Annotated in this window: 102 protein-coding genes, 1 pseudogene and 1 riboswitch (1 of these 104 running past the window's edge); of the genes and pseudogenes, 78 read left to right on the forward strand and 25 right to left on the reverse strand. The window is 50.7% G+C overall.

What is annotated here, in order from left to right:
• Nucleotides 1-69: 69 nt before the first annotated feature.
• Nucleotides 70-213, forward strand: a complete 144-nt coding sequence (locus K7P01_RS16560) for a Dabb family protein (RefSeq protein ID WP_267295351.1) — start codon at nucleotides 70-72, stop codon at nucleotides 211-213.
• A gap of 138 nt (nucleotides 214-351) precedes the next feature.
• Here K7P01_RS16560 and K7P01_RS16565 read toward each other — a convergent pair whose 3' ends face one another.
• Together K7P01_RS16565 and K7P01_RS16570 are read right to left on the reverse strand one after the other, a co-directional pair.
• Nucleotides 352-867 carry a hypothetical protein gene (locus tag K7P01_RS16565; RefSeq protein WP_267294995.1) on the reverse strand — a complete coding sequence of 172 codons (516 nt, stop codon included), beginning with the start codon at nucleotides 865-867 and terminating at the stop codon, nucleotides 352-354.
• Between the two features lie 62 nt (nucleotides 868-929).
• Nucleotides 930-1478 (reverse strand): hypothetical protein, encoded by a 549-nt coding sequence (locus K7P01_RS16570; protein WP_267294997.1) that lies wholly within the window; start codon nucleotides 1476-1478, stop codon nucleotides 930-932.
• A 270-nt stretch (nucleotides 1479-1748) separates the two neighbouring features.
• Between K7P01_RS16570 and K7P01_RS16575 the strand changes: the two genes are divergently transcribed.
• From K7P01_RS16575 to K7P01_RS16645, 16 genes are all read left to right on the forward strand, one after another.
• Complete coding sequence (locus K7P01_RS16575) at nucleotides 1749-2933, forward strand: hypothetical protein (protein ID WP_267294999.1); 1185 nt, start codon at nucleotides 1749-1751, stop codon at nucleotides 2931-2933.
• Nucleotides 2934-3046: 113 nt separating this feature from the next.
• Nucleotides 3047-3319: a hypothetical protein gene (locus K7P01_RS16580; protein WP_267295001.1), complete on the forward strand. Its 273-nt coding sequence runs from the start codon at nucleotides 3047-3049 to the stop codon at nucleotides 3317-3319.
• A 214-nt stretch (nucleotides 3320-3533) separates the two neighbouring features.
• On the forward strand, nucleotides 3534-3857 hold the full coding sequence (locus tag K7P01_RS32140; protein WP_397311105.1) for a DUF6660 family protein: 324 nt from the start codon (nucleotides 3534-3536) through the stop codon (nucleotides 3855-3857).
• A 206-nt stretch (nucleotides 3858-4063) separates the two neighbouring features.
• Nucleotides 4064-7204 carry an efflux RND transporter permease subunit gene (locus K7P01_RS16585; protein ID WP_267295003.1) on the forward strand — a complete coding sequence of 1047 codons (3141 nt, stop codon included), beginning with the start codon at nucleotides 4064-4066 and terminating at the stop codon, nucleotides 7202-7204.
• 16 nt (nucleotides 7205-7220) lie between these two features.
• Complete coding sequence (locus K7P01_RS32145) at nucleotides 7221-8450, forward strand: TolC family protein (RefSeq protein WP_267295005.1); 1230 nt, start codon at nucleotides 7221-7223, stop codon at nucleotides 8448-8450.
• Between the two features lie 24 nt (nucleotides 8451-8474).
• Nucleotides 8475-9677: an efflux RND transporter periplasmic adaptor subunit gene (locus K7P01_RS16595; RefSeq protein ID WP_267295007.1), complete on the forward strand. Its 1203-nt coding sequence runs from the start codon at nucleotides 8475-8477 to the stop codon at nucleotides 9675-9677.
• A 299-nt stretch (nucleotides 9678-9976) separates the two neighbouring features.
• Nucleotides 9977-10798: an SDR family NAD(P)-dependent oxidoreductase gene (locus K7P01_RS16600; protein ID WP_267295009.1), complete on the forward strand. Its 822-nt coding sequence runs from the start codon at nucleotides 9977-9979 to the stop codon at nucleotides 10796-10798.
• A gap of 51 nt (nucleotides 10799-10849) precedes the next feature.
• Nucleotides 10850-11743: a helix-turn-helix domain-containing protein gene (locus tag K7P01_RS16605; RefSeq protein WP_267295011.1), complete on the forward strand. Its 894-nt coding sequence runs from the start codon at nucleotides 10850-10852 to the stop codon at nucleotides 11741-11743.
• Nucleotides 11744-11886: 143 nt separating this feature from the next.
• Nucleotides 11887-14661 (forward strand): hybrid sensor histidine kinase/response regulator transcription factor, encoded by a 2775-nt coding sequence (locus tag K7P01_RS16610; protein ID WP_267295013.1) that lies wholly within the window; start codon nucleotides 11887-11889, stop codon nucleotides 14659-14661.
• A 222-nt stretch (nucleotides 14662-14883) separates the two neighbouring features.
• The gene (locus K7P01_RS16615) at nucleotides 14884-16248 is read left to right on the forward strand and encodes a sugar porter family MFS transporter (protein WP_267295015.1); all 1365 of its coding nucleotides are present in this window, start codon (nucleotides 14884-14886) and stop codon (nucleotides 16246-16248) included.
• Nucleotides 16249-16256: 8 nt separating this feature from the next.
• On the forward strand, nucleotides 16257-19394 hold the full coding sequence (locus K7P01_RS16620; RefSeq protein ID WP_267295017.1) for a SusC/RagA family TonB-linked outer membrane protein: 3138 nt from the start codon (nucleotides 16257-16259) through the stop codon (nucleotides 19392-19394).
• 14 nt (nucleotides 19395-19408) lie between these two features.
• Nucleotides 19409-21100 (forward strand): RagB/SusD family nutrient uptake outer membrane protein, encoded by a 1692-nt coding sequence (locus K7P01_RS16625; protein WP_267295019.1) that lies wholly within the window; start codon nucleotides 19409-19411, stop codon nucleotides 21098-21100.
• Nucleotides 21101-21142: 42 nt separating this feature from the next.
• Complete coding sequence (locus K7P01_RS16630) at nucleotides 21143-22354, forward strand: DUF4960 domain-containing protein (RefSeq protein WP_267295021.1); 1212 nt, start codon at nucleotides 21143-21145, stop codon at nucleotides 22352-22354.
• 25 nt (nucleotides 22355-22379) lie between these two features.
• Nucleotides 22380-24923, forward strand: coding sequence for a GH32 C-terminal domain-containing protein (locus K7P01_RS16635; RefSeq protein WP_267295023.1), 2544 nt, complete (start codon nucleotides 22380-22382; stop codon nucleotides 24921-24923).
• A gap of 4 nt (nucleotides 24924-24927) precedes the next feature.
• Entirely contained in the window at nucleotides 24928-26517 is a 1590-nt protein-coding gene (locus K7P01_RS16640) for a glycoside hydrolase family 32 protein (protein ID WP_267295025.1), read from the forward strand.
• Nucleotides 26518-26638: 121 nt separating this feature from the next.
• Nucleotides 26639-27562, forward strand: a complete 924-nt coding sequence (locus K7P01_RS16645; RefSeq protein WP_267295027.1) for a PfkB family carbohydrate kinase — start codon at nucleotides 26639-26641, stop codon at nucleotides 27560-27562.
• A gap of 44 nt (nucleotides 27563-27606) precedes the next feature.
• Here the strand turns inward: K7P01_RS16645 and K7P01_RS16650 are convergent, their stop codons facing one another.
• Both K7P01_RS16650 and K7P01_RS16655 read right to left on the reverse strand, forming a co-directional pair.
• A complete protein-coding gene (locus K7P01_RS16650) occupies nucleotides 27607-28569 on the reverse strand; it encodes a ligand-gated ion channel (protein ID WP_267295029.1) in 963 nt (320 codons plus the stop codon).
• 285 nt (nucleotides 28570-28854) lie between these two features.
• Nucleotides 28855-29742, reverse strand: coding sequence for an alpha/beta fold hydrolase (locus tag K7P01_RS16655; protein ID WP_267295031.1), 888 nt, complete (start codon nucleotides 29740-29742; stop codon nucleotides 28855-28857).
• A gap of 117 nt (nucleotides 29743-29859) precedes the next feature.
• Between K7P01_RS16655 and K7P01_RS16660 the strand changes: the two genes are divergently transcribed.
• On the forward strand, nucleotides 29860-30228 hold the full coding sequence (locus K7P01_RS16660) for a MerR family DNA-binding protein (RefSeq protein WP_267295033.1): 369 nt from the start codon (nucleotides 29860-29862) through the stop codon (nucleotides 30226-30228).
• Nucleotides 30229-30576: 348 nt separating this feature from the next.
• On the opposite strand, the pseudogene K7P01_RS32150 reads toward K7P01_RS16660, so the two are convergent.
• Nucleotides 30577-30777, reverse strand: a pseudogene (locus K7P01_RS32150) (LytTR family transcriptional regulator DNA-binding domain-containing protein); the annotation flags it as partial.
• Between the two features lie 203 nt (nucleotides 30778-30980).
• On the opposite strand from K7P01_RS32150, the gene K7P01_RS16665 reads away from it, so the two are divergent.
• The 3 genes from K7P01_RS16665 (at nucleotide 30981) to K7P01_RS16675 (ending at nucleotide 33801) form a co-directional block, all read left to right on the forward strand.
• Nucleotides 30981-31817, forward strand: a complete 837-nt coding sequence (locus K7P01_RS16665; protein WP_267295035.1) for a chromate resistance protein ChrB domain-containing protein — start codon at nucleotides 30981-30983, stop codon at nucleotides 31815-31817.
• A 66-nt stretch (nucleotides 31818-31883) separates the two neighbouring features.
• Entirely contained in the window at nucleotides 31884-32645 is a 762-nt protein-coding gene (locus K7P01_RS16670; RefSeq protein ID WP_267295037.1) for a DUF2490 domain-containing protein, read from the forward strand.
• 16 nt (nucleotides 32646-32661) lie between these two features.
• Nucleotides 32662-33801 (forward strand): chromate transporter, encoded by a 1140-nt coding sequence (locus K7P01_RS16675; protein WP_267295039.1) that lies wholly within the window; start codon nucleotides 32662-32664, stop codon nucleotides 33799-33801.
• A 256-nt stretch (nucleotides 33802-34057) separates the two neighbouring features.
• Here K7P01_RS16675 and K7P01_RS16680 read toward each other — a convergent pair whose 3' ends face one another.
• Complete coding sequence (locus tag K7P01_RS16680; protein WP_267295041.1) at nucleotides 34058-34810, reverse strand: SDR family NAD(P)-dependent oxidoreductase; 753 nt, start codon at nucleotides 34808-34810, stop codon at nucleotides 34058-34060.
• Between the two features lie 89 nt (nucleotides 34811-34899).
• Between K7P01_RS16680 and K7P01_RS16685 the strand changes: the two genes are divergently transcribed.
• The gene (locus K7P01_RS16685; protein WP_267295043.1) at nucleotides 34900-35346 is read left to right on the forward strand and encodes a winged helix-turn-helix transcriptional regulator; all 447 of its coding nucleotides are present in this window, start codon (nucleotides 34900-34902) and stop codon (nucleotides 35344-35346) included.
• A 64-nt stretch (nucleotides 35347-35410) separates the two neighbouring features.
• On the opposite strand, the gene K7P01_RS16690 is transcribed toward K7P01_RS16685, so the two are convergent.
• Nucleotides 35411-36004, reverse strand: a complete 594-nt coding sequence (locus tag K7P01_RS16690; protein WP_267295045.1) for a class I SAM-dependent methyltransferase — start codon at nucleotides 36002-36004, stop codon at nucleotides 35411-35413.
• 247 nt (nucleotides 36005-36251) lie between these two features.
• Between K7P01_RS16690 and K7P01_RS16695 the strand changes: the two genes are divergently transcribed.
• The 6 genes from K7P01_RS16695 (at nucleotide 36252) to K7P01_RS16720 (ending at nucleotide 39859) form a co-directional block, all read left to right on the forward strand.
• The gene (locus tag K7P01_RS16695) at nucleotides 36252-36599 is read left to right on the forward strand and encodes a DUF3024 domain-containing protein (RefSeq protein WP_267295047.1); all 348 of its coding nucleotides are present in this window, start codon (nucleotides 36252-36254) and stop codon (nucleotides 36597-36599) included.
• Nucleotides 36596-37000, forward strand: a complete 405-nt coding sequence (locus K7P01_RS16700; protein WP_267295049.1) for a DoxX-like family protein — start codon at nucleotides 36596-36598, stop codon at nucleotides 36998-37000. Before K7P01_RS16695 ends, K7P01_RS16700 begins: the two co-directional genes overlap by 4 nt.
• Nucleotides 37000-37737 carry a DUF2071 domain-containing protein gene (locus K7P01_RS16705; protein ID WP_267295051.1) on the forward strand — a complete coding sequence of 246 codons (738 nt, stop codon included), beginning with the start codon at nucleotides 37000-37002 and terminating at the stop codon, nucleotides 37735-37737. The genes K7P01_RS16700 and K7P01_RS16705 overlap by 1 nt, the downstream gene beginning before the upstream one ends.
• On the forward strand, nucleotides 37728-38498 hold the full coding sequence (locus K7P01_RS16710; protein ID WP_267295053.1) for a methyltransferase: 771 nt from the start codon (nucleotides 37728-37730) through the stop codon (nucleotides 38496-38498). The genes K7P01_RS16705 and K7P01_RS16710 overlap by 10 nt, the downstream gene beginning before the upstream one ends.
• Complete coding sequence (locus tag K7P01_RS16715) at nucleotides 38482-38883, forward strand: hypothetical protein (RefSeq protein WP_267295055.1); 402 nt, start codon at nucleotides 38482-38484, stop codon at nucleotides 38881-38883. The genes K7P01_RS16710 and K7P01_RS16715 overlap by 17 nt, the downstream gene beginning before the upstream one ends.
• A gap of 100 nt (nucleotides 38884-38983) precedes the next feature.
• Nucleotides 38984-39859, forward strand: a complete 876-nt coding sequence (locus tag K7P01_RS16720) for a helix-turn-helix transcriptional regulator (RefSeq protein ID WP_267295057.1) — start codon at nucleotides 38984-38986, stop codon at nucleotides 39857-39859.
• Here K7P01_RS16720 and K7P01_RS16725 read toward each other — a convergent pair.
• Nucleotides 39833-40339 (reverse strand): SRPBCC family protein, encoded by a 507-nt coding sequence (locus tag K7P01_RS16725; RefSeq protein WP_267295059.1) that lies wholly within the window; start codon nucleotides 40337-40339, stop codon nucleotides 39833-39835. The two genes, K7P01_RS16720 and K7P01_RS16725, sit on opposite strands and share 27 nt — an antisense overlap.
• A 138-nt stretch (nucleotides 40340-40477) precedes the next feature.
• Between K7P01_RS16725 and K7P01_RS16730 the strand changes: the two genes are divergently transcribed.
• Nucleotides 40478-40834 (forward strand): nuclear transport factor 2 family protein, encoded by a 357-nt coding sequence (locus tag K7P01_RS16730; RefSeq protein ID WP_267295061.1) that lies wholly within the window; start codon nucleotides 40478-40480, stop codon nucleotides 40832-40834.
• Nucleotides 40835-40844: 10 nt separating this feature from the next.
• Here the strand turns inward: K7P01_RS16730 and K7P01_RS16735 are convergent, their stop codons facing one another.
• Nucleotides 40845-43595, reverse strand: coding sequence for a gliding motility-associated C-terminal domain-containing protein (locus K7P01_RS16735; protein ID WP_267295063.1), 2751 nt, complete (start codon nucleotides 43593-43595; stop codon nucleotides 40845-40847).
• A gap of 87 nt (nucleotides 43596-43682) precedes the next feature.
• On the opposite strand from K7P01_RS16735, the gene rlmD reads away from it, so the two are divergent.
• From rlmD to K7P01_RS16760, 5 genes are all read left to right on the forward strand, one after another.
• A complete protein-coding gene (gene rlmD / locus K7P01_RS16740) occupies nucleotides 43683-45122 on the forward strand; it encodes a 23S rRNA (uracil(1939)-C(5))-methyltransferase RlmD (protein ID WP_267295065.1) in 1440 nt (479 codons plus the stop codon).
• Between the two features lie 177 nt (nucleotides 45123-45299).
• Nucleotides 45300-45875 (forward strand): gluconate 2-dehydrogenase subunit 3 family protein, encoded by a 576-nt coding sequence (locus K7P01_RS16745; protein ID WP_267295067.1) that lies wholly within the window; start codon nucleotides 45300-45302, stop codon nucleotides 45873-45875.
• The gene (locus tag K7P01_RS16750) at nucleotides 45872-47581 is read left to right on the forward strand and encodes a GMC oxidoreductase (RefSeq protein WP_267295069.1); all 1710 of its coding nucleotides are present in this window, start codon (nucleotides 45872-45874) and stop codon (nucleotides 47579-47581) included. The genes K7P01_RS16745 and K7P01_RS16750 overlap by 4 nt, the downstream gene beginning before the upstream one ends.
• Before the next feature lie 159 nt (nucleotides 47582-47740).
• A complete protein-coding gene (locus tag K7P01_RS16755) occupies nucleotides 47741-49045 on the forward strand; it encodes a pyridoxal phosphate-dependent aminotransferase (protein WP_267295071.1) in 1305 nt (434 codons plus the stop codon).
• Nucleotides 49046-49417: 372 nt separating this feature from the next.
• Nucleotides 49418-51901, forward strand: coding sequence for an ABC transporter permease (locus K7P01_RS16760; RefSeq protein ID WP_267295072.1), 2484 nt, complete (start codon nucleotides 49418-49420; stop codon nucleotides 51899-51901).
• A 135-nt stretch (nucleotides 51902-52036) separates the two neighbouring features.
• On the opposite strand, the gene K7P01_RS16765 is transcribed toward K7P01_RS16760, so the two are convergent.
• On the reverse strand, nucleotides 52037-52666 hold the full coding sequence (locus tag K7P01_RS16765; protein ID WP_267295073.1) for a hypothetical protein: 630 nt from the start codon (nucleotides 52664-52666) through the stop codon (nucleotides 52037-52039).
• A gap of 271 nt (nucleotides 52667-52937) precedes the next feature.
• On the opposite strand from K7P01_RS16765, the gene K7P01_RS16770 reads away from it, so the two are divergent.
• From K7P01_RS16770 to K7P01_RS16825, 12 genes are all read left to right on the forward strand, one after another.
• The gene (locus K7P01_RS16770) at nucleotides 52938-53060 is read left to right on the forward strand and encodes a hypothetical protein (RefSeq protein WP_267295075.1); all 123 of its coding nucleotides are present in this window, start codon (nucleotides 52938-52940) and stop codon (nucleotides 53058-53060) included.
• A gap of 87 nt (nucleotides 53061-53147) precedes the next feature.
• Nucleotides 53148-54035, forward strand: coding sequence for a branched-chain amino acid transaminase (locus K7P01_RS16775; RefSeq protein ID WP_267295077.1), 888 nt, complete (start codon nucleotides 53148-53150; stop codon nucleotides 54033-54035).
• A 141-nt stretch (nucleotides 54036-54176) separates the two neighbouring features.
• Entirely contained in the window at nucleotides 54177-55862 is a 1686-nt protein-coding gene (gene ilvD / locus K7P01_RS16780) for a dihydroxy-acid dehydratase (protein WP_267295079.1), read from the forward strand.
• Nucleotides 55837-57603: a biosynthetic-type acetolactate synthase large subunit gene (ilvB, locus tag K7P01_RS16785; protein WP_267295081.1), complete on the forward strand. Its 1767-nt coding sequence runs from the start codon at nucleotides 55837-55839 to the stop codon at nucleotides 57601-57603. The genes ilvD and ilvB overlap by 26 nt, the downstream gene beginning before the upstream one ends.
• 30 nt (nucleotides 57604-57633) lie before the next feature.
• Entirely contained in the window at nucleotides 57634-57930 is a 297-nt protein-coding gene (locus tag K7P01_RS16790; RefSeq protein WP_267295083.1) for an ACT domain-containing protein, read from the forward strand.
• 54 nt (nucleotides 57931-57984) lie between these two features.
• On the forward strand, nucleotides 57985-59058 hold the full coding sequence (ilvC, locus tag K7P01_RS16795; protein WP_254086360.1) for a ketol-acid reductoisomerase: 1074 nt from the start codon (nucleotides 57985-57987) through the stop codon (nucleotides 59056-59058).
• 53 nt (nucleotides 59059-59111) lie between these two features.
• Nucleotides 59112-60365: a threonine ammonia-lyase IlvA gene (ilvA, locus tag K7P01_RS16800; protein ID WP_267295088.1), complete on the forward strand. Its 1254-nt coding sequence runs from the start codon at nucleotides 59112-59114 to the stop codon at nucleotides 60363-60365.
• Between the two features lie 707 nt (nucleotides 60366-61072).
• Entirely contained in the window at nucleotides 61073-62479 is a 1407-nt protein-coding gene (gene leuC, locus K7P01_RS16805; RefSeq protein ID WP_267295090.1) for a 3-isopropylmalate dehydratase large subunit, read from the forward strand.
• Between the two features lie 59 nt (nucleotides 62480-62538).
• The gene (gene leuD, locus K7P01_RS16810) at nucleotides 62539-63126 is read left to right on the forward strand and encodes a 3-isopropylmalate dehydratase small subunit (RefSeq protein ID WP_267295092.1); all 588 of its coding nucleotides are present in this window, start codon (nucleotides 62539-62541) and stop codon (nucleotides 63124-63126) included.
• 49 nt (nucleotides 63127-63175) lie between these two features.
• Nucleotides 63176-64276: a 3-isopropylmalate dehydrogenase gene (gene leuB, locus K7P01_RS16815; protein WP_254086365.1), complete on the forward strand. Its 1101-nt coding sequence runs from the start codon at nucleotides 63176-63178 to the stop codon at nucleotides 64274-64276.
• A 61-nt stretch (nucleotides 64277-64337) separates the two neighbouring features.
• Nucleotides 64338-65498 (forward strand): 2-isopropylmalate synthase, encoded by a 1161-nt coding sequence (locus tag K7P01_RS16820; RefSeq protein WP_267295094.1) that lies wholly within the window; start codon nucleotides 64338-64340, stop codon nucleotides 65496-65498.
• A gap of 107 nt (nucleotides 65499-65605) precedes the next feature.
• Entirely contained in the window at nucleotides 65606-66439 is an 834-nt protein-coding gene (locus tag K7P01_RS16825) for a sugar phosphate isomerase/epimerase family protein (RefSeq protein ID WP_267295096.1), read from the forward strand.
• Between the two features lie 22 nt (nucleotides 66440-66461).
• Here the strand turns inward: K7P01_RS16825 and K7P01_RS16830 are convergent, their stop codons facing one another.
• The 4 genes from K7P01_RS16830 to K7P01_RS16845 form a co-directional block, all read right to left on the reverse strand.
• Complete coding sequence (locus K7P01_RS16830; RefSeq protein WP_267295098.1) at nucleotides 66462-67379, reverse strand: retropepsin-like domain-containing protein; 918 nt, start codon at nucleotides 67377-67379, stop codon at nucleotides 66462-66464.
• A gap of 238 nt (nucleotides 67380-67617) precedes the next feature.
• Nucleotides 67618-69306: a S8 family peptidase gene (locus tag K7P01_RS16835; protein WP_267295100.1), complete on the reverse strand. Its 1689-nt coding sequence runs from the start codon at nucleotides 69304-69306 to the stop codon at nucleotides 67618-67620.
• 318 nt (nucleotides 69307-69624) lie between these two features.
• Nucleotides 69625-71061 carry an aminotransferase-like domain-containing protein gene (locus tag K7P01_RS16840; RefSeq protein WP_267295102.1) on the reverse strand — a complete coding sequence of 479 codons (1437 nt, stop codon included), beginning with the start codon at nucleotides 71059-71061 and terminating at the stop codon, nucleotides 69625-69627.
• 83 nt (nucleotides 71062-71144) lie between these two features.
• Nucleotides 71145-71747 (reverse strand): RNA polymerase sigma factor, encoded by a 603-nt coding sequence (locus K7P01_RS16845; RefSeq protein ID WP_267295104.1) that lies wholly within the window; start codon nucleotides 71745-71747, stop codon nucleotides 71145-71147.
• Between the two features lie 297 nt (nucleotides 71748-72044).
• Here K7P01_RS16845 and K7P01_RS16850 point away from each other — a divergent pair, with 297 nt between their 5' ends.
• From K7P01_RS16850 to K7P01_RS16880, 7 genes are all read left to right on the forward strand, one after another.
• Entirely contained in the window at nucleotides 72045-73148 is a 1104-nt protein-coding gene (locus K7P01_RS16850) for a FecR family protein (RefSeq protein ID WP_267295106.1), read from the forward strand.
• 216 nt (nucleotides 73149-73364) lie between these two features.
• Nucleotides 73365-76784, forward strand: a complete 3420-nt coding sequence (locus K7P01_RS16855; protein ID WP_267295108.1) for a TonB-dependent receptor — start codon at nucleotides 73365-73367, stop codon at nucleotides 76782-76784.
• Nucleotides 76785-76796: 12 nt separating this feature from the next.
• Complete coding sequence (locus K7P01_RS16860; RefSeq protein ID WP_267295110.1) at nucleotides 76797-78668, forward strand: RagB/SusD family nutrient uptake outer membrane protein; 1872 nt, start codon at nucleotides 76797-76799, stop codon at nucleotides 78666-78668.
• A gap of 31 nt (nucleotides 78669-78699) precedes the next feature.
• Entirely contained in the window at nucleotides 78700-81069 is a 2370-nt protein-coding gene (locus K7P01_RS16865; RefSeq protein ID WP_267295112.1) for a T9SS type B sorting domain-containing protein, read from the forward strand.
• A gap of 8 nt (nucleotides 81070-81077) precedes the next feature.
• Nucleotides 81078-81986 carry a PorP/SprF family type IX secretion system membrane protein gene (locus tag K7P01_RS16870; protein WP_267295114.1) on the forward strand — a complete coding sequence of 303 codons (909 nt, stop codon included), beginning with the start codon at nucleotides 81078-81080 and terminating at the stop codon, nucleotides 81984-81986.
• Nucleotides 81987-82079: 93 nt separating this feature from the next.
• Nucleotides 82080-83048: a hypothetical protein gene (locus K7P01_RS16875; RefSeq protein WP_267295116.1), complete on the forward strand. Its 969-nt coding sequence runs from the start codon at nucleotides 82080-82082 to the stop codon at nucleotides 83046-83048.
• Between the two features lie 13 nt (nucleotides 83049-83061).
• A complete protein-coding gene (locus K7P01_RS16880; protein WP_267295118.1) occupies nucleotides 83062-83733 on the forward strand; it encodes a basic secretory family protein in 672 nt (223 codons plus the stop codon).
• Nucleotides 83734-83749: 16 nt separating this feature from the next.
• Here the strand turns inward: K7P01_RS16880 and K7P01_RS16885 are convergent, their stop codons facing one another.
• Both K7P01_RS16885 and K7P01_RS16890 read right to left on the reverse strand, forming a co-directional pair.
• Entirely contained in the window at nucleotides 83750-85018 is a 1269-nt protein-coding gene (locus tag K7P01_RS16885; RefSeq protein ID WP_267295120.1) for a DUF1501 domain-containing protein, read from the reverse strand.
• Nucleotides 85019-85055: 37 nt separating this feature from the next.
• Nucleotides 85056-86870 carry a DUF1800 domain-containing protein gene (locus K7P01_RS16890; RefSeq protein ID WP_267295122.1) on the reverse strand — a complete coding sequence of 605 codons (1815 nt, stop codon included), beginning with the start codon at nucleotides 86868-86870 and terminating at the stop codon, nucleotides 85056-85058.
• Nucleotides 86871-87094: 224 nt separating this feature from the next.
• Between K7P01_RS16890 and K7P01_RS16895 the strand changes: the two genes are divergently transcribed.
• Nucleotides 87095-87496, forward strand: a complete 402-nt coding sequence (locus K7P01_RS16895; protein ID WP_267295124.1) for a LytR/AlgR family response regulator transcription factor — start codon at nucleotides 87095-87097, stop codon at nucleotides 87494-87496.
• Here K7P01_RS16895 and K7P01_RS16900 read toward each other — a convergent pair.
• Genes K7P01_RS16900 through K7P01_RS16910 form a run of 3 tightly spaced genes read right to left on the reverse strand, consistent with a single transcriptional unit; the run spans nucleotide 87493 to nucleotide 90993 of the window.
• Complete coding sequence (locus tag K7P01_RS16900; RefSeq protein ID WP_267295126.1) at nucleotides 87493-88635, reverse strand: DegT/DnrJ/EryC1/StrS family aminotransferase; 1143 nt, start codon at nucleotides 88633-88635, stop codon at nucleotides 87493-87495. The genes K7P01_RS16895 and K7P01_RS16900 overlap by 4 nt on opposite strands.
• The gene (locus K7P01_RS16905; RefSeq protein ID WP_267295128.1) at nucleotides 88632-89678 is read right to left on the reverse strand and encodes a Gfo/Idh/MocA family protein; all 1047 of its coding nucleotides are present in this window, start codon (nucleotides 89676-89678) and stop codon (nucleotides 88632-88634) included. Before K7P01_RS16905 ends, K7P01_RS16900 begins: the two co-directional genes overlap by 4 nt.
• A complete protein-coding gene (locus K7P01_RS16910; protein ID WP_267295130.1) occupies nucleotides 89659-90993 on the reverse strand; it encodes a glycosyltransferase in 1335 nt (444 codons plus the stop codon). Before K7P01_RS16910 ends, K7P01_RS16905 begins: the two co-directional genes overlap by 20 nt.
• Before the next feature lie 232 nt (nucleotides 90994-91225).
• Here K7P01_RS16910 and K7P01_RS16915 point away from each other — a divergent pair, with 232 nt between their 5' ends.
• The 9 genes from K7P01_RS16915 to thiH all read left to right on the forward strand — a co-directional run bounded on the left by K7P01_RS16915 (nucleotide 91226) and on the right by thiH (nucleotide 98616).
• The gene (locus K7P01_RS16915; protein ID WP_267295132.1) at nucleotides 91226-91969 is read left to right on the forward strand and encodes a hypothetical protein; all 744 of its coding nucleotides are present in this window, start codon (nucleotides 91226-91228) and stop codon (nucleotides 91967-91969) included.
• Complete coding sequence (locus K7P01_RS16920) at nucleotides 91969-92385, forward strand: hypothetical protein (protein ID WP_267295133.1); 417 nt, start codon at nucleotides 91969-91971, stop codon at nucleotides 92383-92385. Before K7P01_RS16915 ends, K7P01_RS16920 begins: the two co-directional genes overlap by 1 nt.
• 190 nt (nucleotides 92386-92575) lie before the next feature.
• A riboswitch (TPP riboswitch) is annotated at nucleotides 92576-92665 on the forward strand.
• A 76-nt stretch (nucleotides 92666-92741) separates the two neighbouring features.
• The gene (gene thiS / locus K7P01_RS16925; protein ID WP_267295135.1) at nucleotides 92742-92945 is read left to right on the forward strand and encodes a sulfur carrier protein ThiS; all 204 of its coding nucleotides are present in this window, start codon (nucleotides 92742-92744) and stop codon (nucleotides 92943-92945) included.
• A 2-nt stretch (nucleotides 92946-92947) separates the two neighbouring features.
• On the forward strand, nucleotides 92948-94762 hold the full coding sequence (gene thiC, locus K7P01_RS16930) for a phosphomethylpyrimidine synthase ThiC (protein ID WP_267295137.1): 1815 nt from the start codon (nucleotides 92948-92950) through the stop codon (nucleotides 94760-94762).
• Nucleotides 94763-94767: 5 nt separating this feature from the next.
• Nucleotides 94768-95373 carry a thiamine phosphate synthase gene (locus tag K7P01_RS16935; protein WP_267295139.1) on the forward strand — a complete coding sequence of 202 codons (606 nt, stop codon included), beginning with the start codon at nucleotides 94768-94770 and terminating at the stop codon, nucleotides 95371-95373.
• Nucleotides 95349-96101 carry a hydroxymethylpyrimidine/phosphomethylpyrimidine kinase gene (locus K7P01_RS16940; RefSeq protein ID WP_267295141.1) on the forward strand — a complete coding sequence of 251 codons (753 nt, stop codon included), beginning with the start codon at nucleotides 95349-95351 and terminating at the stop codon, nucleotides 96099-96101. Before K7P01_RS16935 ends, K7P01_RS16940 begins: the two co-directional genes overlap by 25 nt.
• On the forward strand, nucleotides 96094-96738 hold the full coding sequence (locus K7P01_RS16945) for a thiamine phosphate synthase (RefSeq protein ID WP_267295143.1): 645 nt from the start codon (nucleotides 96094-96096) through the stop codon (nucleotides 96736-96738). The genes K7P01_RS16940 and K7P01_RS16945 overlap by 8 nt, the downstream gene beginning before the upstream one ends.
• The gene (locus K7P01_RS16950; protein ID WP_267295145.1) at nucleotides 96713-97483 is read left to right on the forward strand and encodes a thiazole synthase; all 771 of its coding nucleotides are present in this window, start codon (nucleotides 96713-96715) and stop codon (nucleotides 97481-97483) included. The genes K7P01_RS16945 and K7P01_RS16950 overlap by 26 nt, the downstream gene beginning before the upstream one ends.
• 2 nt (nucleotides 97484-97485) lie before the next feature.
• Entirely contained in the window at nucleotides 97486-98616 is a 1131-nt protein-coding gene (gene thiH / locus K7P01_RS16955; RefSeq protein ID WP_267295147.1) for a 2-iminoacetate synthase ThiH, read from the forward strand.
• 190 nt (nucleotides 98617-98806) lie between these two features.
• Here the strand turns inward: thiH and K7P01_RS16960 are convergent, their stop codons facing one another.
• Both K7P01_RS16960 and K7P01_RS16965 read right to left on the reverse strand, forming a co-directional pair.
• Nucleotides 98807-99667 carry a lipopolysaccharide kinase InaA family protein gene (locus tag K7P01_RS16960; RefSeq protein WP_267295149.1) on the reverse strand — a complete coding sequence of 287 codons (861 nt, stop codon included), beginning with the start codon at nucleotides 99665-99667 and terminating at the stop codon, nucleotides 98807-98809.
• Nucleotides 99668-99874: 207 nt separating this feature from the next.
• Complete coding sequence (locus tag K7P01_RS16965; RefSeq protein WP_267295151.1) at nucleotides 99875-100924, reverse strand: glycosyltransferase family 9 protein; 1050 nt, start codon at nucleotides 100922-100924, stop codon at nucleotides 99875-99877.
• A gap of 310 nt (nucleotides 100925-101234) precedes the next feature.
• Here K7P01_RS16965 and K7P01_RS16970 point away from each other — a divergent pair, with 310 nt between their 5' ends.
• The 11 genes from K7P01_RS16970 (at nucleotide 101235) to K7P01_RS17020 (ending at nucleotide 109322) form a co-directional block, all read left to right on the forward strand.
• Nucleotides 101235-102155 carry a DMT family transporter gene (locus tag K7P01_RS16970; protein WP_267295153.1) on the forward strand — a complete coding sequence of 307 codons (921 nt, stop codon included), beginning with the start codon at nucleotides 101235-101237 and terminating at the stop codon, nucleotides 102153-102155.
• A 21-nt stretch (nucleotides 102156-102176) separates the two neighbouring features.
• Nucleotides 102177-102698 (forward strand): GNAT family N-acetyltransferase, encoded by a 522-nt coding sequence (locus K7P01_RS16975; protein WP_267295155.1) that lies wholly within the window; start codon nucleotides 102177-102179, stop codon nucleotides 102696-102698.
• 35 nt (nucleotides 102699-102733) lie between these two features.
• Nucleotides 102734-103231, forward strand: a complete 498-nt coding sequence (locus tag K7P01_RS16980) for a GNAT family N-acetyltransferase (protein ID WP_267295157.1) — start codon at nucleotides 102734-102736, stop codon at nucleotides 103229-103231.
• A 104-nt stretch (nucleotides 103232-103335) separates the two neighbouring features.
• Complete coding sequence (locus tag K7P01_RS16985) at nucleotides 103336-103911, forward strand: DJ-1/PfpI family protein (protein ID WP_267295158.1); 576 nt, start codon at nucleotides 103336-103338, stop codon at nucleotides 103909-103911.
• A 21-nt stretch (nucleotides 103912-103932) separates the two neighbouring features.
• Nucleotides 103933-105339, forward strand: coding sequence for a pyridoxal phosphate-dependent decarboxylase family protein (locus K7P01_RS16990; protein WP_267295160.1), 1407 nt, complete (start codon nucleotides 103933-103935; stop codon nucleotides 105337-105339).
• A gap of 55 nt (nucleotides 105340-105394) precedes the next feature.
• Entirely contained in the window at nucleotides 105395-106471 is a 1077-nt protein-coding gene (locus tag K7P01_RS16995; protein ID WP_267295162.1) for a branched-chain amino acid aminotransferase, read from the forward strand.
• An 82-nt stretch (nucleotides 106472-106553) separates the two neighbouring features.
• Entirely contained in the window at nucleotides 106554-107555 is a 1002-nt protein-coding gene (locus tag K7P01_RS17000) for a zinc-binding dehydrogenase (RefSeq protein WP_267295164.1), read from the forward strand.
• On the forward strand, nucleotides 107552-108013 hold the full coding sequence (locus tag K7P01_RS17005; protein WP_267295167.1) for a GNAT family N-acetyltransferase: 462 nt from the start codon (nucleotides 107552-107554) through the stop codon (nucleotides 108011-108013). The genes K7P01_RS17000 and K7P01_RS17005 overlap by 4 nt, the downstream gene beginning before the upstream one ends.
• A 12-nt stretch (nucleotides 108014-108025) precedes the next feature.
• Nucleotides 108026-108436: a GNAT family N-acetyltransferase gene (locus K7P01_RS17010; protein WP_267295169.1), complete on the forward strand. Its 411-nt coding sequence runs from the start codon at nucleotides 108026-108028 to the stop codon at nucleotides 108434-108436.
• A 10-nt stretch (nucleotides 108437-108446) separates the two neighbouring features.
• Nucleotides 108447-108836, forward strand: coding sequence for a VOC family protein (locus K7P01_RS17015; protein WP_267295171.1), 390 nt, complete (start codon nucleotides 108447-108449; stop codon nucleotides 108834-108836).
• 69 nt (nucleotides 108837-108905) lie between these two features.
• Entirely contained in the window at nucleotides 108906-109322 is a 417-nt protein-coding gene (locus K7P01_RS17020) for a Dabb family protein (protein ID WP_267295173.1), read from the forward strand.
• Nucleotides 109323-109505: 183 nt separating this feature from the next.
• Here K7P01_RS17020 and K7P01_RS17025 read toward each other — a convergent pair whose 3' ends face one another.
• A complete protein-coding gene (locus K7P01_RS17025; RefSeq protein ID WP_267295175.1) occupies nucleotides 109506-110069 on the reverse strand; it encodes a redoxin domain-containing protein in 564 nt (187 codons plus the stop codon).
• The gene (locus K7P01_RS17030; protein WP_267295177.1) at nucleotides 110066-110695 is read right to left on the reverse strand and encodes a 4'-phosphopantetheinyl transferase family protein; all 630 of its coding nucleotides are present in this window, start codon (nucleotides 110693-110695) and stop codon (nucleotides 110066-110068) included. Before K7P01_RS17030 ends, K7P01_RS17025 begins: the two co-directional genes overlap by 4 nt.
• A 63-nt stretch (nucleotides 110696-110758) precedes the next feature.
• Between K7P01_RS17030 and K7P01_RS17035 the strand changes: the two genes are divergently transcribed.
• From K7P01_RS17035 to K7P01_RS17050, 4 genes are read left to right on the forward strand one after another with little or no spacing between them, the layout of a single operon-like run.
• Nucleotides 110759-111670, forward strand: coding sequence for a WD40 repeat domain-containing protein (locus tag K7P01_RS17035; RefSeq protein WP_267295179.1), 912 nt, complete (start codon nucleotides 110759-110761; stop codon nucleotides 111668-111670).
• A gap of 12 nt (nucleotides 111671-111682) precedes the next feature.
• Entirely contained in the window at nucleotides 111683-112480 is a 798-nt protein-coding gene (locus K7P01_RS17040; RefSeq protein WP_267295181.1) for a DivIVA domain-containing protein, read from the forward strand.
• The gene (folB, locus tag K7P01_RS17045) at nucleotides 112477-112842 is read left to right on the forward strand and encodes a dihydroneopterin aldolase (RefSeq protein WP_267295183.1); all 366 of its coding nucleotides are present in this window, start codon (nucleotides 112477-112479) and stop codon (nucleotides 112840-112842) included. The genes K7P01_RS17040 and folB overlap by 4 nt, the downstream gene beginning before the upstream one ends.
• A gap of 19 nt (nucleotides 112843-112861) precedes the next feature.
• The gene (locus tag K7P01_RS17050) at nucleotides 112862-113725 is read left to right on the forward strand and encodes a ChaN family lipoprotein (protein ID WP_267295185.1); all 864 of its coding nucleotides are present in this window, start codon (nucleotides 112862-112864) and stop codon (nucleotides 113723-113725) included.
• Between the two features lie 72 nt (nucleotides 113726-113797).
• On the opposite strand, the gene K7P01_RS17055 is transcribed toward K7P01_RS17050, so the two are convergent.
• Together K7P01_RS17055 and K7P01_RS17060 are read right to left on the reverse strand one after the other, a co-directional pair.
• Nucleotides 113798-114262, reverse strand: coding sequence for a hypothetical protein (locus K7P01_RS17055; RefSeq protein ID WP_267295187.1), 465 nt, complete (start codon nucleotides 114260-114262; stop codon nucleotides 113798-113800).
• 32 nt (nucleotides 114263-114294) lie between these two features.
• On the reverse strand, nucleotides 114295-115343 hold the 3' portion of the coding sequence (locus K7P01_RS17060; protein WP_267295189.1) for a SusD/RagB family nutrient-binding outer membrane lipoprotein. The gene runs 394 nt beyond the window's last position; the window shows 1049 of its 1443 coding nt (coding positions 395-1443); its start codon lies beyond the right edge, outside the window — the gene reads right to left on this strand; it ends in the stop codon at nucleotides 114295-114297.

A 115343-nucleotide genomic window follows, 5' to 3' on the forward strand; every position in this document is an offset into this window, starting at 1 on the left:
AAAATTCTTGAAGCGGCCAGGAAATGAGCTTCGATAGAGGGTGTCAGGAAATTTGAATCGCTAAAGGAGATAAGCAATAAAAACAATTATGACTACGGTCTGTCGATGGAGTTCGACTCTGCGCGCGCATATGAAGCTTATCAGAAAGATCCATTACATGAAGCCTTTGTTCAAAACTATTGGGTACAATGTCAAAGAGTTTCTGGAGATTGACTACGAAATGATATAAGCATTTTTTTGCAACGAGGCAATTTATACGGAAGGGCTTCCTTTTCGCTCCCCCTGTGCATTGCCCAGGTGCAGGATTGACCGTTGCGAGCTTTCGTTCACCTGATTGACGCTCTTCGTAATCTACTGGATTATCGCTTTAAAGTTTCCTTTGGCTACAACCAAGACGTCTTTGCAGGGTTTGGCACAATTCCTTTCAAATTCGGTGTAACCGCGAATTATGTCGCCTCTTTTGAATTTGTTGGTCTGCAATTTTAGCTTCGTATCCTTAGGCAACAGAATTTCATCAAAAATCCCACCTCCCGCCGCGAACCTATACTTGATAGTATACTTACCGTGCGCAATTATTATTTCATACTCGTGGTGATATGCCGGGGTCGTTGTATGCAAAAGGATTTTTAACGTATCGTTACTAATCTGGGTGTGGCATAACTTAATTTTATCAAATACCTCCTTGTCGTTTCGAACTTCTATTGAAGCTCGAATAGTGTCATTGGGCTCATCAAAATCGCTCAGGTAGACTTGATCTTCAGACTCAATGCGGTACTTATCTGAGCCGTCTACTACGACGTTTCTACATTCAATATTTGATTGATCACAGCCAATCGTAGTTACTAAAAGAAGAAATAAGATTCTCATTGTATTTATCGGTAAGTTGAACTAAGCTCAGTACAAATAGAATACACCTTCTTATTATTTTATTAGCGTTCGTGCCGCCTTCTTTCCCTTTTAAAGTAGTGCGTTCTTCTGTCAACCGTTGCAAGGTCGGTTATGTCACCTGTCTTAATTGTCCGAATTTCCTTTTTCTTAATTGTCGCAGTCACCGGTCTGTATGTCTTGTCGACTCCTGTTTTTAAAAAATATTCAGACGTGTCAGTCATGTTTATTTTCTCTGAGTTGCAACTTAGGTCAAACATGTCTGAAGTGTAATTGAAAAATATTGTGTCGTTTTTAATTTCAAATTGTCCACAAGCCAAGTCCCAGTATGCGTGAGATCTGTATCTGAACTTAAACGTCCTGTCCGCGTGGAGAATTAAATAACTGCCAGGATTGTCAGTCAATGTGTATTTTCCGAATAACTCATCTTGACCAAAAGTCGTTACCAGTGCGAGTAATACAAACAGCATGGTCGAGAGAAGTTTGTTCATCGTGCCGACGGTTAACATTGGAAATTGTCGCCCCAGGTTTCGCAATTGAAAATCATCTTTCGGTTCTTGGTTTTCTTGTGCTATTAAATAAAAATCGTTCATTTATCCGATGGTATGCAAAATGCAAAATTATAAAACGACGGAGTATAAGATAGGCTCTTCATGAGCCCTCTTGATAATAATTGATTGTAGCGCCTCGGGGCAAAAGTCGGGGCAACTGACTGGAGTTACGTGCCAAAATGGCAAAATCGAGGCAAAAAGGAGGCGTTTTTGCTTTTTAGGGAGTTTCTCGTCTTGGCGCTTGCTTAAGCGCAAACCCCAAAACGGCGAGGGAGGCGCTTCCTTCCGTTTTCTAAAATCCTTTTCCCGTTTTTGAACATTCTCAAGATTGTTTATAATCGTTTAATCAAAGCAACTATGTACCTACTCCCGTTTATAAAACGAAATCAAGATCATGATTTCACGCTGATCTCGGACACTGTAAAAGAATACTTTCCGACCGGCAAGTCCACAAGGCTCACGCCTGAGACCGTTGTCTCATCACCAGGGTATGAGAAGATCGGAAAGATCTGTCAGGAGGAGTTCCTGGACAAAAAAGCTTATCGCGATAAATGGGGGAAATTGACATCTCACCTCAAGAAAGTGTTTAAAACATCTGTGCGCGGATATCCGGATTTGGCAAGTGGCGGATTCTTTGGTGAAGTAATAATCGAAGAAGATAAATCGCCGGACTTCATTAGAGAAAAGAGCCTTCATTTTTATGTCAGTACCATCGGCCCGTTCTTTTCCATTTATGCCGTTGACTCCTCCATAGCGTTGCTGGAAATTGATTTCCATATGGTGGAGTATCGCAAAGGTAACTTTGAAGCAATACATGCTATTACTCTCTCTCCGGTTTTTGAATATCGGGAAGTGTTTCTCAAACTTGAGTCAGAACTTAGAGCATTTTTTTTAGGATATTTATTTGTGCCGTATCAAATTGGCATGTCGACCATCAAAAACATATCGGTGGCCGATGAGTTGCGCGATCCGAGGGCGTTGGATACGGTATATGAAGCCCTTTTTGGATATGGTGCAGTGCGGGATTGTCTGACGAGAGGCGATGGGTACTATGGAATGAACGACTGGATCAAATCGTTAAATAAAAAAGAGAAATCATTAGTGGATGTGGTCTCAAAAAACATAGCAGCGGCGCCCACTGACATTACTATCCATAAGGTGTGGAAACTCCAGGAATCAAAACGACTCGATACATTCGGAATATCCGGGAATCTCATGTTTGGAATGAATCTATTTGATATAATCGATTTGAGCGATAAGTCCACGGTTATTATGACGTCTTCTAAAAGCGGGACTCCCGGAAGCACTAAGTACAAGATCGAGGATAATGTAATTAAAATCGCCTCGAACTATTCACTCCGGATTGTGAGCCTCTCGCAAGATACACTGACGTTGAACTTAATCCTTGACTTCGATAGCGATGACGTGTCGCTCAAGGGTGAGGTGTTGGAGATGCGTTTTTGTCAAATGAAAGACAGTGCCCTGCAAGGTGTGTAAAGCGTCTAAGAACTTCGTCGCGAGCTTCCAACCTTTGCGTCTATCTACTACGATCGCGAGCGGAAATTTAAGAAACAAAGGTAAACGCCAACTATAAAGTATAATCAAGAAACATGAAGCAAGAACTGGTACAAAGCCTCAGGGCATTCCGTGATGCGATTACAAAAAACGGCCACGCAGATGCGTCTAAATTCTTAATCGAGGCCGACGAGGCTGTAACCAATAAGGGTGCGCTTAATGATATTGACAGTGAGTACGAAGAGCAACTTTTCGAGCTTATCACCGATATCGAGGCGATTGAAAACGTCAGCGTACCCAACAAGGAACGATTTGACGCAACCGTCGAATTGATAGAGACAACGTTGTACGAAAACGACGAAGATTAGCGCAGCAATTTGATACACCATCGTGGACGGCCAACAACCAAAGCCGCCCCCGATGGTATCGCCGGCCCCGGCTTTGTTCGAATTCGACGCGCGCTCTTCCCATTCGAGCTCCTCTTCGTAGTGATCGACTTCATAAAGATGGATTTTAACAGTAAAACCGCGATTTAATAGAAATGCAACCCTATTGCATGGTTTTTTCCAGTACTTTTGATTCATGCGATCGATTCGTTTATTACTAGCGCTGTATATCCTTTTCCTGGCGGTCACCCCGTGCAGCGACGAGATGGTGCTGGTACACGAAGGCAAATCGATTTCAGCGTTAGCTATAAATAGCGACCATAATCATTCTGAAGCTGACCAAGACGGATGCACGCCATTTTGTGTTTGCTCGTGCTGCGCAACCAATATTCAGCTCAGTCACGCTACGGATATTGCACTTGTGCCCTTTTTCCACAACACAAAAATCATCACACCATACTTCGACATCCCGGTGTTGCATGGTGTTAAGTCGATCTGGCAGCCACCCAAACTAGCCTAACGCCATTTTCAGGCAGAACGATGTTTTAATCGTTCTTAATTAAATCACTCATACTAAAATTCAGTGTTGCGTTTATGCGCAAAAAAAAGCCTGCATCCGCTTTTCGGAGGCGTATGGATATTTCAGGCTATATCCTGGCGGCGTTCGCGGGCTTAGGACTGGCTGCGCTACTTCGCCATATCATATTAGACCATCTACAATAGCTTATGTTAGATAGGATTATTCAATTTTCGATAAAGAATAAACTGATCATTGGCCTGTTCACGCTGGCGTTGATTGGTTGGGGGGTGTACTCGCTCAGTAGATTGCCGATCGATGCCGTACCCGACATTACCAACAATCAGGTGCAGGTTATTACGATTGCCCCGTCTCAGTCCGCCCTCGACATTGAGCGCCTGGTGACATTTCCCATCGAGCAAACAATGTCCACGATTCCCGATATTCAGGAGGTTCGGAGTTTTTCGCGGTTCGGGTTATCAGTAGTGACTATCGTGTTTCACGACAATGTGGATGTTTACTGGGCACGTCAGCAGGTAAACGAGCGCCTGACCGTAGCGGCGGACCAAATCCCACCGGGCGTGGGCTCACCGGAAATGGCGCCTGTTACCACCGGTCTGGGTGAAATTTATCAATACATCATCCGGGCAGAAAAAGGCTACGAAGATACCTATGATGCGATGGAACTCCGCAGTATCCAGGACTGGATCGTACGCCGACAGTTGTTGGGTACCCCGGGCGTGGCCGACGTGGCCAGCTTTGGCGGTTACCTGAAGCAATATGAAATCACGCTTGACCCCGATAAATTACGGAGCTTCGATTTAAGCATCGGCGATGTTTTCGCCGCCCTCGAGCGGAACAATCAGAACACCGGCGGGGCCTATATCGATAAGAAGCCCAACGCCTGGTATATCCGTAGTGAGGGATTGATCAACTCCCAGGAAGATATTGGCAAGATTGTCATCGAGAGTACTGCAGCCGGTATTCCCGTGCTGATTCGAAATGTCGCCGAAGTGAAGTTTGGTTACGCAAACCGCTATGGCGCGATGACCTATAATACCGAAGGTGAAGTCGTCGGGGCAATTACCATGATGCTCAAAGGTGAAAACTCTAATGCGGTGGTAAGCCGGGTGAAGGAGAAAATGGAGCAGATTCAGAAAACTCTTCCCAAAGGGGTGACCATTGAGGCGTTTCTCGACCGCAGCTCGCTGGTAGCCCGGGCCGTTGGCACCGTGGAGAAGAACCTTTTAGAAGGAGCCCTCATTGTGATCCTGGTGCTTGTGCTGTTCTTAGGCAATCTCCGTGCGGGTCTTATCGTAGCATCCGTCATTCCGTTGGCGATGTTATTTGCTGTTTCACTGATGAATGTATTCGGAGTTTCCGGTAACCTCATGAGTCTCGGGGCGATCGACTTCGGGATCATTGTAGACGGAGCTGTTATTATCGTGGAAGCGACCATGCACCATCTGGGGCTGCGCGGTATTGGTCGGGGTAAACTCACGCAGGCTGAAATGGATATTGAAGTTTATGAGTCCGCATCTAAGATCAGGAATTCAGCGGCCTTTGGCGAAATCATCATCCTGATTGTTTACCTGCCTATCCTGGCATTGGTGGGAACGGAAGGGAAGATGTTCAAACCGATGGCCCAAACAGTCAGCTTTGCCATTTTGGGTGCCTTTATCTTGTCACTGACGTACGTGCCCATGATGTCGGCATTAGTACTGAGTAAGAATCCCCAGCACAAGCGGAATTTCTCCGATCGCATGATGGATTTCTTCCATCGTGTTTATGTGCCGGTCATAGAAGGTGCCATGCGCCGAAAGCTGCTGGTGGTCGCTGCCGCTGTTGCACTATTCGTCGTAAGCCTGGTCATCTTTCTCAACATGGGGGGCGAATTTTTACCTACGCTGGAGGAAGGCGACTTTGCTGTGGAAACCCGCGTACTTACGGGGAGCAGCTTGTCCTATACCGTTGATGCCGCCACCCAGGGGGCGGAAATCTTACTGCGAGAGTTTCCAGATGAAGTGAAAGAGGTGGTCGGCAAGATTGGCTCCTCGGAAATTCCAACCGATCCCATGCCCATCGAGGCCTGTGACTTAATGGTCATTCTAAAGAACCGAGATGAATGGACTAAAGCAGGTACGCGGGATGAACTTGCTGAAAAAATGGGCGAGGCGCTGGAAGCGGTTCCAGGCGTGACATTTGGCTTTCAGCAGCCTATCCAAATGCGTTTTAACGAGCTGATGACCGGTGTCCGCCAGGATGTGGCCGTCAAGATATTCGGTGAAGACCTGGACGTTTTAAGCGGTCTTTCCAGGGAGGTTGCCAAGATTGTCGGCTCGGTAGAAGGTGCCCGCGATCTATATGTAGAAGAGGTCACCGGGTTGCCCCAGATCGTTGTTCAGATCAACCGTGATGAAGTAGCCAAATATGGTCTGGACGTTGAAACGATCAACCAGACATTGAACACGGCCTTTGCCGGTCAAAGTGCCGGTATCGTCTACGAGGGTGAGAAACGTTTTGATCTGACAGTACGCCTGGCCTCACAAAGCCGCCAAAGCATTGAAGATGTTCGAAACTTATTCGTCACCTCGCCGAAAGGTGATCAGATACCGCTTAAACAATTGGCCGATGTCGAGTTCAAGATCGGCCCTAACCAGATTCAGCGTGAAGATGCCAAGCGACGTATTATCGTTGGCTTCAATGTGCGGGGCCGAGATGTGGCAAGTATCGTTATGGAGCTACAACAGAAGATTGCCAGCCAGGTATCGTTTCCGCCGGGGTACTATCCTACCTATGGTGGACAGTTCGAAAATCTGAAAGAAGCGCAAGCGCGGCTGTCGGTCGCCGTACCGGTAGCGCTACTGCTCATCTTACTGCTTTTGTTCTTCACGTTCGGCTCGATGAAATACTCCATGCTCATTTTTATGGCTATACCCATGGCGGCTATCGGCGGGGTGTTCGCTTTACTACTGCGTGGCATGCCCTTCAGCATTTCGGCAGGTATTGGCTTCATTGCTCTTTTCGGTGTAGCCGTGTTAAATGGGATTGTGCTGATCGCAGAATTCAATCGGTTAAAGGCATCCGGGGTGACCGACCTGCATGATATAATCCGTCAGGGTACAGAAACACGTCTCCGGCCCGTGCTCATGACAGCCATGGTGGCGTCGCTCGGGTTTTTGCCCATGGCCCTGGCCACTACCGCGGGTGCCGAGGTACAGAAGCCACTGGCAACAGTGGTTATTGGCGGATTGGTCAGCTCCACTATCCTAACATTGGTTGTGCTGCCATGCCTTTACATCTATTTCGAGAAAATGAACTTAAAAAAGAGTGATGAGAACGCAATCTGATATAACAAATAGAAGCATGAGAAGTATACTTTTTCTTATCGCGCTTTTGGCTGGCTTTGTCGGACATACGCAGACCCAGGTAACATTGGAAGAAGCGCTGGCACAAGCGCTTAAAAATAGCAAGAATATCCAGGCGGCTTCGCTGAATATTGACTATCAGCAACAGGTCAAGCGTTCCTCCACTGATATTGGCAAGACGAGTGTCATGTATATGCGCGGACAATACAATAGCTATGTAAAAAACGACAATAACATTACGATCACGCAGAGCATTCCGTTTCCTACGGTATTTACCTTCCAACATGCTCTTGGAAAGTCGCTTGTTCGGGGCGGGGAACTTCAAAAGGCGGCAACAGAAAATGAATTGGCTTTTCAAGTAAAGCAGGCCTTTTATGAGTTGCAATACCGAAAGGCACGGGAAGTATTGTTGGCCCAACAGGATAGCATCTTTGGAAACCTCGTCAAGGCGGCTGAAGCTCGTTACCGAACAGGGGAGACGCGGCTTTTAGAGAAGACGTCTGTAGAAACTCAGCATAGCGAGGCCGCTAATGCGCTGGCACAGGCTCGGGGTGACGTGGCCATCTATCAGCGGCTCTTGAGTACACTGATGAACAGTCCCACGCTGGTGGACATTGCTTCGCAGGATCCCGATGAGCGGTCTTTGTCGGTGGCGCTGGATACTACATCAGCCAGTCACAATCCGCGTTTAGCGTATTTGCGCCAACAGGTAGTCATTGCCGAGGCAGAGCGCAAAGTCGCCGGTGCTAAATTCCTTCCGGACATCAATCTGGGGTATTTCAACCAGACGCTTATCGGAACAGCAAGAGATGAAACCGGCAGTTTAGCGTCTTCCAGCGACCGGTTCCAGGGGTTCCAGGTAGGTGTTTCCTTGCCCCTGTGGTTCGGTCCCCAGGCGGCCAAAGTACGGGCATCGGCTATAAACCGTGAACGGGCACAGGCCACCTACGAATACGACCAAACCATCATGCAAGGTCAGTGGCAACAGGCCGTCCAGGAATATATAAAAGACAAGAGCAGCGTCGACCACTATAAAGGATCCGCGCTGAAAAACGCGGAACTGCTATTGAAGCAATCCGCGCTGGCCTTTCGCAGCGGCGAAATCGACTATACCGAATTGTGGCTCACCACGCGGAACGCCATTGAAATCCGTGAGAACTACCTCAGCAGCCTGAACAATCTTAATCAGTCTGTTATCACCTTAGAGTTCCTGGCGGGAGTTAATTGATTAAATGCTATAAAAAGAAACATCATGAATCGTATAACCAATATAATTGTTCTCATTTCCCTGTTTTCCGTCACGTTATTTTCCTGTAACACTCCCAAAAAGGAAGAAGTGGAGGAACATCATGAAGATGAAGAAAATGCAGTAGAGCTCACCGAAGCGCAAATCAAAACAGCAGGTGTAGCGTTTGGCAAAGTCGAAATGAAACAGATCAGCGGCACGATAAAAGTAAACGGTGTCCTGGACGTACCGCCGCAGCAGCTGGTAAGCGTATCGGTTCCGTTGGGTGGTTTTCTCAAATCCACGGATCTTTTACAGGGTATGTATGTGAAAAAAGGTCAACTGATCGCGACCATCGAAAACACGGACTATATCCAGCTGCAACAGGACTACCTGGAGGCTACGAACCAGTTGGAATTTTCAAAAGCCGACTATGAGCGTCAGAAAGAGTTAGCCAGAGAAAATGTCAATTCAGCCAAGACGTTGCAGCAGGCTAAGTCAACCTTTCTGACATGGATGGCGAAGAAAAATGGATTTGAGGCAAAACTAAAGCTTCTCCATATCAATTTGGCTGACCTTGAAACGGGGCGAATCACCAGCACCATACAAATCTATGCGCCGATCAGCGGCTACGTCACGGAGGTGAATGTGAACATTGGGAGGTTTGTCAATCCAACCGATGTGCTGTTTGAAATCGTGGACACGGAACATTTACACGCTGAGCTGACTGTCTTTGAAAAAGACGTTCCAAAGATCAAGATCGGACAGAAAATTCGTTTTACGCTCGCCAACGAAACGGAAGAGCGTATGGCGAAGGTATATCTCATCGGGCGCGAGATCACTTCCGACAGAACCGTGCGCATCCACTGTCATATCGACAAAGAGGACACAGACCTTCTGCCAGGAATGTACCTGAAGGCGGTAGTAGAAACGAGTGGGGCTTCTGTTCCTGCTTTACCGGATGAAGCCATCGTGGATTACCAAGGTAAGAAGTATGTTTTTGTTTTGGGCAAGGATGACCATAAAGAGGCTACACAGGAAGGGGAGGAGCATCAAAAAGAAGGGACACATTTTCAAATCGTTGAGGTCCAGGTTGGTGTTAGCGAGCTGGGCTATACGGAAGTCAATCTGCCAGAGGGTATCGACACGACCGCAGTCGTAACGGAGGGTGCATACGCCGTCCTGTCGAAACTTAAAAACAGTGAAGAGGAGGGCGGGCACGCGCACTAAGAAAACGGCCTGTATGGTTGCCATTAAGGTTGTTATCCACAAAAAGGAGCATTCACCATTGTAGATCACAGTAAGCACGAGGAGGATAGCGTCACAAGCCATGACAAATAACTTTGCTCGATTAGTTTAAGTCATTGTTTTCGTAAATAAATTGGGGGATGAACGTGGTACAACAGCTCTGATTACCACTAGCTGTTATCGATTTCGTACATTCCGTAAAAGTGTGCTCTTATTTCCCACTTATGTATCCTAGTGTCCGCCACGATGCTGCGGATATTTGCATCATAAAACAATTAGCAATGGCAAAAACAATTTTTATTACAGGCGCATCCCGTGGGTTGGGGCGTATCTGGGCGGAGGCATTCTTACATCGTGGTGATCAGGTAATCATAGCTGTAAGAAACACACTTTCATTAAAAGAACTGGCTGAACGATATCCTTCAACTCTTTTGGTTCTACGTCTCGACGTAACGGACAAAAAAGCATGTTTTGAAGCAATTGAAAAAGCAAAGCAGCATTTTGGGAAAATAGATGTATTGATAAACAATGCAGGATACGGACATGTCGGTGCCATCGAAGAACTAAATGAAGAGGAGATACGGGCGCAAATGGAAACAAACGTATTCGGATTGCTATGGGTAACACAGGCGATTATACCGATTATGCGTGAACAAAAGTTGGGGCATATCATCCAGGTTTCGAGTGCGCTGGGATTGGTTGCATTCCCTACCTTAGGTATCTACAGTGCTTCCAAATTTGCCGTGGAGGCGATCAGCGAAAGCCTGGCAACTGAAGTAGCCGGCTTTGGAATAAAAGTTACCCTGGTAGAGCCGAACGGATATCTTACCGAATTCAGCACATCGTCCGGATCGCAAAGCAAATCTTTAGCGTTATATGATGGGGTGAGAGCCGTACTGAACGAGTCAAATAAACCTGAGGACTGGGGGGTACCTGAAGCGACAGCAGAGGCAATGCTGAAGCTAATTGATGCAGATAACCCGCCGTTAAGATTAATACTGGGAAGGGCCGGCTTTCAGTGGGTAAAATATACTTACGCCGAACGTATGAAAACCTGGGAATCCTGGCAAGATGTTTCTGTAGCCGCTCATGGCAAACCATAAATATTAACAATGGACTCCAGCATGCTGGAGTCCTACTATAATCAATCGAGTATGAATCATTTTAAAACAATTAGTGCTTTTAATCATGCTTCTGGAGTAAAGCCACCGGAGCATCCGATGTTTAGTATACTATACGGTGACAAAAATGATCATTGGGATGGGAGTGTTGAGTTTACGGCCGATTTCTATATCATCGGGTTTAAACAATTGAAGTCGGGAAGTGTGCTGTATGGTAAAACGAAGTATGATCATGATCTCGGAAAAATGTCGTTCATCAAGCCTCGTCAACTTGTAACGTTTAAGGATATCCGCCTTGAGGAAGCCTGTTGCCTGATACTGATTCATGAAGACTTTTTATCCGGGACGGCGTTATACCACGAAATAAAGAAATATCATTACTTTGAATATGATGTGAATGAAGCCCTACATCTTTCTCCAAGCGAGGAAAAGACGATATGGGAGCTCATGCAAACAATGGATAAAGAGCATCGCAATAACACGGATGATTATAGCAAACCCATTATAATCAGTCATTTAGATACTTTGCTGAAGTATGCACAGCGGTTTTATAAAAGACAATTTATCAATCGTGCCGAAATGTCGGGTGCAGTAGCAACGAAATTTAATGATTTGCTTGCCGCACATTTCGATAAAGAAAATCACAGAGTCACCGGGCTTCCCACGGTGGGATCATTAGCAGCGAAATTAAATCTTTCACCTCGATACCTAAGTGATCTACTGAAGCAGGAAACAGGCAAGACGGCTTTAGACCTTATCCATCTCTATTTAATCGCTGAGGCAAAAAACTTATTGATAGAGGGGCGGTTAAATATTAGTGAAATTTCTTTTTCATTAGGCTTCGAAAACCCCAATTACTTTTCGCGCTTATTCAGACGAACGGTCGGTATTACTCCACATGCTTTCAGAGATCAAGGTTTAAATTAAGAATAACAGTTATCGGTGCTACCGGTAGATTTATAGTTTTCGGTAGATCCGTCAATTCTCACATTTGAATGGGGGTATTGCCTGTGAATAGCTTCTTTGCACAATTTGGTTAATTTCACAGTGTTTTAATCCTGCGTTTGGTAATGGTCTTCTTTAATCGGACAGTCTTCCAATATTTGCTTCTATTTCTGGTTTGTGTCGTCGTTCTGGCTGCCTGCAATCGGCCTGAAAGACAGGCCAAGTTCAAAATTGGCTTTTCCCAATGCACGGGGGGAGATGCCTGGCGAAAGCAGATGTTGATAGCCATGAAAGGCGAACTCGCTTTTTACCCCGAGTTCGAACTGGAGTATTTGGACGGGGAGAATAGTAACGAAAAGCAAATTCGGGATATAGCGTCATTCATCAAATCCGGCGTTGATCTTCTCATTGTCTCTCCCAATGAGGCAGCACCGATTACTCCCATTGTCGAGACAGCTTTTCGCCAGGGTATTCCTGTTATTATCGTAGACCGGCGGACGAGCTCGAGTTTTTATACCGCCTACATTGGCGCAGACAACTATTCCATTGGAAAGCTAGCGGGTACGTATGTATCGGAATTGCTGAAAGGAAATGGATCTATCCTTGAAATCTGGGGCCGTCGTGGATCTTCGCCTGCGATCGACCGACATCGCGGGTTTATGGAGACTATCGCCGGCTATCCCCACATAAAAATAGTTGCGCAGCTGGATGGTCAATGGGAGCTGGACTCAGCCAAGGCGCAAATGCGCAAACATATTCTTGACTTGCCGGCATTCGATCTGGTTTTTGCTCATAATGATGTGATGGCTTACGGAGCAAGTTCGGTGTGTCATGAATTGCTGACAAAAAGTGTTCCCTTGAAGTTCATTGGTATTGACGGACTTCCGGGGCCCGGAGGAGGAATTCAGTTTGTAGACGACAAGATTTTAGACGCTACGTTTTTGTATCCCACGGGAGGAGAAGAAGCCATTCGAATCGCAGGACAGATTCTGAACCATCAACCTTACGAAAAGGAAAATATTCTGCACAGTACTGTAATCGATTCCCGTAATGTAAGGGTCATGAAATTGCAGACGGACAAGTTGCTCAACCAACAACGGGACATTGTTCGCCAGCAGGAAAAGATCAATGAGCAGATTCAAACCTATTACAATCAGCGAATTCTCATTTACATTCTATTGGCCAGCCTTATTGTTACGATTATCGCAGGCGCCATTGCTGCGTTATCGTGGCGGGAAAAGAATGAGGTCAATAAAAATCTGGAGATAAAAAATCAGGAGATTTTGAGTCAACGTAACACGATAGCCGAAATGGCGGAAAAAGCCGAAGTGGCAACACAGGAGAAACTGAAATTCTTTACCAATATATCGCATGAATTTAAAACACCGTTGACGCTCATCCTGGGGCCCGTTGAAGAACTCCTGTCGAAGGGCGGAGAAATCCGGTCGCATGCAAAGGAAAATCTTCAACTGATCCGGAAGAACGCCATCCGCTTGCTTCGCCTGGTAAATCAGTTGATGGACTTCAGGAAGATCGAGGACCGTAAGATGATGCTGAAGGCCTCGGAGGGTGATCTGATAGCCTTTGTAATGGAGGTGATGAATGCCTTTGAAAGTGTAGCGCTCCGCCGCAAAATTGATTTTCGCCTTCAAACCGAATTTAAGCAGCAATACGTTTGGTTCGATCCTGACATGTTGGATAAAGTCATTTTTAACTTGCTCTCGAACGCATTCAAATTCACCAACGATCACGGGAAAATTCAGGTATCCATTTCCCTGGATGAGATGCAAAAGCATGTGGTCATCCAGGTGGAAGACAATGGCTTGGGAATGTCTAAGGAGCACGTCGAACATGCTTTCGACCGTTTCTATAGCGGTGTGAGCATAGGAGGAACAGGGCTTGGATTGTCGCTTTCTAAAGAATTCGTCGAGCTTCATCACGGCGATTTGCTGCTGACAAGCGAGAAAGGGAAAGGAACACGGTTTAGCATTGTATTGCCCTTGGGTAAAGCTCATTTTGAGGAGCAGGAGCTGGTCTCTGGTAAAGTCAGTTGGATTCGAAATACCGGCTACGACGTTTTGAATGAGACCCCAGTCATGAATGGAGGCAGCGATGCGGAGCCCCTGGTGGAAAATCAAAAAGATCATACCATCCTGCTGATAGAAGATAATACAGAGCTGCGGCAGTTTTTACGTGAGCGTCTAAAAAATACCTACACGATTGTGCAGGCGCAGGAGGGGCTGACGGGAATGAATCTGGCATTCGAGGTTGTTCCGGATATTATCATCTGCGACATCATGTTGCCTGGAAAAGATGGCCTGGAAGTGGCCCGGATGCTCAAAAACGACTTGCGCACCTCACACATCCCGGTCATCATACTGACAGCCAAAGGCTCTATAGAGCAAAAGATCGCGGGCGTTCAGACGGGCGCCGACGAGTACATCACCAAGCCCTTTGTTTTTGAATATCTGCACGAACGAATAAAGGCCCTCATTCACAACCGTGAGGTCCTCCGACAACATTATAGCCATGACCTTCATGTTGATCTGGGGCAAACGGCGCCCGGTAGTATTGATAAGAAATTTGTCAATGATTTCATGGCGTTGATCGAAAAGAACATTTCCAACGCGGAATTTAATGTCAACGACATTGGTAGGGAACTGGGCATGTCGCGGATTCAGCTCTACCGGAAAGTAAAGGCTCTGTTGGGATACAGTGTCAACGACTACATTATTAATGTGCGCCTTAAAAAAGCGAAGCACCTGTTGCTCAACTCCAGCTTAACGATTTCGGAAGTTGCAAATGAGGTAGGTTTTTCTTCCCCCACCTACTTTTCCACCTCCTTCAAAGCGAAGTTTAATCAGTCGCCGAAGGAGTTTAAAAGCTCCCAACATTCTTAATCGGACCCAATTTTTAAGGTTTGATACAATTTTTAACGTTTTACAGCCCGTATAGGGCTTGAACTTCTTCGCAAACGGTTGCAAAAAGGTCTTTTCGGAAACGATTTCGATGATTAACCTTTGAGTCCTGCAATTTGATCCATTTTTGAAATTCGTTGATACGGTAAAAAACGCAATGTCCTTCGTTGCGGAATAGTTTTGACCCAACAAACATTCCGCTTCATGAACAAAAAACGTGTATTTACCTGGTCCGTAATCATCGCTTTGGGGGGATTCCTATTTGGGTTGGACACCGCCGTTATATCCGGGGCCGAGCAGAAAATTCAACAATTGTGGGACCTGGACGTCTTTGAACACGGCCTTACCGTATCGATCGCCCTCATCGGAACAGTAGTCGGCGCGATGCTGGGGGGTATTCCTTCCGATAAACTAGGTAGGAAAAAGACGCTCTTTTGGATCGCCGTCATCTTCCTGGTTTCCTCGGTCGGTTCGGCCCTGGCAATAGACTGGTTCACATTCCTAGGTTTCCGGTTCCTGGGAGGGTTGGGTGTAGGGTGCTCGTCAGTAACGGCACCCATGTACATTAGCGAGCTGGCGCCCGCCTCACACCGCGGGCGGCTGGTAGCCATGTTTCAGTTTAATGTGGTAGCAGGCATCCTGCTCGCATTTCTTTCTAATTATCTATTACAGGATCTTGGAGACAATGCCTGGCGTTGGATGCTTGGCGTTCAAGCCTTTCCTTCCTTGATTTTTTTGGTACTGGTGCTCTTCATTCCGGAAAGTCCCCGATGGCTTGTGGTTAAAAAGAATGCGCCGGCAGAAGCCCGCGCGGTACTTGTCCTGATCGATCCTGATACGGCTGATCAGGAATTACGATCCATTTCACAGTCACACAGCAAGGCAACGAGCGGTACCCATCAAGAAAAACTATTCTCAAAAAAGTACGCTATACCAGTCATGCTGGCTGTGACCTTCGCGGTGTTTAACCAGGTGTCCGGTATAAATGCAATCATTTACTATGCACCACGCATATTCGAAATGACTGGTCTCGGCGCCGACTCTGCGCTGCTCTCCACTGCCGGTCTTGGCGTCATTAATTTCATATTCACCCTTCTGGCTGTGAATTTTATTGACCGCTACGGGCGAAGGACTCTGATGCTGATTGGGTCTTTTGGCGTTATCATCACACTGGCGCTGGTGGCAAATGCATTTTATACCAGCACCTTCAACGGTTATCTGGTGCCGGTATATTTATGCATATACATTGCCTTCTTCGCCTTCTCACAGGGTGCTGTTATTTGGGTTTTCATCTCCGAAATTTTTCCAAACGAAGTACGGGCGAAAGGACAAGCGCTTGGAAGCTTTACACATTGGCTTATGGCGACTCTTATTGCATTCACGTTTCCATACATCACTGAAAAGCTAGGCGGTGGAAATTCATTTTTGATTTTTACCGTCATGATGGTGTTTCAATTGATTTTCGTTTGGAAGGTCATGCCGGAAACAAAAGGAAAATCCCTGGAGGAAGTTGAGAGCATGCCAGTGGAAGACAAGGCCGAACTCATTAAACACGCTAACTACAAATAACCAACCCTATGAACCTTAAACTTTTACTGTTTCTACTCTTTTTCGGCTTACTGTCGGGAAAGACCCTGGCTCAGGAATTCACCTTGAGTGGAACGATAACGGATCAGAGTTCCAGTGACCCTTTGCCGGGTGTTAATGTGATTGTGAAGGGCACGAGCAAAGGCACGACCACCGATATGAATGGCGCCTATTCCGTTCAGGTAAGTTCTTCTGACGTACTCGTGTTTTCTTTTATCGGCTATGCACCGATCGAAATGGCAGTTGGCAATCAAACGGCGATTAGCGTCGCCCTGGTTCCTGATATCACCCAACTCAATGAGATAGTGGTCGTGGGCTATACCACGCAGAAGAAAGGAGAAATTACGGGCGCCGTTGCTGTCGTAGACGTGGACAGAGTTGCCAAGGCACCTTACTCCAACGTTTTGCAGTCCATGGTAGGCAGTGTCAGTGGCGTGTCCATCGCCCAGGACGGCCAGCCTGGTAAAGGCCGGACCGATATTAAAATAAGAGGTATCACCACACTGAATAACAATCAACCGCTTTATGTCGTGGATGGAGTTCCGACCATTGAGGATTTAAGCAACCTGAACCCCAACGATATTGAGTCTATACAGGTACTCAAAGACGCATCGGCAGCATCGATCTATGGATCACGCTCCGCCGGTGGTGTAGTGGTTGTAACAACCAAGAAAGGAAAAAAAGGAAAGCTTACTATCGATGCAGGCGCACAGGTTGGTGTCCAAACGTTGGCCTACAAAATTAACTTGCTTGACGCCACACAATGGGGCCAATTGTATTGGAGAGCGTCGAGAAACTCAAACATTGCCCCAAGCAACCCGCTGTATGGTAACGGCCTGGAGCCGGTGATATCAACAGAGCCTTTCCTGATTTCTAACGGCCGACAGACCTATCAGTTTTCAAAAACCGGTACGGATTGGTATAAAGAAGTTTACCACCCGGCGGCCACCCGGCAGTACTATGCCAATGTTTCTAACGGAACAGAAAAAGGAAATGTGTTTTTAGGGTTCTCTTATTACAATCAGGATGGCCTTATCAAAAAAACCTTCTACGATCGCTACACGGCGCGGTTAAACTCCGACTATAATCTGACCCCATGGCTGCGCGCTGGCGAAAATCTCTCTGTGGCTTACTCAGACCAGGTACAGATCGCTTCCCAGCAAGGTCAGGATGGCATTCCCCTGGACGTGATCCGTCAACATCCTTTGCTTCCTGTTTATGATGTAAATGGAAAATATGCCGGTAAGATCGCTGGACTCCCAGATGTGCGGAATATGGTAAGTGTTCTGGATAAGAATAAGGATAATACTACCAATACCTGGCGAATTTTTGGAAATGCTTTCCTGGAGGCAGATCTGTTTGGAGCCATCCCCGATTTTAACAAGGATCATTCCTTAAAACTTAAATCAAGCTTTGGCCTGGACTATAGTAACTTCTACGATCGCCGCTTCTCGGCCAAGTATCAGGAAGGTGACTATGACATTCAACAAAACAATCTCGCCAATAATTATGGTGCTGGCATCACAACAACCTGGACAAACACGGTAGAATATAACTTCAATCGGGATCCGCATAGCCTGAAAGTGCTCGGTGGCATGGAAGCTGTTCAATACACTTTCCATTCTTTGTCAGGGACCAGAACGGGGTTCGAGGTTGAAGATCCTTCCTTCACCTATCTAAAAGCGGGTTCGGGTGTACAAACCAACACCGGCGATGGCACCGAGTGGGGATTACTATCTTACTTTGGCAGGGCCGATTATGCGTACAAGGGCAAGTACCTTGTTTCCGGAACACTCCGGTATGATCAAACATCCCGCCTCAACACTTCGGGTGTGTTTCCCGCCGGATCCGTGGGATGGGTGCTGACGGAAGAAGACTTCTTGCAGGGACTAACGTCGGGGGGTGACGGTAATATTTTGAGCTCGGCTAAAATCAGGGCGGGTTATGGCAAGCAGGGGAATCAACAAATCGGTGACTTCGCTACACGCTCTATTTTTGGTGCAGATCAGGACCATACCAACTATGACCTGGATGGTACAAATACGTCCGCGCTCCAGGGCTACCGTGTTTACCAACGCGGAAACCCTGATTTGAAATGGGAAAGTACAACCCAATACAATATCGGAACCGATCTCGGCCTTTTGCACAATCGCCTTCAAGTCGTCTTCGATTATTACGTGAAAACAACGGACGATATTTTGATGCGGGCGCCACAGATCACTGCCCTGGGCGAAGGAGATGCCCCGTACATAAACGCGGCATCCATGCGCAACAAGGGTATTGATCTTAGCATTGCCTATCATCACGACCGCTCGCCGGACAAAATCTCCTTTGGCGCACAGCTTCAATTCAGCAAGTTCAGCAATGAAGTGCTTGACCTTGGGCCAGGGATTGGAAATGTAGGCTACGAAAACGAGCGCTATCTCAACGGCGGCGACGGCCCCACGCGGATAACCGTTGGCAAGCCTATGGGGGTATTCTATGGTTACGTAGTGGAAGGTATTTTTCAGAATCAATCGGATTTGGATGCACACGCCACACAAAACGGAAAGGACATCGGGCGCCTGAAGTATAAGGATGTGAATACCGACGGTGAGATCAATGACAAAGACCGCACCTACCTGGGTAGCCCGTATCCTGATTTTAATATGGGTCTTAATCTTACCGCCGGCTATAAAGGTATTTCGTTGAGCATGTTCTTCTATTCCGCCGTGGGCCAGAAGGTTTACAACGAAATGAAGTGGTATACGGATTTTGCCCAATCCGGAAATTTCAACCACGGCACCCGAATTCTAAATGCCTGGACACCGGATAATACAAGCTCAAGTATTCCCGCTCCCGTGCTCACCAACGACAATAACGAGAACCGTGCTTCATCCTACTATGTGGAGAACGCATCTTATTTGAAGTTACGCAACGTGCGTCTTGCTTATGATCTGCCTTCCAAATTGGTTGCGGGATTTCGGATAAACGTTTACGGTGAAGTTCAAAACGTCTTCCGGATCACAAACTATAAAGGCCTTGATCCCGAAGTAACCTATGCAGCGAACAGCAACTTTGTGGGTATAGACCGGGGCGTGTATCCGCTTCCCAGAATGTTTATGCTTGGCTTGACCATTCGTAACTAATCAACACTACGGCTATGAAAAATCTGAATATAAAGATAAAAACTATTACCCGGGCGATGATCCTTTCGGGTCTGTTTGCAACGGTGTCTTGTCAGGATGTGCTGGAGACCAGCCCAAAGGGTATACTTTCTGAAGACCAGCTCACCACTGGCGCCTCCGTGGAGACACTTATTGTGGCAGCCTATCAGGGACTGGGTGCCCACTTTTTTGGCAATGGCGAAGCCTTCCTTGGGCCCACCAGCAATTGGGTCAATGAAGTAAGAAGCGACAACGCCTATAAAGGGGGTGGCGGAACGCAGGATCTGTCGGAGGCATATCAGTTGGAAACCAATACGCTCGATCCAACGAACGGTATTGCTTTCAACAAGTGGAGAAATCTGATGTTTGGAATTTCAAGAACCAACTTCGCCATACGGCAGCTTGGCAAAGTACAGGATGCAGACTACCCTGTTACCACTCGCCTGGCTGAAATGAGGATGCTCCGGGGACACTTTCATTTTGATCTGAAGCGGAACTACGACGAAATTCCCTACCTGGATGAAAATGCCGACGTAACGAAGGTCAGTAACAAGCAATTCACATCGGATGAACTGTGGCAAAAGATCGAAGCCGATTTTCAATTTGCCTACGAAAATCTTCCTGAAACACAGTCGCAGATCGGGCGCGTGAATAAATACAATGCTGCGGCGTACCTCGCTAAAATTGCGCTCGAAACCAAGCAGTGGGCCAAGGCCATACAATATGCGGATGTAGTGATCAACGCTGGAAAGTACCGCTTACTGGATAACTTTGAGGACAACTCAAAAGTGGCTTTTGAAAACGGGCCGGAAGCTGTATTCACGGTTCAATTTTCAACGGAAAACAACTACGCCAGCCACAACTGGGGGGATCTCCTAAACGTTACGCGCAGCCCGGGCATTGCCAGTGGTGGATATGCCAATGGGGATGATTTTTACCTGGGTAGCCAAAATCTGGTCAATGCCTTTCGGACGGATGTAAACGGCCTTCCATTGTTCGATTCATTTGATAATGTTGATGTTTTAGATGGAGACTATAGCGGTAGCCTTGATCCGCGCGTAGACCATACGGTGGGCCGGCTGGGGATTCCCTGGAAAGGAACAGCAATTTATACAGAAGCGTGGGTGCGCGACCCTGCCTATATGCCGGGCTTTTCAGGTAAGAAAAATATTGAAGCTCCCAATGCTCCTGGTATGAACCAGACGTTTCCCTGGGCGGCTACAGGGCTTAACTATGTGCTGATCCGTTACTCGGAAGTACTGCTTTGGAAGGCGGAGGCGCTCATCGAATCAAACCAGGATCTTGATGAGGCTAGAAGTTTGATTAATCAAGTACGCGACCGTGCGCGTACCGGATCGTACGTCAAAACATTGGATGGATCTTCGGATGCAGCAAACTACCTGGTTGGTATATATCCTTCTTCCGGTTGGAGCCAGGACTATGCCAGAAAAGCCTTGCGCTTTGAGCGGAGGCTGGAACTTGCCATGGAAGGTCATCGCATATATGACCTTAATCGCTGGGGCATAGCCGCACAAACCATGAACGCATATTATCAGTCGGAAGGAACCACGGCGACATACCTGGCGGGGAAAGTTTTTGTGGCGGGCAAGCATGAATATTTGCCGATTCCTCAATCTGAAATTGACCTGGCGCCCACGGTTTATTTTCAACGCGACGCGTATAAGTAAATCCCCTAACCTGATTGATTTCAATTTACATAAACGAAAATCATGAAACCCTTCTCAAAGTATTTCACCACGGCAATGACGGTCCTATCGATATCTTGCCTATTGGCCCTGGCCATTGTTTCGTGCTCGGACGATGACGAAAGCACGCCAGACAGTAGTCTATTGGCGTTTACCATTACCAGCCCGGTTGAAACACCGGGTAGCGTTCATGAATTGGCGCGGACAGTATCTGCTGCCGTACCGTTTGGAACCGACCTTTCGGCGCTAACGGTGAATACGGTTGTATCCACCGGCGCCACTGTAACGCCCGCCTCGGGATCGGTCGTCAATTTTTCGCAAGGACCAGTCTCCTTTCAGGTCACCAAGGGCGGTCAAACGTCCACGTACCTGGTGCGTGTGACAGAGAGTTTACCGATACGTGTGAAGGTTGCGTTCATCGGCCTTGCCCCTGATGTCGCATCGATTACCGAGCCGGATACAAAAGCCGCGGCACTTTGGGCGCAGGATCAATATGGGACCAATTTCAAGTACTTATCCTTTAGTCAAATCAATGAGACAGCGGTATCCGATGTTAAAGTTATATTCTGGTATTTCGACGATACCGGCGTGGATCGCAATGCGATAATTCCCGATGCTGCGAAAGGTGATGCATTGACGACGTTAACCAACTGGTATAAGGCGGGAGGCAGTTTCGTCTTTTCGTGCTACGCTACGCAGTATGTTACCTTACTTGGAAGAATCCCGAATTCCTATGCTCCGGTGATTTACGGTAACGGCATCGGTGGAAGTAACCCGGACTATTGGGGACTAAATGCCGGGACAGGATTGACGGCCGATCGGACAAGTCATGCCATCTATGCCAACCTGACGACAACGCAAACCTCCAATCCTGTTGCAGTGCCTCCGGGTAGCTATGGACACGATATTTTTCCTTTGATCGATGGAGGTTATAAGGAAGACCACAACTCGATGTGGGATTTGAACGTAATTGCCGAACTCAACGGAGCTCCAAGCAAAGGCGCGGCGTTTGAAACCAATACACAATCCATTATCCTGGGAACATGGCAACACGTCACAGACCTGTGCTGTGCGGCGGCTGTCGAATTCCTGCCCAATACGCAGTATCAGGGAAGTTGTATTGCTATCGGAACAGCTGCATACGAATGGGAAATGAATGACGGACGAACAAACTCATTTGCGCCAAATGTTGAAGGCATCACGGCTAACGCCATCCAATATCTGCTGGATAAATAGAATCATAATCGTAAGAGGAGGAGTTATGAACAGATTTAAAAAGATCGTCGTATTAATTTTTTCGATGGGTATGGGTATGTACGGTCATGGATATGCGCAGGAGATTGCACATTTTCCCTTTGACGAAGCGACCGGCGTGATGACCACGCAGGAGTCTGTTCACAGCACCTCCTTTGCGATTGTCAACAAATACAACAATCCCGAACGAATCACCGGCGTGGTGGCCAATGCCCTTCGGCTCGATGCCACATCGACCTGGGCATTTAACAATTCATTCGCCCTGGAAAATGTTCAGAAGCGAATGACGGTCGAATCCTGGTATGCCATGGAATCATTTTCAGCCGGCACCGGCGCTATCGTAAGCCAGGAGACGGGTGCCGCTGGCTTTTCATTAGAAGTGGCATCGTATGGCAATGTCTCTCTCTCCTTTTTTGCCGATGGCAACCGCTTTACGTTAAGGTCAGAAAAACTTCTTGAGAAGTACAAGTGGAATCATGTCGTAGCCACCATCGATCTGGATGCGAAACTGGCCCGAATCCTTGTGAACAACGAACAGTGGGCTAAGCTTGACTTACCCACGGTGAATAATTCCCTCACCTTTGCCACGACTCCTTTTTACCTTGGACGTCACAGTACCTATACGGAAGCCGGGGGATTCATTATCACCGCGCTGAACGGCGCGCTGGATGACGTGCGTTTTTATAACGCAATTCTATCGGACAGCGACATCAGCGCCCACTATTTGGCACACAACACGGTAGTCCCGGATCTGACTATTGATCCTGCCATTCGCCATGCCAACGATTATCTTCGACCCAAGTATCATCCCATGCCCAACACAAGTTGGACGAATGAATCTTACGGGCTCACGTACTATGAGGGACGGTACCATATGTTCTTTCAAAAAAATCCCAATGGTCCATTTCTCTATTTTATGCACTGGGGCCACCTCAGCAGCCCGGATCTGGTGAACTGGACAGAAGAGAAAATCGCACTGGCACCCTCGCCAGGTTTTGACAGCTTCGGAGTATGGTCGGGTACCACTACGGTAGATCAGGATCAAAAGCCTGTTATCGTTTATACCGGAGTGGATGGTGTTAAAGCGGGTATTGGCTTAGTATATCCCGATGATGATAACCTTATCTCCTGGAAGAAGTATACCGGTAATCCGGTGATTCCTGCTCCTCCGTCCAACTTCCAGCATATGGACTTTCGTGACCCCTTTGTTTGGAAGCTCGGAAGCACCTATTATATGATTGTGGGATCGGGTCTGCAGAATAACGGGGGTGGAATCCTGTTCACCTACAAATCCACAGATCTAAAAACGTGGCAGACGATTACACCGTTGTATCGCAGCGCTAACGTGGCACAGAATGGTGTGTTTTGGGAAATGCCGTTCTTCAAACGGATAAATGACAACGACGAATATATTTTGCAAGTGCTGCCTACGCCCAACGCCGGCAAGCGCGCCAAATCAATTTACTGGATAGGTAAATTTGTAAACGAACGATTTACTCCCTACTTCACGCAGCCAAAGGAACTTGAACTTATCAATGAAAATCTTTTAGCGCCGGCCGTGGGTGATGATGAGAAAGGTCGTCCGTATTATATCGGCATCATTCCCGAAGACAGAAATTCGGCGGACCAGGTCAAGGCCGGCTGGCGTCATACGTTTAGTGTGCCACGGGTTATGCGTTTATTGAAGGACTCGACAATCGGCTACTATCCGCATCCGAATCTATGCCGTCTGCGCAGTGATGTTGCCACCATCGCTAACCGGAAGATTCTACGGAACACAAACTTTAACCTCCCCGAATTCGAAGGCAACCAAATAGAACTGGAGTTTAAGGTGAAGGCCGATTCCGCTTCGCGTTTCATGATCCAACTATTGAAACACCAGGATGTCCGCGAATTTGTTTCGCTTGTATTTGATCTGAAGACCAACACCGTTGGACTGGATAGAAGATTCTCTACCCTCAGCGATGCCTTGAAAGACAATCGAGAGGCTTCCTACATTTTTAATCACAAGGATACGATCGCTGTCAATATTTTTATTGATCACTCTATCATCGAAGTGTTTGTTGACAACATCGTTGTGTTTTCTTGCCGGGCCTATCCCTCGCGCGAGGCAAGTAATAAGGTAGACTTTATCGTCAGCGATGGCGGTGCTGAAATTATTCAGGCACATGCCTGGCAAATGTTGGCTATGCGAAGTGGGACCAGTGTCGCCGTATGCGAACCCGACCCGGGCTCTTTGCCTGACGCGCTCCGAAAGAAAACGACCGCGGTAGGTCCGGTTACGGCAATCGAACCAGAGCACAACAACGGGACATTTGCCATATTCCCCAATCCCACATCCGATACGCTCAGAGTAGTTTATAAGGACGGAAAATTAAAAAAGAGAGCGACCTTATTGCTATACGCAGCCAACGGCGTGATGCTCGAAAAGCACGTACTGAACGATGCGGAAACCAATCTGAGCCTGGGGCACCTGAGATCCGGAATCTACTATGCCCGGATAGAGTATGCAGGCTCGTTCACCATGCAAAAAATTATAGTTACCAAATAGTATCATGACAAAGAATTCTACGATTCATACCCTTTGCTTGTTATTGACTGTTGTCGTCCTGGTCTCTTGTTCCAGGAAGGAAGATAAACCTGCGGTCGTGTCCAGTACAAGCGCATTTTATAATGAACAACATCGCCCACAATTCCACTTTTCACCTAAAGAGCATTGGATGAATGATCCGAATGGAATGGTTTACTATCAGGGTGAGTATCATTTGTTCTACCAGCATTATCCCGAAGGGAATACGTGGGGTCCCATGCATTGGGGCCATGCCGTAAGTGAAGATCTTATACATTGGAAGCATCTTTCCATTGCCCTGTTTCCGGATAGCGCGGGAATGATTTTCTCGGGAAGTGTTGTTGTGGATCATCAAAACGTGACGGGGTTTGGAACGGCTGATAATCCTCCGCTCATTGCCATCTATACGGTGCACAACATGGAAGGGGAAAAGAGCGGTCGTAATGACTATCAAAACCAGGCAATAGCCTATAGTGCCGACCGCGGCAGAACCTGGACAAAATATAATGGCAATCCCGTTCTGAAGAATCCGGGGAAGAAGGATTTCAGAGATCCGAAAGTTTTCTGGCATGCACCTTCGCAGGCCTGGATCATGATATTGGCTGTGGGCGATCATGTTGAGTTATATCGCTCGACTAACCTTACATCGTGGACCAAGTCAGGTGACTTTGGAATTGATCAGGGTAGTCATGGTGGGGTATGGGAATGCCCTGATCTCTTCCCTTTGCAGGTTGACAATGGAAAACAGAAGTGGGTCATGCTCGTGAGCCTTAGCGATGGCGGACCCAATGGGGGATCGGGCACGCAATACTTCGTGGGTAATTTTGACGGAACAGGCTTTACCAACGATAACCCCAAAGACAAAATTTTATGGATAGACTATGGTCGCGACAATTATGCTGGCGTCACCTGGTCGAATATTCCAGAAGGTGACGGACGGACCATTTTCATAGGATGGATGTCTAATTGGAAATATGCCAACGTAGTGCCAACCACCGTCTGGAGAAGCGCAAACACCTTGCCTCGCACTGTCCAATTAAAAGAGACCGGGGATGGACTACGGCTGACGTCAATGCCGGTGAGCGAATTCGATTCGCTTGCGCTTACGTCCAACGAAGTTACCCAACAGAATATTTCGGATTCACTTGATCTCTCTTCGACCATCACCGCGCTGTCAACATATGAACTCGATGTAGAGATCTCGAACGCGGATAAAACGGGCTTTGTCATTGAATTGCAAAATGAAGTGAACCAAAAAGTCGTGTTTGGGTATTCACCCTCAGAAGGAAACAGGTACTACGTAGATCGGCTTATGGCGGGGAAGAATGACTACTCACTTAATTTTCCCGGTAAACATTACGCTACAAGAATTTCTTCGGACACAACTGTGAAACTTCGAATGATCGTGGATCGCTCCTCCATCGAAATTTTTGCGGATGGCGGGTTGACCGTATTTACCGACCTGGTTTTCCCGGATCGTGTATTCAGCAAACTGAAGATCAAGAGTCAAGGTAAGCCCATAACGTTGAAATCAGCGAACGTGACGGCTATCGATACAATTTGGAAAGTAGAATAAGAGCGCATCTCTGGCATCGTGAGAAAGAGGACTTGTCAAAATATGCATGTAAGCCTGACCTCATTGTTCAACGTGTCGGCGAGATCAATCTGCCACTGGACCGGCATTAAAACTAACGTATATGAATGTATTAGCATTTGGGGAGATATTGTGGGATATCATCGAAGGACAAGAGCACCTTGGAGGCGCTCCGTTCAATTTTGCAGCTCATGCGGCGCAATGCGGAAACAGCTCGTTTATTATTTCACGCCTGGGAAACGACTTCCTGGGGACGCGTGCCTATAATGAATGTAGAGCCTATGGCGTCGACAACAGTTTGATACAATGGCACGAAGAATTGCCTACGGGTATAGTAGATGTCACTCTTGAGCATGGGCAACCTGACTACCACATACGCAAAAATGTTGCTTATGATTTTATTGAGTATGACGCGGTATGCAGTGCGTTTGAGAAATTTACTTTCGATGTCTTCTATTACGGAACGCTTGTTCAGCGCAACGGGGTGTCGGCCTCGACTTTAAAGAAAATTCTAACCGAACATCAATTCAGGCACATCTTCTACGATGTAAATCTGAGAAAAGAAACTTTTACTGAAGCCATTATCCGGGAGTCATTACGACATTGCACGATATTGAAATTAAACGTCGATGAAGTTCCCGTGCTTTCAAAAATGCTTGTCGGGGAAGATCTTATTGATGAGCAATTTTGCGCGGTCGTCACCGAATTATTTCCAAACATCAAAATCGTCATCATCACGGCGGCAGAAATGGGGTGCTACTTGTATGAGGATAAGAAACTGACACACGTTCCCGGTGTACCGGTTTCGGTGACTGACGCAGTCGGGGCCGGCGATGCTTTCAGCGCGGCTTTTATGCACGTTTTTTCCCTTACACACGATGCTAAAAATGCGGCAGCGTTGGCTAATCAAATTGGTGCGTTCGTAGCTGGAAAACGCGGGGCGGTTCCAGAATATTCTGCTCACCTGAAAAATATCTTAACGCAGGGAGTAAAAAATATGAGCAATGTCTCGCAGAACATTCTTTAAAGGTCGGTCTGTGTATAATAAGCTATGTGGCTGCGCTAAATTACTCACCATGCATAGGCTATGTAGACAAGAAATAGATTGATAGAAGCATATGCGATAACGATTGAGAAAAAAGCTACCTTATCAAGCCACAATGATCTGGACCTTTTGTGTGGATCTTCGGATTCAAATAATTTAAGGGAAATAATGATAATGCACACAATAATTAAAATAAAGGTGAAGGTAAGGTTATGAACATTGTCCATTAAGGTATTCGTAATTGACGAGGGAACTACTGACTCTACAATGTATTTGTTGCCAATGGCTGCAAATAATCCGCCCACACATAGTCCAAAACGGGAATCCTGGTTTTCAGAAGAGACAAAGAAAACAAGACATGAAATCAGAAATGCCGCATAGACACCTGTCAGCATTTTACCCAATACCAGCCAGGAGTTTTTTCGTTTAATAGTTATTTCGGCAACCACTCTCGGGTAAGCGCTTGTTCCTGAAAGTTCAGGGTTGCCATACGTCGTTTCATACGTTCTTACATCCGCGTTTATAGTGAAATTCTCAATACACCATTCGTTCGAATTGAATACGGAATCTACTCTTGAATTTGCCTTATCGGCCTGGTAGATCAGTTGTGTGGTGTCATATTCTGAATTTTCTATCTCGATGCGCAACCGTTGCGTATCGAATGGAAATTTCGAGATATCCCACTGGTGCATCAATTGTGCTTTGCATTTTTGCGTAGCCCAGTTCCAGCCTGCTTTTTTTTCAGTTGAAAAATGGCTGAATTCCACCGTTTTGTTATTCGGTATCTCCAATACATCATGAAAGTTCAAACTATCATTCTGGCAGTTCATCCAGATCCAGAAATCTGCCGAGAAGCTTTTTTCATCCAACCGAAAATCGTAGATGGAGTTAATATAAATCCCCAATTTACAGGTATCCTTTTGCGCAAAGGAGGACAGATCAAGACCAAAAATGGAGACAAGTAAAAAGGGCAATATCCGGTATGACATAAGCAATGGTGCCTTCCCATGCAAACATCACGCAAACGATAGTCATAAAAATCAGAAAAAGCCGGATTTTAAAAGAATCAGGACATCTTAACATTATCAGAGAAAGCCTGATTATTAGAGCAGTAGCTTTGTGAAGTGTATTTATTTACGGGTGTCGTGCTCATGATAAAGAGGCTGTATAAAGCCTCAGGCCCGTTTCGCAATTTCATGGGGCCTTTTTAGGTGTATACTCCGAAATAATCAAGGTCTCCCGTAGGGCTTTGAGTATAACGCGCGGTTTCTCCTTTACATCTTTTCTAAGAACCGACTAATCAACCGCGCCGTCTCCTCCGGCTTTTCCGCCAAAATAAAATGCCCGGCATCATCGATCTTTTCCAGGCTATACGTGGTAGCTACCACCGGTAGTGCATGCTGTAACAAGGCGTATCCGCTTCCGCCCAAACCCAATACTGGCATGGTAAGTTTAGCATATGTTCGACTGTCCACGATATCTTGAGGAAACGCCTGGTACCAGGCATTCGAAGCGCGGATGGCATCGGCGCTGTTGTAGGCAGCGGCATAAACAGCGCGATCAAAATCAGTAACAGAATCTTTCTTCTGGAGCAATTGGTTGAAAATCCAATCGATCACGATGGACATGCGTCCCTCCAGAAGCTGTTCAGGAAGCTGTTTGATTTGATTAAATGCCAGCCACCAGGGATACACATAGTCGGCTCCCGGTATGGGTAGCATCGGGAGACGGTACATACTATCATCAGGATGTGGTGTGTCAAGAAGAATAAGGTTGGATACGAACGCTGGATAATTGGCAGCAAAGCTGAAGGCAACGTGAGCGCCTATGTCGTGTCCGCCAATAGTTACTTGATTGTACCCCAGTACTTTTACCAATTCGAATACGTCACGTGCCATATTCCGTTTTTCATAGCCTCCTGGCGGTTTGCCCGAACCGCCCATGCCGCGCAGATCGACAACGATCACTTCGTAGTTTTTAGCCAGAAGAGGCATTACCTTGTGATAGGCCCACCAGGTTTCCGGCCATCCCGGAACTAATACTAACGGCGTCCCTGCGCCTCCCTTTACGTAGTGAAGGTCTACATTGTTTACGGTTGCATAGCCATTGGTAAAACCCGGCAGCAGCTTCACAAGCTCGTCGTCTGAATAGTTTATTTCCATAAGGTAGTTTCTATGACAAATTTTTCAGTTGCTCGGCTCAAAAATAAGGTGGACTTTTGTGCCTAACAACCCTACAGTATACTGCAGGGTTTGAGTTTATTTTTACTACGGACGCGAATGAAATTGATCAGTCAACTCTCTAAAGAAACCGGCATTCCGGTTGGAACGATACGTTTTTACGAAAAAGCTGGACTATTCAGCGGAGTGAAGAAGCAAGACGTTACGACCAACAATTATGTTTATTACGACCAGGATGTTGTTGAGAAAATACGGTTCATTAAGATGGCGAAGGCGGTTGGATTTACGCTGGCCGAAATTCGTGAAGTAGTCGATGCCTGGTATAAGAAGCAGTTTACTAAAAATGCAAGGCTGCGTGTACTGGATAAGAAGCTGGTTCAACTGGATGAAAAGATCGCTGAGCTAAAAGCTATGAAAAAACAAATTGCGATCTGCAAAGACAATATCGCGAACGATCGGAGCACGTAATGTGCCGCCGGCACGTGCAAACCCCCGAGCAAAAAGGCTTGGGCTGTTAAATTTAACTGGATCCTTTTGTCTTGCCATATATAAGTTAGCGTATTTTGGCGATCCTATTGGATCACCGGCTGTCTATTCGAAGCGTTTTTCTAAGCCGATTCACTTAAAGCCCGAAGCCCTTAGCGTCAACAGCATCGGCATGGTAAACGTTAAAAAATGTTAGATGTCTAATCGGGAATTATACCAAATCGCCGGGCATTTATAGCAAATGGGATAGGAGGCACGGTTTAAACTCGGATACTGAGTTTTATAAGCCATGCTAATTCCTACCCAGCATTTTTCTTTGTCACAAATTCGTCAAAGAAGAAATGCGGTAGACGTTGCCCATCGGTATTTCGTTTTTGTCGATATGGACCGTATTGTTGTCGAACGAGGTGGTGTGCTGAATGTTTTGGGCAATTGCTCATGAATAGTCTTGATGTTCATCGCTGTTATTATTTTCCGTTCCCCGGTGTGGATGACGACATAGTCCTTTACCCCTTCGATAAACAGAATGTCCTTGAAAAATAATCTTGAATGTTTTTCGGTCCGATTTTACAAACAAATAATCTCCTGCGATTGTTTCGATATTACTATAGGCGTGGGAGTTGGCAGCGGCAAGCAGGTTGCCGTAAGCCCGCTCCGGTCCCAATCCCGCGGGGTATGGTAGTTTGTGCAGCAGCGCTTGCTTGTCACACCGAAGAACGTTGCTAAATTCCGGCATGAAATGGATCACCCGCGAGCGACCCAAGATTGACCGTATTGCCTGTCCGTGGCTCATCCGGCGCTTTGTAGATTTGGAGGCGGAAGTTATCTACGTACCCTTCGACGAGGTCATTCCCAAAGCGCAGGCACTCGATGCTATCCCGTTCGATGTTCCGGGTGTAGCATACACGCACTACGGCGACCAATGCACATTTGACTACATCCTAAAAAAGCACCAACTGACCGACCCGGCGCTGCATACCCTTGCCATCATCGTACGCGGCGCCGACACCGACCGCCACGATCTGGCGGCCCAGGCCTCCGGCCTGTGGGCTATCTCTGCGGGCCTGGCCCATAACATCACCGACGACCAGGAGCTCCTGGAAAGCGGCATGATGATCTATGACGCGCTCTACACGTGGGCCAGGCACCTCCAAAACGAAAAGCATACGCAAAACCCGATCGAAAATCTTTTACTCGACGTTTATAAGAAGTTCCTGAAGGTCAAGGGCGACAAAATACCCGAGTGGGCGCGCGAGCTCAAAGAAATCATCCAGGACCAAATCGACACCAACCTCACGCTCAATCTCAAGCAGATATCGCAAAGCCTCAACGTCCACCCCAGCTATCTGTCACGCGAGTTCTCAAAGTACTTCGACGACCTATCCTTCGGCGACTATATCCGCAAGCTACGCATTGACCGTGCGCTCCAGCTCCTTCGTGACACCGACCACAACCTGTCGGAGATCGCCTACCTCACCGGCTTCTCCGACCAAAGCCACTTTACCCGGATTTTTAAGAAGGTGGTAGGCCAAAACCCGTCGGAATACCGAAAAAACCTGGCTAAAAAGTAAAAAGTATACAAAACGGTAAAATCCGTTCTATTTTGCCACCGTGCTGCCTGCTAGCATTGCCTTACCATGCAGCCGAAAATATCCCAACCCCTTTTTCTATTCGTACTCGCGATTGCCGGACACTTCGCAGCCGCTCAGTCCATACAGAAAGAAGTCCATCATCGCGAGCAACTTTGGCTGGGCTTCTTTAACCAAACACGCCTCACTGACAAGTTTGGCTTTTGGGTAGACGTACATTACCGGCAAACCGGTACATTCATCGACCGCCCTTTCCAATTCATATTTCGCCCGGCGGTCACCTATTTCATCAAAGACAACTTACGCATTAACGTAGGCTATGCGTTCGTCAACCACTTTCCTGCCAAAGGCCTTGGCACCTCGCGTCCGGAGCACCGCGTCTGGCAGCAGATCTGGTGGAATCAAAAATACCCCGGCCTCACCACCTTACAATGGCTGCGTCTCGAAGAACGCTTCAACCACAAGATTGCCAACGACCAATTACTCGACGGCTACAACTTTAACTACCGGTTGCGCTACAACCTATCGTTTTTTATTCCCCTCCTTGGCAAAGAGCTTGCGCCCAAAACGCCATTCATTGCTGTGATGAATGAGGTCTTCATCAACTTCGGCGGCAAGATTGTCTACAACACCTTTGACCAAAACCGGTTCTTCGCCGGGCTGGGCTATCAATTTACACCGCACCTCAATGCCCAGTTGGGATACATGAATGCCTTCCAACAGGAAGCAACCGGCAACAACTATATCTCCACCAACGCGATTCGCCTGTTCTTCTTCCATTCGCTGGACGTTCGCCCCAAAGACGAGTGATGCTAAATCAACGACCATGAATCCGTCATACTCACTAAAAGACCTCATTATATACTTCCTCAAACTCGGCACCTGGGGTTTCGGCGGTCCGGTCGCGCTTGTAGGCTACATGCACCGCGACCTGGTAACCGATAAGAAGTGGATCGCCGAAGAAGACTATAAAGAAGGCCTCGCCCTTTCCCAGCTTGCACCGGGGCCGTTAGCCGCCCAACTGGCCATCTATATCGGCTATGTGCATTACCACCTGGCCGGAGCCACCCTGGTCGGCCTGGCGTTCGTGCTACCCTCGTTTCTTATGGTTCTCGCCATCGGCTATGCCTATGTCGCCTACGGCGGGTTACCCTGGATGCAAGCCGTCTTTTATGGAGTCGGTGCCGCCGTGATTGGCATCATCGCGGTAAGCAGCTATAAACTCACCACCAAAAGCATTGGAAAAGACAAATTGTTATGGGCCATCTTTTTGATCGTCGCCATCATCACGTTCGCCACCGGTCAGGAAATTCTGTGGGTCATTCTTCTGGCAGGTGTTATCGTATGGTTCGTAAAAGCGCCGCCTCGCTGGTTGGCCTCGCAGGCGCAGGCAATCGTACCGTTCATGCTCGCCCAGATTCAACCCGTCGCCACCGAGTCCAGGCTATGGCAAATAGCCGTCTTCTTCACCAAAGCCGGTGCCTTCGTGTTTGGCAGCGGCCTCGCGATAGTACCGTTTCTGTATGGCGGTGTTGTAACCGAATATCGATGGCTCAACGAGCAGCAGTTCCTCGACGCGGTCGCCGTCGCGATGATCACGCCGGGTCCGGTGGTCATCACGGTGGGGTTCATCGGCTACCTTGCAGCCGGTTTCTGGGGAGCAGTAGTAGCGGCTCTTGCCACGTTTTTACCATGCTACCTTTTTACCGTCTTGCCCGCGCCCTATTTTAAGAAGTACGGTAAACATCCGGCCATCAAAGCTTTTGTTGACGGAGTCACCGCCGCCGCTATCGGTGCCATTGCCGGCGCCGTATTTGTACTGGGCAAGCGCACCCTGGTAGACTTACCCGCGCTGGCGATAGCCCTCGTCGCAATCATTATTTTACTGAAGTTTAAAAAACTACCGGAGCCACTCATCATTGCGGGAGCCGCTATACTCGGACTGACATTAAAACTCATTGTATGAACAGAATAGCGCTAAACAAAAAGATATACTTTGTTCAATAATGTATTTAGTAGCATGCCAGACCTTCGGCAAGAATCTACCGGAGCTGGCCAGGCTATTTCTCTGGCCTCCAAGCGCCGGCACCATCCTTGATCTTCATGTCAGGCATTATTTTCGTCACTTTAAAAAACCGATCTATTCATTCCTTCCTTTTTGGGAGAAGCATATGACATTCCCGTTCCGATGTGCCGGCCGCTTGCCCCCGCGGCTTCGTGCACTATAACAACCCACCCGATACTGTAATCCTCTCGCCTGTTACCCACCCCGAATCGTCCGACGCCAGGAACACGGCAACTTTCGCAATATCTTCCGGCTGACCGGTTCGACCCAACGGCGTATTCGCCACCATTTGTTTCTCCAGGTCGCCGCCAATGATACCGGCAGCATGCGTTCCTTCCGTTTCGGTAACACCGGGCGCAATTGTATTGATCCGTATTTTTCTTCCTCCCAGTTCTTTTGCCAATAGCTTCGTCATCGTGTCAACGGCCGCTTTTGCTGCACAATATACAACAAGACCCGGCATGGGATTTTGGCTTACCGTAGAGCTGATATTGATGATACTTCCACCGCGATCACCAAACAGTTCCACCGCATTTTGAGTAGACAGCAAGTTGCCCAGAACATGCGTGTTGTATTGTGCATAGAACGTCTCCTCCGTAACAGCCTCTAACGGTTCGAATTTGAAAACGCCGGCATTGTTGACCAAAATATCCAGTCCACCAAAGGAGTTTTTTGTTTCGGTAAAAAGTCTTTTTACATCGGCCGCTTTGGTGACATCACCCTGCACGGCAATCGCTATACCACCGTTGCGGGTAATCTCCTGTACGACTTTATCAGCGCCCTCTTTACTTGATGCGTAATTGACAACGACTTTCGCGCCCGCCGTGGCAAATGCTTTTGCAATGCCGGCACCTATCCCTTTTGATGCGCCCGTCACCACGGCTACTTTATCCTTTAATTTTAAGTCCATTGTTATTTGTTTTTAATGTGCTGCAATAGTGGGGCAAATAGTCGCTGTTGGCAAGTATGTACTTTTTTGTATCGTATGAACTAAAAGGTATGTATTGGTGGTTATCAAGTGCTTGTAATGAAATAAAAATGAAAAATAAATCGGTTGTTGCTGAGGCAACGCAAATGTGCGCAGTGGATTACGCGTTCAAGCGCATCGGCGGGAAATACAAAGCCCGGATTTTGTGGTACCTGAACATGAAAAAGGTGCTGCGGTATGGTGAGCTGACCAGAACCCTGCCCGATATCACCACGAAAATGCTGACGCAAACGTTACGGGAGCTGGAGGAAGATAATTTGATCGTCCGAAAGATGTATCACGAGGTGCCGCCCAAAGTGGAATATTCCTTAACCGAAACGGCGCAGGAGCTGATTCCGTTTATAGCGCATTTACACAACTGGGGCAAAAAGCAAATAGAAAAGGAATCGTTGGCTAACCGGATTCATGCCGATGAGCGTGCTCTGGCGGTTTGCCAAACCGAGTGTGGGCTTAATTGATTACCTCGTCACAGACAAGGTTGATTTGTTAATTTCTAAATTACCATAAAACGGTCGCGCAAAGTCAATACATTTTTTCCCAGAGCTTCAGATTTCCTTTGAATAGTGTGTCGACCAGTTCGAAGTTGGTCGGAACGATCCACTCGTCTGTGAAATAGGTGGCAAGGCGTACACCAGACGGTAATGAGCTAAGCTTGTTGGATGTATGGGCACCGTATGTAGTATAAAACCCAGCGCTCAGCGCAATGGTTTGGTCAATACTATTGCGTGGTTCTATGTTCTCGAAGAACGAATTATACAAATAGAATCCGTTGAAATCGCGGAAGTCGATCGAGATGATGTTTGCGTTGATGTAGGTCGTATTGGTAAGCCCGTAAGAAGCGGAGAGCGTTCTGGATAATTCAACAAGCTCCGACCGCTGCTCGACACCGGTGAAATGACCATGGGTAAGTGTGGCGCCGACCATACAAAACTTGCCTACACCTGAACCGATATCCAGCACCTTAATGCCGCGCCGGCTAACCAGAAATTGGGCTGCTGCTTTCGCGACAGAAATTGGAGTCCAATGCTTTCTGGCCAACAGCCTGATATGGTCCGGGTAGATCGCGTCGAAGTCGTCGTCTGTGCTGTCAATCAGGGGCAGGAGTTCAAGGTTCATAAATGAATCCCCAATTTAGCGGCAATCCTCTTCAAAATACCCGTTTAGCAGCAAAATCTAACAGAAAGTAGCGGCAGGGACCTCCGACTAAGCCTGCATTCCAAATAATTGGAAATCATCGTCAGCGTTGAAACAGTTAGGTATTCACGCTATCTTTATCAAAGGAGCATTGAAATGCAGCACGATAATTTAATTTAGTGGGGAAAAAGCTGTCATAAAGAAGTAGGAGCGACGCAGCAACAACGCCATGGCCGTAGATAACCTTCAGGTACTAGACATCATTGAAGTCATGGAGCCTTTTCTGGAAAGAAAGCGGCCATCCGAAGACATTCGACCACGACTTGATATTGGATATAAGATAGAAGGTCAAAGTATTATTATTCACGAGATTCGACCTTTGTGGGATGATGCTTCAAAGACCATCTATCCTGAAGTGGCAAAGGCTACGTTTGTAAAAGCCAAAAATCATTGGAAAGTGTTTTGGCGTCGAGCTGATCTAAAATGGCATGCGTATGAGCCAACGCCTACCGTTACGACACTTGAGGGTTTTGTAAAGCTGGTCGAGGAGGATAAACATGCATGCTTTTGGGGATGATCAGGAGTGGAATTTTAAAATCCTTCTCTACTACTTTCATCTGTTTGGTCTGGCTGGCCAACGGACTGTTATGTAAAGTTCTAAACCTCGTTCCCCGACATCAGGAAATCGTAGCGCGAATTCTTGGTGAGCAGTATTCCGAGCCGTTCACGAAGGTCATTGGTATTTCAGAAATAGTACTGGCCGTTTGGATCGTAAGCAGAATCAAGAGTCGCTTTTGTGCGGTTTTTCAAATGGCGATCGTTGGAATGATGAATATTATAGAGTTTATTATCGCCCCTGATTTACTTCTTTTCGGAAGAATGAATATCATGTTTGCTTCCATGTTCATTATGCTTATTTATGTCAATGAATTTATCCTCGGCAAGCACAAAGCGATTCGCAATAAACAGATGATTTGATGTTCGGTTTTTTGAAAGATCATCCGTTCACAGTGACAAGCCATTTTGATGCTTCGCTCGTATTGACGTATGCCGTCCCGAAAGCGCAGCTTGAAACGTTTATTCCCGAGTGTTTGACACTCGATACGTTCGAAGAAAAATGGGCCTTCATTGCCGTAGCAATAGTCAAAACGAGGAACCTCCGACCGAAGGGATTTCCTGGATTTATAGGGAACGATTTTGTGCTGATAGGATATAGAATATTTGTTAAGTATAACACAAGCTACGGCAAGAGACTACGCGGATTGTACATTATCCGGTCAGAGACTGACAAGATCAGGATGGCAATTCTGGGTAATATATTCACACATTACAACTACCTGAAAACGGACATCAGCTTTCAACGAGCAGGAACAATTATTGACGTAAAGTCATCGAAATCAAATCTATCCGTAAAGGTCGAGGACAGCCCTGCAGAAATTACTCTTCCCAGTCACTCTCCTTTTAAAGATTGGAAAGAGGCCAGGCGATTTGCGGGACCCCTTCCTTTTACGTTCACGTATGACAAAAAGAAAAAGGAGGTCCTTATTATTGAAGGTGTAAGAGAAGATTGGACGCCAAGACCGGTAAAGGTTGTTGAGAGTAACGTGGGTTTTGTAGACAGCCTGAAACTCGAAGGTACCGTTCTTGCCAGTGCTTTTGTGATTGATAACATTCCGTATTATTGGAAGAAAGGGAGGAAGGACCCATGGAAGTAACGACGAGGAAGCCTTTCCAGGGGGTAATGAATATTATCCGATTCAACTGGCACTTTTACGTTGCGGCAGCTGCCGTTGTTTCTATTTTATTAGCAGCAAGTATGATGTTGGATATGCTGGCCTTTCGGATTTGTATTCTGATTGCGGCAGGTATTGTCATATCTACTTTTATTTCGCTATTGGTTTCTTATTATGTTTATGATCGCTCGGATTTGTACAGTTTCAGATGGCTTCAACGGTTTAGAGAGTCCGCGAATTTGAACATTATAAACGTTCATGCAGGCTTCGATGAGACGAGTGGGATACTACGAAATAACTTTCCAAAGGCTAATCTTCGAGTGTTTGATTTTTATGACCCTCAAAAGCATACTGAAATTTCCATTGCGCGGGCCAGGGAAGCTCATCCGGCATTTCCGGAAACGCTTAAAATCAAAACAAACCATTTCCCCGTTCTAGCGAATTCAGTCGATTCCATTTTCAATGTCTTCGCCTTACATGAAGTGCGGGATCGGAAAGAGCGTATACAATTTATCGAACAACAGGCAGTGGCTTTGAAAAATACTGGCAACATCGTTGTAGTCGAACATTTGCGTGACCTGCCAAACTTCCTCGCCTACAACATCGGATTTTTCCATTTCTTAGCTGGGCGAGAATGGTATGACAATTTCCAACAAGCGGGACTTTCTGTCGACAACAAGTTTAAGATTACTTGTTTTATCACTGTTTTTGTTTTAAAGAAAGCTGATGGAAATACACCTTAAGATTGTCGGTTCGTTTTTGATTGCCTTATCACTGATGCACATCATCATTCCCAGGTATTTCAAGTGGGAACAGGAACTAGCGTCATTGTCCCTCATTACCAAGCAGATTCTTTACGTTCATACTTTTTTCATTGCCTTTATTGTCATATTGATGGGCCTGCTGTGCCTCTGCTATTCACATGAGCTGGTGTATAATCCCTTTGGAAGAATCATATCGTTGGGACTGTTTGGATTCTGGCTGACGAGGTTGACCTTTCAATTCTTTGTATACTCACCGGCGCTTTGGAGAGGTAAAAGGTTTGAGACGGCGATGCATGTTGTGTTTTCATTGATATGGACCTACTTTACAGGCGTCTTTCTCTTCTCTTATTTGGTCCAGTTGTAACCAGCGTGCAGAGCAACCCTTCCATGACAGCAGCATTATGGCCTGATCGATCTTTGTTAACACTGGAAAATTTGACAGAAGCTCCGTAGCTTTCGATGCCATGAGAAGTTTTGCCCTTACCGACCATCCCGCTTTCTCTACAACGGCTTCTCCTTATTTTCCAGAACATGTGATTTTTACGGGCAAGGTCTCGGACTTCGTCATTCCCGAGCACCGATGTCACCACGGGTTGATTTATTCTCTCGGGGGAACGTTCTCTTTTACCCTCCATGGATTGACCCGCACGCTGGATGAGAACAAATTTCTGATTGTGAATGGCAATAGCACATTCGGACTACACGTGGGCAGCCCGGTCGCGCAGCCTATGATGTTGTATTTTCAGTCGCGTACTCCGGCGTTGAGCCTGGGTAGTGATGCGGCGGACTGGAATTTAACAGAGCGGATTTACCCGGTAACCGATGTATTTAAAGAACGCATTCATGTACTGGCGTCATTGCCCGACAGTTGCTCGTCATTTATCACGATGAAAGCCGATGCCGTGATCCGGTCGATCCTGTTCGAAATACTTTCGTTTAATCAATACGCGTCGAACGAGTCGATGAAGCTGGATGTGCGGAAGGTCTCCACACGGCAGGAGAACTACAAGCGGCTGGCGGTAGTGCGTGAGTGGATAGAAGATAATTTTAATCGCACGTTAACCCTGGATGAGTTGGCCGGTATAGCTGCCATGAACCATCAGCATTTTCTAAGGCTCTTCCATAAAGTCTTTCACAAGACGCCTCACCAATACATTATAGACCGCCGCATAACCGAGGCCAAGCAGTTGTTGCTCGACCCCGGCATGGTGGTAGCGGATGTATGCCTGGCTATAGGCTGGGATAGTCTCAGTACGTTCAGCCAGCTGTTCAAGCAACGTACAGGTCAGACGCCCGGCGAATACCGGAAAGCCTCAGGCGGTGATCACATTCTTGAGTGACGGATTAAAATTTCGCAAGTCCAGGCCGCCTTCGAGCACCGATTTGAGGTTGGTGAGGAAGAACGTCCAGCCCATGGTGTTGCTGGTGTAGTGCTTGAAAATCCGTGCATTGTCTACCGGTATATTGTCTTCGATCAACTCTACGATCACCTCGTCCTGCTCTTTATAGATTGAAACGGTGACGGGGCAGTTGGACGAGAAGCTGAACGCGAACTTGTCCTTGCCGTTGGCCTCCAGCACGGTGCCTTCGTGTTTCATGTCATCGCTGTAACCGTGCCAGGTCCACAGGTAGGTATCGTCTTTCGACAACAGCTCGTTGGTTTTGCGAGTTTTGCCCTGTGCGTCCGTGGCGGGTGCTTTCCTGAGGAACCACGCCTCCAGGCCTTGCTGCGTAGCCCACGAGCTATAGGCTTTTTCAATAGTGGTTTTGATGTTAATCCGGAGCTTGATCTGGCTCCAGTCTTTATTAATGGCTTCCATAAATGTGTTTGTTTTTTAACGAAGGTAGCGGGGGAGCGTTCGTGGCTGTTTCTTGAAAATGGAGAATTTTCAGGCCAGCACCCCTGGCACGACCTTTTCTCTGTCTTCTAAACGACTATAAACCTAAGACAGATTGATATGGCAGAGAAAAATAAAGCAACGTTATTAAAGGGCAATGCGGCGATCGCAGCGGGTAATCACGAAGGATTCTTGTCGCTCTGTACCGACGACACAACATGGACGTTTATCGGCGAGCAGACCCTGAAAGGGAAAGAGGCGGTACGCCAGTATATGGCGATAACCTACCTCGAGCCGCCCAGCGTCACAGTCGATACGTTAATAGCAGAGGGTGACTTCCTCACAGCTGTCGGCAACATCACCATGAAGGATAAAGACGGGAAAATGACGCCATACGCGTACTGCGACGTCTGGCGTTTTCGCGAGGGTAAGATGGCTGAGCTGCGGGCTTTCGTCGTCAAAACAGACGCCCCTTAATGCCGGAAATTTATTGGTCTTTGCCCGAGTAGGCGACGGTAATGACCCCGCGGTATTCATTGTTTGAATAACCGATGTGATAAAAATACATTCCAGGAGCTTCCCCGTTGGGGTGCCACTGAAACTCCCGGCTGTCGCTCGTGAATACGCGGCGGCCCCAGCGATTGAAAATCAGAATCCGTTCGAAATGTCCGGCGCAATTATCGAGGGGGAGGATGTTGACGAGCGCACCGGTATCATCAAGTTTTTGCATGGCGAAGTAGTCGTTCTTGTCGTCGCCGTTAGGTGTGACGAAGTTCGGCGGAAGGAATTTATCGTCGCTGCCGTCTACATCTTTAATGTGCAGGGTTACCGTTACCGTGTCGGCCAGGTTGGCAAAGCAGCGGTCGTCGCTTACGCGGAAGGTAAAGGTGTAGTCATTCTCATATACCCGGTTTACGAAGATGCTGCAGTCGGGCTCCCAGAGGAATGTTCCGTTTACGGTGCTCTGTGCGGGCGAGGACGTGAAGGTATAGCCGGACGGTTCTACTGTGCCCGTGGCGCCGACCAGGCTCATGGTAAGCATGTCGGGTTGGGGAAAGAGGTCGGGGTCGCGGCCGGTCAGGGCCAGGGAGATGGGCTGGCCGAGGGTGATATTCATGGAGTTGTCTGCTGCCAGCACCAGGTCGGGGTTGGTGTTCGCGACGGACAAGGCCGGGGCGCGGTTGTCGGGCGGCGAGACGTTGACGTTTACGACCAGGGTGTCCTGGTATTTAAAGCGGCATTTGTTGTTATAGTCCTGTACGATGAAGTGGAAGGTAAAAGAGCTTTTCATGCGCAGGTCGATCGGGCCACAACGGAGATCCCAGGCGAACGGTGACTGTACGTCTCCTGCTCTTTCCGTCTGCGGGAAGGTGGCGTTATAATCTGACAAGGCAAAGTCTTTGCCTTCGCCGTACAAGGTCAGCATGTCGCCGTCGTTGTCATGCCCGAGGACAGTGAAGCGAAGCGACTCGTTTATTTTTCGTTCGACTGTTACGGAGTCGTCGAAGGGATCGCTGGTGAGTCCGGAGGATGAGATGATGGGCTTGCTATTGACGGGCAGGATGATGCGGAGATTCATGTTCAAGCGATCGGGATCTTTGAACAGGCATTGATCGGCGTCCTCGACCTGGAGTATTACGGGGAAGACGGTCTGTTGGGTGAAATCAAATACGTCACACCGAATGTCCCATTGAAAAATAGCGGTGCGTGTATTACCGGTTTGTGGGTTTACGGTCAGGGTCATGCCGGCTTCGGCGAGGGATGTAGGACCGGTGAGGGGCAGGGCGGTAATGTCCATCGCATCGCCGTCGGCATCAAACGCTTCAATGGTCCAGGTCTTTATACCACTGCCTTCGTTAAACGCTTCGTTGATGTCGTTCGTGACGAATACGGCGGGCGTGTTGAGTGGCGGCGTGATATTGACGGTAACGAGTAGTGTGTCGAGGTTGGGCAAGCTACAGGCGTCGTCAGCGGCAATGAAGGCGATCTGGAATGGCCGGTTTACAAAGGGGCATTCCGGAAAACAGACGCGGAACGTCGCGAAGGGGCTGGTGCGTGTGAGCCGTGCGGACGTGATCGCGGGAAGAATGTCGCTGAGGTCGGCGTTGAATCCGATCGGTACGGCGCGTAGGGCGATCTCCTCGGCAAAGCCGTCGGCGAGGTTGTTTATATCGTCGTCGGAGATGCGCACTTCGATGCAACGATTAGCATCCGGCGTGCCAGCGGGAAACGTAACGTTCATGACGTCGTCGTGGGTGAACGTGCCTTCGCTCAGGGTGCGGCCAAGAATCTGTGGCGGCACGGCGGTGGGGCATTCGTCCACGACATACATCTGGAAGTCGCGGCGCACCTCGCCGATCTTTCGGTTCCCACGATATTCTTCGCAACGGACGCCAAAGACATACAGGCCTACACCCGTAAACGATGGGGTGACTGTGAGCAGGCCGTCGCGGCTAATGGCGAGGTCGGGGCGGCCACGCATGACGTTGGTGAGGCTGTACGGCGACGTCCAGCGCACGTCGGGATAGGGGCCGGGGTGTGGACCATCGGCCGGGACCGCCTCGGCGGTGACGGTGTTGAGGGGAGTAACAAGTGAGTAGACCAGCGAGTCGCCATCGGGGTCGGTGCCGGAGAAATCAGCGTAATACTGTTTGCCGGGGCACGCATAGTCGCTCAGTGGGCGAAACAATGCGGGCGATGAATTGATGAACGCCCGGTTGCGCCAAACGACGGCGGGGAACTCCATGTAAAATGTCTGTCCGGCGGCATTGGGAAAATCCACCGTGCCTTCGGGTGGCTCTTCGCTGACGATGTTGACCAGGCCTACGTTGTTATAGTTGCGGCAACAGCGCTCCCAACTGATGTAGTAGCCATTGGCGTGGTTAAAGGAGTTGCTGCGGAGTTGTATTGTATCGGTATACACAATCTTGTCCGTAATGATGCCACCATTGGAGCAGTTGGGTTGCGTGTACTCGACCGGTGTGCGAGACCAAAAGGTGAGCGGCTTCAGGCGCAGGCGCCGGTTATCGAATTTTCGGAAGATCCCGACCTGAATGACGCGCTCTTCCGCTTCCGGATCGCGCGTGGGATTATTCTGAACGTCGAGGTAATAGATGAGGTTGATGCGATAGATGTTTCCAGAGATGTGCACAAGCTCGATTTCTCCCCCCACAATATGCCGGGCTGCAGCAGGAAGGCAGAGGAATATGAGCAGAAGGAGAAAAACAATGCGATTCATACGCTACACATGCCGGTTCGGGAATGTTAAAGATAGAGAATCAGGACGAGGGGGAAAACCCCCGCCAGTTTGTATTTTTGCGCCTTTATGCGAAAAGGCGACATAATCGAAAATATTGTAGTCGAAACCATGGCTTCTGAAGGCAAATGCGTTTCGCACGTAGATGGCAAAGTGATTTTCCTGGAAGGCTGCGCACCCGGCGACACGGTCGACGCAGCCCTCACCAAGATCAAGGGCAGCTACCTGGAAGGCCGCGTAACGCAGATCCGTCAACTGTCACCCGACCGCGCGCAGCCGTTCTGCCTGCACTTCGGGCTGTGTGGTGGCTGCTCGTGGCAGCACATCCAATACGAAAACCAGCTGCACTACAAACAACAGCAGGTAGTCGACAACCTCGAACGCCTCGGGGGCCTCACGCTGCCGCCGCTCACACCGATCCACCCCTCGGCCAAGACCCGTTTCTACCGTAACAAGCTTGACTATACTTTCTCCGCGCAACGCTGGCTGACGCGCGCGGAAATGCTGGATGAAAATAAACCGGGTCAGGGTGAAGTGGCGCTGGGCTATCACATTCCACGCAAATACGATTTGGTATTTGATGTAAAAGAATGCCACCTGCAACCCGATCCCTCCAACGCCATCCGGCTGGCGGTAAGAGATGAGGCAGTAAAAAATGATATACCCTTCTTCGATCTGCGCAAGCAGGTTGGATTTCTGCGTACGGTGACAATCCGCACGGCGACCACGGGCGAGACGATGATCATTCTGCAAGTAGTCTACGACAAGATGGAATGGACAGAGCTGATTTTGCGTCGCCTGGAGCGTGACTTCCCGCAGATCACATCGTTTCAATATGTGATTAACGGCAAGAAGAACGACACGTTTGCCGATCTTACCATTCTTACCTGGAAGGGCAATCCCTATATCACGGAGCAAATGCCGAAGCCCGACGGGAGTGGTGTGTTACAGTTCCGCGTGGGGCCGAAGTCCTTCTATCAGACAAACTCGGACCAGGCATTTGAGCTGTATAAGATCGCCTGGAAGATGGCCGATCTGAAAGGACATGAGCTGGTGTACGATTTGTATACCGGCACCGGTACCATCGCCAACTTTGTGGCGGGCCAGGCGCGGAAAGTTGTGGGCCTGGAATACGTGGCGGCGGCAATTGATGACGCCAAGGTGAACTCGCGGATCAATGGCATTACCAATACCGATTTTTATGCAGGCGATATCAAGGACCTGCTTGACGATGAATTCCTGTCGACACACGGGCGACCGGATACGGTCATTACAGATCCGCCGCGGGCGGGAATGCACGAAGATGTGTGCAAGATGTTGTTGAAGGCGGAGCCGGAGAAGATTGTGTATGTGAGCTGCAATCCGGCGACACAGGCGCGCGATCTGAAGTGGCTGTCGGAGAAATATGAGATTTCGGCGGTGCAGCCGGTGGATATGTTCCCTCATACGATGCATGTCGAAAATGTTGTGCGGTTGGATCGGAAGCGGTCGTTGTCCTCGGAAGTCTGAAGACTTCCATCCGTGGAGGCACTCCCGATAGCTATCGGGACGCCCTCCCTTCGGTCGGAAGACTTGCGCCAGGTGCTGCGGCCTTAATGCACTCCAATCTGGGTTTTTTGTAAAATCTACGATCGGTGGGATGGGAAGTCCATAATATTAGTAGTTTAGTGCAGACGATTGAATTACATGCAACGAAGAACGGCATTAAAACAACTGGGGTTGATAGCGGGGGCGGCAATCATTCTGCCGCACTGTACCAGCAAGGAGGCGGCCACCGAAGCCACCGTCAAATTAAATAAGCTGCAGGTGAGCGGTCAGCAGGAAAATCTGCTGGCAACCATGGCCGACGCACTGATTCCCAAAACCGATACGCCGGGTGCCAAAGAGCTCAACATCCACCAGTTTGTACTGCGGATGATGGATGACTGCTTTGACGCGGACGCTCAAAAGAAATTTATGGCAGGCCTGACGCAAGCGCAAAAGGCCATTGTCCATAAGACCGGCAAAGACGCCGAAGAATGTACCCCTGCGGAGTGGCAGGCGTTCTTCCAGGATATTGAGGCCGGCAAGATAGCGGCACCTGCACAGGGTGAAGATAACCTCAAAGCTTTTTACGAGCCCTTCCGCCAGCTTAGCATTCGCGGCTACCTCGGCTCCGAATATGTCATGACCAATGTGTTTGGCTATAAGATGATTCCCGGCAAGTTTACCGGTGAAGTGAAGATTGATGCCAACAGCGACCTCAAAACGATTCTTGCATGAACGCCAATATTGACGCAACCAAACAAAATACTTTCGACGCGATCGTGATCGGCTCGGGCATCAGCGGCGGCTGGGCGGCCAAAGAGCTGACGGAAAAAGGTCTGAAGACGCTCGTGCTGGAACGCGGCCGCGACGTAAAACACCTCAAAGATTATCCCACCACCAACATGCAGCCGTGGGAGTTCCCCCACTATGGCCAAATGCCGAAGGAGGTTAAAGATGCCAACCCCGTGGTGAGCAAGTGTTATGCCTTCAACGAAGATGCTGCACACTTCTTTGTGAAAGACCAGGAGCACCCGTACGTACAAGACAAGCCGTTCGATTGGATCCGCGGCTACCAGGTAGGCGGCAAGTCGCTGCTTTGGGCACGTCAGACACAACGGTGGAGTAACTTTGACTTTGAAGGTCCCGCGCGCGATGGTTTTGCCGTCGACTGGCCGATCCGGTATAAAGATATAGATCCATGGTATAGCTATGTCGAAAAGTTTGCCGGCATCTCCGGTAACAAAGACGGCATTCCGGCACTGCCCGACGGCGAGTTCCTGCCGCCGATGGAAATGACCAAAGTAGAAAGCTACTTCAAAGAGAAAGTAGCGGAGAACTATAAAGACCGTCACATCATTGTCGGCCGCTGCGCCCACATCACCGAGCAACAGCCGATCCACGCGGAGCAAGGCCGCGCCAAGTGCCAGCACCGTAACTTGTGCCAGCGGGGCTGTCCGTTTGGCGGCTACTTCAGCAGCAATGCATCGACCATACCCTGGGCGGAGCGCACCGGTAACATGACACTGCGTCCAAACTCCGTGGTACACTCCATCATCTATGATGAACAGAAAGGTCGTGCGACCGGTGTACGCGTCATTGACGCCGAAACCAAGGCGACCACGGAATATTTCGCACGCATCATTTTCGTCAATGCTGCTGCGATGAATACAAACCTCCTTCTGCTCAACTCCACCTCCAACCGTTTCCCGAACGGTCTGGGTAACGACAGCGGTGTGTTGGGTAAATATGTGGCATTTCACAACTACCGCGCCCGTGTATCGGCTGAATACGAAGGCTTCGCCGATTATACCAAAGCCGGCAATCGCCCCAACGGATGTTATATACCACGCTTCCGCAATGTACAGAAACAAGAGACTAACTTCCTGCGCGGCTACGCCGCGGGCTTCCAGGCCTTCCGCCAGGTAGAGCGCTCGTTCGACGGTATCGGGGCAGACTTGAAAGACAACATCTTGCATCCCTCACTCGGCATGTGGAGCGTAGGCTCACACATGATGGGGGAGACGATTCCCAAGGAAAGCAGCTACGTCGCGCTCGACAAAGATCAGAAAGACGCGTGGGGCATACCACTGCTCAAGATCTCGATGGACTATGACGATAACGACGAGAAGATGGTGAAAGACTATCTCGAGCAGATCTCCGAGATGTATAGCAAAGCCGGCTTTACCAACATCCAAACCTTCGACAGCCACCAGGCGCCGGGCCTCGACATCCACGAAATGGGCGGTGCCCGCATGGGCAACGATCCAAAAACATCGGTACTCAACAAGTGGAACCAGGTGCATGCGTGCAAGAACGTGTTTGTAACAGACGGAGCGTGTATGACTTCTACGTCTACACAGAACCCTTCGTTGACCTACATGGCCTTTACAGCGCGTGCTGCAGACTATGCGGTGAAGCAGATGAAAGCGAATGAGCTTTAATTAGTTTCACTATCTGATATGTGATTGCCCCATGCCGGAAGCGTGGGGCATTTTTTTGGCCCATTCCCAACAAACACTTGTTCCCCGAAAAATAAAATCCTCCATCCGCTTGAATCCTTTCTCCAAACTTCTCAACATCGCCTTTCAATTTTTGGGAGTATGCGACAAAAGCTGCTAAGTGAAGGAGCAAAAGAGCTCAGCTACGAAATCCGGGAGATCGTAAAGAAGGCAGACCAGCTGCAAAAGCTCGGTGTGACCATCTCATGGGAAAACATTGGTGACCCCATTCAAAAGAATCACAAGCTGCCGCAGTGGATCAAGGACGTCATCGCCGACCTCATGAAGCAAGACGACACCTATAGCTACTGTCCTTCCAAAGGCATGCTGGCCACGCGCGAATTCCTCGCCCGCCAGACAAACGCCATGGGCGGCGTACAGATTACAGCCGATGACATCTGTTTCTTCAACGGCCTGGGCGACGCCATCTCCAAAGCATACCAATTCATCTCGCGCACGTCGCGCGTAATCGGTCCTTCGCCGGCATACTCCACACACTCCAGCGCTGAAGCAGCACACGCTGCCCATGAGCCGCTGACGTATAAGCTCGATCCGGATAACAAATGGTACCCCGACCTGGACGATCTATACAACAAGATCAAATACAATCCCAACGTCGTCGGCATCCTGATCATCAACCCCGACAACCCGACGGGCATGGTCTACCCGCTGGAAACCTTGCAGCGCATCGTGGCCATCGCGAAAGAGTTCAACCTCTTCCTGCTGGCCGACGAGATCTATATCAACATCACCTACAACGGCGCGCGCGCATATTCGCTCGCGGAGATCATCGGCGACGTGCCGGGCATCTCCATGAAAGGCATTTCGAAAGAGATGCCATGGCCCGGCTCACGCTGTGGCTGGATGGAATACTACAACCGCGACAAGGACCAGGACTTCAACCGCTTCTGCCAGGCCCTGGACAACGCCAAGATGATCGAGGTGTGCTCCACGAAGCTGCCACAGCTGGCAATTCCGAAGATTCTCGGCGACCCACGCTTTAAAGGCTACCGCGAGGCAACGAACACCAACATCGGGCGCCGCAGTAAGATCATATCCGACATTCTCGGCACCGTGCCGGAGCTAACCTTCAACGAAACGTTCGGAGCTTTCTATAACACGATCATCTTCCGCGAAGGCGTGCTGAAGCCGCATCAAAAGATGCGCATTGATAATGCCGAAGTACGGACATTGGTCGAGGCCTGGGTAAACCAGGATGATATCCAGCAGGACAAGCGCTTTGTTTATTATCTGCTGGGATCGAAAGGCGTTTGCGTCGTGCCGATCTCATCGTTCTGCTCTGAGCTGCAAGGCTTTCGGGTAACACTACTGGAGGAAGATGAAGATACCCTCGTCCGCACCTTCACAGCCATCCGCGACGGCCTGGTAGAATACCTGGCGTCCTGAGTGAATAGCTTTTTCTGAAAAAAACGCCAGATTGGCAGGCTCCCGGCGTAGGGTACTGCCGGCATACAGTAAGTATACTCTATGTATACTTTAAGTATACTTTATCCCTACTCTATCCACTCTGTTGTGGATGTCTATTTCTGGCATTTCTATAGCTTCATGGGTGCTCTTTGGCCACGGTACTCGTGTCATTGTGTCGGAGTTATTCCGGGGACCTTTTGCTAACCGTGTCCGCGTACCACCATCCGATATCGGACACCCCGTAACAATACCGAACGTCCTTCACACCTAAAAAACGGCTCCAGCCGCTCAAAAAGCCGTTTCCCCCAACTGGTACGACCTTTGGTCCCTGTCTTTGCAAATCTCCGCCCCATGATAAAATACCACGTTCTCCTTTTTCTGCGCAACATGCGGCGCCAAAAGCTGTTCTCGGCCATCAATTTGCTGGGTTTAACGGCCGGTATCGTCAGCACCCTGCTGATTTACCTGTACGTGCAGCACGAGCTAAGCTACGACCGCTTTCATGCAAATGCCGACCGCGTTTACCGCATCAACCAGACCTTTATCTGGGGTGAAAACGATGACCACCTGTTCTCTTCTACCGGCCCGGGCGTAGCCTATGCGTTGGATGCCGAGATTCCGGAGGTAGAACAAGTAACCCGCGTGCATCCTACGGGCAACTTCCTGGTGTCGTACACCGACACCAAGCATGAAGCACATGCCTTTGATGAAAGCAAGATTCTGGCGGTAGACTCTAACTTCCTTTCCGTTTTCACCTTTCCGCTGGTGAAAGGCAACGCCGCCACCGCCCTGACCCTGGCGCGGAGCGTTGTCCTGACGGAAGAAGCCGCCCGGCGCTACTTCGGGGACGAAGACCCCATGGGCAAACTGCTGGAAGTAAAAGATACCAGTCCGCAAGGCGATGGTGGCCTGCAGACATACCAGGTAACGGGTGTTGTAAAAGACGTACCCTCGAACTCGTATATCGACTTCGACATGCTGGTGTCCATGAACACCTTCGAAAGCATTACCAAGGCCAACTGGAACTGGATCTGGACAACCTTCGAGACATTTGTACTGCTCGACAAACATGCTTCACCCGAAGCGCTCACGGCTAAGCTGCCGATCCTTCCACGCAAGTATGCCGAGACAACCCTGCGTCGCACCATGAACCAGTCCTTCGACGACTATACAAAAAGCGGTCGTTCGTGGGAGCTGTTTGCGCAGCCGCTTACCAGCATTCGCCTCTACTCGGATAATATCTACAATCGCCTGAACACCGTCAGCAGCATCGTGATCTTGTACGTGCTGTCGGGTGTCGAGATCTTTATCGTGTTGCTCTCGTGCATCAACTTCATGAACTTATCGACTGCGCAGTATACACGCCGTATCAAGGAGTCCAGCTTGCGCAAGATTCTGGGGTCGAACCGCCTGCAATTGGCCGTGCATTTCTTCGCGGAGGCATTGATGTTCTGTGTATTGGCGGCAGGGGTGGGCCTGGCGGTAGCGCAGCTGGTATTGCCGCTCTTCAACGTGCTGACCGGCAACGACCTTCGCCTCAACCTGTTCACAGACCCTCAAATTCTCATGATACTGGGGGCGCTGATCCTCATCATGAGTGCCTTGTCGGGTAGCTACCCTGCCATCTTCCTGAGCCGCTTCTCGCCTGTAGAAGCGATGAAGGGCACCCTGCGTACCGGCAAGCAAGGCAAAGTGCTGCGCAACGGTCTGGTGATGTTTCAGTTTGCCATCTCCATGGTGCTGATCGTCTGCACGGTAGTGGTATTCCAACAACTGCACTTCCTGGCCAACAAAGACGTAGGCTTTAACCGTGAGAACCTGGTGGTGGTGAAGCGCGGTGAATGGATTAAAGACAGAAAAACATTCGCACATGCGCTGAAGAATATTCCACACGTGGAGGAGGTAGCCTGGTCTACGTCTGTGCCCCCGCGTTTATACGATGGCGACCAGTTTCAGGCAGAGGGTCATACGGATAAAACGTCTTCGTTGAACTATGTAAAGGCAGATGAGCAATATGTCTCTGCGCTGAAGCTGCAGCTCGTAGTGGGCCGCAACTTCTCGAAAGATATACCCGCCGACAAAGAGCGTGTCATTTTGAATGAGAACGCGGTGAAGGCCTTTGGCTGGAATGTAGACGAAAGTGTATTGGGTAAAAAGATATTCTACCCGGGAATAGAGAAGACATACGAAGTGGTGGGCGTGGTGAAAGATTTTCACTACTGGGCGCTGGCTGCACCGGTACAGCCGATGGGCATCTTCCACATGGAGGGATCGGCTTATTCCGGTCAACAACAGTTTGCGGTCGTGCGGGTAGAGGCTGGACAAGCCGACGTATGGAGCGATGTAATAGCCTCGCTGGAGAAGGAATGGAGAGTATTTGCCGGCGACGCCCCGTTCCAATACGAGTTCGTGGATCAGGCTTTCGCCGAAGCGTTTAAGGGACAGGAGCAATTCGCCCGTGCACTGACAATCTTCGCGGCGATGGCCATTCTCATCGCTTGCTTCGGCTTGTTGGGCATGATCATCTTTACCCTGGAGCAACGCACCAAGGAGATTGGCATTCGCAAAGTAGTAGGCGCTTCGGTATGGAATATCTGGGTGCTGGTGGTACGCGAGTATACCGTGCTGATCGTGGTATCGGTGCTAGTGGCTACACCGTTGTGCATTTACCTGCTTACAAAATGGCTTGAAACCTTCCAGTACAGAGTACCGCTGACGCCCTGGGCCTTTATCCTGGCGGCGGGCAGTATGCTGGCGACATCCATTCTCATCACCGGCTATCATGTGTTAAAAGCCGCGCTGATGAATCCGGTGGCAGTGTTAAAAGATGAATGATCTTGACGTTGTTGTTATTGATAGTTTAGGTTAATGTTTAAATTAAAATGTGCAGAAAGCTGCCGGTTCGCCGGCAGCTTTTTTTATGTCAGGTGCTATGCTGATTTGTACAATAGATGCCAGGATTATAGTATACTACTCTAACGGCTCTTCCAGACGGTACCGGATGCCAACTCCGTTCGACCAGATGCGATTAAATAAGTTTCTGCTATTGTCATCGGATCTGTCGAGAGAAAAGTTATACTGACTTTGTGCGAAGAGACAGAATCCATGAATCGGGATGCTTATACCAACGAACGGGATCAGGGGCAGGCGGCTTTCAACGAAGCGATCGCTGTCTTTTACATTGCCCTTATAGCGGGTCTGGCGATACGAGGTAAAGTGGTAGCCCATTTCCATGCCCACATAAAGTTCGAGGTGTCGCCAGACAATGAAGTCCCGGCGCAGACTGAGAGTCAGCTGGAACACTTGATAGTCGCTATACGTATCATACCCGAAAATCTCATTCCGTGCGATAATAGTAGGAAACGTATCGGCTTTAGGAGTATACCGGCCATAACCAAAGTTACCGGTCAACGTAGAGCGTTTATTCCTTTCCCGGTCGTTTACGCCCAGGGAGAACAGGTAGGTGTGCCCGGGGCGGTAAATGTGCCTGAATTCATCCTGGTATTGGTCGACGAGTTTGGTGGCGCTGAATTCGAGCTGTGCGCATACGGGTAGGGTGGAGAAAAGGAGAATGGCTGTGAGCAGGAAACGGTGGTTCATGGGTAGGTGGAGGTGTAAAGAAAGTGAATAAAACGGAAACAGAAGAGCAGGAATTATGCCAGTACCCATAGCAATCTATATACTTTCCTTAACTTTTAAGGAAACAAAAACGGGTTTCCCGAAAACGCTTGCGAAATGGTGACAATCCGCGCAAACGAAAGCCAGTAACTGTCAACCTAACATTCGTTTTTGAGCTGGATTCGAAACATTTCCGGAAGTTTGCTTGAATAGTAGATGATAATTCGTGATAATTGTACTCGCACAGAATTTTATGATGAAAGATCTAAAAATAACCGAACGATCGTTAAGCCTTACAGGGCTGATCAACGGCACTGTGCTCGTCATCGTCGTCATTCTCCTCGTGGTCAAACCCGCAGGGGCGATGGTGATTTAAGATTTTAAACAAGATATCACGAACCGCCCCGATCACTCGGGGCGGTTTTGTTTTATACAGGCAACTACAAACTAACAGTTGTAAATTATGTACTACACGAAAGACACGATCCTTTTCCTGAATGGGAAATTTATCAAGGCGGTCGATGCCCACATAGATCTGTACAGTCAGACACTGCACTATGGCTTCGGAGCGTTCGAGGGAATTCGTGCCTATCAGACCATGAACGGCACGAAGGTCTTCAAGGCCGTCGAGCACTTCGAGCGCCTCAAGAAAAGCTGCGCGCTGGTCGGCATTCCGTTTCAATACGAAACTGAAGAGCTGGTACAAATTGCCTATCAACTGTTAGAGAAAAACAACCTGTCCGACGCTTACATCCGCCCATTGGTATACAGCGGCGCCAACATGCAGCTGACGCAAACAAACGAAGTATACCTGATGATGTGCGCGTGGGAGTGGGACAAATACCACGGCGACAAACACCTTCGGATGTGCATCTCGTCGTATCAACGCCCCAATCCGGGTGCGTTGAAGGTGGAAGCCAAAGTAACCGGACATTATGTGAACTCGATCCTGGCGACCAGCGAAGCCAAAGTACGTGGCTACGACGAAGCCCTCATGCTCGACATGAACGGCAACATCGCCGAAGCTCCGGGCGCCAACTTCTTCCTGGAAAAAGACGGCGTGTTGTACACCCCGGCGCTGGGCCATATTCTGCCGGGCATCACACGGCAAACGGTGCAGAATATTTGCCGTGAGCTCGACATACCGGTGAAAGAAAAACAAATCCGTCCCGAAGAGCTGGAAGCAGCCGACGGCGCGTTTTTGTGTGGCACCGCGGCGGAAATAGTAGGTATAGAGTCCGTTGATGCAAAACCTTTTAAAAAAGAATGGTTTGACAGCTTAGGGGCGACCGTACAGGAAGCTTACAAGTGTCAAGTATTGGAGAAATCATTTAGCTACGTCATCATCTAGACAACCAGATGGTCCGTGGAGGCGGAGTATTCTTGCTCGGAATACTCCCGCCGTCCACGAGTGACCGGAAGGTTATAGGGGAAGAGTGATCAGCAGGGGAGAAGAATTTTTTAAACTAAGTATCATCATAGAGTCAACAACGTGAGTACAGAATTGAATAAGTACAGCAAGACACTGACCCAGGACCCGACGTTACCTGCCGCACAGGCAATGCTTTACGGCATTGGCCTGACGGACGAAGACATGCAGAAAGCGCAGGTAGGCATCGTGAGCACCGGTTTCGACGGCAACACCTGCAACATGCACCTCAACGGACTGGCGCAGGATGTTAAGAAGTCAGTGTGGGCGAGCGATCTGGTAGGATTAGTCTTTAATACCATTGGCGTAAGCGACGGCATCAGCAACGGTACTGCGGGCATGCGTTATTCGCTGGTAAGTCGTGATATCATTGCCGACTCGATCGAAGCGGTATGTGGCGCACAATATTACGACGGTCTCGTCGCCATCATGGGCTGCGATAAGAACATGCCCGGCGCGTTGATCGCCATGGGCCGGTTGAACCGCCCTGCGATCATGGTCTACGGCGGCACGATTGCCGGTGGCCACTATAAAGGTCAAGAACTGAACATCATCTCGTCGTTCGAAGCCCTCGGTAAAAAACTCGCCGGTAACCTCAGCGACGAAGACTACAAAGGTATCATCAAAAACTCTTGTCCCGGCGCCGGCGCCTGTGGTGGGATGTATACGGCCAATACCATGGCCTCGGCGATCGAAGCGATGGGCATGTCGTTGCCTAACTCGTCGTCGAACCCGGCGATAGATCAATCGAAGAAAGATGAATGCGCTGCTGCCGGGCAGGCGATTTACAATCTGCTGAAGCTTGACCTCAAGCCCCGCGACATCATGACGCGTAAGGCCTTTGAAAACGCCATTACGGTGGTGATGGCCACCGGCGGCTCGACAAACGCCGTGCTCCACCTCATCGCCATGGCCAAAGCCGTAGACGTCGCGCTGACGCAAGATGATTTCCAGAAGATCTCCGACCGTATACCGCTGCTCGCCGATTTCAAGCCCAGCGGCACGCACCTCATGGGCGCATTGCACAAGATCGGCGGTATGTCGTCGGTACTGAAATACCTGCTGGAAAAAGGGTTCCTCCACGGCGACTGTATAACCGTAACGGGTAAGACCCTCGCCGAAAATGTAAAAGATGCCCCCAGCCTCGTCTTCGGCGAAAACAATGTTATCTACCCGGTAGAGACACCGCTCAAGCCCACTGCCCACTTGCAGATTCTCTATGGCAACCTGGCCGAGAAAGGTTCGGTAGCTAAAATTACCGGCAAAGAAGGCGAGCGTTTTAAGGGACCTGCCCGCGTCTTCAACGGCGAGTTCGAGCTGGTAGACGGTATCCAGAATGGCCGTGTAAAGTCCGGCGATGTAGTGGTGATCCGCTACGTAGGACCAAAAGGCGCGCCAGGTATGCCGGAAATGCTCAAGCCTACATCCGCCATTATGGGTTCGGGCCTTGGTAAAAACGTAGCCATGATTACCGACGGACGGTTCTCCGGTGGATCCCACGGATTTGTGATCGGCCACATTGTGCCGGAAGCTTTCGCCGGTGGCCTCATCGCCCTGGTAGAAGACGACGACCTGATAGAGATCGATATTAAGGGTCATTCCATCAACCTGTTGGTGGATGATAAAACGATAGCCCTGCGCAGAGCAGCGTGGAAACAACCCGCGCTGAATGTTAAGAATGGAGTTTTATGGAAGTATGCTAAACAAGTAAAAACTGCTGCTGATGGATGCGTTACTGACGAAGAATAAGCCTGCCGTAGCTGTAGCCAGCGAAGTAGAGCCTGCCAAGACGATCACCGGATCGGAAGTGCTGCTCAACTCGCTCGTGTCGGAAGGTGTTGATATAATTTTTGGTTACCCCGGGGGTGCCATTATGCCGGTATACGATGCGTTGTACGGCTATGCCGACCGCCTCAATCATATTCTGGTGCGCCATGAACAGGGCGCCATACATGCCGCCCAGGGTTTTGCCCGCGTATCGGGCCGCACGGGGGTGGTATTTGCCACGTCCGGTCCTGGCGCGACCAACCTGGTGACAGGGCTGGCTGATGCGCTGATCGACTCGACACCGCTGGTCTGTATCACAGGCCAGGTGTTTGCTCACCTGCTGGGAACGGATGCCTTCCAGGAAACGGACGTGGTCAACACGACGCTTCCCGTGACGAAGTGGAACATCCAGGTGGCGGAAGCCAAAGACATCGCGCCAGCGGTGGCAAAGGCTTTCTACATCGCGAACACGGGGCGTCCCGGACCGGTGTTGATCGACATCACCAAGAATGCGCAAAATGAAATGATCGCGGAGCAGCCGTACGAAAAGTGCGACCACATCCGTACCTATAAGCCGAAGCCGGTGCTGCAAACAGCACAAGTTGAAAAGGCGGCAGAGATCATCAACCAAGCGAAGCGTCCGTATATCCTGGCGGGCCAGGGTATCCTGCTGTCGGGTGCGACAGATGCGTTGGTAGCCTTCTCGGAAAAGACTGGTATACCGGTGGCCTGTACGTTGCTGGGGTTGGGCGGCTTCCCTGCCGACCATCCGAACTATGTGGGCTACCTGGGTATGCACGGCAATTATGGTCCCAACCTGAACACCAATGAGTGCGATGTGCTGATCGGCATCGGCATGCGCTTTGACGACCGTGTAACCGGTAACGTCAGCAAATATGCCAAACAAGCCAAGGTGGTACACATCGACATTGACAAGGCGGAGATCAATAAGATCATCCTGACGGAGGCCTTTGTACATGCCGATGCGAAAGAGGCCCTGCAAGCCCTGTTACCGAAGTGCCACGCCGCCAAACATATCGACTGGGTGGACAGCTTCCACAAACTGAACAAGATCGAATTCGATAAGGTCATTCACCCGGAGTGTAATCCGTCTGGTAAGATCACGATGGGTGAGGTGATCAGCAATCTCACGAAATATTCCAACGGTGAGGCCATTGTGGTAACGGACGTAGGGCAGCACCAGATGGTGACCTCCCGGTACTATCAATACAAGAACCCGCGCAGCAACGTCACGTCGGGCGGTGCGGGAACGATGGGCTTTGCCCTGCCCGCAGCACTCGGTGCCAAGATGGCGATGCCGTTGAAGCAAGTGGTGGCTGTCATTGGCGATGGTGGTTTCCAAATGACCTTGCAAGAGCTGGGCACCATCATGCAATACAACATTGCTGTGAAGGTGATGGTACTGAACAACAACTTCCTGGGCATGGTGCGCCAGTGGCAGCAGCTGTTCCACGGCAAGCGGTATTCGTTTACCGAAATGTCCAACCCCAACTTCATTATGCTGGCCGAAGCCTATAGCATCAAGGCCCGCAAAGTGGAGGCACGCGAAGATTTACACGATGCGTTAAAAGAAATGCTGGCTTCAAAGACCTCATACTTCCTGGAAGTAGTGGTGGGCAAAGAAGACAACGTATTCCCGATGGTACCGGCCGGTGCCGGCGTGGCCGATGTAATGCTGGAAGCACCGGAAGGCTGCCAATAGACCCGACGGAGTTAGATCAAAGACTGAGACATGAAACAGGATTTCACATTAGAGATACATTCGGACAACAACTTTTCGGTCATTAACCGGATCGTCAACATTCTGAACCGGCGGCGCGTACGCATTAAACGGTTGCTGGCCCACGAAGCCGAAGATGATTTTCGTCGCGGTACGGCAGTATTGCTGCTCGTGGCAACGGAAGACATGATGGAAAAGGTAAAAAACCAGGTGGAAAAGCTTATCGAAGTAGAGCAGGCGCTGTATTATACCGGCAGCGCCTTGTACTGCGAGCTGAGCGCAAAACACAGCGTGATTGAAAACGCATAGACATTCTGAAGCACCTACTAAACAGTAAAACATAAACAATTAAACACATAGAAAATGGCTAAGATTAATTTTGGCGGAACCATAGAAGAAGTAGTAACACGGGAAGAATTTCCGATGGAAAAGGCCCTGGACGTATTGAAGAACGAAACCATTGCCATTATCGGATATGGCGTGCAAGGCCCTGCACAGGCGTTGAACCTGCGCGACAACGGATTTAAAGTGATCGTGGGACAACGGAAAGGTTCGAAGACCTGGGACAAAGCAGTGGAGCACGGTTGGGTTCCTGGCGAAACGCTGTTCGAGATCGAAGAAGCTGCCAAGCGTGGTACGATCCTCGAGTTCCTGCTGTCAGACGCCGGCCAGATTGCCCTGTGGCCTACCATCAAGCCTTTCCTGACAAAAGGTAAGACACTGTATTTCTCACACGGCTTTGGCATCACCTTCAAAGACCAAACCGGCATTATTCCTCCGGCCGATATCGACGTAGTATTGGCTGCGCCGAAAGGTTCGGGTACTTCGGTACGCCGCCTGTTTTTACAAGGTAAAGGTATCAACTCGAGCTATGCAGTATTCCAGGACGCCACCGGCAACGCCACACAGAAGGCTATTGCCCTCGGTATCGGTGTAGGTTCAGGCTACCTGTTTCAAACGGATTTCAAAAAAGAAGTATACTCCGACCTGTCGGGCGAGCGTGGTACGCTGATGGGCGCTATCGCCGGTATCTTCGAAGCACAATACGAAGTACTGCGTGCGAACGGTCACTCACCTTCAGAAGCATTCAACGAAACGGTAGAAGAGCTGACACAAAGCCTGATGCCACTCGTGGCAGAGAACGGTATGGACTGGATGTATGCCAACTGCTCGACTACAGCACAACGCGGTGCGCTGGACTGGAAGAAAAAATTCAAAGCCGCCACACTGCCTGTGTTCCAGGAATTGTACAAGAGCGTCGCGACCGGCGAAGAAGCAAGACGTACGATCGATACCTGCAGCAAGCCGGATTACCGCGAGAAGCTTGCCGAAGAGCTGAAAGAGCTTCGCGAGAGCGAGCTCTGGCAGGCAGGCGCCGCGGTGCGCCAGCTGAGACCTGAAAAGAACCAGGTGGAAGCCAGCATGATCAACTCCTAATTCAGATCAATGTGCAGGTATTTTTACCTGCACATTGTTTTTATAACAACACCATGGTATCAGATAAACAAACGGAAAGCCTCGATGTCAACGCCGCCGCGGCCGTGCTCAAATCGGTCGTGTTGAAAACCCCGTTGCAGTTTCACCGGAAGCTCTCTGAGAAATTTAAAGCAGAGGTATACCTCAAGCGCGAAGACCTGCAGGTAGTACGCTCCTACAAGCTGCGGGGCGCCTATAATCTCATTCAAAGCCTGACCCCGGACCAGCGCCAGCGTGGCGTGGTCTGCGCCAGCGCCGGCAACCACGCGCAAGGCGTCGCCTTCTCGTGCCGCCAGCTAGACATTAAAGGGGTGATCTATATGCCGGCCATTACGCCCAAGCAGAAGATCAACCAGGTGAAAATGTTCGGTGGTGAGAACATCGAGATCGTACTGATCGGCGATACGTTTGACGAATGCCAGGCGCATGCCCTGGTCTTCACGCAAGCGAACAACATGGTGTTTATTCCGCCGTTCGACCACCTGAAGGTGATTGAAGGGCAAGGTACGGTTGGCAAAGAAGTCCTCGACGAGCTGAGCGACATCGACTATATGTTTGTGCCCATTGGTGGTGGCGGTTTGTGCGCCGGTGTGGGCCAATACTTTAAACTATTTTCTCCCAAGACGAAGATCATCGGTGTGGAGCCCCTGGGTGCACCGTCCATGAAAGAAGCGCTGAAGGCCGGCCACCCGGTGGTACTGGACACCATTCAGCGGTTTGTAGACGGCGCCGCGGTGAAAAAGGTAGGCGACCTGACCTTCGCATTGAGCAAAGATTTGCTGTCGGATATGCTGCTGGTGCCGGAAGGCAAAGTCAGCACGACGATTCTTCAGCTCTACAACGAAGACGCTATTGTGGCCGAGCCGGCCGGTGCATTGTCCATCGCGGCACTGGAACAATATGCCGACCAAATACGCGGTAAGAAGGTCGTGTGTATCCTGAGCGGCGGGAACAACGACATCGACCGCATGCAGGAGATCAAAGAACGTTCGCTGCTATACGAAGGATTAAAACATTATTTCATTGTGCGCTTTGCGCAACGCCCGGGAGCGTTGAAGCAATTCGTAAACGAGATCCTGGGACCGACAGACGACATCGTGCGGTTTGAATTCATCCAGAAACACAACAAAGAATCGGGACCGGCACTGATCGGCATCGAGTTGAAATCGAAAGACGATTTCCAGACGCTTATTGCCCGTATGGACAGCCACAAGCTCAACTATACGGTGGTGAATCAGAACGAGAACCTATTCGAATACCTGGTATAAACCCCAGTATTTTTACGCAAAGAATCTCCGTGTGGGTACGTAAGGCCTTCGCTTGCCGATGCAGGCGGGTAAATACGTAGATCGTCGTATTGAACGTCGCGTGCAGACTACCGATTTTTACATCGTCGTCATTTTTTTTCATGTACCTCGGAATAATCGACATGTCAACGCGATAAAAGAAAAAGAGCAGACCCTCTTTATGAAAAGGGTGTCCCGATGCAAAAGCGGGTTGCGCCGGCAGAACAATCCAGAGCCTGTTCCTGTCAGTCGCGCCGCCGAAACGTCGGGCACCTTTTTTAATTTAAAAAGCCATTGCCGGCCCCACCCTGGCACCGGTCTTCAGACGGGCGTAGTGTATTTATTCACCGAGAAACTACTTCCCCCACAACAGCGTTATATACCAACAGAGGGTTAACATTCCTATAGTATACTACCTACCACTAGTTAGGAATCATAAAAAAATGTTAATAATTCGTTGATGCACGCCCTAACTTTTGTGATCTTCGTGTACAAGAACCCTCGTTGATTTTACATTGACAAAACAGACAGGCTTTGGCCTGAATGAAATAGAAAATATCGAAAGCAATCGTTACCGTCCCGACACCCTCGGGACGGTTTCGTTTTTTTTAGACTGGAACAAACTAACAGTTGTTACAGCTTCCGAGTTTTCGGGAAAACACTAGATGATTTTTACAGACACAAAAACAATGAGTCAACCAAAAACACTGTTCGACAAGCTCTGGGACGCGCACGTGGTGAAGAAAAGCGAAGGCTATCCGGATGTGGTGTTCATCGACCGTCATTTCATTCACGAAGTAACCAGCCCTCAGGCATTTGACGGCCTTCGTAAGCGCGGCATTCCCGTGTTTAACCCCAGCCGGACCACCGCGGTACCCGACCACAACGTGCCCACGCTGGAGCAGCACTTGCCGATCAAAGAAGCGCTTTCCCGCCACCAGGTAGAAACGCTGCGCAAGAACACCGCCGAATTTGGCATTACGCTCTATGACCTGGGCCACCCGTACCAGGGCATCGTACACATCATCGGCCCCGAGCTGGGACTGACCCTGCCCGGCATGACCATCGTCTGCGGCGACAGCCATACGTCCACCCACGGCGCGTTTGGCAACATCGCCTTCGGCATTGGCACCAGCGAAGTAGAACAGGTGCTGTCTACACAGTGCATTCTGCAATACCGCCCCAAAACCATGCGTATCGAGATCAACGGAACCCTCGGCAAAGGCGTGGTGGCAAAAGACATCATTCTGTACGTGATCGCGAAAATCTCCGCCAGCGGCGCCACGGGTTATTTTGTGGAGTATGCCGGCGACGCCATTCGCAACCTCTCGATGGAAGCGCGTATGACGATCTGTAATATGAGCATTGAAATGGGTGCGCGCGGTGGCCTGATCGCTCCCGACGAAACAACCTTCAACTATATCAAAGGCCGCAAGTTCGCGCCGCAAGGTGCTGAATTTGACCGTAAGGTAGAGGAGTGGAAAAAGCTGAAGACGGACGAAGGTGCGCAATACGACGCCGTGCTGAAATATGACGCCGCCGACATTGCCCCGATGATCACCTATGGAACCAACCCGGGCATGGGCATTAAAGTGATGGACCGCATCCCGACCGTAGAAGAGCTGAAAGACGTATCGGAACAGACTTCTTTCAAGAAGTCACTGGAGTATATGGGTCTCGAGCCCGGCTCACAACTGTTGGGCAAGGCGATAGATTACGTGTTTATCGGCAGCTGTACCAACGCCCGCATTGAAGACCTGCGTGCCGTAGCATCGCTGGTGAAAGGCCGCAAGAAAGCCGAGAATGTAGAGGTATGGGTTGTGCCCGGTTCGAAGCAAGTAGAAGCGCAAGCCCGCCAGGAAGGTCTTGACAAAGTATTTGAAGCAGCAGGATTCCAACTGCGTCAGCCTGGTTGCTCCGCGTGCCTGGGCATGAACGAAGACAAGATTCCCGCAGGCAAATATTGCATCAGCACGTCTAACCGAAACTTCGAAGGACGTCAGGGACCCAAGTCCCGCACGTTCCTGGCCAGTCCGCTCAGCGCTGCGGCGGCCGCGATCACCGGCAAAGTAACAGACGTACGGAGCCTGGTATAATTCCTCCTGGAGAGAAACGAAACGTGAACAAGTAAGACAGGAGCCCTAAAAAGTATTTTATGTCGAAAGAAAAATTCACCACATTAAAAAGCTCGGCCGTACCTCTGCCGATCGAAAATATTGATACCGACCAGATCATTCCTGCGCGCTTTTTGAAAGCCACCACGCGCGAGGGATTTGGCGACAACCTCTTCCGCGACTGGCGCTATAACGCCGACGATACACCGAAGGCGGATTTTGTATTGAATGACAAGACCTACGCCGGCAAGATCCTGGTGGCCGGCAAGAACTTTGGCTGTGGTAGCAGCCGCGAGCACGCCGCGTGGGCCATTGCCGATTACGGCTTCCGCGTGGTGATTTCGAGCTTCTTTGCCGACATCTTTAAAAACAATGCGTTGAACAACGCAACGCTGCCGATCCAGGTATCCGACGCCTTTCTGAAAAGCGTATTTGCCTTAATCGAAAAAGACCCGCATACAGTCATTACGGTAGACCTCGAAAACCAGCGTGTAACGCTGGCCGACGGTACATCGGAGTCCTTTGACATCAATGCCTACAAGAAAACGTGCCTCACCAATGGGTACGACGACATTGATTACCTCCTCAGCCTGCGCGAAGAGATCCGCCAGTTTGATGCCGTACACTAAACCTTAACCTAAACCGATACTTGCTGCCCCGCGGCAAGCCCGTAAGAAAATGAAAAAGAAAATCGTAATCCTTCCCGGCGACGGCATTGGAAAAGAAGTGACGGCCTGTGGCAAGAAAGTGCTGGAGCAGGTAGCCGAATGTTTCGGTCACCAGTTTGTATTCGACTACGCTACGATCGGCCACGAAGCTATCGAAGCGACCGGCAGCCCGCTGCCCGATACATCCCTGGAGAAGATGAAGAACTGCGACGCGATATTGTTTGGCGCGGTAGGACACCCGAAGTATGATAACGATCCGTCCGCCAAAGTGCGTCCGGAGCAAGGCTTGCTCAAGATGCGCAAGGAACTGGGCCTTTATGCGAACCTGCGTCCCATCAAATTATTTGATGAGCTGCTCGAAGCATCGAGCATTAAGCCGGAGATTCTGAAAGGTGCTGATATACTTTTCTTCCGCGAGCTGACCGGCGATGTATACTTCGGCGAGCGCGGCCGCAAAGACGAAGGCAAGACAGCCTATGACACGATGATCTACTCGCGGTATGAAGTAGAGCGCATCGCGCACAAAGCCTTCAAGGCGGCACTGACCCGCGGTAAAAAAGTTACATCCGTCGACAAAGCCAACGTACTGGAAAGCTCACGCCTGTGGCGCGAAGTGGTACAAGACGTGGCGCGTCAATATCCGGATGTAGAAGTAGAGCACATGTTTGTAGACGCTGCAGCCATGAAGCTGATCCAAAACCCGCGCGGCTTTGACGTGGTGGTGACAGGCAACCTGTTTGGTGATATCCTCACCGACGAAGCCTCGCAGATCGCCGGCTCCATGGGCATGCTGGCCTCGGCATCGATCGGCGACACCGTAGGGCTATACGAGCCGATCCACGGCAGCGCGCACGACATTACCGGTAAAGGTATTGCCAACCCGCTCGCGTCGATCCTGTCGGCGGCTTTGCTGCTGGATATTTCTTTCGGGTTAAAAGAAGAATCAGAAGCGGTGATCAAAGCGGTGGAGAAGACACTGCGCGAAGGATACCGCACCCGTGACATTGCCGATGCGAACACCGCCCACGAGAAGATCCTGGGTACGGAAGTGATGGGCAACGTAGTATGCAACAACGCCCGCATGCTGGTGAACTGCCAGGTAGCGGTATAACAATACGAACACAGACGCCACCACACTATAAAACGAACATCAAAAGTCTTATTCCAAACCAATGAGCAGAAAAATTGAAATCTTCGACACTACGCTGCGCGATGGCGAGCAAGTGCCCGGCTGTCAATTGTCAACCGAAGAAAAGGTCGTCATAGCACGGGAGCTCGAGCTACTCGGTGTGGATGTGATTGAAGCCGGTTTCCCTATTTCGAGCCCGGGCGACTTTCTTTCCGTGGTAGAGCTCTCCAAAGCGGTGAGCATCGGCGTCTGTGCGCTGACCCGGTCTAAAAAGGAAGATATCGATGTGGCCGCCGAAGCCCTGCACCACGCCAAACGTGGTCGGATTCACACCGGCATTGGCTCGTCGGATATCCACATCAAAACCAAATTCAACAGCAGCCGCGAGAAAGTACTCGAGCAAGGCGTATGGGCTGTGAGCTATGCCAAGGCCAAAGGCTATGAAGTCGAGTTCTTTGCCGAAGACGCAGGCCGTGCCGACCTGGCCTTTCTGGCGCAGATGGTGGAGGCGGTTATTGCTGCCGGTGCCGACGTCGTAAACATTCCCGACACGACAGGTTACTGCCTGCCGCACCTGTATGGCAAGCGCATTCAATACCTGTTCGAGCATGTAAAGAACATACACAAAGCGACGATCTCCGTACACTGCCACAACGACCTGGGTATGGCTACGGCCAACACCATGGCTGGCCTCATCGCCGGCGCCGGTCAGGCCGAAGTGACCATCAACGGTATCGGTGAGCGCGCAGGGAACACATCGCTGGAAGAAATAGCGATGATCATCCGTACGCACAAAGACCTGGACTTGCATACCAACATCGTTTCCGAGCGCCTGTACGGCGTCAGTAACCTGGTGTCTGACCTGATGCGCATGCCGGTGCAGCCCAACAAAGCCATTGTAGGCGCCAACGCGTTTGCGCACTCGTCCGGTATCCACCAGGACGGCTTCCTGAAAAACTCGGAGAACTACGAGATCATCAATCCTTCGGACGTAGGTGTGCCGACATCGTCGATCGTACTGACCGCCCGCAGCGGTCGTGCCGCGCTGAAGCACCGCCTGGAGCTGCTGGGCTACCAGCCGAGCAAGCCCGAGCTGGACCAGCTGTACGAAGCATTCCTGACGGTAGCCGACGAAAAGAAAAATGTCAACGACGACGACCTGATGACCCTGGCAGCCAACACACCGCTGCTGGTACAGAAATAATCTTTTTCAAGCCAAACCTCCCAAACCCCAAAAGGCATCATCGCAAGGTGATGCCTTTTTGTTGGTTCCGTTGCTTTCCGCTACCTTCATGTCCGGAACCGTCTGCTATGCAACCCTCTCTGAAAAGTACCTGCTTTTTAGTCATATTTCTTATTTCCCTATCCCGGCTCAACGCCCAGGAGATTGGTTTACAATTGTACAGTTTACGCGATCAGTTTGCGAAGGACGTGCCCGGCACCATGGCCAAAGTGGAGGCTATGGGCATTCGCGAAGTGGAAATGGCAGGTACCTATGGGTTGGAGTTTCCCGAGATGATCAAGCTGATCGCCAAACACAAGTTACAAGTGATCAGCTTTGGCGCCGACTTTGAGCGCCTGGCCAAGTCGCCCCAATTAGTGGCGGATCAGGCCCGCGCTTATGGCGCGAAGTTCGTGGTATGTGCGTGGATACCCTTCGGCGATATGTTCGACTCGGACGATGTGAACTATGCTGCTTCTGTCTTGAACGAGGCTGGCAAGGTCATGGCCCGCAACGGTCTGTTGTTATGTTACCATCCGCACGGATATGAATTTCAACCGTACGAGTCGGGCACGGTGTTCGACTACATGGTCGACGCGCTTGACTCGCGGTATGTATACTTTGAAATGGATGTGTTCTGGATCAAACAAGCCGGGCAGGACCCGGTAGCGTTGCTGAAGAAATATTCCACCCGTTGGGTATTGCTGCACCTGAAAGACCGCAAGCGCGGCACTCCCAACAGCAACGACGGCAAAGCCCCCGACGAGACCAACGTCGTGCTGGGCCAGGGCGATGTCGGTATCGCCGCCGTGATGAAGGAGGCCAAGGCGATGGGCATTCAGCATTTTTTTATTGAAGACGAATCGCCCAAAGCGGAGCAACAGATTCCCAAGAGCCTGGCGTATCTAAAGACATTGAAATAAAAGCCGCGTCTTGTCCCGCGCGCTACACATCGAGGCTCTTAAAGCCCGCATACCCTTTGCAATAGTTTAACACAAGCTTGTAATCTTTGAGCACCTCCATGCCCACCGAAGCATAGTTCTGCCACTGTGCATAAATAATACCGGTAGATAAATTATTCATTTCCAGGGTTGCCAAAAGCAATTTGTGGGAGAATGTTTCATACCCTTTGATCAGACCATTAAACCCGCGGCCCAACGTACGCGAAGGGCCTTTGCGGTAACTGCACAGGTCGGTGGTCTTTAATAACAGTCCGCGGGCAGAGCCCGTATCAATCATAAGGTTACAAGCCTGACCCGTCTCCTGCTTTTGGAGAAAGACTGTGGCTTGTATCAGCGGGCGGGAGTCGGTCACCTCGATCGGCACATGCTGATAGCCCGCGGGCAGCGAGGCCGTGGCGGCGGGGCGTAGGGTAATCTCTTGCTTGCCGGGATGCAGCTCCACTTCAAATTTGATAAACAGATCATAGCCGATCACCCCATGTACATTGGGATATTCGCTGAAGAGATTTTGCTCCGGAATAACCACTACGGGAATGCGGTTTCCCAGCACGGCATCGATCGCTACCTTGTTGCCAAGCGAAAGTTTACCCTGTACCGTGCGGCCGGAGCCAAGCCCTGAGAATTCTACGGTACGGCCCGCCTCCGTATGAAACAACTTGCCAAACTTTTTACCAAATAGTACCAGGTTGCGACAGCCCGTGTCCAGGATGAGATTAACCTGTATCGAGTCATTGATGCGTACGGGCAGTACGATAAGATTATTGATGACAGTATACGTAAACCTGGTTTCCTGGAGGTGAGCGGGAAGATAAAAACCTGCCTCGGTCGGTGTGTGAAGAGCAAAACATGGCGTGCTCAGCAAGAGCACGCTTGCGACAATGATCCGGTAAAATGTGGCCATACCCAGTCTGATTAGTAGGGTATGAAGCTACCGTTATGCTATAGGCGGCGAAACACGCGGGAAGGCTGATTTTTATACCACCCCGAAAGCTCTGCTCCGCTGCGCGAAGAAAGGGTTACAGCAGAAGTCGGTAGGCGGTAGGGTAAATATACCTTAATTATCTCCCGTGCCTCGTGGTACAAACAAAAGAGGCACCCCCGTCGGAGATGCCTCTTTGTTATGACATGTATACTATAAATTACTTGCTCTTGGGCTGGGTCTTGATGGTGGAGGCCAGCTTCACTGCCTCGTATACATTGACGAGGCCACCCGTGTTACTGAGGTCGCTGAACGGTACCTCGTCGTGCGTACCCGGCTTGATTACTTTCAAACCGTCAAACTTGCGGGTTGACTGGCGGAGGATGTCTTTTAACTGTGCGGCCGACAGGTCCGGGAAGTAGGAGAGGAGTACTGCTGCAACGCCGGCTGCCGCGGGGCTGGCCATGCTGGTACCTTGCAGGTTCTCATACGTGTTGTCGGGTGTAGTAGAATAGATCTGCACACCGGGTGAGAACAGGTCGACTGACTTCTTGCCATAGTTGGAGAATGAGCCTACAAAGTTCGAGTCTGCTCCCCACGAAGAGGCGCCGATCTCCAGCCAGGTCTTGGCTTCGCCGCCTTTCAGGAATTTGCGGTTGGGAAAATTAGATTCCATGTCCGTGTTGTCGCCGTCGTTGCCTGCAGCGTGTACAAGCAGAACACCTTTCGATACCGCGTATTTCACGGCTTTATCCACCAGCTCTTTGTTCGGCGAGAAAGCTTTGCCAAAGCTCATGTTGATGATCTTTGCACCGTTGTCGGTTGCATAGAGAATAGCGTTGGCTACGTCTTTGTCGCGCTCGTCACCGTTGGGCACAGCGCGTACAGACATAATGCGCACGTTGTCGGCAATGCCCTTTACGCCGATGTTGTTCTTGCGGTTGGCGCCGATGATACCGGCTACGTGCGTACCGTGTTTGGGATCAGGACCGGCTACGTCGTTGTTGCCATAATTCTTTTCCGTCAGGTTCTTCGCATCATCGCCCACCACTGTGCGCGAGTTGAAATCGAGGTTGTAACCGTAGTTTACGGCAGTGCCGAAGTGGTCGACTGCTTCTTTAAGCATATCCACATAGCGTTGCAGGCCTTCGAGGAACTCGCTCACCTGAATGTCCTCATCAATGGATCCGAGCACTTCCACCAGGATGGTCTTGGCTTGACGAAGCGTGTCAGTGGTAGGGTTGATGGTTTCCAATATAGATTTGCTGAGAGGCTTACCAACACTGCGCGAAAGAACGCTGTCGCAGAAGGTGAGATTTTTCATAGCGCTGCTATACATCACGTATTGGCCGTTGTATTCGTCGTACTGATCTTTGTTGGCCTTGAAGTCGCGCTCGTATTTGAATTTCACACGCTTCCAGTACTCATATTCAGCTTTGTCTTTTTTGCCAACCTTAGCCTCCTCGATGCCTTCATACTTGGGCTTGAGGCGCTTGTATTCGCGGGTTACTTCATACGTGTCTTCGTTCACATTTCCGTTTTTGCCGCCGATGAAGTTCCAGCCGTGAACGTCGTCGATGTAACCGTTTTTATCATCATCGAGGCCGTTGCCGGGAATCTCGTCTTCGTTGGTCCAGATAATATCCTTCAGGTCCTCGTGGTCAACATCGATCCCGGAATCGATAACCGCTACCAGTACTGTTTTGGAGGGTTTTCCTTTCAGGAGTGTGTTATAAGCCTTTTCGGCGCTGACGCCCTGCACGTGGTCGTCTTGCGGGTCGCGTAAGAACCAGTCGGAAGGTGTCGTTATTGTGTCCTGATCTTGGTTTTCTGCCTGAAAGGCAGCAGCCCAATGGGTTGAGAGGGTCATAATTGCCGCAACTACCACCCCTGCGTTTCTTCTTATCATAAATCGTTGGTTTTCAAGTCAACAAGCGCGCAAGATAATGAGTTATGGTTTAAATCCGGAGCCCTTTATACGCGCGGGTTGTTTTTTTGAAATCTGGCAAATCGCGGGCCGATCTTACGTCGGTGACTCCTCAGAGGAGACAAATCAGCGTCGCAACGGATAATATTGGACCTTTGATATCAGAAAACCGCTACGCTTATGACATTAGTATTTACTTCTATAGCCGCGTTTTTTACCGTTTTTTTCCTCTGCGTCGGCAAATTGAATAACGACGTACAGTGGCCTGGATTGGCCCGAATCCTTCCGCGTCTGGCGCGGTTATTTCCATTCGCGGACTAGTTTTCCGAGTGTTTTAATCCCTTCTTCCACGCTTTCTGTCCATGGTTCTCCGTAGCTCAGGCGGAAGCAATTTTCAAATCGGCCCTGGGTAGAAAAAATGGGTCCGGGCGCAATACCAATATTGTATTTCAGCGCTTTGCGGTGCAGCTTGTAAGCATCCACCTTTTTGTTCATCTCCAACCACAATGTGAAGCCTCCCGTCGGGCGCGTAACGCGTGTGTCCTCCGGAAAATATTCAGCCACGGCCTGCTGGTAACGCAGCGACTGGGTGTGCAGCGCCTTGCGCAAGTGCCGCAGGTGTAGCTCATACCGACCGTTGCTGAGGAAATTGGCCAGCGCCGCCTGCGTAAGCGTATTGGTCGACACGGAGTGCATACGTTTCAACCGCATAACCTGCGCTTTAAACTTACCGGGTATCGTCCAGCCTATGCGATAGCCGGGCGCGAGCGATTTGGAGAACGACGAACAATATAAAACGAGTCCTTTACGATCGAATGACTTACAGGTTCTCGGACGTGTCTTACCAAAATACATCTCACCATAGATGTCGTCTTCCACCAACGGAATATCTTTCTTCGCCAACATATCCACGAGCTTCTTCTTGCGATCGTCGGGCATGCAGCTACCCAGGGGGTTGTTGAAGGTGTTGACGAACAAACAAGCTTTGATATCAAAACGGGGAATGGCCTGTTCCAGGTAATCGATGTCGATGCCCACCGTAGGATCGGCAGGAATCTCGACCACCTTTAGCCCGTGACTTTCCATTACCTGGAAGATGGCGTAGTAGGTCGGCGTTTCAATGGCCACCGTATCGCCGGGTTTGGTAATGGCCTTCACACAAAGGGACATCGCCTCAACAGCACCTGCTGTAACAACGATATCGTCTTCGCTGGGAGTACCACCCCAATTGAAGGCCTGACGGGCAATCTGTTTACGCAGCGCCGCATTGCCTTGCACATTCTCATAATTCAAACAGCCCGCCGGAGAGTCGCGAATAGCCTGCATCGTAGCCTTGGCCAGCTTGGCCACCGGCAGCAGCTTAATAGAAGGCGTAGCAACAGAAAAATTAACAATACCTTTTGCGTTGAGATCAGAATATACCTGCCGGATCATATCGTCGACGCTGACAGGCAAAGCATCGTCTACCGGATCACACACGCTGGGCAGCTCCAACGCATGCTCGTGCGAATGTTTAACATAGTAACCCGACTGCGGCCGCGCCTCAATAAGACCTTTACTCTCCAAAAAGTAATATGCCTGAAAGGCCGTGCTCAGGCTAATACCCTGCTCTTTGCTCAATGCACGCACCGACAGAAGCTTGTCTCCCATCTTCAGCACTTTCTTTTCAATAAGCGACTCGATGCGCTCAGCGACTTCCGCGTATTTATGATCGAGCTTTAATACAGTGTTTTCCATAGCCTGCGTAGACGTACTGTCTGCAAGCCTCAAGTTAAACTGATATGGCCGGAATTGCCAAAATGAAAACTGTTTTTTTTTTGCTAACGCGTCAGCTCATCCACCAACGCCAACAGCATAACCGAAGAAATATGATGCTGCAGCCGGTGCCTGATAAATTGCAGCGCCGCGACCATTTGGTTTTTCACTGTATTAGGAGAGATCTGCAACCGCTCAGCAATAGCCTCATGACTCAGCCCTTCGACCTTCGCCAATTGAAAGATATGCTTGCGCTGTGGTGGCAAAAGATCGACTGCTTGCTCGAGCAAGGCTTCGTATTGTTTATCCAATACCGCTGTTTCGCCCGCATTAATAGAGGGTGTCTCCTTTTTTGCGAATTCATAATTCGCAACAGCCTCCGTAGCAAGCTTCTTTAAATGCTTGTAGGCCATGTTGCGCGTCATCGTCACGAGGTAAACATGCAGGTGCTGCACTTCCGTGAACTCCGTGCGTTTTTGCCAAAGCTTTGAAAAGATTTCTTGTACAATGTCTTCGGCCAGATCAGCCGAGTGAAGATAGCGATAGGCCACCTTATATATCGCAGGCCAATGCCGATCGTATAGTTGCCGGAATGCCGCCTCGTTTCCCTGCGCCAGCAATGCTAGCACCTCATTTTCATGATATGAAATGGATTGAGTTGTAGGCATTAGGTTTAACGAAAGAATACATATTTAAACGATTCGCATAACTAAAGCAAAACATTAAATTAAAATTTGATTCATTTCAATAAACCACGACACACCACATCATAACAATCGTTACGATTCTATTCTTATTGTAAAGTTGTTAGAAGGAATCGTTTTGGGACTTTCCAAAAAATATTTCGCCTCCGGATAGTCCTACCCCATCTCCAGAAGACTCTTAGTATTAAAATGTGTCAAATTCCGTGTTTGGCATATTTTGATTTGATAAATAAACCTAAAACCAATAAATCTTTTGTCTGCATGGCAAGTCGTTTTACCCTTTTGCTCGAACGTTACCTGGAAAAGAAGGCCTCAGAATCTGAGCGGCTGGAGCTCATGCAGTTGCTCTCAACCGGTCAATTTGAAGAGCAGATCAAACAAGGCATCGCCCAACAAATGCGCGCCGAGATGCAGGCTGATTCCGTTGTACACGATGATGTTTTGCTAGCCAACAATGCTTACGATCGTGCACAACAAATCGTAGAACGCATTCTTTCAGAAGACCATTCCGAGATAAAGGTGGTACCGATACAACGCGCAGCATCCACAAAGCGCAGATGGATGGCCGCCGCGGCGGCCGTTACGATCCTGCTCGCAGCAGGCTATACAATAGTTTGGATGACCATGATGTCGCCGGCAGTGGAGCATCAATTCATGGCAAAAAATGTTGAGAACAGTGTTCTGGAAGAAATAAACGAAGGTACAACACAACGACGCATGGTGCTGGTTGACAGTACGCACGTGACCTTGCAACCCGGTGCCCACCTGATCTATCCCACACAGTTCTCGCTAACCAAACGCGAAGTATACCTCACGGGCGAAGCCTTCTTTGAAGTGACTAAAGACCGGTCGCGGCCCTTCTTTGTTTATAGTAAAACGCTTGTGACGGAAGTCGTGGGTACCAGCTTCAGGGTGCGTGCCGACAATACAGTACAGACAAGCGAAGTGGCAGTAATGACGGGCAAAGTGCGTGTAGTGCAGAACGAGGAGGACAAATCTCTGTTGCAGCGGTTTATGCCCGCGCGCAAAGAAATAATGCTTACGCCCAACCATCGCGCTGTATACCAGCGTGAGACGGAAGAGCTGGTGGTGACGCTGGTGGAAAAACCGCTGCCCCTGGCCGAAGACAATATAAAGACCAGCGTTTTTCACGCGGCGTCGCTGGCGCTGGTGCTGAAAGATCTATCCTATACCTATGGTGTCGAGATCGTTACGCAGAACGCGCGCATAAACCAGTGCACGTTTACGGGTGATCTATCGAAAACGGACGACTTATACATACGCTTAGAGTTGATCTGCCAGTCCATCGGGGCTTCATACGTCATTCGTGACGCGAAGATCCTCATTACGGGCAACGGCTGCTAAGCGACGACAAATCCTATTACAAACCCTAACCCAACCCTATGCAGAAAGATCAATACAAGAATCCAACCTGATAGCAAAAAAAGAAAGCCGGCAATGTGGGGACATCGCCAGCTTTTAAACTACCCAGGGTAGTGTTTTGTCCGGACTTATCACATCAAGAACAAAACTTTCTAATTTATGAAAAAGAAGCGAATTGTTGCTTTACTAAAGACAACAATGAGAATATCTATTATCCAGCTTGTACTGGCAGCGGGCTTCACCTGCAGTGCACTGGCCGGCAATGTTGAGGCCCAAATACTAGACAAACCGATTTCCATCTCCTTTTATCAGACTCGGATGGAGCAAGTTTTGCTCCAAATTCAGAAGATGACAGAGGTGAAGTTTGTTTACAGCCCTTCTATTATCGAAATCGAAAAGAAAATCTCGCTCAACGTTACCAACCGCAAGCTCAGTGCGGTACTGGACGAGATCCTGAAGCCCAGCGCCATTCAATATAAACTGATCAACGATTACATTTTACTGTACCGCAACCCGTTGGTGCCGGCAGAAGAGCTGGCACCGGCCAAAGAGGAACCGGGTGATCATTCCAGCATTGATGAAAATGAATGGAAACTGCTGCAGTTTACCATAAAAGGCCGCGTGACCGACGACACCAATGAGCCACTGCCGGGGGTGAGCATTTTGCTAAAAGGCACCATCCTGGGTACGACCACGGATGCCAACGGCGAATATTCCATTAGCGTGCCCGACGACATGGCCGCTACGGGCGTGCTGGTAGTCTCTTTCATCGGTTATACCAAACAAGAAATTGTGATTGGTAGCCAAACCACGGTCAACGTGCAGCTGGCGTCGGATATTACCTCGCTGGGCGAAGTGGTGGTAGTAGGATTTGGTGAACAGCGTAAGATTAGCGTGGTGGGGGCGAATGCCGAAGTAAAGGTGGACGAGCTCAAACAACCGGTGGCCAATATCGGTACGATGCTGGCCGGCCGCGTAGCGGGTGTTGTACAGGTGCAGCGCTCCGGTGAGCCGGGCCGCGATGGTGCCAACATCTGGATCCGCGGTATTTCCAGCTGGCCCGACTACGGTGGTGTGTCCCCGCTGATCCTCATCGATGGCGTCGAACGAAGCCTCGACAACATAGACCCCGAAGACGTAGAGTCTTTTAATATTTTGAAAGACGCTTCCGCAACGGCCGTATACGGTATGCGCGGTGCCAACGGCGTGATCCTGATCAAGACCAAATCGGGCAAGATCGGTAAGACCAAAATCGATTTTAACTACTCGCAAGGTGTCACCAGCTTTACCCGTGTGCCCGAGCTGGCGGATGGCCCTACGTTTATGCGGCTGACCAACGAAGCACTGACCACCCGTGGTGATGCGCCAAAGTTTAGTCAGGAGCAGATTGACGGTACTGTGCTGGGCGAAGACCCGTATGTATACCCCAACGTAGACTGGTACGACGCCGTGTTTAACAACACGGCCCGAAACCGCAAAATAAACCTGAACGCCCACGGAGGCAACGACCGTGCAACGTATTACATCTCGCTGGGCTACTACAATGAAGAAGGCTTTTTTAAGACCGAAGGTCTGGAGCAGTATAATTCCACCACCAGCTTTACCCGTTACAATTTTACCAGTAACCTCGATTTTGAGCTTAGCCGCACAACCAAACTGTTGTTGGGTGTGCAGGGATATATTTCTGAAGCGAACTATCCCGGCGAAAAGTCGGAGGACGTTTTCCAGCAGATCATGTATACCTCGCCGGTGGCCTATCCCATTATGTATCCGGGTGGACTCGTGCCGGGGCGTGAGACCAACGGTGATTTCCGTAACCCGTATGCCGACATCACGCAACGGGGGTACCGCAATAATTTTCGCAACCAGGTATTCTCCAACGTGCGGCTCACGCAAGACCTGAAGGCCATTACACCGGGGCTGAGCTTTACCACCATGTTTAGCTTTGACGCCTGGAACAGGCATGACATCGAGCGTAAGAAGAGAAAGGATACCTACTTTGTGGATCCAAACGACCCGCGCAATCCGGATGGATCGCTTAATCTCAACCTGACCTATACATCGAACAATAACACCCTGGAGTATAATCGCATTACCGCGGGCAATCGCCGCTACTATACCGAGTCGGCGCTGAATTACAATCGCACCTTTGGTAAACACGTCGTTACCGGCATGCTGTTGTACAACCAGTCTGACTATACAAACGTAGTGCCGACCGACTCGGAAGACGACAACTTCACCAACTCGATTCCCTTTCGTACGCGCGGTCTGGCAGGTCGGATCACCTACTCGTTCATGGATCGTTATTTCGTAGAATTGAATGGCGGGTACAACGGTTCAGAAAACTTTGCTCCCAGCCGCCGCTTTGGCTTCTTCCCGTCGTATGCTGTGGGATGGCTTATTTCTGAAGAAGCTTTCTTTGAACCAATACGAAATGTAGTTCCCTTCCTGAAGTTTCGTTTCTCCGACGGTCTCGTCGGTATCTCGGGAGGTGGCCGTCGCTTTGGCTACCTCACCATTCTTGACAATGAAGACAAACCGGGGTATACGTATGGCACACCGGGCAACACGAACGGAGTTGGCGGTATCGAGATTCAAGATTATGGTGTAGACGTAGGATGGGCGAAAGCGCGCAAAACCAATCTCGGTATTGACATTCGCACCTGGCAGGAAAAAGTTTCCCTTACCGTGGATCTCTGGAGAGAACACCGCACCGACATCTTTTTACAGCGTGGCGTGGTGCCCGATTATATCGGTCTCTACAACCTGCCCTGGGGTAACCTGGGCGCGGTGGATAACAAAGGGATTGATATAGCGCTGAACATTGAAGGCCTGGAGCTGGGCCAGACAACGTGGTCGCTGCGCGGTAACTTCAATTACAACCGCGACGAGGTGATCGAGAACGACCAACCGAAGCAGCCTTATCCCTGGTTGGAAAAGCGTGGTTCAAACGTGCTGGCGTACTGGGGCTTCCAGGCAGAAGGTTTGTTTGAAAGCCAGGAGGATATCGACAATCATGCGGTGCAGACCTTTGGCCCGGTGCAACCCGGCGACATCAAGTACAAGGACATGAACGGCGATAACCTCATCAATAACCTCGACCAGGTGAAGATTGGTATTGGTGACGTGCCGCGCATGACCTATGGCTTTGGGTTCAATATGCTGTGGAAAAACTTTGATGCCGGTGCCTTCTTTCAAGGTACAGCAAAGGCTGACCGCGCCATTAACGGCATGGGGGTTATGCCTTTCTCCGGCGGGGCGGGTGCAGGGAACGTATATGCCTTGGCGACTGACCGGTGGACAGAAGAAAATCCTTCGCAAGATGTTACCTATCCACGCCTGGCTTATGGCACGGAATATTCCAATAACATCCAACGGAGCTCCTGGTGGGTACGCGACATGAGTTTTATGCGCCTGAAGACCGCCGAGATCGGTTATACACTGCGCTCGGAGATGCTGCGTTCCATCGGCATTACGCACACACGCTTTTACGTGATGGGAGTAAACTTGCTAACCTTTAGCAAATTCAAAATGTGGGATCCCGAGCTTAACACCGGTAACGGAACCACATACCCCAACGTACGGACAATCTCGGTCGGTGTTAATATTTCACTCTAATTCAACGCCTATATGAAACTGACAATAGCAAAGCACTGCCTGGCAGTGGTCCTGGTATTGAGCGTATGTTCTTGTGAAGAAGGCTTCCTGGATCAGGTGCCGGACGACCGCTTGACAGAACCCGACGTTTTTATCAACAAGAACAACACCGAAATGTTTCTGGCCAATATCTACGCCAACATTCCGGATGAAATGGCCCAGCGATTTGTGACCACCGGCAACGGCCATGGTAACTCAGGCCCGTGGACGGGTGCGTCGGACGAGGCGGAATACGCGCCGTGGAGCACGACGCCCAACGAGATCAATACAGGTAACTGGAATGCCAGCAGCGACTGGGTAGAGACGTTCTGGAGCCGGTATTACCAGGGTATTCGCAACGCGACATACTTCATGGCAAACGTAGACAAATGCGTGCCATGCCGGGAACCCCTGGTGAAGCAATATAAAGCAGAGGCGCGTGCCCTGCGTGCGTTATACTACTATTACCTCATGCGCATGTTCGGTCCGGTCATTCTGTTGGGTGACGAAGTAGTTCCCCCCGATGCGGGCCTGGAAGATGTGGTATTGCCCCGTGCCTCGTTTGACGAGTGCGTGGACTACGTAGTAAGTGAAATGGAGGCTGCGGCCGAGTCACTGCCCAATGCGCCGGCCGGCTCTACAGCATACGGTCGGATGACCCGCAGCATTATGCTTGCCATGAGGCAAGAAGTGCTGTTGATGGCGGCCAGTCCGTTGTTCAATGGAAATGCGGACTATGTTGACATGAAGAATGTCGATGGTAAACAATTGATTAGCCAGGAGTATTCACCCGCTAAATGGCAACGTGCTGCCGAAGCGGCAAAGGCCTATATCAGCGAGTTTGTGCCGCAATACCACGACCTGTACCGTAAGAACGATGCCGGTGGAAATTTTAGCGCCTTTCTTTCTTGCCGCGACGTGATGTTGGATAGCTGGAATACGGAGTGGATTTTCGGCCGCCCGGGCAGCGACGTGACGACACGTCAGTATGATATGACGCCATACCACGCAGGGGCATTGGATGTGAGCCGCGGTGGTGGCGGTCTGGGGGTGACGCAGAAAATGGTCGATGCTTACTTTATGGCCAATGGTGCCAGCCCAATATTGGGCTATAACCCCGACGGTACACCGATTGTTAATCCGGCGTCTGGCTACCTGCTTTCGGGTACAAGTTCTTTCCGTGCTCCCGATGACACACAAGCGCGCACCATCTACAATCAATGGGTAAACCGTGAACCTCGTTTCTATGTGGGCATTACATACGACGGTCGGCTTTGGATCAATCCCAATACGCCGGGCTTGCTTACGTTCACACGCAAGACGGGCAACTCGGGCTCCAGCCAAAGTCAGTGGGACTTTAGTCCTACCGGTTACATCGCACGTAAGAATATGATTGTTGGTGACCGTGGTGTAGGTGGCCGTGCCCTGGTACTATACCGCCTGGCCAATGTATACCTGAACTATGCGGAAGCGCTGAACGAATACGACCCGGGCAATCCGGACATCCTGAATTACCTCAACAAGATCCGCGAGCGTGCAGGCATACCGGGATATGGCGATGAACCGGCAGTTCCGATCCCTGCCTCCCAGGAAGAAATGCGGGAAGCGATCCACAAAGAACGACGCGTGGAGTTTGCCTTTGAGAGTGTACGCTGGTTTGATACACGCCGCTGGAAGATCGCGGAGGAAACCGACGATGGCGCGCAGTATGGATTGGATATCAACTCAGACCCGCCGAACTTCTACAACGTCGTGCGTTTTGAGACTCGTGTGTTTGAAAAGAAACATTACCTGTTCCCGATCCCGCTGGACGAAACGCTGATTAATAATCTATTGGTACAGAATACGGGTTGGTCTGCAAACTAAGCAGACCTCCCTACATCCAAAACAACCTATCATGAGAAGATTATTACACTTCATCACACCCTTGCTGTGTGCAGGGCTGTTCGTGTCGACAATTGGTCTGCACGCACAGGATATTATCGGTTTAGGCGGCACCGTAACAGCGCAATTTGCAGGTAACGGCGCAGCCGAGGCAGTGGAAAAAGTAGTCGACAAAAATACCGCCTCTAAATACCTGACCTTTAACCAAGCGCCGCTTTGGATTATGTGGCAATGCAATACGCCACAGGCCGCGGCACAGTATGCGCTTACATCCGGCGGTGACGCACCGGAGCGCGATCCGAACAATTGGACATTTGAAGGATCCAACAACGGCACCGACTGGACTATATTGGATACACGTACGGGAGAGTTGTTTAGCGGACGAGGTATGACGAAGACTTATACGTTTTCCAATAGTACAAATTATACGTACTACCGGTTAAATATTACGCAGATGCTTGATCCAGGATCAGGTATATTTCAGATGGCTGAGTGGGGTATAGCGGGATCCAACCCTCCGGAAGCGCCATCAGGCCTGGCCGCAAGTGCTACAGGCGGCCAGGAAACAATTCTTACCTGGACCGACAATGCCGCGACCGAGAGTGGTTTTGAGATTGAACGCTCCGAGAATGGAACAGACTTTGTGAAGGCCGGTACAGTGGCGGCGAACACCACTACGTTTGCGGACCAGGGGGTGGTAGCCAGTACCCTGTACTATTACCGGGTGCGGGCGATAAACGCTTTTGGCGGGTCAGCCTATACATCCGCCGTTACTGTCACGACGCTGGCGCCGACGGGTGCGTTGACCGATCTCACGGACGACGGCGGCGTACTCACGGTAAAGTATGAAAACGGCGCGAGCGCCGCCGAAGCAAGCGACAAGCTGATAGACAATAGCTTTTCCACCAAGTACCTCATTCCGAGTGGTAACGCATTGCCGTATTGGATTCGCTACGAGTCTACGACGGGTGCCAATCAATTGCTGACAAAATATACGCTTACATCCGGTGGTGATGCGGTGGGCCGCGACCCGAAGAACTGGGTGCTGGAAGGCTCTGATAATGGTACCAGCTGGACCGCTGTCGATACACGTACGGGTTTTTTGTTTACCGCGCGCAGTCAAACGGTAGCCTTTGTATTGACGACTCCCGCACAGTATAAATATTACCAGATCACCGTGACGGCCAATAACGGCAGCACGACTATACCCGGACAGCTTACGGAGTGGGAGCTGTGGGGCATCGATGCCAATGCGCCGCCGCTGCCACAAGACATCACGGCCACGGCACTTTCAAAGACAGTAGCCGAGATTACCTGGACCGACGTAGCCACGAACGAGACCGGCTATGAGATCTTTCGCTCGGATAACGGCACCGACTTTACCTCCATCAAAAAGACGAGTGCTGACGAGACGACGTTTACCGATACTGGACGTAGAGGCGGGCTTACCTACTATTACCGCATCCGCACATTGTATGGTACAAACGCGGCTACAATCTACTCGGCCATTACGGCGATTACCATGCCGGGACAAAACGCAGCGCCGACCCTCGACCCGATTGCGGACATCACGACGTGTAATGCGTCGGTAGACCATGTTATTTCGCTGACGGGCATCACCCCGGGTGAGGGGGATGAAGATCAGCAAGTGGCCCTGTCTGTTACGATTGAAGCGGATGGCCGGGAGGTATTTGAAAAAGTACCGGCTGTAACGGAAATCGTCGATGGAAAAGCTACGCTAACCTTCAAGCTCAACCCTGAAGCCGACGCCGCGACCATCATGATGAAAGTACAGATTAAGGATGATGGTGGCACAGGCAACAGTGGCGTGGATACCGTGGTGTACAATGTTGCTGTGACATTTGATCCGCTGCCCGTTGCCGTAAGCCTGGACGCCAGCCTGCCGCTGGCGCGGGGCACTACGATACAACTGAAGGCTACTGGTGCCGAGCAATATGTTTGGGGAGAAGGTCCTGGTATCATTGCCGGTTCTTCGACCGACGAACTGACCGTACGTCCGACGCAAGGCTATACGTACGTCGTAACCGGCAGCAATGCCGAAGGCTGCGAGCGTGACGCGTCGTTCTTCGTAGGCATAGAAGGCACCTACGCCCTGGATCCTACCAACATTCTCACCCCCGACCAGGATGGCAAGAATGATACCTGGGTGGTATGGAACATCCATGTCTTCCCGGGCAACCAGGTGAGCGTATACGATCGCGCGGGCAAGCAGGTATTTAGCATGGAAGATTATACCAACGACTGGACGGGCACCTATCAGGGCTCGCCGCTGGCCAATGGTGTATACTACTACGTCGTCGAACCGGGCGCGGGCATCAAGCCACTCAAGGGTTCTCTTACTATCATTCGCTACGATAAATAAAGACTATCATGAAAAATATTTCTATACGGTTGTGGCTGGCAGGCTGCGGGGTGCTGGTTAGCGCTCTGGCCTGCCTGCAGGCACACGCACAATTAAACCCGCCGTCGGCCATCTACTTCCAAAATCAATACCTGGCCAATCCCGCCTGGGCCGGTGCGGAAGAGGGCGCAACGGTAAACCTTGGCTATCGTCGTCAGTGGAACGATATCGAGCAGGCTCCCGTCACGCAGTACCTCAGCGGTGTCTATAAGTTTGATGAGAAGGCCGGCGTTGGCGCTGTCTTGTATAGTGAGAAAGCGGGCCTGCTCCGTCGTACAAAGGTTATGGCCTCGTACGGCTATCACTTGCCGCTTGCCACCGACCGCACCCTGCACCTGGGGCTATCGGCCGGCGTGATGAGCGAAAAGATCAGCACCAGCGACATACACGGCGACCTCGACGATCCCACCGTGGCACGGTTTAACGACCGTGGTCTGTATGTGGACGGCGATTTTGGTGTGGCGTACACCGATCACAGCTTCACGTTGCAGGCAGCTATTCCAAACATACGGTCGACCTTTGAAAACGAAGATAACCCGGTGGACAAGTCTCTCTTCTTTGCAGCGGTCAGCTACGCCTGGGTGTTCGAGCGTGCATTCAATACTTTACGGCTGGAACCCAAGGTAGCATTCCGCGGGGTGAAGGGACACGACAACATTGTCGACGTAGGTGCCAACGTCCGCCTGGAGAACCAGCGGCTCAACTTCTTCGCGCTGTACCACACCACTAAGAACGCTACACTAGGCGCCGGCCTGGAGGTGATCGAACGGTTGACCTTAACGGCGATGTTCACGTCGGAGACGAGCGGACTACAGGAGCAGGGCGGCGGCACGTTCGAGTTTGGCCTAAAAGGAAAATTGTTAGGTAAGGAAAAATAATATGCAACGGTAAGGCCGGCGGATTTCCGCCGGCCTTTGTTTAGGGAACCAACGACTTTTATTGACTTATTATAAATGCATAAACCGAAATCCATGATACGGAAATTTCAAGTATGCTTGTTATGCCTGTTTTTGCTGGCTGTTGGCAGTACAATGGTAGCCTGTAGCGGAGGCGATGACGAAGAACCCGTGATAGACACGCCTGATGACGATCCGGATGACGAAGAGGAGGAAGTGAAGTTGCCGGTACCACCGGAGTTTTGGACGGAACATTGGCACGATCACCGCCAAACGCTTGAGCGTGTGTATTATGACGACGATCTGGTGGTGTATTTTGATAAAGATGTAGATCGTACCGTGCGTTGGCCCTTCCAGTACGTAGGCGATGTATGGCGGTATACAAAAAAAACCTATGGTGGATATGGCGATGACCCGCGCCTGTGGGCCGTGTTTCATACGGGGCGTCACAGTGGCGGCCACCCGGGCTATTATTTCGACTCCGATCACGATAACCGCAATGCCATCGACTGTGGCGACGGTACCTGGTTGACACAGGAAGGCAACATCGACCTGCCCACCCACGAAGTGTTTCACATTGTGGAGTCGGCCAGTTTTGGCGCGAAAGGATCACCGGGCTTTGGTAACCCACCAAACGGCGTATGGGGCGATAGTAAGTTTGCCGAGATCTATCAATACGATGTATATTTGGGCCTGGGCCTGACAGCCGAAGCCAATCGTTGGAAAGATCACGTCATGAACCAGGTCAACGACAATCCCAAAGCGCTGACCTATTGGTTTCGGGATTGGTTCTATCCGATCTATACCAAGTATGGAAAGACAAAAGTGCTTGTAGAATACTTTAAGCTTCAGGCAAAGTATTTTCCGAAGGATGCCAACAATCACTTCACCCGCCAGATGAACTGGGGTGAGTTTGTTCACTTCTTTAGCGGCGCCGCCAAAACCGATCTGCAGGAAACCGCAGAGACCGCCTTCGGCTGGACCACCGAAATGGAAGGGCAGCTGTACCAGGCGAAGATCGATTTTCCCGATATTACCTACTAATTTGTATCTATATATGAAACACTGTTCTATTCTCCTGCTGTTGCTCGTGCTGTCGGTATGCGGCGTGCAGGCGCAAACCCCCGAAGTCTTCCGTGAGAAAGGCTACACGTTGAATTTTATTAACCAGGATCCTTCCTTTGATCCGGCCGTAAAGGCCCGTCTGATCAAGACGTTCTTTGAAGTATATCCCGTATTGGTGGATCAATACAACAAAGCTTCCATCAAAGAAGTAACGTTCTTTGTCGATACCACCTATAAAGCTGTAGCCGAAGCCGGTGGAGGTCGCGTACGCTTCAGCCCTGGATGGTTTAAGGCACACCCCGGTGATATCGATGTGGTCACGCACGAGGTGATGCACCTGGTGCAATCGTATCCGCACCGTGCGGGTCCGGGTTGGCTGACAGAGGGTATTGCCGACTATGTGCGGTATGCCTACGGCGTCGACAACCAGGGTGCCGGCTGGTCACTGCCCGCATATGCCGCCAGTCAGCACTATACCAACGCTTATCGCGTTACTGCCCGCTTTCTGCTGTGGTTGGAGAAAGATGTGAAGCCGGGACTGGTCAAGACGCTCGACAACGCCATGCGGACGAACGCCTATACCGACGGTATCTGGAGCAAGCAAACCGGCAAGAGCCTGGACGACCTCTGGCAGGCCTATGCCGCACAAGCCGCTAAAGGCTAATGAGTATATACCGGTGTCAGGCGGTTCGCATGACGCCGGTTCTTTTTCCTTCCCAGTCCGGAAATAACACGCGGTTGTTCTGTATAGCCAGGTGCGTGCCGGCTACCTCGCTAAATATACTTCGGAAGTCTGTCGTTACTGCCAGGTCGCGTCCGTCCTCCAGATTCTCGACGGCCAGCGGCTGCATCGCGCCGTGTACCAGGCCACCCTTCACACCATTCCCGATAATAAAGGAACACGAGGCACGCCCATGATCGGTACCCCGGGTGCCGTTTTGTTTAACGGTGCGTCCGAACTCCGTCATCGTTAAAATCGTCACATCATCCTGGTACGCGGCCAGGTCAGCCCAGAGGGCAGCAATACTGCTACTAAAATCCTGTGCGTTGCGGGCAAAGGTGCCATTGCCCGCACCTTGATTAAAATGTGTATCCCAGCCCCCGGATTCGGCAAAGGCAACCTCGAGGCCGACGTCCATCTTGACGAGCTGCGCGATCTGCTTCAACGATGTGCCCAGCGTAGTGGCAGGATATACTACTCCTGGCGCGGGAGTATACTTACCGTTCTGCGCTTGCTGCAGGATTTTCATAGCTTCAAAGCTCTCCTTGCCGGTTTGTTTTAATAGTGCCGACGACGTCTGGTCATATAAGCTCTCAAAACTTTGAGCCGTAGTGGAAAGGTCCAGCGGAGTACCCTTGGATTGCAGTGCAAAATCTTTGAGGTCGCGTATAGCGAGGGCGGGTTGGTTGCCGTAGAGTGAGCGGGGCATGGCAGAGGTCAGGCTGACGGCCTGGAATGGTGATGCATTATGCCCCAGAAGGCCCACGGCGCGATTCAGCCATCCACTGGCCGTGGATTTGCTAAACGGCGTGCCGGACTCCATATAATCCTGCGCGTCGAAGTGTGAGCGGGTATTGTTGGGCGAGCCCATGCCGTGCACAATAGCCAGACGCTTTTCGCGGAACAAAGATTCGAACGCCTGCAGGGCAGGATGTAGCCCGAAGGTGCCATCGAGATCGACCAATGATTTACCCGTGCCGTTGCGTGCGGGGGACATAAAGAGATCAGGGCGTGCCGCGCGTAAATAAGGATCGTTGAATGGAGACACGGCCATAAGACCGTCCATGGCACCGCGTTGAAAGATACAGACCAGTACCTTGGTCCGCTTATAAAGTGCTATGCGCTTTTGACTGTCGGCGGCGCGCGCCATAAAACCAGGCACACCACCGAGGCCTAATCCCACCAGGGCCAGGCCTCCTGCTTTTAAAAATGCTCTTCGGGATGTCATTGATCGTTGTTTTTTTAATGGATGTATAGCGCTCCCGTTACCGTCGTTGGAACTCGGGCGAACCTAGAATGATGCCAGCCACCTGCGATAGTCTATAGCGTTTTGGCGCAGCGCTGTCGGCGAGAATAGTCTCGTCCTCATCAGTATCCTCTATACTGCTCCTGCTGACAGTATTTCCGTGGGCGGCACTGTCGATCTTTTCATGTAAAGCAGGATCGTTGAGTAGTGGTGTTAGGCGGCGAATTGTTTCGTGTGTGTCGCGCGTGGGCAGGAGCAAGGTGCTATAGATCGCGAGGGCATCCGCTGCGCTTTCCGGTTCGTGCTGGTGATTGAGGGCGAGAAGATCGATCTTCACGCCGGGTATACGCCCGGCGGCCAGCGCCATGCCGAAGTTCATACGGTTTAGCAAAGCACCGGTATTGATCCAGTACGCGGCCTTGTCGGGGAAACCCGTCGGTGCCTGGTAAAAGTATATCTTCTGGCCCATGCGCGTTACCCATTGAAACAAGGGGTATGGGTGTTGCACATCTGCATGCAAACTACGCAGAGCGCTGATGGTAAGCTCAAAGGGCGACTTCGTCTTTTCGCGCAAAGCATCTTTATTCCAGAATTCCGGCGAGGATACAAGCGTGATCAGCAGCGCCCGGATGTCGCCATGTGTCTGCTGGTATGTTTTGGCCAGTGCGTCGATTAATGCTGGTGGAGGTGTATCGCTGACGAAGCGAACGGCCAGTTTTCGTGCAATGAATTTCGCGGTAGAAGGATGGGCTGCCAGCATGGTTAATAGTTGCACGCCTTCTTCATAGCCGCCTCCCGCCGGGAATGTTTTGCCCAGGAAAACCTTTGCGCCGTCGTCGTGGCGGTTGGGCGTAAACAGGAAGTCGCTCGTATGAACACCACCACGTTTTTGAAGGGTAGCATCATCGGGTAGTATGCGGCGCAGGCTATCACCTGCGTATACACCACGCGGATAGAGTGTCCAGCCCGTGAGGATGCGGGCGGCCTCGGTCACATCGGTTTGTGTATATCCCCCGTCTACACCCAGGGTGTGAAGCTCCATCACTTCGCGCGCGTAGTTTTCATTGAGTCCTTTGGGTCGCTTCGGCGTGGAAGATTGACGCTTCGCGCGCTCGGTATTGACGCCGCTGCTACTCGCATTGTCGAGATATAACAGCATGGCGGGCGATTGCGCTGTTGCCAGTAATATGTCGTTGAAACGGCCTAAGGCATTTGGTCGGATGACATCTCGTTCGTATGCCGGAATATAAAGTGTACAAATTCCTTTCGTGAAGGACACATTAAAATGGTTAAACCAAAAGTCCGTCAATACTTCCTGCACCTGATTTTGCGTGTAAACCGCGCGCAAGATCTTTTGATTCACGAATTGCCGCACGAGTTCCTGTTCGGGGCGAAATCCTTTTTGCTGCCGGTATTTTTGCAGTGCGGCGCGATATTCCTTTTTGTCTTGCGTAGAATCGGCTGTAATGGCGCCGTCTTTTATAGCCATGCGCCGCAATACGCCGTTCTTTATAAAGGTACGTGTGACTTCCTCCGTGCTAAGCGACAACGCGTCGTACGGAGTCAGACGTTGTTGTAATGTATCGTCGGGAAGAGTTGCCTGGAGCTGCAGGGCGAACCATTCCTCCAATCCCATACGGGCCACCTGATCAACCAGGCCCGGCGTTGCACCGTAGGTAAAGCGACTCACCAGGTGAGCAGCCGCCTGCTGCCGGGTGAGGCCCGCGGCTGCATACGGAAAATGGAAGGACCGGGTAGCCGTGACAACCGGTGTGTGAGCAGGCAGGACGAGTAGTCCGAGTACGATAAAAACCGTCAACTTTGTGTGTTTCATAACGTCGTGATAAAAGGTCAAAATCCTCCTCTTACATCGTATTAGAGGCCCTGGGGGCATATCGGCACATTAGACACGGCGGGGACAGAAAGGTTTAATGCGTTCTGGCTGATCCTCTTTTTTTATTAACTTTTTGTCAACGCTATCCAACGTTTTCGTAAACGCATCCGTCTAACCTACAGTAGCCGTTCGGTTGTAGGGCGGGTGCGCTAACCCTTACCGCCATGACCAGATTGGTTGAGAACATCCTGCCATGCCCGCAATTTTTAGAAGAAACTTCTCCGGGCTCACCATTTACCCGCAAGATCGGGTTTCCTGTGCGGGAAGGGTTTGTTTTTTTATCGGCCCACGAGATCACCTGGTGCCAGGCCAGCGGCGCATACTCCGTGATATATTATGGTGCCGGCAAAAAACTGCTGTTGTCCAAGAACCTGACGGAACTGGAGTCGTTACTCCATACAAACATCTTTTTTCGGGTTCACCACTCTGCCATCATCAACCTCTACAAAGTCAGCCGCTACTTCCGGGGCAAGGGTGGTGAGGTGGAAATGGAAGACGGCAGCCTGGTAGCGGTATCGGCACAAAAGAAAAAACTTTTACTCGAACGTTATACACTTCCGGCCTAGTGCTGCCCTGCTAAGAATGCTTTTATCGCCGAACAAATAAAGGTCACCTCATCCTCCTGCATGGTAGGATGGATGGGCAAGGAAAGCATGTGTGCATGGATGTGTTCTGCCACCGGGAAGGTGTTGCTATTATATGCCTGGTATGCTTTCTGCCGGGGTAACAGCAAGGGATAATATAAGGCTGCCGGAATGCCGTGCGCTACCAGGTGTGCCTGGAGGGCATCGCGATGTTTTGTTTGAATAGTATATTGATGAAAAACATGCGTTGAGTGTTCACTGCGGGCCGGTATTTGTAAACCAGCGATAGTACCAAGCTGCCTGTCGTAAAAGGCCGCGATGTCGTTTCGTTTATAAATTTCCTGCTGAAGGTATTTAAGTTTCACCTGAAGGATAGCGGCCTGTAAGGTATCAAGGCGGCTGTTGACGCCCACAAGCTCGTGGTGATATTTTAGACGCTGGCCGTGATTGGCAATCATACGCATCTTTTCGGCATACCGGGCGTCGTTGGTAAAAATGGCGCCGCCGTCGCCGTAACATCCCAGGCTTTTGGTGGGGAAGAATGATGTTGTGCCCATGGTACCCATGGTGCCGGCCAGTTGTTGGCGACCGTCCGGGAAAGTATAGACGGCGCCAAGGGCTTGGGCAGTGTCCTCGATGACAAACAGATTATGCCGCGCGGCGATCGTGAGGATGGTTTCCATGTTAGCACACTGCCCGTAGAGGTGCACCGGCACGATGGCCCTGGTCTTTGGTGTGATATACAGGTGCAGCCGGCGATCGTCCAACAGGAACGTATGCGGATCGATGTCGGCAAAGACGGGTGTGATGTGGAGCAGTGCCAGCACCTCTGCCGTCGCAACATACGTATTGACCGGAACGATGACTTCGTCGCCCGGCGCTAATCCCAGGGCCATCATGGCAATCTGTAGCGCATCGGTACCGTTGCCACACGATATAACGGCAGCGGCGCCGGTGTATTCTTGTAAGGCCTGTTCGAAGGAGAAGACCTGTGGTCCCTGAATAAACGCAGCAGCGGTGAGCACCTCCCGGATGGCTGTGTCGATTTCTTCCTGGTATAAATGATATTGCGCGGCGAGATCGACGATGCGAATTTTGCGTGAGAAATGGTGGGATGTCATCGGTGTGTTGGTTGGGTCATGACGGCACTCTTATAGATTTTTTCAATGATCTCGACAGTCTTCAGGCCCTCGTAACAATTGGTCAGGATCGAACCATTGTGCCGCAATACATCGACAATGTTATCGTAGACCAGGTTGTGGTTGGACATCGAGCCCCGGTATTTTCCATAGTCGTTGGCGGGATTGCCGGCAGCCACATCGGGAATGGTATAGCCCTGGATCTTTTGATAGTCGACCGTATTCAGGTATTGGCCGCCAATCTTTACTGTGCCCTTCTCCCCGAAAAGCGTCAATGACCCTTCCATATTTTCCTGGTAGGCATTGATCGTAAAGTGAATGGTGCCGAGGACGCCATTGTGAAATTTTAGAATGACAACACCGCTATCCTCAAACTCGATCGTGTTTTGGTGCTCGAAGTTTCCAGCCAGGGCATGCACCTCGCGGATGTCGCCGACCAGCCAATACAACAAGTCGATGAAGTGGCTGAACTGGGTATAGAGTGTACCACCATCCAATGCCAGCGTACCCTTCCAGTCAGAGGAAGAATAATATTCCTGGTCACGGTTCCAAAAGCAATTCAATTGCACAGTATACAGGCGACCGAGTCTGCCCTCTTCGATAAGCTTCTTAATGGCCGCTACCGGCGGGTTAAGACGGTTTTGCTTGACGATAAACAACCTCCGGTTGGCACGCTCTGCCTGCTGGATCATTTCGCCACAATCCTGAGTAGATAAAGCCATCGGCTTTTCGCAGAGTACATTGACGCCGGCGCGCAAAGCCTGGATGGAATGGCGTGCATGCAGTCCGTTGGGTGTACAAATGGCGACCAGGTCGATATTTTTCTCTTGCTCCAGCAAGTTGTCAAGCGAATCATACGCGGTGGCGCGGCAAGTGGTGGCAAGCGTAGCGGCTTTGTCGGCGTCGACGTCGCACACCGCTTTTAGTACGCCGTATTTTTGCATTTGCACGGCGTGGCGCAAACCTATACGGCCGCAGCCGGCAAGGGCAAAATGGAGTGGCTTATCAGGACTTGTTGTTTCCATGGGCGGATGGGGTCGGTACGTGTGTATTCAGCAGCTCGGCCAGTGCTGCCGTCAGGTTTCTTCGCGAAAATTGAGCGATGGACGATGATGCTTCGAAGGGCTCATGTTGTTGAAAAGCCAGAAAGCGCTCGCGGAAATAATGCAGTAAAGCATCCTGATCCGTATAGCCCACAGTTTTGCCGGCCTTTAGGGATCGTATCACATTGGCCGTATCGCCATGTACCGGCCCGATCGAAAGGATAGGACGCCGCGCAGCCAGGTACTCGAACAATTTCCCCGGTAGAAATCCGGCGTCGATAGCACAGTCGTGTATCGGAAGGTATAACAGCTGTGCACGCTGGAGGATCTTCGGCACAGCAATATGCGGCACATACTGTTCCAGGTACGTGTTGCCGGTTAATATAGGGGGAATAGATTCCAGGATCGTCGCATCGACTTTCCCATACAGACGTATTTCCAGTGTTTCGTGAAAAGCTTTGTCTTGTTGGGCAAAGGCGGCCAGAGCTTGCCAGAAGATCCGGTGGTCGCGTGCGCCACCCAGCATGCCCATGTGTACAATGGTAAACCGCGCGTCGGGCGCCGGCCGTTTGTGGAGGAAGTTCTCTTCGTCAAAACCATTGGTAATGACATGGACCTTTCTATGAGAAATCCCTTCGAGCATCTTTTGCAAAAAAGGGCTTACGGTAATCACACTATCGGCTTGCGTCAGGATGCGGTACTCCAACCGTTGATGCAGTCTTCGTGCCGCGGCGGTCAGGGCAAGCTTGTCGAAATAATCGATGCCCGTCCACGGATCGCGAAAGTCTGCCAACCAGGGGATCGAGAATTTCTTACTGACCTTGCTGGCGATGAGATGTACCGTGTGCGGTGGTCCGGTGCTGATAATAGCGTCTATCTTTTTCTGTTGGAGGAATGTGTTCAGACGGCGCGTGGCGGGTATCAACCACCCGATGCGCGCATCGGGTATAAAAAGATTACTTCTAACCCAGAAGAGCAAGCGGCTCACGAGTCCCTTCTTTTGCCGGTTGTGAAAGAAGTTGGCGTTAACGGGTTGTTTGTTGCCGGTGAGGGCGCGAAAGAGTGCGTAAGGCTCGCGCGTGGGGGCTGTGACTACTTGTATATGTTCGGGGATGTCGCCGATCAGGGTCTGGTCACGCAGGGGGTATTCGCCGTTGCTAACAGTAAAAATGATGGGCTCCCAGCCGAACTCGCGCAGATATTTGGTAAATTTTATCGGGCGCTGCACACCCGATCCACCGGCCGGTGGCCAGTAATAGGTAATTAGCAATACACGTTTTTTTCGTTCTGCGCTCATCGCTGCAAACTCAGGTTCAAGCCCTGGTATTTAGTGTCGGGACCAAGATAGTGACTACCGGGAGGGAAGAAATGTATGATTTACGGATGCGCTTTCTGGGTTTGCGGGTAGGATATTAAATGTTTTAAAAAAAATTCCGGGTGCGTTAAACCTTTTCCAGTGGAGGGTTTCTAAGCTACGGAAATCACAAAAACGAAAACCATTTACCATTATTCCTTAAATACAAGTAACTATGAAAACTTTGAAAGCGACGTTTTTAGCATGTTTAGTACTGGCAGCCGGTGCATGTAAAGATGACGATGAAAAAGAGGCAGTTTCAAACGATGAAGCAGCGGAGATGATAGCATCTTCTTTGGCAGAAAGCTCTTCGGGCTTTGCGGCGGTGGCAGACGAGTCGGCGACCGTTACCGACGGCGTAATGGACGTATACAACGGGGGCCGCACAACTTCCTGTGGTTATGAATACGAACAGACATTTACGCGAACAAATCCCTCGAATGCGTCCGTAACGTATGAATTTGTATATACATACCACTATTTGCTGAGCTGCGAAAATGATGCTCCCAAAAGCATGGAAGTAAATGTAACATACAACGGCGAATTTGATGGCCCACGCATTTCATCGGCACACGAAGGGTCGGCAGATATCACCATCACTAAACTTGAAAATACGTCGGCTACCTATAGCATCGATGCCGACTATCAGTGGAACGGCTCTTCCCAATCAAAAATCCGGAATCGGAACACAACGTCAAGCAGCGTAGAGATCACACTCGACGATGTAGTAGTAGACAAAGAGGCACACGAGATCCTTAGCGGCAGCGCGTCGGCAACAATTACAGGCACAGTGACCGGCAAGGGCTCATTTACCTACACGGGGACCATTGTTTTCAATGGCAACCACATGGCCGAGCTGACAGTAAAGGGAATTAAATATTTAGTTAACCTGGCCACAGGCAGTGTAACAGCCGCATAATGATAACGAGTATAAACTATAATGAAATGAAAGTGATGAAGATTTTAATGTTACTGGTGGTATTAATCGCTGCTAGTTTCGGGCAGCAAGCCACAGCGCAAACAGCAGAACGGACACCCCTCACAGCCGAAGAGCGGGCGCAGAAGTGGACAGACTGGATGAAGAAGGAGTTGACGCTCACGGCAGAGCAAGAGCCGAAGGTACATGCCATCAACGTAAAGTATGCGGACCAGATGGACGACATCAAGGGCGAAGAAGGCGACCGTCGGAGTAAGTTTAAGGAAGCACGCGAGACTGATAAAGCAAAAGATGAGGAACTGAAAGCCGTGCTGACACCCGAGCAGTTTACAAAGTATACCGAGAAGAAACAGGAACGAAGGCAGAAGATGCGCGAAAATCGGAAGCGCGGCGGTTAAGTAAACGACAAAATCCGGTGTCCAGAGGACTCCGGATTTTTACTTTTTAGCGTGATAGCGGGCTGTGCCGATGTATAAAATCGGAGTATTATGAGTGTTTTATGTAATTATGAGTCAGCGTTTTAGGGGTTTTGCTTCGCGGCCGTCCATCAGATTCTTTTTGGCAATCTCAAATAAACTCCTAACCTTTGTTACGCTTTAGGGGTGCCATAGTGCTGAGATAATACCCTACGAACCTGATGCAGCTAGTACTGCCGAAGGGAAAAGTAAAGATTGACCGCGTGCATTTTTAGTCTGTTATTGTTCGAGCGCGCTTATCGTCATTCCTAAAGCAATACGCTATTCAGGAATGCGACATGAAAATCACCATCAATGATCAACCGTATGAAGTAGCCGAAGGGGCTACGCTTCAAAGCATTGTTGTGGCTCGTATGGGCGACAAACAAACCGGCTTTGCCGTTGCTGTGAACCAGGAAGTAATTGCCCGGACAGATCATGACCGTCATTACCTGCAAGCCCACGATTCGATTCTCATCATTCAAGCAACACAAGGAGGATAGCTATGGAAAAAACAGTTTCGACAGGGGCCATCAGTGGCTCGCGAAAAGTATACGTGCCCGGCACGCTGCACAACGTGCAGGTGGCCATGCGCGAGATCGTGCTTTCGCCGACGCGTCTGCACAACGGTCAGTTGGTGGAAAATCCCCCCGTGACGGTATACGACACCGGCGGTCCCTATACCGACGACCAGCAAGAGATCAATATACGCAAAGGACTGCCGCGCCTGCGCGAGTCGTGGATTCACGACCGCGGGGACGTAGAAGCGTTGGACGGCGTTAGCTCGGTCTATGGCCGCGTGCGGCAGGAAGACAGCAATCTGGAGCACCTGCGTTTTGAGCACATCCGTAAACCGCTACGGGCAAAAGCCGGCGCGAACGTGACACAGATGTATTATGCCAAGCAAGGTATCATTACTGCCGAGATGGAATATATCGCCATCCGGGAGAATCAACGCATACAGGAGCAATACGCGGCCAGTCACGACCAGACATTGTGCCACCAACATGCCGGCAATAACTTCGGTGCACGTACGCCGAAATATATAACGCCCGAATTTGTACGCGATGAGATTGCCGCGGGCCGCGCCATCATCCCCAACAACATCAACCACCCCGAAAGCGAGCCGATGATCATCGGGCGTAACTTCCTGGTAAAGATCAATGCCAACATTGGCAATAGTGCCGTAACCTCCTCCATCGAAGAGGAAGTAGAGAAGGCGGTATGGGCGTGCCGTTGGGGCGCGGATACTATCATGGACCTGTCGACAGGAAAAAATATCCATGAGACACGGGAGTGGATCATTCGCAACTCGCCGGTGCCGATTGGTACCGTGCCGATCTACCAGGCATTGGAGAAAGTGAACGGCAAAGCCGAAGACCTGACGTGGGAGATCTTCCGTGATACATTGATCGAGCAGGCGGAACAAGGCGTGTCCTATTTCACCATCCATGCCGGGGTGCTGCTGCGGTATATTCCACTGACCGCAAAGCGTGTCACCGGGATTGTTTCCCGTGGCGGCAGTATCATGGCCAAATGGTGCCTGTCGCATCACCGCGAAAACTTCTTGTATACCCACTTTGAAGAGATCTGTGAGATCATGAAGGCGTATGACGTGGCCTTCTCGCTGGGCGACGGGTTACGGCCCGGATCTATAGCCGATGCGAATGATGCCGCACAGTTCGGCGAATTGGAAACCCTGGGTGAGCTGACAAAGATAGCCTGGAAACACGACGTGCAAGTGATGATCGAAGGCCCCGGCCACGTGCCCATGCACCTCATCAAAGAGAACATGGAAAAACAGCTACGCGAATGCCATGAAGCCCCGTTTTATACACTCGGCCCGTTGACGACAGACATTGCGCCGGGATATGATCATATCACCTCGGCGATCGGTGCTGCCATGATTGGCTGGTTCGGTACGGCCATGCTGTGTTATGTGACACCCAAAGAACACCTCGGTCTTCCGAACAGGAAAGACGTAAAGGACGGTGTCATTACCTACAAGCTCGCCGCGCACGCAGCAGACCTGGCCAAGGGACATCCGGGAGCACAGTATCGCGACAATGCGTTGAGCAAGGCACGGTTTGAGTTTCGGTGGGAAGACCAATTCAACCTGTCGTTGGATCCCGATACGGCGCGCGAGTTCCATGACGAAACATTGCCGGCGGACGGTGCGAAAGTCGCGCACTTCTGCTCGATGTGCGGGCCCAAGTTCTGCTCGATGAAGATCACGCAGGAGATTCGCGACTCGGCGGCGCAAGGGATGTTTGATAAGTCGGAAGAGTTTCGTCTGCAAGGCAGCGAGCTATATCACTAGCAGATATGGTGGTCGTTGTTTCAAGTCCCGCGCCGGTACCACAGGAAGCCGAATGCTTCAACCGCCTCTTTGAGGCGGGACTGGAGGTTCTGCATATGCGTAAACCGGAAGCCGGTGCGGAAGTATTCAACGACCTGCTCCGAGGGATAGACCCTCGCTACTATGCCCGGTTATCATGGCACCATCAGCATACCGTAGGAGAGGCCTGGGGCATGCAGCGGATACATTTGACATCGGTCGTGCGGCAGCAGACATCGATCGCACAGCTTGATCGCTGGAAGGCGGCGGGCCGGACACTATCGACGTCGATTCATACGCAGGAAGAATATACAGCGCTTCCTTCCGCGATAGACTATGCGTTGCTGGGCCCGGTATTCCCGAGCATCTCCAAGCCCGGCTACCAATCTGCGTCACCGTTGCGTGCGCCGATGCGGGGCTCACAGGCGGCGAAGCTGATTGCGATCGGTGGTATGGAGCCCCATCGTTGTCAGGCGGTATATGCGTTAGGCTTTGACGGCATTGCCGTATTGGGATCGATCTGGCAACAGGGTGACCCCGTGGAGAATTTTAAACAAGTGCAGGAAGCATGGTATACACACGCCCCATCGTAGTGAGCATAGCGGGTATGGATCCCACCGGCGGTGCCGGCTTACTGGCCGACGTAAAGACCTGTGAGCAACACCGGTGCCTGGGCTTTGGTGTCGTGTCCGCACTGACGATACAGACGGAAGATACTTTTTACCGGGCAGACTGGTTGCCGTTGGAGGCGATCATCGATCAGGCCGCGCCCCTGTTTTCGCAGTATACAGTTGCCGTGGTCAAGATCGGAATCGTTGAGAGCTTTGCAGTGCTGGACAGCCTGGTGCAGTGGATTAACAAACAGCGTCCCGGCATCCGGATTATTTGGGACCCTGTGCTGGCCGCTTCTGCAGGATTCAGGTTTGTGGAGCGTGTGGACCCGGCAATGCTTCAGCAAGTATTGCGGCACATCTACCTGATCACGCCGAATGCTCCGGAGGCAAGACAGCTGGCAGGTATTGACGATGCGCAGGAAGCCGCGCACCGCCTGGCAAGTGACTGCCGGGTATACCTGAAGGGCGGCCACCTGACCGGGAACACCGGCACGGACTACGTGCACGAAGCGGGAACAGTAACATCGCTCCCGCCGGGCATACAGCGTGTATGGCCCAAGCACGGTTCCGGATGTATTCTGTCTTCGGCCGTGGCGTCGCGCCTGGCAGGGGGGGAGTCCTTGATGCAGGCTTGTGTCGGTGCCAAGGGTTATATAGAACGTATTTTAGTCAGCAACGAAAACCTACTCGCGTATCACCATGTTTAGTAGAGTTCAATACATATCGCAAGGCACAACGCCGCTTGAGCAGCGGCAAAATATCCACGCCGCGCTGGATGCAGGCTGTACCTGGATCCAACTACGCTTCAAAGGGCAGGAAGAAGCGGTTGTTCGTTCCGTAGCGGAAACCGTTCGCACGTTGTGCGCTGAGTATAAAGCCTTCCTTATTGTCAACGACCATGCGCGCATAGCGTTGGAGACAGAAGCTCACGGTGTACACCTGGGGCTACAAGATATGCCCGTGGCGGAAGCGCGTGCGATCGTAGGCAGCACACGCCTGATCGGAGGTACCGCCAATACATTGGACGACCTCCACCAGCGCATCGCCGAAGGCTGCGATTATATCGGTCTGGGACCCTTTCGGTTCACAGCGACAAAAGCGAAGCTTAGCCCCATGCTTGGATTGGAAGGATATGCTACGCTTTTAACGGCCTTGCAACGGGGCGATATAACCATTCCTGTATATGCCATTGGCGGCATCACGCTGGAAGATGTACCAGCCTTGCGTGAGACAGGCGTATATGGCGTGGCGCTCTCAGGAGCCATCACACATGCCGCGGATAAAAGACAGACAGTCGATCAGCTAAAAGAAATACTTTATGCAGCCACTACACATAGCCGGTAAGGCTTTTCAATCGCGGTTGTTTCTGGGTACCGGTAAATTTGGTTCTCCGGAAGAAATGGCCCGCGCCGTACGGGCATCGGGTACAGAACTGGTGACCGTCGCGCTAAAGCGCGTAGACCGGGAGACCGACACGGACGCACTACTGGCACCGCTACGCACGGCGTCACTGGGACTATTGCCCAATACCTCAGGCGCGCGCAATGCCCGGGAAGCAGTATTTGCAGCACAACTGGCGCGGGAAGCGCTGGAGACAAACTGGGTAAAATTGGAAATACATCCCGATCCGAAATACCTGTTACCCGATGCGTTGGAAACCCTGAAGGCCACGGAAGCCTTGGCCAAGCTGGGGTTTGTGGTGCTGCCATACATCCACGCCGACCCGGTACTGTGCAAACAACTGGAAAGCGCGGGTACTGCTGCCGTGATGCCATTGGGATCTCCGATCGGAAGTAACAAGGGGCTACGTACCATTGATTTTTTAGAGATCATCATTGAGCAAAGCCGGGTACCCGTCATTATAGATGCAGGTATCGGCGCACCGTCCGCTGCCGCGAAGGCAATGGAGATCGGCGCCGATGCCGTACTGGTCAATACAGCCATTGCTGTCTCGCACGATCCGGAGGCGATGGCGCAAGCTTTCGCATGGGCGGTAAAAGCCGGACGACTGGCGTTTGAGGCACGTCTCGCGGCCGCACACGACCACGCGCAGGCAAGTAGTCCGTTGACCTCATTCCTGAAAGCGTAAAGATGTTTACCGACTACTTCAACCGATTCTCCTGGCAGGATGTGCAGGCCGATATCCTGGCAAAGACCGACGCCGACGTGCGCCGCGCCTTGCAGAAGGATCGATGCGACCTGGAAGATTTTAAAGCACTGATATCGCCCGCTGCCGCGCCACACCTCGAAACAATGGCACGGATCAGCCAGGCGCGGACACTAAAACGCTTTGGTCGTACGATTCAGATGTACGTGCCGCTATACCTGAGCAACGAGTGTCAGAATATCTGTACCTATTGTGCCTTTAGCCTCGACAACCAAATCAAGCGCAAGACACTAACCGATGCAGAGATCCTGCAGGAAGTACAGGCCATTAAAGCGATGGGGTATGATCACATCTTGCTCGTAACGGGCGAAGCCAATCAAACCGTCGGTGTACCGTATTTGCAGCATGCCATACAATTAATAAAACCCCACTTTGCACACATCTCCCTGGAAGTGCAACCACTGGACCAGACCGATTACGAAACGTTGATCGCGGAAGGGCTCCACACGGTATTGGTATACCAGGAAACCTATCACGCCGCACAGTATAAACGCCATCATCCCAAGGGCAAAAAGTCAAACTTTCAGTACCGACTGGAAACGCCCGACCGCTTAGGCAAAGCCGGTATCCATAAGATCGGCGTGGGCGCATTGATTGGATTGGAAGACTGGCGTACCGACAGCTTCTTCACCGCGCTGCATATTCACTACCTGGAAAAAACATATTGGCAAACCAAATACTCGGTATCCTTCCCACGACTGCGGCCGATAGAAGTGGACAAAGCCGGCCAAAGTCAGGTGCAAGAGTTTCATAGCTACATGAGCGACCGCGAGCTCGTACAACTGATCTGCGCGTATCGTTTGCTAAACGACACATTAGAAATATCAATCTCCACCCGGGAGCAGGAATCGTTCCGCGACAACATTATCAAGCTGGGCATCACTAGCATGAGCGCAGGCTCGAAAACAAACCCCGGAGGCTACGCCGTAGCACCCGAGTCGCTGGAACAATTTGAGGTTTCCGATGAACGTTCCGCAGGCGAGATTGCTTCCGTGATTCGGAAGCAAGGCTACGAGCCGGTTTGGAAAGATTGGGACGTTGTATATGGAGGTTAAACTTTTCTCCACGGCAGTTCATAAACTGACGACTGGAGTAGTCACAAAGTCCCTGTTCCGAGACGGAACTCAGGCTTGAGCCAGCAATCTTTATTCGACGCTATTTGCGGCAACGTCGTAACCCGTGGCAACTATAGGCCCACCGAACCCACATCACCATGCATCTGGCGTTAGCGAAGACACTACTCGCCTAAGACTTCCTCCACCAATAAGCAACCAACAACACAAAACTCGTCATAAAATTAACTGCCGCTAAATACTGCGACGACAACGTCCGCGCAAGACGAGATATCTGCCGGATATTCTTCACCCCCGCAAGTATCTCCTTCAAAGCCTTCTTCCGCAGTCGCCGATCCAATTGCTTACGTTTATAATAGAACAGCCGCTCGATCGCGATAACCTCCGGCACATCCGACAACCGTGCATACTCCTGACCAATCAGCGTCAGATGTTCCGCGGAAAGCCCAAGCCGCTCAAAATTCCGAATTCCATCCTCAAAGCGGATCAACCCAAATTTCATACGATTGTTATCAATCAGCGACAGCTCATATTGACCATCATGTTCCCGGAAGAGTATATTTTCAAGGTTGTAATCAATATGATAGACACCGGTTTGGTGCAGCTTATAGGTATGCCGGGCCAATTGCAGCAGCAGAGGCCTGGCGTCTTCCAACGATGTTTGACGTATGGCATCCAATGCGACAAAATCCGTGTATTCCGAAACAAAATACATCTCCGTGATCAGCCCATCGCGGGTGATTTCAATGTAGGCGATGGGACGCGGCGTGGTAAAGCCCAATCTCGTGAGAATGTGGGCGTTGTCGAAAGCACGTTGTGCTTTCGAAGAAGCGAAATAGGTATACCGGATGCGGTTGGGCAGGTAAATGCGTTTAAAAGATTTAATCACCAGGCGAACACCTTGCACCGTATCCTCCCTAATAATATTCCGCTTCGCGTGCAGCACAATTCCCCGATTCCCAAAGGTCTGGGGAATATTCTCGATATATTCCTGTAGAAAGGAATACGCAGGGTTTGTAATAATTCTCTTCATGGGTGTTAAGGGTATCGTCGAATAGACCCCATGAAATATTGTATACTCTTTTAGAGCAAACGATTTCGGGGGGTATGATACGACGTATCTATATAGCCAACGTCAATAAAAAGCAAAACATTGCCGACAAGGTTCCCGAAATAACCATACCCGGACAAAAAAGCGACGAAGGGAAACAATTGATCTACTAACGCAGCGTGGCGAGACTCATGCTTGTTCCAAAATACCGCGTATGATGCGCATGCATTCTCCGAGGTCGGCATGCCGGGTGTCAATGCCGAGGCTGTTGTGCCCGTACGGCTGATACGCTTCGGGATCGGTAATGGAGAATAACCCAACGGTAGGAGCATGGGATGCCGTGGCCAGGTGCATGATGCCGCTGTCGGCACCGACGAAAATGGAAGTAGCTGCGATAAACGCAGCAATGGCGCGGATGTCTTTACTATAGAACGTGGGCGCCCGGAAGGAAAGCATCGAGATATTTTCAATGGGTAGGACCTCGATGATGTTGTAGTGGGGAAATTCTGTTTTTAGCCGGTCGTAGAAGGTTGTCCACCAGTCAGATGAATAACATTTGTCGCCCGTGGCGTAGGTATATAAGCTGATGGTCTTCCGGTCGTTGCCCGTGAGCTGGTGCAACTGCGTTTCCCCGTCGGCCTGTTCGGCCGCGCTCAGTCGGAGATCCAGGGACGGAGCATCCCCCGGGCGCGTAGGTATACCCCAGGCCGAAAGGTGGTTCCGAAGTTGGTATACCGGATACCGGGCGATGTGTTGGTGACCCGTCAGCGCCGGGTCGATAGTCGTTTCATCACCAAAGATCTTATAGGCAGCGTTTGAAAATTTGGTCGCCAATCTTCCCGATGACGAGCCCTTCACAACGTTGATCACCAGGTCATACCGGGTACGTTTTAAAGAGATCCAGACGCGCAGGTAGCGAAGCAGCTCCTTGAACGGCTTCTTTGGCAGGGATATGATCCTCTCTATATTCTCATAGCCCTGAAAGATCGTGGGGGCCACGCCTCCCTTTACGAGCAAGTCGATCCGGCAGCCGGGAAAGGTTGCCGTCACTTCTTGTATCAGGGGCGTGATCAGCAAGAGGTTGCCGAGACGGTGGTTAGGACGGCAGATAAGCACCCGTTGGATGACGATGGATTGACCGGGTGTCCCGGCGGGAAGGTGATTGGACTGACCGATGCCCCGGGTAAGACCGCGCATCAGATTTCTCCGGAAGGAGTTTATTCTTTTAGAGACACTCATGAAAATAAAAAGCGAAATGTAGACACCATGCTGACATAAACGTTTTTGAAGCATGCTTATTTTATCAACGGCAATAGCCGTAACCGCGACGTATCCTATTCCCTTTAGGACTAGCTTATCACTAGCATAAGTCATGCTTATCACTAGCTTGAGTCTAGGTCATCGTAACCCGTGGCAGGAGATGCAAGCCCATTTACCGACAACCGGCAGGTCAAACTGATATGGTTAAAATACTGAAAACTGAAACTGTTTTTTCTACGTATTAAAAGCAAGTTTTGATCATTCTTTACACGTATCTAATTGCAACGCTTTGAAAAGAGATTTACTGTTTGCGTACCTGGCCCTTGTGGCGATCTGCATCATCTGGGGGACTACCTTTTTGGCCATGCGGATGGCGGTTGTGGATTTCCCGCCATTCCTGTTCACCATTATCCGGCAATTAACGGCCGGGTCGATCCTGGTTATCTTTATGCTGACCATTGGAAAAGCGAAGGTGCCGAATAAGCGATACGTGCTTCGTCAGGCGTTGGCGGGGTTCCTCATGATCTCCGTAGGCAACGGCTTTGTGGCGTGGGCGGAAGTGCACATCCCCAGTGGCATCGCGGCCGTCATCTGTTCCTTTATGCCGGTGGTGGTAATCCTGTTAAACCTGGCGATCCAGAAAGACGAGCGTCCCACGGTGCCGATCATGCTCGGTGTAGCCCTGGGTGCTGTGGGCATTGGGTTGATCTTTAGTGAACACCTCAGTGACTTTGCGCAGCCCAAATACGTCATGGGTATTGGCATGACGCTGACCGCCGTGTTCTCCTGGGCGACGGGTATGATCTGGATGAAGAAAAATAGCGCTGACAGCAATCCTTTTTTGAACGCGGGTCTGCAAATGCTCTTCGGGGGACTGTGGTTGATTCCGTTCTCGTTGCTCTTTGACGACCTGCATGCCATACCGTGGACGACCAAGACCATGTTGCCCCTGGCATACCTGATTGTGTTCGGATCCGTGATCGCGTATACCTGCTACTCGTATGCTTTGCGTAAACTGCCCGTAACAATCGTATCGCTCTATGCCTACGTGAATCCCCTGGTGGCCGTGGTGTTGGGCTGGCTGGTGCTGGATGAAAAGCTCAATATGCGCATGGGAGGTGCCATTTTATTAACCATTGCCGGCATCTACATTGTGAACCGCGGGTATCAGCTACGCAATGCCTGGAAGGCGCAGCTTTCACACGATTAAAGGTCCTATCTTTATATACGTATGGAAGAAGAATTTGTAATCCGAACGGTGGAGCACGGCACATTGCCGGTGCTGCGTGAGCTCGCCATCAAAACCTTTGAAGATACATTCCGGGAACATAACACCGCGGAAGATATGGCCCTGTACCGCGAGCGGAACTTTGGCTTGTCAACGCTGGAGATGGAATGGCAGGAGGAGGGGACAGTATTTTTCCTGGCCTATACCGGCACAGACGCCGTAGGTTATGCCAAAGTACGAAAAGGCGAGCCGCTGGAAGCCCTTCAATTTGAAGTAGCGCTGGAGATCGAGCGCATTTATGTACACCAGGACTACCTGGGTCGGCAAGTGGGAAAAATCTTACTGCAAGCTTGCCTGCACCACGCGCGCAAAGCCGGCTACAAAACGGCATGGCTGGGCGTATGGGAACACAACACGCGCGCGCAAGCCTTCTACAAAAAATTTGGCTTCGAGCGTTTCGGCGAGCACGCCTTTGTGTTGGGTGGCGACGAGCAGACAGATTGGCTTATGAAAAAGACACTTTGACCCGATAAACATCCACCAGACCTATACCTATACATATGAAGTTCCGAAATGCCACCCTGCAAGACCTGCCGCAAATTGTAGCGATCTACAATACGACAGTGCCGGGCAGAATGGTAACAGCCGACACCGAGCCGGTCACCGTTGAAAGCCGTGTGAAGTGGTTTGAAGATTTCACCCCCGACCGCCGCCCCTTGTGGATAGTAGAAGATGACGCGGGCGCGATCATGGGCTGGGTCAGCATCAAATCGTTCTATGGCCGTCCGGCCTACAACGGCACAACGGAGATTGCCATCTACCTCGACCCCGCCGCGCGTGGCAAAGGTCATGGCAAAAAGATCCTGGAGGAAGCGACTACCCGGTGCCGCGCACTCGGCGTCAGCACCTTGCTGGGTTTCATCTTCGCGCACAACGAGCCGAGTATTCGTTTGTTTGAAGGTGCAGGCTTTACACAGTGGGGATTGTTCCCGGACGTTGCCGTGCTCGACGGTGTGCAGCGAAGCCTGGCCATTCTCGGAAAACGTATCGATAGGTAAACCCCCGATATATACGTTGACGGCTGCGGCCGGAAGTTTACCGGGGGATGTAAAATCCTCGGGCGGAATTGTATTGCCAGGATAAAACCATAACCAGACTAGCTATGAAGAAAATCACCATTGTCGCCTTCGAAAATTTTACAGACATCGATGTCTACCTCGCCTGGGATTTATTCAACCGCGTGCGCTTTATCGACCCCGAATGGAGTGTTCGAATTGTGGGTACGGAAAAGATTCATACCTCCGTTACCGGGCTACCGCTGAAGACACACGGTACGATTGAAGAATGTGCTGATGCCGACGTCGTCTTTTTTGCCAGTGGTAAAGGCGTGCGCGCATTGATCAAGGATGAGCAGTACCTGAACCGGCTAACCCTCGACCCGTCACGGCAGATCATCTGCTCGATGTGCTCGGGCGCGTTGATCCTGGCAGCGCTGGGATTACTCGATGGCATTACGGCTACGACTTATCCCACAGCGATTGATGAATTGAAAGCAATGGGCGTAACGGTAGAAGACAAAGCCCTGGTCGTACACGGCAATATTGCTACCGCTGCCGGGTGCATGGCGGCGATTGACTTGGTTGGCTGGATCGTTGAGCAAAAGGTGGGTGCTGTTGCCAAAGAAGAAGTGCTGGCCTCGGTGCAACCGGTAGGAAAGGGGTTGGTTTGTATCTATTAAGTACGGTAAGACAAGTTGAGTATGAATGCAGTATTACGAAGCGATAAAGAAGCCATCAGCGCCATCTTGCAACAGGTAGGGAAACTGGCCGACGAACATTTTCACCCGACCGAGCTGGCGCCACCGTCGCGCTATGTGCCCGACGACGACTTTGCCGATTTACCCGCCGAAGGGTGGGGGGCATTGGATGTGCTGGTGCAATTCCGCGAACGCTATGCGCCGCGCATGGCCAACAGCGCCGGTCCACGCTACTTTGGTTTTGTTACAGGCGGCTCGACCCCGGCGTCACTGGCCGGCGATTGGCTGGTGAGTGTATACGACCAGGTGATGTCGGGCAGCACCGACTCGGTGGCCCATTTCCTGGAACGCCAGACGCTACACTTCCTCAAGCAGCTCTTCGGTCTGGATACAGCCTATAGCGGCACATTCGTAACAGGCGCGACGATGTCCAACTTTGTCAGCCTGGCTTCCGCACGGCAGTGGATCGGTGAGCAACAAGGTATAAACCTGAGTGAGGATGGTCTTTACGGTATGGCGCCCATGCGGGTGCTCAGTGCGACACCGCACTCGAGCATTTTGAAAAGTCTCTCCATGCTGGGCATGGGCCGCAAGTCGTGGGTGAACGTTGAAACACTGCCCGGCCGGGAGGCGATTGACTTGCAGGCGTTGGAAGCAGCGCTGGCGCATGAGCCAGGGCCCGTAGTGGTGGTGGCCAATGCCGGCACGGTCAACACGGTAGACTTTGACGACCTGGAGGCGATCGGCGCTTTGAAACAGAAATATAATTTCTGGCTACACGTCGACGCTGCGTTTGGGGGCTTTGCCGCCTGCTCGCCGCAACATCAACACCTGATGCGCGGCATTAATCTGGCCGATAGTGTAACGATTGATGCGCACAAATGGCTGAATGTACCATACGATGCGGCGATGCAGTTTACGCGTCACAAAAGTATTCAGGTAAAAGTGTTTCAGAACCAGGCTGCTTACCTCGGCGACCCGGCGCTGATGCCCGATTCCATGCACGTGACACCGGAAAATTCCAGGCGGTTTCGTGCCCTGCCATCGTGGTTTACGTTGCTGGCGTATGGACGCAACGGTTATCGTGAAATTGTCGAGCGCAACTGTGCGGTGGCGCATGGGCTGGGTGAACGGCTGGAGCGCTCGGAAGAGTTTCGCCTGCTGGCGCCGGTGCGGATGAACATCGTATGTTTCTCGTTCCGCCACTCCACCACGCTGGAGGAGATTCGCACGTTTCTCGATGCCGTTCGCGACGACGGACGTGTTTTCTTTACGCCTACGGTCTATAAAGGGACGCCGGCCATTCGTGCGGCGATCTCCAACTGGCAGACCGGTGAGGCCGACGGAAAACTCGCTTTTGAAGTGCTGCAGGCCGTGTATCGCGCGCAGGCACTAAAAATATCCGTATAATCCATGCTTATTAGGCAGATAATTTAGAAATTTCCACCTCATAACCCATAGAACTATGACGACCTTGACGACTTCTATTCCTGTGCAGCGCGTTTCGAAATCGAGAATCAAAGAAGTTGATTTCAACAACCTGGAATTTGGAAAATACATTGCAGACCACATGATCGTAGCCGATTTCAAAGACGGCAAGTGGCATGAGCCTACGATTGTGCCGTACGGCGATATGCTCATGAGTCCTGCCATGCTTTCCCTGCACTACGGCCAGGCGGTCTTTGAAGGAATGAAGGCGTTTTGGACCAGCGACAAGAATATCAACATCTTCCGCCCGACACGTCACGCACAGCGGTTTAACCGTTCGCTGAATCGCATGTGTATGCCGGAAGTACCGGAAGAAATGTTTGTACAGTCGCTGCACGCATTGATCGAGCTCGACAAAGATTGGATCCCGACCAGCGAAGGCTCGTCGTTCTACATCCGTCCCTTTATGTTTGCGTACGAAGCACGCCTGGGTGTGAAAGTTGCCGATCACTTTAAATTTATCATCATCAACAGCCCCGTGGCCGCCTACCAGGCCAAGCCCTATCGCCTGAAAGTAGAGAACCACTACGTGCGTACCGCCGAAGGTGGTACCGGGTTTGCTAAATGCGCCGGTAACTACGGCGGTGCTTTCTACCCGACACAGATCGCCCGCGAGGAAGGCTTTGATCAAATCCTCTGGACAGACCACAAAGACCACCAATACATTGACGAGGTAGGCATGATGAACGTGATGTTCGTCATCAATGGCACACTCGTAACACCCAAGCTGACCACGGCCATCCTGGACGGCATCACCCGTGATACCATCCTGACCCTGGCCAAAGACATGGGCATGAAGATCGAAGAGCGCCGCGTAAGCATAGACGAGATCGAAGCCGGACTGAAGAGTGGTGCCGTGACCGAAGCCTTTGGTACCGGTACAGCAGCCGTGGTAGCGCCTATCGCCCTGATCAACATCAAAGGTCAGGACCTGGCAATCCCCGAGGCAGGCGCCAACAGCTTCCAGCTGCGTGTGAAAGAGAAGCTCAACAATATCCGCATGGGTATTGAGGCGGACGTTCACCAGTGGAACTACATCATCCCGGTACGCTAAAAACTTTTTACAGTATAACAACGTATCACTACCTGACCGGCTGCAACCCGGCCGATCAGGTAGTGATTTTTTTTGATACTATATGAAAGCCCTATTGTTTAAAGGCAAAGACCAGCCCCTGGTGATTGGCGACGTGAAGAAGCCCAGGCCAGTCAAAGACCAGGTACTCATCCGGCTATACGCCGCTGCCCTCAACCACCGCGACCTGTGGGTGATGCAAGAGCAGGAACAGACTTTCCCCGACGGCGTGATTCTCGGCTCCGACGGCTGTGGCGTGGTGGAGGATGTAGGGGAAGACGCCGATCCGTTTCTGGTAGGCATGGAAGTGGTGATCAACCCCTCGCTGGAGTGGGGCACGAACCCGATCGTACAGGGTGACAAGTTCCGCATCCTGGGTTTTCCCGACAACGGCACCTTTGCCGAATACATGGTCATCTCCAAGAAGTATATTTTTGAGAAGCCCGAGCACTTGTCGAACGAAGAGTGCGCGGCCATACCGTTGTCAGCGTTAACCGCCTATCGTGCATTGTTCTCCAAGGCACGGTTGCGTGCAAAGGAGAAAGTGCTGATCACGGGCATCGGCGGTGGCGCCGCGTTGTGGCTGCTGCAATTTGCCGTAGCGTATCAGGCGCGGGTATATGTCACGTCCAGCTCACGCGAGAAGATCGAGAAAGCAAAAGCACTCGGTGCTGCCGGCGGATTTGTCTATACCGAAGCAGATTGGGCTGGCCAGGCACAAAAAGAGACCGGTGGTTTTGATATCATCATCGACAGCGCCGGAGGCGATCAGTTTAATAAGTTTATTGAGCTGGCGTTGCCGGGCGGGCGCATCGTTAACTTCGGTCGCACGGCCGGTAACATTACGGAGGTGGCCACGCGACTGCTGTATTGGAAACAGCTTTCCATACACGGTACGACCATGGGCACCCGCGACGAGTTTCTGTCAATGCTCGACTTTATCGAAAGCCGTAAGCTCAAGCCAGTGATCGACAAAGTATACCCACTAACACAGGCGCCAGAAGCATTTAAGCTCATAGAACAGGGCGGACAGTTTGGTAAGATTGTATTAAAGATCGGCTCATGAGTGCGTTTGTATTTCCTGATCTGATAGCCGACGGCTTTGTGTATAGTACGGATCGCGCGCGTCTCGACGTACCGTACATACACCAATATCTCTCAGAACGTTCCTATTGGGCGCAACACATTCCGCTGGAGATCGTACAACGGTCCATTGATAACTCGCTTTGTTTTGGTATTTATCACAACGGTAAGCAGGTTGGCTTTGCCCGGCTTACGACCGACTACGCCACCTTTGGTTACTTGGGTGATGTGTTTGTAGACGAAGCCTATCGTGGCCGGGGACTCTCCAAACAGTTAATGCAGTATATATTCGAAGCAGAGCCCCTCCAGGGCTTTCGACGCATGGTGCTGGTAACTTCGGATGCACAGGGACTGTATAGCCAGTACGGGTTTCAACCGCTCGATCATCCCGAACGCTACATGGAAGTACGCCGGACCAACGTATATAAGAAACCCGACTAATCACCTTCAGATATGATAGCAGACATTCAGTATTTTGACAACCGCCCCATCACCACAGAAGAATTCATCGACGTATTGACGCGCTCGACGCTGTCCGAACGTCGGCCCGTACGTGAGCCCGATCGTGTCGCCCGCATGCTGGAACACGCCAACGTACTGGTCACAGCCTGGAAGGGCGACCTGCTGGTGGGTGTATCACGCGCGCTGACAGATTTTTCTTTCTGTTGTTATCTTTCCGACCTGGCGGTAGACGAAGCCTTTCAGCACCAGGGCATTGGCAAGGAGCTGATTCGTCGTACGCACGTTGCTTCGGGCGAGGAAACCACGCTGATCCTATTAGCAGCTCCCAAAGCCATCGACTATTATCCGAAGATAGGCATGGTGAAGTATGAGCACTGTTTTAAAATCGACCGTACACGCTAGCACCTGAATCATGACAATCGAACACATAGCCGTATGGACACACGACCTGGAAGGGCTTCGCGCGTTCTATGAAAAGTACTTTGGCGCGCGGGCGCACGATAAGTATATCAATACAAAGAAAAACTTTGAGTCATACTTTCTGAGCTTTGGTGAAGGGTGTCGCCTGGAGATCATGCAGATGCCGGGCATTCCCGCCAGCGAGAATGACGTATACAAACAATTCACCGGCCTGGTACACTTTGCGCTCTCCACGGGCAGCAAGGGAGAGGTAGACCGCCTGACGGAGTTGCTGCGTGGCGATGGATATGAGGTGGTGGGCGAGCCGCGTACAACGGGGGATGGGTACTATGAAAGCGTGGTGCTGGATCCCGACGGCAACCGGATTGAAATCACCGAATAGTAACGGCCGGGACTTCCGCCGTTGGCGGTTATGTTGTACCTTGTCCATGTAACCGATACACGTATACCTATGAAAAAGCAAACCCGCAGAACCTTCATCGCCAGCGCCGCCGTCCTGACGGCCGGCGTAGCCACAGGCATGTCACTTACAACTATGGAAACAGCAAAAGATAAAAAGCAATTGGCACATCACGTGTTCTTCTGGCTGAAGAACCGCGACTCAAAAGAGGACCTCAACAAACTGCTCGAAGGCCTGCGCACCCTGCGCAAGATCGAAACCGTGCGTAGCCTGCACATCGGCGTACCCGCCAGCACGGAGCTACGCCCGGTGGTAGACGCCAGCTATAGCGCATCAGAGTTGATCTTGTTTGATGATGTAGAGGGACAGAATGTATACCAGGTACACCCTATTCATGAGAAGTTTGTAAAGGAGTATTCGCACCTGTGGGAAAAGGTTGTAGTGTACGACTCGATTGATGTAGAATAGAAATGCACCTCGGCAGTCTGGAGACTGCCGACAGGCTCGGGCACAAGTTCCGCACCTACGCTAACGCTTGGTGCTAAAACTTGCGCCAGCAATGCAGGAACACTACGACTCGATATTGAATATTGGATAAAAACAAAACCCCGGGCAATCTACCCGGGGTTTTTTATTTGAATGGTGTATAGCCTATTTCTTGCGAATACTACACCCCGCAGGGCGTACTTCCGCCGTGGCCACTTTTTGGTTGGCCAGCATGATGTCAATAGCATCTTTCAAGTGATGGTGGCGTACGTCGGCTTCCACCTGCGCATTATCATCGATTGCCCCGCTATAGATCAGAATAAATTTACCACCGTTATTCTTCAACAAGTACGCCGAAGGGCTTTTCGCAACGCCCAGACTGGTCATCAACACCTGGTCCTTATCCGCCAGGTACGGCAACGACCAACCCGCAGCCTTCTTTTTCATATTATCAATCGACTCGTTGGGATCGTTGTGTGAGTTGACCAGCAAGACAGGCACCTTGTCCTGGTACTCGCGCGCCAGCTTTTCAATGCGGCCGCGGTAATATTCATCATACGGACAGGCGTTGCTGGTAAACAAAATCACGATGCCCGCACAAGAGGGGTATGTGTTCAGGGATACGGTCTTGCCATTGGCGACGTTGACAAGGCTAAAGTCTTTTACTTCCTGGGCGTGTACCGCCAGAGAAGCTGCAGCCGCGGCAAAAAGGAAAATGAGCTTTTTCATAGTGTGGTGGCTTTATTGAATACCAGGACAAAGTCCGGGGTGACCGTGTAGCATAAAGGTATTACCCTTTCCTCGTTATCGACAATAATGCTGCCAACTATCTCGCCCTCGGTTTTCCGCGAAAACGGGGCCACTAACAGGCTTTTTGCGAAGGTGAGGTCTTTCTTCCCATACACTTTTATCAACGCTTCCTTCGCGCACCAATAGATGCACAGCTTGATCAGGTCCGTGCCGGCGTCGGCTAGCTCCGTCGGGTGAAACATGCGCGGGGCAATGCGCAGCAGTTTTTCTTTCGGTTGCTCCAGGTCGATGCCGACAGACTGATGCGCATCCAGCAACACAGCGGCATAGGGAAACGAGTGGCTCAATGAGAGCTGATAGTCATGGCCCACCGGGAAGGGCTTGCCAAAGGCATCCTTGATAAGGCCGCGATAGGGGAGGTGGAGGGACAGGAGTGCCTCTTTCACCAGTACGCGACCGGCCAGCCATTCCAGCCGTTTTTGCGCGTTGGTGACGTTTTCGGGGGCGTCTTCGCCCAGGTGCGCGGCCAGCGTGGATTCGTCTTCGTTAATGTGCCACAGCGCCAGCACGCGGCCGGGACTTGTCTCGATCTTTTCAAGTCCCATTATTTTACGGACATCTTATTAGAAAACATGCCGAAAGTTAGAACTTTGGCCGTTTAATTCAGGATGGAGGGCAAGATAGAAGTCGTCAAGCAGCACACCCTTAAGGGGCATCGCGATTGTGTATACACCCTGACCGGCTCAGGCGCAGCGCAGCGCTTTTTTTCCGGTGCAGGCGACGGCATGGTGGTGACGTGGGATCTGAACGATCCCGAGAACGGCGAGCTGATTGCCAAGCTGCCCAATTCAGTCTATGCCCTGGCGTACCATCATGCCTCCGGCCAGTTGGTAGCGGGGCATAACTACGAAGGCATCCATTTGCTGGACTGGGAGAATAAAAAAGAGACCGGGTCGTTACAATTGACGAAGGCTGCCATCTTTGATATACAGCAATCCGGTGATTTTGTGTACGTCGGCACCGGCGATGGCACGATTTTAAAGGTACATGTGTCGTCACTCACCATCGTGGCCCGGCATCAGGCATCGGACAAAAGCGCGCGAACGATCAGTCTGAATCCGGTAAACGGTGATGTGGCGGTAGGGTACAGCGACGACAGCATTCGGATTTACGATCCTGCATTGCAGTTGAAGCACGAATGGAAGGCGCACGGAAAATCAGTATTCACCGTCCGGTACACATCCGACGGTCATTTTTTGCTGAGCGGTGCGCGTGATGCACGGTTGAAAATGTGGGATGTCCAGGCCCGATACGCGCAAGCGGCGGAGGTCGTAGCGCATATGTATGCGATAAATCACCTTGATTTTAGCCCGGATAACAAACATTTCGTAACTTGTAGCATGGATAAGTCCTTGAAAGTGTGGAGTATGGAAGAGTTGAAGCTGCTCAAGGTCATAGACCGGTCGCGGCATGCAGGGCATGGTACTTCCGTAAACAAAGTGTTATGGACACACCATCACAATCTGCTGCTCAGCGCAAGTGACGACCGTACAATATCAGTCTGGAACATCATTTTTTAAACTTATATACTTATGCGAGTAACACCACTTGAAATACGCCAGAAGACGTTCGAGAAGAACTTCCGGGGGTATCAGATCGATGAAGTTAACGGTTTTTTACAGACGCTTTCGCAGGAATGGGAACGCATCCAGGACGATAACAAAGAACTCCGCATTAAGCTCGAAGCCACCGAACGCGAAGTAAACAAACTGCGCGAAGTAGAGAGCTCGTTGTACAAGACCCTCAAGACTGCCGAAGACACCGGCGCCAACGTCATCGAGCAGGCACGCCTTTCTGCGGACCTTCACATGAAAGAAACGCAGATGCGGGCGGACGCCATTATGCACGAGGCTAAGACCAAGGCAAAAGATACCATCGAAGAATCCGACCAGCGCGCAAAAGAGATCGTAGCCGAAATGGAAGAACGTCTCAAGATGCTGGTAGAAAACTATAAGAAACTGGAGTCTTCACGCGAAGACCTGCTGGCCGACCTGAAGCGCCTGGGCAACGAGACCCTGGAGCGCGTAGAGCGTGCGCGGAATCACACCAAAGAGTTCGATGCCGACCAACACCTGGTGACGGCACGCCGCGAGGCCCGCAAAATTGCCTTCCCGAATAACTATGGCGAAAAGATCCTGCGCCCCGAACCGGTGGCGGCGATCACCCACATTCACACCGAGCAGATGATCAGCACCCAGCACGTTGTACAGCTGGTGGAGAAAGAGGTCGTGGTCGAGCCACAGCCCGTCGCCGTGCTGGTAGAGTCGGCACCGGTAGCTGTAGCGCCTGCCAGAAAGGTGCTGAAGTCTTTCTTTGACGAGATTGCATGATCGGACGTGTAGCGCTCGAGGGGCTCGAGTTCCATGCTTTTCACGGTGTATATCCCCATGAACGCGAATCGGGCAACTGGTTCGAAGTAGACGTCGTCGTGGATACCGATTTCAGTCAGGCCGCAGCCGAAGACGACCTGAACGGAACCGTTAATTACGAAACCCTTTTCCGGATCGTCCAGGAGGAAATGAACAAACCCTCCAAACTGCTGGAAACCGTCGTGGCCAAGATTGCCAACGACGTCTTACACACATGGTCGACTGCAAGCGCCGTGGAGGTGAAGCTCTCCAAGCTGAACCCACCCATTGGCGGCAAGTGCCGGCGATCGTCGGTTACCGTGATCCGTCGCCGCGGTGAATAACGGACTTTATTTTTCTTCTATGCGAACGTGTATCGCCTGCCTGCTCCTCCTGGTCATCACAACGACCCAGGCACAGGACAAACCTGCTTATAAACTGTTTACCCGGGAAGGCAAGGGAATAGACTATACCAAAATGATCAAAGCTCTCGCCAAGGCAGACATCGTGCTCGTAGGCGAGCTGCACGATAATTCTCTGGACCACTGGCTCGAGCTGCAGGTAGCCAAAGATCTTTATGCGCTACGCAACGACCTTGTGTTGGGCTTCGAAATGTTTGAGGCTGACGACCAGCTTGTACTGGACGAATATCTCACTGGTGTAATCGAAGAGCGCCACTTGCTGAACGAGGCCAAAGTGTGGGAAAACTATAAGACGGACTACAAGCCGCTGATCGAGTTTGCCAAAGAGAAGAAACTCCCAGCCATCGCTACAAACCCACCGCGCCGCTATGCCAACCTGGTATACCGCAAGGGCATCGAAGCGTTGCAGACCCTGCCGGAGGACGCAAAGAAATGGATCGCGCCACTGCCGATCGAGATTGATCTGACCTTGCCAGGCTACAAGAGCATGGGTGCCGCGGCAATGGGTGGGCACGGTGGTGTGCCGGCGAATGATAACATGGCGAAGTCGCAGGCCGTGAAGGATGCGACAATGGCGTATTTTATTCTTAAGAACCGGAAGGGGCTTTTGGTGCACTACCATGGAGCATACCACTCGAAGAATTTCGAAGGCATTGTCTGGTATTTAAAGAAGGCTGCGCCGGACGTGAAGATTGTAACGATCCACTCCGTGGAGCAAGCTTCGATCGATGATCTGGAAAATGAGAATCGTGGGGCGGCAGATTTTATTATTGCCATTCCGAAGGACATGACGAAAACGTATTAGTATTATCTTAATTTATAGGAAAAGCGGTAGTTGCTCACTGGCAACTACCGCTTTTTGTTTTGAGTCTACCCGCTAAGGAATAGCCGTTACATTGCGGCTTCTGGTGAGCGTCAGCGTGTTTTCATTTATAATTTCCATTTCGAGTTTAATCGTTGTTTCTGCAGCAACGGTTGGCACGGTGTAGCGCAAAATAAGGGTGTCGGCAGACTTCATTCTTGAAAAAGCCGCAATCTCCGCATATTGGCCTGAGTATACTTTTTCTCGGGGGGTGGCGCCCACAGTGGCATACATGTTTACTTCCTTTATACGGTCCTCCGTCCAGTACACCAGCTCCAGGGCCAGGTTGGAACCTCCGGTGTAACGCCAGGTGGTGTTGGTGGGATTGTTCAGGTTCGAGAACGTATTGGAGGATACCGGGTAGTAGCCTTTGCCGGATGTGGCATGGTCGAAGAGCACCTTGTCGTTGTCATCCTCTTCATAGCAAGCGGAAAGACTGACAAGAAGGATCAGGGTTGTTGTTAGCGTATGTATATTCATGATTGAATGCTTTTTAATCGTATATCGATAAATTATTCTTCCCACCACATTTTTATTTCCATAGTCTTGATATGCGGCGTGACGGATGCGCTGTTGCGGTTGATCTCGTCGAAGGGGTATAGCACGCGGCGGACAAACTCGTTGTTGAGGTTGCTGTTGTAATTGCCCGGTAGCTCCATGCCCCTGTACAACGTATCGTTGTATTGATGACGCCGCACGTCGACCCACGCTTCAGGGTTCAGGAACATGGCAATGTATTTCTCTTTTAAGATCAGCTCGAGTGTAAGATTGTCCTTGCCGACAGCGACCTCGTCGGTATTGGCGAGATACGCGGCGGGGTCGAGTCCCAGCTTGGCGAAGTGTGCGGTAATGCCGGCGATATAGGCATCATACGCTTCCTGCGTGGTACCAACAGAGGTGGTCGTACCGCCGTTTTGCAGAAAGCGTGCTTCGGCTTCGAGAAACCTGGCTTCGATCAGGGTAACCATCAGCAGCGGCGCTGTCTGGGCTGCGTACCAGGTGTTGACGCTTAGCCGGCTATTTCCGCCGGTAGCCAATCCATTGGTCAGTCCGCTATAGGTGGCAGCACCCTGATTGTCGAACATTTTCGGGAGACGGGGATCGATCACGTCGTAATAGGTGCCGTTCATCAGGCTAATGATCTGTTCCGATGGGCCCACGGTAAAGTTTCCGGTAGTGATGGGCGACGATACATTGTTATACCAGGGATTGCGGTTAACCGTGTTATATGTTAGTTGGAGATCTTCTGTCGCCAGGCTGATGCCTAGCGAAAGTGCCGCCAGGGCAGCCGACGTCGCTGCATTCTGATCGCGGTTCGTCAGGTGCATGGCATAGCGGGCCTTTAATGTATAGGCCACTTTTACCCAGTTCACGAGCTTTCCGCCAAAGATGAGATCGTCGGCCGCAGGTTTGAAAAGCGAAGTGGGTTGTTGCAGGTCGGCAATGGCCTCGTCGAGCAGTGTATTGATGGTTTGATAGATCTGCTCCTGGCTGTCATAGTCGGGTGTCAGGCCATTCTCGCCCTGAAAGGCATCGGAGAAAGGTACATCTTCCCAGGTAT

The organism is Parachryseolinea silvisoli, from assembly GCF_021190955.1.
Classification (GTDB): Bacteria; Bacteroidota; Bacteroidia; order Cytophagales; family Cyclobacteriaceae; genus Ohtaekwangia; species Ohtaekwangia silvisoli.

Excerpts from the sequence above, each read along its gene's own strand:
- K7P01_RS32140 (WP_397311105.1), top strand. The coding sequence starts at position 3,534 with ATGCGATCGATTCGTTTATTACTAGCGCTGTATATCCTTTTCCTGGCG.
- K7P01_RS17000 (WP_267295164.1), top strand. The coding sequence starts at position 106,554 with ATGAAAGCCCTATTGTTTAAAGGCAAAGACCAGCCCCTGGTGATTGGC.
- K7P01_RS16700 (WP_267295049.1), top strand. The coding sequence starts at position 36,596 with ATGATCAGGAGTGGAATTTTAAAATCCTTCTCTACTACTTTCATCTGT.
- leuD (WP_267295092.1), top strand. The coding sequence starts at position 62,539 with ATGTCGAAAGAAAAATTCACCACATTAAAAAGCTCGGCCGTACCTCTG.
- K7P01_RS16735 (WP_267295063.1), bottom strand. The coding sequence starts at position 43,595 with ATGAATCGCATTGTTTTTCTCCTTCTGCTCATATTCCTCTGCCTTCCT.
- K7P01_RS16945 (WP_267295143.1), top strand. The coding sequence starts at position 96,094 with ATGTTTAGTAGAGTTCAATACATATCGCAAGGCACAACGCCGCTTGAG.
- K7P01_RS17040 (WP_267295181.1), top strand. The coding sequence starts at position 111,683 with ATGCGAGTAACACCACTTGAAATACGCCAGAAGACGTTCGAGAAGAAC.
- K7P01_RS16915 (WP_267295132.1), top strand. The coding sequence starts at position 91,226 with ATGAAAACTTTGAAAGCGACGTTTTTAGCATGTTTAGTACTGGCAGCC.
- K7P01_RS16950 (WP_267295145.1), top strand. The coding sequence starts at position 96,713 with ATGCAGCCACTACACATAGCCGGTAAGGCTTTTCAATCGCGGTTGTTT.
- K7P01_RS16905 (WP_267295128.1), bottom strand. The coding sequence starts at position 89,678 with ATGGAAACAACAAGTCCTGATAAGCCACTCCATTTTGCCCTTGCCGGC.
- K7P01_RS16885 (WP_267295120.1), bottom strand. The coding sequence starts at position 85,018 with ATGACATCCCGAAGAGCATTTTTAAAAGCAGGAGGCCTGGCCCTGGTG.
- K7P01_RS16920 (WP_267295133.1), top strand. The coding sequence starts at position 91,969 with ATGATAACGAGTATAAACTATAATGAAATGAAAGTGATGAAGATTTTA.
- K7P01_RS16880 (WP_267295118.1), top strand. The coding sequence starts at position 83,062 with ATGAAACACTGTTCTATTCTCCTGCTGTTGCTCGTGCTGTCGGTATGC.
- K7P01_RS16675 (WP_267295039.1), top strand. The coding sequence starts at position 32,662 with ATGAATCCGTCATACTCACTAAAAGACCTCATTATATACTTCCTCAAA.
- K7P01_RS16655 (WP_267295031.1), bottom strand. The coding sequence starts at position 29,742 with ATGGAAATAAACTATTCAGACGACGAGCTTGTGAAGCTGCTGCCGGGT.
- K7P01_RS16570 (WP_267294997.1), bottom strand. The coding sequence starts at position 1,478 with ATGAACGATTTTTATTTAATAGCACAAGAAAACCAAGAACCGAAAGAT.
- K7P01_RS16720 (WP_267295057.1), top strand. The coding sequence starts at position 38,984 with ATGAGAAGTTTTGCCCTTACCGACCATCCCGCTTTCTCTACAACGGCT.
- K7P01_RS16630 (WP_267295021.1), top strand. The coding sequence starts at position 21,143 with ATGAAACCCTTCTCAAAGTATTTCACCACGGCAATGACGGTCCTATCG.
- K7P01_RS16760 (WP_267295072.1), top strand. The coding sequence starts at position 49,418 with ATGATAAAATACCACGTTCTCCTTTTTCTGCGCAACATGCGGCGCCAA.
- K7P01_RS16870 (WP_267295114.1), top strand. The coding sequence starts at position 81,078 with ATGAAAAATATTTCTATACGGTTGTGGCTGGCAGGCTGCGGGGTGCTG.
- thiH (WP_267295147.1), top strand. The coding sequence starts at position 97,486 with ATGTTTACCGACTACTTCAACCGATTCTCCTGGCAGGATGTGCAGGCC.
- K7P01_RS16730 (WP_267295061.1), top strand. The coding sequence starts at position 40,478 with ATGGCAGAGAAAAATAAAGCAACGTTATTAAAGGGCAATGCGGCGATC.
- K7P01_RS16775 (WP_267295077.1), top strand. The coding sequence starts at position 53,148 with ATGTACTACACGAAAGACACGATCCTTTTCCTGAATGGGAAATTTATC.
- K7P01_RS16940 (WP_267295141.1), top strand. The coding sequence starts at position 95,349 with ATGGTATACACACGCCCCATCGTAGTGAGCATAGCGGGTATGGATCCC.
- ilvB (WP_267295081.1), top strand. The coding sequence starts at position 55,837 with ATGGATGCGTTACTGACGAAGAATAAGCCTGCCGTAGCTGTAGCCAGC.
- K7P01_RS16820 (WP_267295094.1), top strand. The coding sequence starts at position 64,338 with ATGAGCAGAAAAATTGAAATCTTCGACACTACGCTGCGCGATGGCGAG.
- K7P01_RS16565 (WP_267294995.1), bottom strand. The coding sequence starts at position 867 with ATGAGAATCTTATTTCTTCTTTTAGTAACTACGATTGGCTGTGATCAA.
- K7P01_RS16975 (WP_267295155.1), top strand. The coding sequence starts at position 102,177 with ATGGAAGAAGAATTTGTAATCCGAACGGTGGAGCACGGCACATTGCCG.
- rlmD (WP_267295065.1), top strand. The coding sequence starts at position 43,683 with ATGCGAAAAGGCGACATAATCGAAAATATTGTAGTCGAAACCATGGCT.
- K7P01_RS16685 (WP_267295043.1), top strand. The coding sequence starts at position 34,900 with ATGTATTGGTGGTTATCAAGTGCTTGTAATGAAATAAAAATGAAAAAT.
- ilvA (WP_267295088.1), top strand. The coding sequence starts at position 59,112 with ATGGTATCAGATAAACAAACGGAAAGCCTCGATGTCAACGCCGCCGCG.
- K7P01_RS16855 (WP_267295108.1), top strand. The coding sequence starts at position 73,365 with ATGAGAATATCTATTATCCAGCTTGTACTGGCAGCGGGCTTCACCTGC.
- K7P01_RS16865 (WP_267295112.1), top strand. The coding sequence starts at position 78,700 with ATGAGAAGATTATTACACTTCATCACACCCTTGCTGTGTGCAGGGCTG.
- K7P01_RS16600 (WP_267295009.1), top strand. The coding sequence starts at position 9,977 with ATGGCAAAAACAATTTTTATTACAGGCGCATCCCGTGGGTTGGGGCGT.
- K7P01_RS16895 (WP_267295124.1), top strand. The coding sequence starts at position 87,095 with ATGACCAGATTGGTTGAGAACATCCTGCCATGCCCGCAATTTTTAGAA.
- leuC (WP_267295090.1), top strand. The coding sequence starts at position 61,073 with ATGAGTCAACCAAAAACACTGTTCGACAAGCTCTGGGACGCGCACGTG.
- K7P01_RS32145 (WP_267295005.1), top strand. The coding sequence starts at position 7,221 with ATGAGAAGTATACTTTTTCTTATCGCGCTTTTGGCTGGCTTTGTCGGA.
- K7P01_RS16660 (WP_267295033.1), top strand. The coding sequence starts at position 29,860 with ATGAAATTGATCAGTCAACTCTCTAAAGAAACCGGCATTCCGGTTGGA.
- leuB (WP_254086365.1), top strand. The coding sequence starts at position 63,176 with ATGAAAAAGAAAATCGTAATCCTTCCCGGCGACGGCATTGGAAAAGAA.
- K7P01_RS16860 (WP_267295110.1), top strand. The coding sequence starts at position 76,797 with ATGAAACTGACAATAGCAAAGCACTGCCTGGCAGTGGTCCTGGTATTG.
- K7P01_RS17055 (WP_267295187.1), bottom strand. The coding sequence starts at position 114,262 with ATGAATATACATACGCTAACAACAACCCTGATCCTTCTTGTCAGTCTT.
- K7P01_RS16580 (WP_267295001.1), top strand. The coding sequence starts at position 3,047 with ATGAAGCAAGAACTGGTACAAAGCCTCAGGGCATTCCGTGATGCGATT.
- K7P01_RS16840 (WP_267295102.1), bottom strand. The coding sequence starts at position 71,061 with ATGGAAAACACTGTATTAAAGCTCGATCATAAATACGCGGAAGTCGCT.
- thiS (WP_267295135.1), top strand. The coding sequence starts at position 92,742 with ATGAAAATCACCATCAATGATCAACCGTATGAAGTAGCCGAAGGGGCT.
- K7P01_RS16765 (WP_267295073.1), bottom strand. The coding sequence starts at position 52,666 with ATGAACCACCGTTTCCTGCTCACAGCCATTCTCCTTTTCTCCACCCTA.
- K7P01_RS16875 (WP_267295116.1), top strand. The coding sequence starts at position 82,080 with ATGATACGGAAATTTCAAGTATGCTTGTTATGCCTGTTTTTGCTGGCT.
- K7P01_RS16670 (WP_267295037.1), top strand. The coding sequence starts at position 31,884 with ATGCAGCCGAAAATATCCCAACCCCTTTTTCTATTCGTACTCGCGATT.
- K7P01_RS16665 (WP_267295035.1), top strand. The coding sequence starts at position 30,981 with ATGAAATGGATCACCCGCGAGCGACCCAAGATTGACCGTATTGCCTGT.
- K7P01_RS16830 (WP_267295098.1), bottom strand. The coding sequence starts at position 67,379 with ATGGCCACATTTTACCGGATCATTGTCGCAAGCGTGCTCTTGCTGAGC.
- K7P01_RS16770 (WP_267295075.1), top strand. The coding sequence starts at position 52,938 with ATGATGAAAGATCTAAAAATAACCGAACGATCGTTAAGCCTTACAGGG.
- K7P01_RS16995 (WP_267295162.1), top strand. The coding sequence starts at position 105,395 with ATGACGACCTTGACGACTTCTATTCCTGTGCAGCGCGTTTCGAAATCG.
- K7P01_RS16710 (WP_267295053.1), top strand. The coding sequence starts at position 37,728 with ATGGAAGTAACGACGAGGAAGCCTTTCCAGGGGGTAATGAATATTATC.
- K7P01_RS17035 (WP_267295179.1), top strand. The coding sequence starts at position 110,759 with ATGGAGGGCAAGATAGAAGTCGTCAAGCAGCACACCCTTAAGGGGCAT.
- K7P01_RS16985 (WP_267295158.1), top strand. The coding sequence starts at position 103,336 with ATGAAGAAAATCACCATTGTCGCCTTCGAAAATTTTACAGACATCGAT.
- ilvC (WP_254086360.1), top strand. The coding sequence starts at position 57,985 with ATGGCTAAGATTAATTTTGGCGGAACCATAGAAGAAGTAGTAACACGG.
- folB (WP_267295183.1), top strand. The coding sequence starts at position 112,477 with ATGATCGGACGTGTAGCGCTCGAGGGGCTCGAGTTCCATGCTTTTCAC.
- K7P01_RS16705 (WP_267295051.1), top strand. The coding sequence starts at position 37,000 with ATGTTCGGTTTTTTGAAAGATCATCCGTTCACAGTGACAAGCCATTTT.
- K7P01_RS17050 (WP_267295185.1), top strand. The coding sequence starts at position 112,862 with ATGCGAACGTGTATCGCCTGCCTGCTCCTCCTGGTCATCACAACGACC.
- K7P01_RS16605 (WP_267295011.1), top strand. The coding sequence starts at position 10,850 with ATGAATCATTTTAAAACAATTAGTGCTTTTAATCATGCTTCTGGAGTA.
- K7P01_RS16890 (WP_267295122.1), bottom strand. The coding sequence starts at position 86,870 with ATGAAACACACAAAGTTGACGGTTTTTATCGTACTCGGACTACTCGTC.
- K7P01_RS17030 (WP_267295177.1), bottom strand. The coding sequence starts at position 110,695 with ATGGGACTTGAAAAGATCGAGACAAGTCCCGGCCGCGTGCTGGCGCTG.
- K7P01_RS16845 (WP_267295104.1), bottom strand. The coding sequence starts at position 71,747 with ATGCCTACAACTCAATCCATTTCATATCATGAAAATGAGGTGCTAGCA.
- K7P01_RS16620 (WP_267295017.1), top strand. The coding sequence starts at position 16,257 with ATGAACCTTAAACTTTTACTGTTTCTACTCTTTTTCGGCTTACTGTCG.
- K7P01_RS16960 (WP_267295149.1), bottom strand. The coding sequence starts at position 99,667 with ATGAAGAGAATTATTACAAACCCTGCGTATTCCTTTCTACAGGAATAT.
- K7P01_RS16625 (WP_267295019.1), top strand. The coding sequence starts at position 19,409 with ATGAAAAATCTGAATATAAAGATAAAAACTATTACCCGGGCGATGATC.
- K7P01_RS16595 (WP_267295007.1), top strand. The coding sequence starts at position 8,475 with ATGAATCGTATAACCAATATAATTGTTCTCATTTCCCTGTTTTCCGTC.
- K7P01_RS16690 (WP_267295045.1), bottom strand. The coding sequence starts at position 36,004 with ATGAACCTTGAACTCCTGCCCCTGATTGACAGCACAGACGACGACTTC.
- K7P01_RS16910 (WP_267295130.1), bottom strand. The coding sequence starts at position 90,993 with ATGAGCGCAGAACGAAAAAAACGTGTATTGCTAATTACCTATTACTGG.
- K7P01_RS16825 (WP_267295096.1), top strand. The coding sequence starts at position 65,606 with ATGCAACCCTCTCTGAAAAGTACCTGCTTTTTAGTCATATTTCTTATT.
- K7P01_RS16650 (WP_267295029.1), bottom strand. The coding sequence starts at position 28,569 with ATGTCATACCGGATATTGCCCTTTTTACTTGTCTCCATTTTTGGTCTT.
- K7P01_RS16585 (WP_267295003.1), top strand. The coding sequence starts at position 4,064 with ATGTTAGATAGGATTATTCAATTTTCGATAAAGAATAAACTGATCATT.
- K7P01_RS17015 (WP_267295171.1), top strand. The coding sequence starts at position 108,447 with ATGACAATCGAACACATAGCCGTATGGACACACGACCTGGAAGGGCTT.
- K7P01_RS16900 (WP_267295126.1), bottom strand. The coding sequence starts at position 88,635 with ATGACATCCCACCATTTCTCACGCAAAATTCGCATCGTCGATCTCGCC.
- K7P01_RS17020 (WP_267295173.1), top strand. The coding sequence starts at position 108,906 with ATGAAAAAGCAAACCCGCAGAACCTTCATCGCCAGCGCCGCCGTCCTG.
- K7P01_RS16850 (WP_267295106.1), top strand. The coding sequence starts at position 72,045 with ATGGCAAGTCGTTTTACCCTTTTGCTCGAACGTTACCTGGAAAAGAAG.
- K7P01_RS17005 (WP_267295167.1), top strand. The coding sequence starts at position 107,552 with ATGAGTGCGTTTGTATTTCCTGATCTGATAGCCGACGGCTTTGTGTAT.
- K7P01_RS16980 (WP_267295157.1), top strand. The coding sequence starts at position 102,734 with ATGAAGTTCCGAAATGCCACCCTGCAAGACCTGCCGCAAATTGTAGCG.
- K7P01_RS16755 (WP_267295071.1), top strand. The coding sequence starts at position 47,741 with ATGCGACAAAAGCTGCTAAGTGAAGGAGCAAAAGAGCTCAGCTACGAA.
- K7P01_RS16725 (WP_267295059.1), bottom strand. The coding sequence starts at position 40,339 with ATGGAAGCCATTAATAAAGACTGGAGCCAGATCAAGCTCCGGATTAAC.
- K7P01_RS16635 (WP_267295023.1), top strand. The coding sequence starts at position 22,380 with ATGAACAGATTTAAAAAGATCGTCGTATTAATTTTTTCGATGGGTATG.
- K7P01_RS17010 (WP_267295169.1), top strand. The coding sequence starts at position 108,026 with ATGATAGCAGACATTCAGTATTTTGACAACCGCCCCATCACCACAGAA.
- thiC (WP_267295137.1), top strand. The coding sequence starts at position 92,948 with ATGGAAAAAACAGTTTCGACAGGGGCCATCAGTGGCTCGCGAAAAGTA.
- K7P01_RS16990 (WP_267295160.1), top strand. The coding sequence starts at position 103,933 with ATGAATGCAGTATTACGAAGCGATAAAGAAGCCATCAGCGCCATCTTG.
- K7P01_RS16750 (WP_267295069.1), top strand. The coding sequence starts at position 45,872 with ATGAACGCCAATATTGACGCAACCAAACAAAATACTTTCGACGCGATC.
- K7P01_RS16715 (WP_267295055.1), top strand. The coding sequence starts at position 38,482 with ATGGAAATACACCTTAAGATTGTCGGTTCGTTTTTGATTGCCTTATCA.
- K7P01_RS16680 (WP_267295041.1), bottom strand. The coding sequence starts at position 34,810 with ATGGACTTAAAATTAAAGGATAAAGTAGCCGTGGTGACGGGCGCATCA.
- K7P01_RS16835 (WP_267295100.1), bottom strand. The coding sequence starts at position 69,306 with ATGATAAGAAGAAACGCAGGGGTGGTAGTTGCGGCAATTATGACCCTC.
- K7P01_RS16610 (WP_267295013.1), top strand. The coding sequence starts at position 11,887 with ATGGTCTTCTTTAATCGGACAGTCTTCCAATATTTGCTTCTATTTCTG.
- K7P01_RS16790 (WP_267295083.1), top strand. The coding sequence starts at position 57,634 with ATGAAACAGGATTTCACATTAGAGATACATTCGGACAACAACTTTTCG.
- K7P01_RS16745 (WP_267295067.1), top strand. The coding sequence starts at position 45,300 with ATGCAACGAAGAACGGCATTAAAACAACTGGGGTTGATAGCGGGGGCG.
- K7P01_RS16695 (WP_267295047.1), top strand. The coding sequence starts at position 36,252 with ATGGCCGTAGATAACCTTCAGGTACTAGACATCATTGAAGTCATGGAG.
- K7P01_RS16935 (WP_267295139.1), top strand. The coding sequence starts at position 94,768 with ATGGTGGTCGTTGTTTCAAGTCCCGCGCCGGTACCACAGGAAGCCGAA.
- K7P01_RS16640 (WP_267295025.1), top strand. The coding sequence starts at position 24,928 with ATGACAAAGAATTCTACGATTCATACCCTTTGCTTGTTATTGACTGTT.
- K7P01_RS16965 (WP_267295151.1), bottom strand. The coding sequence starts at position 100,924 with ATGAGTGTCTCTAAAAGAATAAACTCCTTCCGGAGAAATCTGATGCGC.
- K7P01_RS16645 (WP_267295027.1), top strand. The coding sequence starts at position 26,639 with ATGAATGTATTAGCATTTGGGGAGATATTGTGGGATATCATCGAAGGA.
- K7P01_RS17025 (WP_267295175.1), bottom strand. The coding sequence starts at position 110,069 with ATGAAAAAGCTCATTTTCCTTTTTGCCGCGGCTGCAGCTTCTCTGGCG.
- K7P01_RS16615 (WP_267295015.1), top strand. The coding sequence starts at position 14,884 with ATGAACAAAAAACGTGTATTTACCTGGTCCGTAATCATCGCTTTGGGG.